Raw genomic sequence first — 115,343 nt, 5'->3', positions numbered from 1 at the left:
AAAAGTTTCGGACGGTCAGATGAGCCCTACTACTTTTCTGGTGGGATGGCAGACTCACTCTGTTTGGCAAAAGGGAGCTTAGCGGAATGGCAAAGCGAAGTCGGCTCTTTATTGGGCGGCAATCCCTTGCTTATATTTTCTATTGGCGTCGCTTTGTCCGCGCCGCTGCTCAAGACAGTAGGGATGGAAAGTGCGGCATTCCATGTGATGGGGCCGTCTTCGTCGGGTAAGTCTGTCACATCGTTTGTCGCTGCGTCTGTTTATGCTGATAAGTCGTATATCAAGTCTTGGAAAACAACCGCTAACGGTATTGAGGCGGTTGCATCAGAACATCATGACATGTTGCTTGTGTTAGATGAGCTAGGGTTGTGCTCGGCGGAAGAAGCCAGTTCTGCGGCTTATCAAATCGTCAACGGATGTGGGAAGCTGCGAGCCACCGAAACAGGCGGCCTGGCGAATATAGCCAATTGGCGAACGCTGACATTGAGTAATGGAGAGGTTGGCCTGACAGAGCTGATGGAGTCCTCTGGTTATCAAGTGAAAGCAGGTCAGCTGATTCGAGTCATCGAAATTCCTGCCGAAGAGCGCTTTGGCTGTTTTGCGGATCTACACCGCTTTTCCTCACCATCTCAGTTTGCTGAGCACTTAGAAAAGCAGACTCAAAAGTACTTTGGCACTTTGTTCACGGCTTGGATGACGCTTATTTCAGATAAGCCCGATCTGGAAGTCGTTTTACAGCGTGAAATCGAAACGCTGAGGCAGCATTGGTCTAAAAGTAATTACTCCGGCCAGGTTCATCGGGTATTGAAGCGCTTTGTCCTTGTTGGTGTAGCGTTGTCTGTTGCGTCACGAAACCAGTTAGTGCCATGGCCTGAAGAAGAGTCACTCTATTCCGTATATAGCGTTTTTAGCCGCTGGTTATCTCACAGAGGGCACCAGCACAATCAAGAAACGTATGAGGTGTTAAGTGCTTTGAAACAAGCCATTAGCCATTGGGAAAATAAGCTTCCTGAATTTTGTACGAGCAGATCTTCAAAGTTTGGTTACTGGCGGCAGGATGGTGATGACGTCCAGTGGCTTATCCACAAACAAGAGTTTGTTAAGCAGCTACGACTGCGGCGTCAGTACAAGAGTCAATTGAGCCCTTTGATTCATAAAGGGTGGTTTGAAACCAATGAAGATCGTAGAGGAACACTTCGGATTATCGAGAAGAAAAACGGTACTGAGTTTGATCATCGTTTTTTCGCTTTCTGGCCGGAAAAGATCCTTTCTGAATTGAAGGAGATGGGCATCGATGAATAATATATTCCCAGTTTTCCCACTCTTCCCAGAGACATTTCAATGGGCGAGGAGGTGATGTGATGACAACCAACGAGCAAGTTATTCTTCAGTCCATTCTCGCCAAGATTGACCGTGTTGAGCGCGCTATTCTGGAGCAGCGTTTGCAGCAACAAAAGGTGGAGTTGCTTGGAAAGGACATTCTAACCGTTGATGAATGTGCTGCTTTGCTGGGTTTATCAACCAATCAACTTTATAAGCTAACGAGCTCGGCAGAGATCCCTTACTTTAAGCTTGGCAAACACCTCCGATTTGAGCGTCAAGCAATCATGGATTGGGTTGAGGAGCAGCGCGTTTCATCTCGCCATGAGATAGAAAAAAGGGCAGCAAACTATGTCGCCACCACTTCTCGTAAGTAGTACCTTCTATAGCAGCGGCCTTAGGCCGCTGAATCCTTTCCAGAAGAAGCAAAAATATCGGGGAATGTGAGCATAGCTTCCATCCTACGTCGTTCTATGATGTCAGCGTAGATCTCGGTTGTCTTGAGTTCGCTGTGGCCGAGCAGTTTCGATACTGCGTATATATCGATTCCTCGGCTAAGCTGAATTACAGCAAAAGTATGACGACCAGCATGGAACGTAACGTGCTTACTTATTCCAGCAGCCAGAGCCCATCTAAGCAGCTCTACATTTATATAAGAAGAGTATTTTAATCCCTTGAATACGCGCTCGTGAGAGGCTTTGGGGCTACCCAAAAGTGATTCTGCTGACTTTGGTATGTCTAAATACTGAAGGCTCTTAGCATCGCCCTGAGAGAGTTTGGCTTGGTCGAAGATAATTCGTTTGTGATTATTGAATGTCTCTACTTCTGACCAAGTAAGTCGATGGATATCGCACCAACGCATCCCCGTTGCACATGAGAACAAAAACGCACGTTTAAGGACTGGGTAGCGACATTCTGTGTGAGCTAAAGCGTTGACCTCATCCAATGTGAGATAAACACGCTTGGTCGTTTTCGCTTTGATACTGGTCACTTGTGAAAGCGGGTTATCACGAATAATACCTTCTCGATGCGCTTCGTTGATCGCCGCGCGAACTTTATTGAAGTAGGAGCTTTGTGTGTTGCGAGATAACGCGGTATCACTTTTGGTTTTCGCTTCATTGGTCAGGTAATACTTAAATCCGTCTAACCAGTCTTTATCCAACTCATCAAAGCTAAGATCATGTTTCCCGCAGTAGAACAGCAGGTGCTTACGTGCTGAAAGCCAGATCGAGTGGTTGGAGGTTGAGGTGGTTTGTTCTTTGATGTCAATTTGCCGTTGAAAGTAATCAATGAAGCTAGCTGAACGCTTAGTTCTATCCTCAAAACCATGCTTTTGGGATTGCCACTCAACCAGTCGTTTACTCTTAATGGTTTCGGCTAGGAGAAGGTGCTCTTTGTTATGTTTTCGCTGAGCTGGTGTTTTGGGTTTGTCATAGATAAACAGATCCAGCACTTCGTGTTCACGTTTTCGCTGACGAGATCCGTTTGATTTAGTGGTATAACCGTGGTCATAAATGAGACGCAATGTTCGCGTTCCATCTGTTTTAAGTGTCCGTTTTTCAATGAAAATTTTCATGTTTGTCCCCAATTGGTCCCCAATACGGCATTTATCATGTCATTGGGGACCAGCTGGGGACTAGATTTGGCAATTAACGGCAACGGATGGAAACAAACGGCAAATGACGATCTAATAAAATCAGTGTGTTATCTACCGTTGCTTGCTGTTGTTTTCCGTTATTTGCCCACTTTACTTCCCGATACAGAATGAAGAGAAGATTCGTCCCAGTAAGTCGTCAGAACTGAACTCACCGGTAATCTCATTGAGATGTTGTTGGGTGATGCGTAGCTCTTCAGCCAATATTTCACCTGCCATATAGCCTTCAAGCTGCTCCTGGCCTATTTGAAGGTGCTGTGCGGCACGTTCTAATGCATCGAGATGACGACGACGAGCCATAAACCCACCTTCACTGTTGCCAGAGAAGCCCATACACTCCTTGAGATGATCGCGCAGAGCTTCAACCCCTGCACCAGTCTTCGCTGACAAACGGATAAGAGTAGGGTTATTGACGTGGCAGATCCCCATATCTTCACCCGTTTGATCCGCTTTATTACGGATTACAGTTATGCCAATGTTGTCTGGTAGGCGATCCACAAAATCTGGCCAGATATCTTTCGGATCGGTGGCATCGGTTGTCGTGCCATCCACCATGAACAACACGCGGTCTGCTTGGGCTATTTCATCCCACGCGCGTTCGATACCGATTTTCTCTACTTCATCGGAAGCATCACGCAAACCTGCAGTATCGATGATGTGCAGAGGCATGCCATCAATATGGATATGCTCACGCAGTACATCACGCGTAGTTCCTGCGATGTCGGTTACGATTGCAGACTCTTTACCCGATAGCGCGTTCAGCAGGCTTGATTTGCCCGCATTTGGACGACCCGCAATCACGACTTTCATCCCTTCACGCATAATAGCGCCTTGGTTAGCTTCTTTGCGCACCGCATCTAGGTTGTCGATGATGGCTTGTAGGTCACCAGCCACTTTACCGTCGGCCAAAAAGTCGATCTCTTCTTCAGGGAAGTCGATGGCTGCTTCAACATAGATACGCAAATGAATCAGCGACTCAACTAAGGTATTAATGCGGCCTGAAAATGCGCCCTGTAAGGATTGCAGCGCCGATTTTGCTGCTTCTTCAGAACTGGCATCAATGAGGTCTGCAATCGCTTCGGCTTGAGCTAAGTCGAGTTTATCGTTCAGAAATGCGCGTTCAGAGAACTCACCAGGGCGAGCAGCTCGAATACCATCTATACCTAGAATGCGTTTTATCAGCATATCCATCACGACAGGGCCGCCATGGCCTTGCAGCTCAAGTACGTCTTCACCTGTAAATGAGTGTGGGTTAGGGAAGTACAGTGCGATGCCCTGATCAAGCACAGTGCCATCTTCTGACTTAAACGGCAGGTACTCTGCGTAGCGGGGCTTTAGTGTTTTGCCAGTGACTTCTAACGCCACTTGGTTGGCTTTAGGGCCAGAAACTCGAATAATACCGACACCGCCACGACCAGGCGCGGTCGCTTGAGCGACAATCGTATCTGTAGTCATAATTTTGCCTTTTGAGCTGGGCTATAGGGAAGATACCTAGGGAGCCATCACAATTAATTAGCTGAATTGTAATCAGCCAAAAACAAAAAGGCGACCTTTTGGCCGCCTTTCTCAATCATTTCCTAAAAGGTTACTTGCTGTGTAAGCCTTTTTTCTCTAATCCTTTGTAGATCAGAGTTTGCTGGATAAGCGTTACGATGTTCGACACCAACCAGTACAGAACGAGACCTGATGGGAAGAACAAGAAGAAGAAGGTAAACATAACCGGCATAAAGGTCATGATCTTCTGCTGCATTGGATCCGTTACCGTTGTCGGGCTCATCTTCTGGATTAGGAACATAGACGCACCCATCAATAGCGGCAGGATGTAGTAAGGGTCCTGTGCTGAAAGGTCATGAATCCAACCGAAGAATGGAGAGTGACGTAGCTCTACCGATTCCATTAGTGCCCAGTAAAGCGCGATGAAAATAGGCATCTGTAGGATAAGAGGTAAACAGCCACCTAGTGGGTTCACTTTCTCTTTCTTGTACAGTTCCATCATTTCTTGGCTCATGCGCTGACGGTCATCACCGATACGCTCACGCATTGCTTGCAGCTTAGGCTGTAGCATGCGCATTTTCGCCATAGACGTGTATTGCGCTTTTGTTAGTGGGTACATTGCACCACGAACGATGAAGGTCAGACAGATGATTGCCACACCCCAGTTACCAACAAAGCTCTGGATGAATGAAAGCAACATATGAAGAGGCTTCGCAATGAACCATAACCAGCCGTAGTCCACTACTAGGTCTAGGTTAGGTGCCACTTCTGCCATTTCATCTTGCAGTTTTGGACCAACCCAAAGTGTTGCTTCAAACTTAGCCTGATCGCCTGTTGCGATAGTTTTGTTCGGCATACGAACGCCGATGTCGCCTAGGTTGCCAATTACACGAGTGTATAGGTTAGTACCTGGTTCGTTACGTGGGATCCAAGCTGCGGCAAAGTAGTGCTGAATCATTGCTGCCCAACCTTGGCCATCGGCTAGGTTAAGAGACAGGTTGCGATCCTGCATATCATCAAAGCTGTACTTCTTGTAACGCGTATCTTCTGTTGAGTATGCGCCACCACGGTAAGTAGGCATTGTGATGCTACCACCATCGTCCATTAGGTTTTGACGTAGGTGAGCGTACATACCAAATGTTGCGTTGTTGCCTGAGTTGTTCACTACATCGTATTCAACATTAAGCGCGTAGCTGCCGCGTTTAAAGATGTAAGTTTTGGTGTATTCGATGCCGTTTGCAGTGAATGTCATCGGAACGCGAAGTTCATCTTGACCGTCAGCCATTGTGAAGCTGTCTGCACTTACGTTGTAGTGAGGGCGATTTGTGCTGCTCAAGTCGATACCTTGAGGACCCACTAGACCGCTTTGAGCGATAAATTGGTGACCTTGAGCGTCTTTAAGCAGAACAAAGGAATCTGATGAATCTAACTCAGCAGAGTATTCGTTAAGGTTGGCATGTACCACATCGCCACCAACGGTGTCGATCGACAGAGTTAAAACATCAGTCGTTACTGTGATAGTTTTTGCAGAAGCTTGCTGTTGACCAGGAACTGGGTCAAGTTCATCAGCAAAAGATGGTGCAGGTAGAGTGCTGCTTGATTGAGCCTGTTCAACTGCTTGAGGTTCTGGATTCTTTGCAACTTGCCATTGTTGAAACAGCAAAAAAGAAACCAGGGCCAAACCGATGAGCAGGATATTACGTTGAGAATCCATCGTTAGTTATCTCTGTCTTGTTTTTGGACTGGTGGAACGGGGTCATACCCCCCTTCATTCAAAGGGTGGCATTTTAATAGACGTTTGCCTGATAACCAACATCCTTTTACAAAACCGTGAGCTCTCAAAGCTTCTAGCGCGTAAGTGGAACAGGTTGGTGTGAACCGGCAACGAGGACCAATCAAAGGGCTGATAAACCAGCGATACAGATAAACGAGCCCAATGGCTATCCACGTGAAGGGCGAGACAGGCGTTGCCATAGCTTATCAAACAACTTAAAAATTTCCTCATTGCTTAAATCTTGCGCGCTTTTCTTCGCAATCACAACAAAATCTTTGTTTGGAAGCTGATGTTGATTGTTACGAAAGCTTTCACGAGCCAAACGCTTAAATCGGTTACGACCGACAGCCGTTTTGATTTGCTTTTTGGGAACCGCTAAACCTAATCGTGGGTGAGAAAGTTTGTTATTGCGAGCAATGATGGTGAAATGAGGCGAGCCAGCTCGATGAGCTTGCTGGAAGACGTTTTGATAATGCTCGGGAGTTAACAAACGTAACTCCCGATTAAACGCGTACGTGTTCAAAATAAACTAGCGATTATTTTGATAGGCGCGCACGGCCTTTTGCACGACGTGCGTTGATAACTTTACGACCGTTCTTAGTTGCCATGCGAGCACGGAAGCCGTGAGTACGCTTGCGCTTTAGAACTGTAGGTTGAAAAGTGCGTTTCATGATAATTACCTTTACTGATCAGTAGTTTTAGGTTCTTGTTAAACCCGGCGTGGGTATTTGCTTTCTTATATAAAGAAGCTCTTTATATAGAGAAGGACAACCGACGCCTCTCAACAAAGAGGCGGAATTGTAATCACACTCACATAATGTGTCAATGACTCAATGAGTACGAAATTCCGGCCGGGCGATTATACGTAGTGTGAGTAAAATCTCAAGGATCAATCGATCCTGATGCTTGATCGTTACTCTATTCCTACTTGGTTAAGGAATTTTTTCAAACGAGGATCTTGTGGATTATCGAAGATATCCTGTGGAGAACCTTGCTCAACGATATTGCCTTCCGCCATGAAGATCACTCTATCAGCTACTTCTTTCGCGAATTGCATCTCGTGCGTCACCACCAGCATGGTTTGATGCTGATTAGCTAACTTCTTCATTAATGAGAGAACTTCACCGACCCATTCAGGATCCAGCGCAGAAGTTGGTTCGTCAAACAACAGCAGTTCTGGTTGCAGCGCCATCGCTCGGCCGATACCCACACGTTGTTGTTGGCCGCCAGATAATGCCGCTGGATAACTATCGCCTTTATCCCCAAGGCCGATGTCATCCAGAATTTGTTGCGCTCGTTTGAGAGCATCGGCTTTTTTCCAACCTCGAACGGTCACTAGACCTTCGGCAATGTTCTGGCGCGCATTCATGTGGGCAAACAAGGCATAGTTTTGGAACACAAAGCCAGTTCGACGACGCAGCGCTAATACTTCGGCTTTAGTGTGTTTTTGAGTATCAACGGAGATGTCATCTATCGTGATACGACCTTCATCTGCTTGTTCTAGAAAGTTCACCGTACGCAGCAAGGTTGATTTACCCGTACCACTTGAGCCGATAATCACGATGATCTCACCTTGCTTAATATCGAGGTCGATGCCTTTCAGCACTTCAGTCTCACCAAAACGTTTGTGAATATTTTCTAACTTAATCATCGTACGTACGCCTTATTCAGTTTTGCTTCTGCCCAGATTTGTACGCGAGTCAGAATCACCACCACGCCCCAGTAAATAAGAGCAACCGCAAGGAAAGCTTCAAAGAAACGGAAACTTGATGAGGCTTCCATCTGTGCTTTCGCCATGATTTCGGCCACACCAAGCGTGAAAGCGAGAGACGTTGACTTGATCATATCGATGAAGTAGTTCATCAATGAAGGCAGTGCGACACGCGTTGCTTGAGGTAAAATCACTCGGCGCATTGCTTGGGATGTCGTCATACCGACCGATAAGCTCGCTTCCATTTGGCTGCGATCAATGCCAATAATGGCGGCACGAATACTTTCCGCCATATAAGCGGCAAAGTGCAGCGTTAAACCGATAACCGCTGCTGAAAAGGCGTCGATACCGACCATCAATGGAAAAATTTGCGGTAAGCCGTAATAAAGCAGGAAAAGCTGAACCAACAGTGGGGTGCCACGGAAGAAGCTGATGTACAGTTGGCTTAATTGATCCAGAACTGGCAGTTTAAATACGCGAATATTGGCTAAAATGACGGATAAAATCAGCGAAAACACCAATCCCCATGTCGCCATTTCCATGGTTGTGCCAAGATATTTCAGCAATATCGGCAACAGTTCCAACATGTAATTAAAGTCAAATCCCATACGGCTTACCTAAAGGCTAGAGAAAAGAAAAGGTGGAAAACAAGTTCCACCTTTACGTAAGTTTATTTTAGTCCGAGAGTGATACCACTTTGCGGCCTAAAGTACAAAGAGTTCTTATTTCGTGATGTCAGCGCCAAACCACTTCACGGAAATTTTCTCTACTGTACCATCTGCGCGCATCTCAGCTAGCGCTTTGTTTACTTCTTCTTGCAGCTTACGACCTTTCTTGTTGTCAACGAAAGGCCATGCGTTTTGAATGGTCTCAAACGGTTCGCCTGCCAATTCCAGAGGAAGGCCAGTTTTCTTAATCAGCTCTAACGCAGAAAGACGATCCATTATAAACGCGTCTGCACGACCGAGCGCCACGTCATGTTCGATACCTGTGTCGTACGTTTTAATGTTGATCTTGCCGTCTTTGTCGTATTGACGCAGCAGTTGCTCAAAGTTAGAGCCTAGGTTCACCGCAACGGTTTTGCCCGCAAGATCGTCAACACCTTTGATGCTGTCGTTGCCTTTACGCACGGTAATTTGTGCGCCATCTACAACGTAAGGGTCAGCAAATAGGTATTTAGCTTTACGCTCGTCAGTCATGGTGATTTGGTTGGAGATCGTATCGATACGACCAGTTTCTAAAAGACCAAATAAACCAGAGAAGTTGGCTGTTACGTATTCGATTTTGTAATCGTTACGTTTACCGATTTCATCCCACATGTCGACTTCAAAGCCTTGTAGCTTGTCTTGCTTTACAAAAGTAAACGGGAAGTAGCGACCTGACATACCAACTTTGACTTCAGTAGCGGCTTGTACGGTTGCTGCCGACAGTGCAATGGCTGCAACGGCAACCTTAATCCAGTTTTTCATAATACATCTCCATAATTTTATGGTTGGAAATACTACTGTTAGTTAGCTCAATTAAATAAATAACCAAGAGCAATAACCTAGACCTGTGAGTTATTAGATAATAGAAGAAGAATGTTAAATGTGACGAAAATGCGAACTGAACCTAGCGAAATGATCGACAAAATCAGCATTGGGAATAAAATAATACACAGACTTATCACCAATCGCTCGATCTTGTTAATTTTGCCCAATTGTGGATCGTTGTGTGGGCAAATTTGGGGCAAGGTGTGTTGATCTCATCAAGTTTGCAGAAATAATTGTGAATAACTTGGATCTTATTCACTGGATCGTCGATCAATCGCTGGCGATCTTGGTTATCAACAGGTAAAATTGCCAGTCTTTTCCGATAATTCAATTACTCAGTGGGGGCACCGTGTCATCTTCGCTTTGGCTGCAATGTTTGCAGCAGCTTCAAGAAGAGCTACCAGCTACAGAATTCAGCATGTGGGTTCGTCCGCTACAAGCGGAGCTCAATGACAATACTCTCACTCTATTCGCGCCAAACCGCTTTGTGTTGGACTGGGTGCGTGATAAGTATCTGAACAATATTACTCGCTTACTGCAGGAATACTGCGGTGGCGATATTCCTAACTTACGTTTTGAAGTGGGGAGCCGACCTGTCTCTGCACCAAAACCAGCGCCGACACGTACGCCTGCAGATGTGGCTGCCGAGTCATCTGCACCTGCGCAATTACAGGCGCGTAAGCCAGTACACAAAACCTGGGATGACGACGCTCAAGCGATTGCGGCTATCAATCACCGCTCAAACATGAACCCAAAACACAAGTTCGACAACTTTGTTGAAGGTAAGTCGAACCAACTGGGTTTGGCTGCGGCGCGTCAGGTATCGGATAACCCAGGTGCAGCTTACAACCCACTATTCCTATACGGCGGCACTGGCTTGGGTAAAACGCACTTGTTGCATGCGGTGGGCAACGCGATTGTGGATAACAACCCGAACGCAAAAGTGGTCTACATGCACTCAGAACGTTTTGTGCAAGACATGGTAAAAGCGTTGCAAAACAATGCGATTGAAGAATTCAAACGCTACTACCGCAGCGTGGATGCGCTCCTTATCGATGACATCCAATTCTTTGCTAATAAAGAACGTTCACAAGAAGAATTCTTCCATACCTTCAACGCACTATTAGAAGGTAATCAGCAGATCATTCTAACGTCTGACCGTTATCCTAAAGAAATTAATGGCGTTGAAGATCGTCTTAAATCTCGTTTTGGTTGGGGTCTTACTGTTGCGATCGAGCCACCTGAGCTTGAAACGCGTGTGGCGATCTTGATGAAAAAAGCCGAAGATCACCAAATCCACCTTGCTGATGAAGTGGCGTTCTTTATTGCCAAGCGTCTGCGTTCGAACGTTCGTGAGCTAGAAGGTGCACTGAACCGTGTTATCGCTAATGCGAATTTCACTGGTCGTCCAATCACGATTGATTTTGTGCGTGAAGCGCTGCGCGATCTGCTTGCTCTACAAGAGAAGCTGGTGACGATCGATAACATTCAAAAGACCGTGGCGGAATACTACAAGATTAAAGTAGCGGACTTGCTGTCTAAGCGTCGTTCTCGTTCTGTAGCGCGTCCTCGTCAGCTGGCTATGGCGTTAGCAAAAGAACTAACCAACCATAGCTTGCCTGAAATTGGCGATGCGTTTGGGGGCCGCGATCATACGACCGTACTTCATGCTTGTCGCAAGATTGAGCAGCTGCGTGAAGAGAGCCACGACATTAAAGAAGATTACTCTAACTTGATTCGCACCCTGTCTTCGTAATCGGTTAGAATAACGGTATTCTAAGCAAATCATTTATTGAGCTGACAGCGTAAAGAGCCAAGCATGAAATTTACCATTGAACGTAGTCATTTAATCAAACCGCTACAGCAGGTTTCGGGCGCTTTAGGTGGCCGACCAACTCTGCCAATCCTGGGTAACCTACTTCTTAAAGTAGAAGAGAACGTATTGTCGATGACGGCAACCGATCTTGAAGTAGAGTTAGTAAGCAAAGTGACGCTAGAAGGTGATTTTGAAGCGGGCAGCATTACCGTTCCTTCGCGTAAGTTTCTCGATATCTGCCGTGGTTTACCGGACGATGCGATCATCACATTTGTATTAGAAGGTGATCGCGTACAAGTTCGCTCTGGTCGCAGCCGTTTCTCATTGGCAACGCTTCCTGCGAACGATTTCCCTAATATTGAAGACTGGCAAAGCGAAGTGGAAGTATCACTGAGCCAAGCCGATCTACGTACGCTGATCGACAAAACTCAGTTCTCGATGGCGAATCAAGACGTTCGTTACTACCTCAACGGCATGTTGTTTGAAATTGACGGCACCACGTTACGCAGCGTGGCGACGGACGGCCACCGTATGGCGGTATCGCAAACTCAGCTAGGTGCAGACTTTGCGCAGAAGCAAATCATCGTGCCACGCAAAGGTGTGCAAGAATTAGTAAAGTTGATGGATGCGCCAGAGCAGCCTGTAGTACTTCAGATCGGTAGCTCCAATGTTCGTGCTGAGGTGAATAACTTTACTTTTACCTCTAAGTTGGTTGATGGTCGTTTCCCTGACTACCGCCGTGTATTGCCTCAGAGCACCAATAAGACACTGATAGCAAGTTGTGACGAGTTGCGCCAAGCCTTCTCTCGTGCTGCGATTCTTTCCAACGAAAAATTCCGTGGCGTGCGTGTGAATCTGGCTGATACTGAAATGCGCATAACCGCGAATAACCCAGAACAAGAAGAAGCGGAAGAGATGCTTGATGTAACCTTTGAAGGTGACGCCATCGAAATCGGCTTTAACGTAAGCTATGTGCTTGATGTTCTGAACACGTTGCGTTGTGAAAATGTACGTGTGTCGATGTCGGATGCTAACGCTAGCGCGTTGATTGAAAATGCCGACGATGACAGTGCCATGTACGTGGTGATGCCAATTCGTCTATAAGCCAACTGAATGCCTCTTTCTCGTCTCATCATTCAGCAGTTTCGAAACATTAAAGCCTGTGATATTGAGTTATCAGCAGGCTTTAACTTTCTTATCGGGCCGAACGGCAGCGGTAAAACCAGTGTCTTAGAAGCGGTTTATCTGCTCGGGCATGGCCGCTCATTCAAGAGCTCTCTCACCGGACGAGTGATACAAAATGAGTGTGACGAACTGTTTGTTCATGGTCGTTTTTTGAACTCGGATCAATTTGAGCTACCTATCGGCATTAATAAGCAGCGTGATGGCTCAACAGAGGTTAAAATAGGCGGTCAATCTGGACAAAAATTAGCGCAGTTGGCACAAGTTCTGCCTCTGCAGTTGATACACCCAGAAGGGTTTGATTTACTGACAGATGGCCCTAAACATCGTCGTGCGTTTATTGATTGGGGCGTGTTTCATACCGAGCCCGCTTTTTATCAAGCATGGGGAAGGTTCAAGCGCCTGAACAAGCAGCGCAACGCGTTGTTGAAAACCGCCAATAGTTATCGTGAGCTCAGTTATTGGGATCAGGAAATGGCAGGATTGGCTGAAAACATCAGCCAATGGCGAGCAAGTTACATCGAGCAGATGAAAACCGTCGCAGAAATTATCTGTCAGACATTTTTGCCAGAATTTGAGATCCAATTGAAGTATTATCGTGGCTGGGATAAAGACACCCCATACCACGAGATACTAGAAAAGAATTTTGAGCGTGATCAGGCATTGGGATACACCTTTAGTGGCCCAAACAAAGCTGATTTGCGCATTAAAGTGAACGGAACGCCCGTTGAAGATGTTCTGTCACGCGGTCAATTAAAACTCATGGTGTGTGCATTGCGTGTAGCGCAAGGGCAACACCTGACAGAGATGGCCGGTAAACAATGCATTTACCTAATTGATGACTTCGCGTCGGAATTAGATAGCCAACGTCGCAAGCGTCTTGCTGACTGCTTAAAAGAGACGGGCGCACAAGTATTTGTAAGCTCTATCACTGAAAGCCAAATCGCCGATATGTTGGACGATAACGGTAAATTGTTTCATGTGGAACATGGCAGGATAGAGTCAAACTAGAAGAGAGAAACTCATGTCTGAAAATTACGATTCATCGAGTATTAAGGTACTGAAGGGTCTGGATGCGGTACGTAAGCGTCCAGGAATGTACATCGGCGATACGGACGACGGCACCGGCCTTCACCACATGGTTTTCGAGGTGGTGGATAACTCAATTGATGAAGCGTTGGCAGGTCACTGTAAAGACATCGTTGTGACAATTCATGAGGATAACTCGGTTTCCGTTAGCGATGATGGTCGTGGCATTCCAACAGAAATCCACTCAGAGGAAAATGTCTCTGCAGCAGAAGTAATCATGACGGTTCTTCACGCGGGTGGTAAGTTCGACGATAACTCATACAAAGTATCGGGTGGTCTTCACGGGGTAGGTGTTTCAGTAGTAAACGCACTATCAGAGAAAGTTGAGCTAACGATTCATCGTGGTGGCCATATCCATACGCAAACCTACCGACATGGTGAGCCTCAAGCGCCACTAGCCGTTGTGGGTGATACGGATAAAACCGGTACACAAATTCGTTTCTGGCCAAGTGCCGAAACGTTCTCTAACACTGAGTTCCACTATGACATTCTGGCGAAACGCCTGCGTGAACTGTCATTCCTGAACTCTGGTGTGTCGATCAAATTGGTTGATGAACGTGAAGCGGACAAACATGATCACTTCATGTATGAAGGTGGTATTCAAGCGTTCGTTGATCACCTAAACACCAACAAAACGCCAATCATCGAAAAAATCTTCCACTTTAACTCTGAGCGTGAAGACGGCATTTCAGTTGAAGTGGCGATGCAATGGAACGATGGTTTCCAAGAGAACATCTTCTGCTTTACCAACAATATCCCACAGCGTGATGGTGGTACTCACCTTGCTGGTTTCCGTGCTGCGCTAACACGTACATTGAACAGCTTTATGGATAAAGAAGGTTTCTCGAAGAAAGCGAAAACAGCGACTTCAGGCGACGATGCGCGTGAAGGTCTAACTGCGGTTGTTTCGGTGAAAGTGCCTGATCCTAAGTTCTCAAGCCAAACAAAAGACAAACTAGTTTCTTCTGAAGTGAAATCAGCTGTTGAGTCTGCAATGGGTGAAAAACTGTCTGAGTTCCTGATTGAGAACCCGACAGAAGCGAAGATGGTTTGTTCGAAAATCATCGATGCAGCACGTGCACGTGAAGCTGCGCGTAAAGCTCGTGAAATGACGCGCCGTAAAGGTGCACTAGACCTAGCTGGCCTTCCAGGTAAACTTGCAGACTGTCAGGAAAAAGACCCGGCACTCTCTGAACTATACATAGTGGAGGGTGATTCGGCAGGCGGCTCCGCAAAACAAGGCCGTAACCGTAAGAACCAAGCGATCCTACCGCTAAAAGGTAAGATTCTTAACGTAGAAAAAGCACGTTTCGACAAGATGCTATCTTCTCAAGAAGTAGCAACACTGATCACCGCACTAGGTTGTGGTATCGGTCGTGACGAGTACAACCCGGACAAGCTTCGTTACCACAACATCATCATCATGACCGATGCCGATGTCGATGGTTCGCACATCCGTACGCTACTGTTGACCTTCTTCTACCGTCAAATGCCAGAGCTTATCGAGCGTGGCTATGTGTACATCGCTCAGCCACCACTATACAAAGTGAAAAAAGGCAAACAAGAGCAGTACATCAAAGATGAAGAAGCGATGAACCAATACCAAGTATCATTGGCTCTGGACAATGCATCGCTACACGTAAACGCAGAAGCACCTGCACTGGCAGGTGAAGCACTAGAGAAGCTTGTTCAACAGTACAATGCGGGTATTAAACTGGCGGAACGTATGAGCCGTCGCTACCCAAGTGCTTTGGTAAACGAGTTGATTTACACTCCTCGCCTAACGCCAGAGCAATGCCATGACGCATCAGTTGTGGAAGCTTGGACGAAGCAGCTTATTGAACAGCTGAATGCGAAAGAAGTGGGTGCAAGTCAGTACAGCTACGAAGTTGAGCAGCACGAAGAGCTAGGCTTAAACTTGCCTAAGATTGTGGTTCGTACTCACGGCGTGACGCACGGACATGCAATTAGCATCGACTTCCTAAACTCGAAAGAGTACGGCAAGTTGGCCGATCTATCAGAAGCACTTGATGGACTTCTGGAAGAAGGCGCGTACATCAAACGTGGTGAGCGTACTATGCCAGTGGCAAACTTTGCAGAAGCGCTTGACTGGTTAGTGAAAGAGTCAATGCGTGGATTAAGCCGTCAGCGCTACAAAGGTCTAGGTGAGATGAACCCAGACCAACTTTGGGAAACCACCATGGACCCAGAAACACGTCGTATGATGCAGGTAACGATTGAAGATGCGGTAGGCGCAGATCAACTGTTCACGACGCTAATGGGTGACCAAGTAGAGCCTCGTCGTAACTTCATCGAAGAGAACGCACTGAAAGTAGCGAACCTAGACGTATAACGACACTGTTCGTGATAGTAAAAAGCAGCGAGAAATCGCTGCTTTTTTTGTTTTACCACCAGCTAAAATCGCCACTTTCTGCTAAAGCGGATGTTTTTCTGGTACTAACTGCCAACAACGCGATCAAGCCTGCCATTTTATATCTGTTTTCTTTTTTTCTCGCCATTTTGTTCGCTTGAGCGCTTTTGCTTTCTTTTTTCTGCTCGCTATAGTGCTGAAGAGCTGTTGATTAAGGAGACTAAGAAAATGGTGATGACTTTCCTGAACTAAGCCGGAAGTGATGCACTTCCGGTTCAATGCACTGAATTTATTTGTAAGACAAGGCATTAAGAAGGAAATAATCATGTTTGAACGCTGGTTCTCGGCGTACTGCTTGGCGCTGCGAACTTGGTGGTTAACCAGTCGCTTTTTAACCTATCAATCACCACTAAGGTTGTTATCGCTATTTGAAACCTGCGAGCAACAAGCCCATTGCCGTAACCGAGCTCGTATTGCGGTTGGGGACACGGTTCGCTTAGTGGATGTTGAACGCGCCTATCAATATCGCATGACATTGGTCAGCTCGCGCAAGGGGCAACCCATGACAGGTATGCTCGCGGTCGATTCTTATTTGGGGTCTCGACTGTTAGGTCGAGCTAAAAATGATGCGCTCGAAGTGGAAATTTTTAATCAGCGACGCTGCTTTGTGATTACTGAAATTGTTCATCAATCGCAACCACCAGCTCAGAAAATGCTGTGTGGTTGTCTGTTGTGCCAATAAATAGAGGTGAAGTCATGAGTAAGAAAGAAAAGAAACAACCGCAGTTGAGTCTAAAAGAAAAGCGCAAACTAAAGCAGGAAAAGGCGGCAGAAAAGGGCGTTGTAAAAGCGCGTAAATCCTCCCGCAAGTAAAGTGTAGATTGAGCCCTCCAGAACGGCGGGCTTTTTATCACTGATCGCGAAGTGATGAGGAACTAAGCTGTTCAAGGGGATAGTGGATGCTTTAAAAATTTTTTATTTTTTCCCTTGAAAGTCATTTTTGACGACCTTATATCTAGTTATGAAGAGGGTGACTGGCTTGCTAGAGACTAGAAGACCAGCCCTCTGAAATCGCTAAAACGAGATCGCTCAGAAGAGGATATGGCGTTTTAGCACACAACTTAAACCTTTAGATTCAATATCATGTCTCCGAGCCAAACCAAGGCCAGTGGAATGATAAGAATCTCTTAGTTCGGCGTTGGTTTTTGCATAAACACGCCAGTAGGATGGAACTCATCTGAACTAAGACTATTGCTTAATTAAGAGGATAGATTTATGCGTAATGTAGATTTCTCACCACTATACCGTAATGCAATTGGCTTTGATCGTCTGCTAAACCTGATGGAAGCGAATACAGCGAAAAATACTTCTGGCGGTTACCCTCCATACAACATTGAGCAAAAAGACGAGCACAACTACCGTATTACTATGGCCGTTGCTGGCTTTGCTGAAGAACAGCTCGATCTGACTCAAAACGAAAACATGTTGATTGTGAAGGGCGAACGTAAAGCAGAAGAAGGCAAAAACTACGTTTACCAAGGTATTGCAGAACGTGATTTTGAACGTAAATTCCAGCTAGCGGATTACGTAAAAGTCGTGGGTGCATCAATGGAAAACGGTCTGCTTCATATCGATTTAGTTCGTGAAATCCCTGAAGCCATGCAACCACGTAAGATTGCTATCGGTGGCAACAACCTGATTGAGAACAACTAATCAGTTAACCACCCGGTTATAGAATGAGAAAGAGCGCCATATGGGCGCTCTTTTTAGTTTGGGTGCTTTCAAAACCGCTATTTCAAAGCCGTAATTTCAAAGAGAAGAACGGCTGAGTTCAATCCGTCTATTTACCTTCGCGGTAAGCCTTTTCCACTTCTTCAGCGATAATCGCAATGCCTTTTTGCATCATCTCATCATCTTGAACGTAGTTCATACGCAGGCATTGGTGCGCGTGATCCCACTCGTCTTGCTGACCAATAAAGAAATATTCACCAGGGACAATCAATACGCCACGCGCTTTCAAGCGTTGGTACAGTTCCATTGTTGTGATTGGCAGTTCATCAAACCATAACCACAAGAAGATAGCGCCTTCCGGCTTGTGGATGCGGAATCGCTCATCGGTAATTGCTTGTTGGAGCAGTTCAACCGCACGTTGTGATTTTTGCTTGTAGAACGGCTTAATCACCTCTGAACTCAGTTTAAGCAGATCACCTTTGCCAATGATATGGTTTGCCAGCGCTGGACCAACACTGCCCGGCGCTAGGCTGATGATGCCGTTCATATTGGTTAACGCTTGAGTGATTTCTTCACTCGCAATCACAATGCCACAACGCACACCTGGCAAGCCAAGTTTAGATAGGCTCATGCATAGGATGGTGTTTTCATTCCAGAACGGTTCGACATCTTCAAAGATGATGTTCGGGAAAGGTAGACCGTAGGCGTTATCGATGATCAGCGGGATGTTGTTCTCACGTGCTAGCTTGTCCAGTTTACGTACTTCTTCGTCTGTCAGTACATTACCCGTTGGGTTGGTTGGACGAGACGCGCAGATTGCCGCAACAGAGTCGTCGACGGTTAGTTGCTCAAAATCGACGTGGTATTTAAACAGACCGTTATCTAACAGCTCGATTTCTGGGTGGTAAGAGATAAAGATATCTTCATCAATGCCAGCATCACCATAACCGATGTATTCAGGCGCGATAGGCAGTAGCACTTTCTTGTGCGAACCGTCTGGCTGTTTACCTGCCAACAAGTTGAACAAGTAGAAAAAGCCACTTTGGCTACCGTTAGTTAGGCTGATGTTTTTTTCGGAAATATCCCAGCCGTAAGTTTCACGGAATAACTGAGCTAGCGCTTTGACGAACGCGTCTTTACCCTGCGGGCCATCGTAGTTGGCGAGGGCGGCGACGAGCTCCCCACTGGCGAGCATTTCCTCACTGGCTTGGTGAAAGTAATCGAGCATGGCAGGAATGGCGGCAGGATTACCTCCACCGAGCATGATGGCACCTGGTGTGCGCAGACCATCATTCAAATCGTCCATTAACTGCGTAATACCTGAATACTGATTAAATTTTTCACCAAACTTTGAGAACTGCATGCTGACTTATACCTAATTCATTGTGATTGCTTTGTGTATGTTTATGCCGATGTTTTATCGGCTTATCGAGTAATCCTTGACCTTACCTCAATGTGTAATTAACGCAAAGTGTGAATTAAGCCGAAAAAGAAAAAAGTGCGTCATCAGACCAGAGGGACGAGACTAAATGGCAAAAAGAACAATAAAAAAGGGAAGCTTATGCTTCCCTTGCTGGTGGAGAGAGTGTGATTTACTCACCGGTGTAAACAATCAGCACCTTGTCGTCTTGGTATTGGCGTTCGAATGCGTAGTAACCTTCTTGGTTGCGAGTGATGTGCTTACCTTGAGCAACTGCTGGGTGGCGTTTACGGAATTCACCCAACTTTTGCCAATGTTGCAGTAGATCTTCTCGCTCGCCATGAATCTTATCCCATGGCATATCTGAGCGTGTGCCTTGGTGGGCATCTGAACCAGTAATGCCAAAATCACGAGCTATCTCATCACCGTAATAGATCTGTACTGCTCCGGGAGCAAGCATCAGAGCATTTGCTGCACGTGCTTGGTCATCAAAGCTGCGGCTGCGCGCTGACCAAAACAGCTGTGTATCGTGTGAAGACAAGTAGCTCAACACGTTGAACTCAGGATCGGTATTGATGCGTTCTGCATAACGGCGGTAATCATTATCAAGTTGAGCGAAACACTTCAGCGCTTTTGGTGCTACATCAGATTGGAACTCAAAGTTGATGATGGAATCGAAGCCGTTATCGAAATACGGACTCTTCACCACGCTGTGTGCCCACACTTCACCTGTCATCCAGAAAGGTAGGTCATCCAAGGCTTTGTTCGGGTTGTTTTGCTTCCATTGAGCAAGCGCTTGGGTGGTGCTGGCTTTCAGCTCTGCCCACGCTTCCATTTCAACGTGTTTGGCAGTGTCGACACGGAAGCCATCAATGCCGTAGTCGCGCACCCACTCGGATAACCAGGTAATCAGGTGTTCACGCGGGGTTTGCAGCTCATTTTGCGCATTGGTGTCTTTATTGTGGAAGAAGTTTGGTAATCCGGTTTTTTGAGTTGATTCGGTTTTTAGATCCGGTAGGTAGTTCAAAGACATGGTGATGTCGTTGTAGCCCGGAGCATCGTAGTCGCCAATGTCGGTGCGAATCCAATCTTTGCCCCACCATTTATCCCACGCTTCGCTATCACCGTATTTGATATAGTCGTTGAAGCTATGCCAGCTTTGTCCTGATTTTGGCTGCCAGTCGGTCCATTTTTCACCGAGGACTTCTTTAGCTTCTTGGTCATCAAGGTAAAGCTGACCAAAGCCGAATTCCTGCATGTCTGCTAATGTGGCGTAGCCAGTATGGTTCATGACCACATCCCAGACTACACGGATGCCTTTCTTGTGGGCGGTATCGATGAAGGCTCTCAGCTCATCTTCGGTACCCATGTTGGCATCAAGCTTGGTCCAATCTTGGTGGTAGTAGCCGTGGTAGCCGTAGTGCTTAAAGTCGCCTTTATCGCCGCCGCCAACCCAGCCGTGGATTTGTTCCAGTGGTGAGGTTATCCAGATAGCATTGACACCAAGTGATTCGATGTAATCGAGTTTTTTCGTCAGACCCGCTAAGTCACCACCGTGGAAGGTACCAATCTCATATTTTCCGTCTTTGCTGCGACCGTAGCTGTTGTCGTTGTCTGGGTTGCCATTGTAGAAGCGGTCGGTCATGACGAAGTACACCGTCGCATTGTCCCAACTGAACGGTTTGTCGGCTTGCTGTTCAACTTCTTCTAGCAGCAATAGACCTTGGCTCATAGGACCCGGTTGCATGGTGACGCTGCCATTGGCGACAGTGGTTTCTTGTTCGGTTAAGGCATCACGAACGACAGTGCCATCATTAAAAGTTTGAGCAACGTTGATGGTTTTTGGCGTGTCAGTTGCGACAGGGCAAGAGTAGGTGATGTCCTGACTTTGTTTTGGTTTAATTTTTACCGTCAGTTCGTTGGTGGTTGGATTGAGCGTAAATTGATAGGTATTGGCTTTGAAGATGCGCAGCGGCATTTGTGCATCAGTGGCGCAATTATCCATTTTTAATGGACGATTGAATTTGATGCGATCTTCTTCTGCTAGGGCAAAGCTACTGCCACAGCTTTGCTTGCTGTCAGCAATGGTAAAGGTATAACTGCCTTTTTCGAGTTTTTGCTCAGCGACAAGTAAGCCTTGTGAGTTTTCCTCAAAAACAGCGGTGTCATCACCAACGTTTAATACGATGGCATTTTCTGGTATCTGGCTGCAGGCGCTCAGTAGACCGATAGAGAGTGCGAGAATTGTTTTTTTCATTGTGTCCTTCCCCCGAATAAACAGTCCAGTTATAGCAAAACTGTGCCTCTACAATCCGAGCTCTACACCAACAAGTTAAACGCGTCTCACCCTACAAATTTTAGTCTTGTTCACAAAATGAATAATAAGCGTCACCTTCATCGGTTTGAAGGCAACAAAAAAGGGAAGCATCTGCTTCCCTTTTACTTATTTCTTAATCACTTCGAAGAGTAATCAATTACTTTTGAAGCAAAGAAATGTCTGCGATCTGTAGGAACAGGTTACGCAGGTTGTTCAGTAGTGTCAGACGGTTCTTCTTAAGTGCTTCGTCGTCTGCCATTACCATTACGTTATCAAAGAATGCATCAACTGGTTCACGTAGGTCAGCTAGCTTGCTTAGGGCTTCTTGGTAGTTACCTGTAGCAAATGCTGGCTCTAGCGCTTCCGTCATTACTTCAACGCTTTCTGCTAGTGCTTTCTCTGCGTCTTCTTGTAGAAGTGCTAGGTCGATGTCTGCTGCTAGTTCGCCGTCGAATTTCGCTAGGATATTACCTACACGTTTGTTCGCTGCTGCTAGAGACTCTGCTGCTTCTAGTTCACGGAAGTGAGAAACCGCTTTAACTCGTTGGTCGAAGTCTGCTGGTTTCGTCGGGCGACGCGCTAGAACTGCTTGAATGATGTCTACGCTGAAGCCTTCGTCTTGGTACCAAGCACGGAAACGACCAAGCATGAACTCGATAACGTCTTGCTCAACGTTGTCGTTGGTTAGGCGATCGCCAAACAGTGACTTCGCTTTCGCTACTAGGTCAACAAGATCTAGGTTGTAGCCGTATTCAACGATGATACGTAGTACACCTAGAGATGCGCGGCGTAGTGCGAATGGGTCGCTGCCTTTAGGCGCTTGACCAATACCGAAGATACCTACGATAGTGTCTAGCTTGTCTGCCATTGCAACTGCAGTTGAAACGCCGTTTGATGGCAGTTCATCACCTGCGAAACGAGGCATGTATTGCTCGTTCAGTGCTACTGCAACTTCTTCTGCTTCACCGTCGTGACGAGCATAGTGCATACCCATAACACCTTGAGTATCGGTGAATTCGAATACCATTGAGGTCATTAGGTCACATTTTGCTAGTAGACCAGCACGCTTTGATTTCTCAACGTCAGCACCGATTTGCTCAGCAATGTAGCCAGCAAGTTCAGTGATGCGGTCTGTTTTGTCTTTGATCGTACCCAGTTGCTTTTGGAAGATCGCTTGCTCTAGTTCAGGTAGACGGTCGATAAGCGGACGCTTACGGTCTGTGTTGAAGAAGAATTCTGCGTCTGCAAGACGAGGACGAACCACTTTCTCGTTACCTTCGATTACGTAACGAGGCTCTTTTGATTCGATGTTCGATACGAAGATGAAGTTAGGTAGTAGCTTCTTGTTTTCGTCGTAAACAGGGAAGTATTTTTGGTCACCTTTCATGGTGTAAACCAACGCTTCAGAAGGCACTTTTAGGAACTCTTCTTCAAACTTCGCTGTTAGTACCACTGGCCATTCAACCAGAGACGTTACTTCTTCTACTAGGTCATCTTCTAGGTCAGCGATACCGCCAACCGCTGCTGCCGCTTTTTGTGCGTCAGCTAGGATGATTGCTTTACGCGCTTCGTAATCTGCCATTACTTTACCGCGCTCTTCTAGGATCGCAGGGTATTGTTCAGCAGAATCGATAGTGAACTCTTGCTCACCCATGAAGCGGTGACCACGGATAGTGCGGTCAGAAGCAACACCAAGGATCTCGCCTTCGATTAGGTCGCTGCCCATTAGCATGGTTAGCGTCTTAACTGGACGGATGAACTGAGTTGTTTTGTTACCCCAGCGCATTGGTTTTGCGATAGGTAGGTTTGCTAGTGCTTTCGCTGCAAGTTCAACTACGATCTCAGACGTTGGCTGACCTTTCACTTCTTGTTTGAACAGTAGCCATTCACCTTTGTCTGTAACCATGCGCTCTGCTTGGTCAACCGTGATGCTACAACCGCGTGCCCAACCTTGAGCCGCTTTTGTTGGGTTGCCTTCCGCGTCAAACGCTGCAGAAACCGCAGGACCACGTTTTTCAACAACTTTGTCAGACTGGCTGTCTGCTAGTGCTGCTACTTTAAGTGCAAGACGACGAGGCGCCGCGAACCATTTCACGCCTTCGTGAGCAAGCTCAGCGCCTTTTAGTTCTGCTTCGAAGTTTGCTGCGAATGCTTCAGCTAGAGTGCGAAGTTGCGTTGGTGGTAGCTCTTCTGTACCTAGCTCGATTAGAAATTCTTTTGCCATGTTACTCTACCCCTTACGCTTGTTCTTTCTTACACATTGGGAAGCCAAGAGCTTCACGCGATGCGTAGTATGCTTCTGCAACTGCTTTAGTCAGGTTGCGGATGCGTAGGATGTAACGTTGGCGTTCAGTTACTGAGATCGCTTTACGTGCATCTAGTAGGTTGAATGCGTGACCAGCTTTTAGGATGCGCTCGTAAGCAGGTAGTGGCAGTGGCTTTTCAAGCTCAAGTAGCTCTTTACACTCTTTTTCACACTGTTCGAAGAAGCCAAATAGGAATTCAACGTCTGCGTGCTCGAAGTTGTAAGTCGATTGCTCTACTTCATTTTGGTGGAAGATGTCACCGTAAGTCACTTTGCTGCCGTCTGGTGCGATGTTCCAAACTAGGTCGTAAACAGAGTCTACTTCTTGGATGTACATTGCTAGACGTTCGATACCGTAAGTGATTTCACCAGTTACTGGTTTACACTCAAGACCACCAACTTGCTGGAAGTAAGTAAACTGGGTCACTTCCATGCCGTTTAGCCAAACTTCCCAGCCCAGACCCCATGCGCCTAGTGTTGGGTTTTCCCAGTTGTCTTCTACGAAACGGATGTCGTGTACAAGAGGGTCAATACCAAGAACTTCAAGGGAGCCAAGGTACAACTCTTGAATATTGTCAGGCGATGGTTTTAGCGCTACTTGGAATTGGTAGTAGTGCTGAAGACGGTTAGGGTTTTCACCGTAACGGCCATCAGTAGGACGACGTGAAGGTTGTACGTAAGCTGTCGACATTGGCTCTGGGCCAAGCGCTCGTAGACAGGTCATTGGGTGAGAGGTACCCGCACCCACTTCCATATCTAGCGGTTGAACAATGGTACAACCATTTTGAGCCCAATAATCCTGCAGCGCGAGGATCATTCCCTGGAAGGTTTTGATATCGTATTTTTGCATAAGTCAGGTTCGCGCGATTCTCTTGTTACTCGTTAATTCGTCATCTATGCCGAGTTTTTCAACTCTAACAACGGCGATAAAGAGTAATTACGGTTGAATAAATTAACAATCTAGTATAACCAGATATTGAGCATGGGAGTAGAGCTAATCTTGATTAATTCGTGGGCGATTTTCTCCTTTAATGAATTTTTACCGCGTTATCTGCTGTATTTTTCCTAAAAGGGAGTTTTTGCCTGCTTTGGCTCTTGAGAAGCGCAACAAAGGTGGCTAGAATTGCGCCTGTCTTTGGGGAGTAGCTTACCTGATGAAGTTTCTGTTTCATCTGGTTCGTCCGTCAACATAATTGGTGCAAAATCACCATGGCGTTCGAGACTTGAAGCCTTTCAAGTTTAGCAAGACCTTAGACAAATCATCACGAACCGGGGTAGGGGCGTGAGGTTTGTCTTCGGTTAAAAATAATAATCCCTGCCCCAATGAGCATGTCGTGAGCGTTTTAGCTATTTCAATTACTACTGTAGCGTTAGCAGAAATTGGCGATAAGACCCAATTGCTATCTCTATTACTCGCAAGTCGTTACCGAAAACCAATCCCAATTATTGCAGCAATCTTTTTGGCAACTATTGCCAACCACGCTTTGGCTGCATGGTTAGGTGTGGTTGTCGCAGACTATCTATCACCTGAGATTTTAAAGTGGGTGCTGGTGGTCAGTTTTGTCGCGATGGCGGCTTGGGTTCTGATCCCGGACAAACTGGATGATGACGAGCAGATTTCTAATCGAGGCCCATTTATTGCCAGCTTTATCGCGTTCTTCGTTGCGGAGATAGGCGATAAAACTCAGATCGCCACTTCCATCTTAGGGGCGCAATACGCGGATGCGTTAAGTTTGGTGATTATCGGTACCACAATCGGTATGCTGCTGGCGAATGTACCTGTGGTCCTGATTGGTAAATTGTCGGCCGACAAGATGCCTTTAGGGCTGATCCGTAAAATTACCGCATTTTTGTTTATTGCTCTGGCAATAGGGGCTGCACTGTTCTGATTTTTTGCACGTGAAATGATGTGAGTTATCAATCATTAGTGGCGTGCTGCGCGAGTTCAAACTCTGACTCTAAATCGTTCCGTTGCGTGACGGATGACATATAAGTGTCATACTTGTCATGGTAGTTTAATGGTGTGAATGATAGCGAGAGGGCAAGTTTATGCTTACACGTTACATGGGGATGTCCCCGAAGAGTCAGAGTTATTTATTCACTTTTGGTTTAGCGCTGTGTTTACTAGCGATGGTGCTAACTGATATGTGGTTACCGATTGTAGCAGGATCGTTCGTTCTTACTGGATTGACAGTAGAAGCGTGGATTCGTGTCGCTCACATCATTCCTATGCATGAAGAGATGCGGGCAATGAAGAAACAACTTAACAAGCTCCAATCAGAAGTTCGCACACTCGAATACGACGAATAAACAAACGGCAGCCAATATAGGCTGCCGTTTTTAGTTCGACCAGATTATTCCAATCCTTTCTTGATCAGGTACTGATACGGAACTTGCTCCGTTTGTGCCGCAACTAATTGGTGGTCCATAAAGCGGCAGAAACTCGGAATGTCTCGAGTCGTGGATGGATCGTCTGCTTTGACCAGCAAAATCTCACCATCTTGCATGTTGCGAATTGTCTTCCTGACCATCATCACTGGCTCTGGGCAGCGCAGTCCTTCCGCCTCTAATGTCTTGTTTGCCAGTTCAGGATTAAAGCTCATAGTGTGATTCTCGTAACTAACTGAACGTTGAATTTTACTTTCGTTGAAAAAATATTCAATAACCACTTGGCAAACCGAATTTTTTGTTTTACCTTGAGTTAACAATTTGGTAACAACTGGCAAGGGAGAGGCAATGTTAACAGCGTTAGACAGACTTACGATTTACTCAGTGCTGTGTTTTATCTCGTTTTGTGCATTGGTACTCAGGACGCCAGCTGACACCTCTTTGACGCCTCTTGTAGGCATGGTTGCCACTATTATTGGGATTTGGATCGAGATGCGCAGATGGTCTGGCGCATCTGAGCAAGAAAATTAGCGCTTCTTGCTTGGATCAGAATGCTTTTAATAACGCTCACCTATTTTTTACCGACACTTCATTCCGACACTATCCCCATTTTTCTTGGGCTTCCCCGCTGAAAGGCGGGATTTTTTTTGCCTAAAGAGTACAATTTACCCAAACACATAAAAAATAAGTGGCTAATTCGTGGAACTGGAAGATATCTATCGCCGAGATTTAAATTTACTGGTTGCGTTGCGAGTACTGATAGAAGAAAACAGTGTCAGTAAGGCGGCAACACGTCTGAACTTGAGTCAATCGGCAATGAGTCGTGTGCTTGGTCGTCTACGTGACTTGTTGGGAGACCCGCTGTTTACTCGTCAGGGACAGCATTTGATCCCAACTCAGAAAGCGTTAGAGATCGATCGCTCATTGGGCGAACCATTAGAGTCTTTACGTCAGTTGTTATCTCCGGTTGAGTTTGACCCATTGCAATGCGTGCAGACTTTCAACATCGTGACCACCGACTATGCCATGCAAACAATCTTACCGTTCGCTTTGCCGAGAATTTACCAAGAAGCGCCAAACGTGTCTTTCAACTTCTTACCACTGCAACACGACCGTTTATCAGATCAGCTCACTTATGAAGGTGCAGACTTAGCGATTTGTCGCCCGACAGGCCCGGTGGAGCCTCTACGCAGTGAAGTGTTGGGGCGAGTGGGGGTGCTGTGTATGCTTTCAAAACAGCATCCATTAGCGGATAAAGAAATGAGCTTGGATGATTATCTGAGTCATCCACATGCCATGATCGCCATCAGTGATGGTGTTAAGGCACTGATCGAACAAGCTTTGATGGAGAAACCTAAGCGTAAAATGGTTCTGCGGGCTTATCATTTAGAAGCCGCATTGGCGATCATGGATACCTTGCCAATTATCATCACAGTGCCAGCGGACTTGGCGTATCTGGTTGCCGAGCGTTATGACTTGGTGGTGAAACCGTTACCATTCCAATTCACGCCGTTTGAATACTCGATGATTTGGCATGCGCGTTGCGAGCATTCTCCCGCTCAAGAATGGTTAAGAACGATTGTGCGTGAAGAGTGTAGCCGTCTGATAGCTAAACGTATCGAAGATATGGGACTGAACTGCTAACAAAAAAGAGCCAGCAATGCCGGCTCTTCGTCTGTTTACACTGAGTCAGTGTTTATAGCTTGATAACCACACGACCCGTTACTTGACCGTTGGTGATGTCTTCTGCATATTTCGGTGCTTCAGCAAGAGCAACTTCAGTACACGCTTGCTCGAAGTAGCTGTCTGGTAGTAGCTCGACCAGCTTTTCCCATGCAGCGATACGTTTCTCTGTTGGGCACATTACTGAGTCCACACCTTGTAGGCGAACATTACGTAGGATGAACGGCATCACTGTGGTTGGTAGATCAAAACCACCTGCAAGACCACAAGCTGCAACTGCACTGTTGTAATCCATTTGCGCCAATACTTTTGCTAGTACTTTGCTGCCTACAGTATCAACCGCACCTGCCCATACTTGTTTTTCAAGCGGACGTGCTGGTTCTTCAAATTCAGTACGGTCGATGATGCGGCTAGCACCTAGTTTTTCAAGTAGCGGGCCATTTTTCTCTACACGACCTGTCACTGCAGCAACTTTGTAGCCAAGCTGTGCTAGAAGCGTTACTGCGACTGAGCCTACACCGCCACTTGCGCCAGTTACTAGGATTTCGCCATTTTCAGGTTTGATGCCTGCATCAAGCAGTGCTTGAACACACAGCATACCAGTGAAGCCAGCAGTACCAACCATCATTGCTTTCTTGCTGTCTAGACCTTTTGGTAGTGGTACTAGCCAATCCGCTTTTAGACGAGCACGCTGAGACATACCACCCCAGTGGTTTTCACCCACGCCCCAGCCAGTAAGGACAACTTTGTCACCAGCTTGGTAGCGGTCGTCTTCTGAGCTTACTACCGTACCTGCTAGGTCAATACCTGGCACCATCGGGAAGTTACGGATGATTTTACCTTTACCTGTGATCGCAAGACCGTCTTTGTAGTTTAACGATGAGTAATCAACGTCAATCAGAACGTCGCCTTCAGGCAGTTGTGTTTCATCGATTTGCTCGATGTTAGCGATAGTACGTTTGTCTTCTTGATTTAGAACTAGAGCATTAAACATAAGGTTCTCCGATTGTGCGGTAGCATGACTCTGGGTCACATGCAGCAAGATATCAACTGGTCTAAGTGTATGTCTTCTTTGTCTATGAATAAAATGAAACTTGAGCATTTAATGTATGCTCTTCATGCATGTTTGATGTAAAACAAAGGGCGACATCAATTGTCGCCCTTAAGTGTAATACTAAAAATTTTAGTACTAGTTCATTTGCTTATGATTGTTGGCTCGATCACTACAACAACGTCTTGAACTGTTATGGTCGTTCAAATACTGTCGCAATGCCCTGACCCAAACCGATACACATGGTGGCCAGACCGTATTTCGCGTCTTTCGCTTCCATTAGGTTGATCAACGTTGTTGAGATACGTGAACCAGAACAGCCTAGTGGATGACCCAATGCTATCGCACCACCGTTAAGGTTGACCTTCTCATCCATAACATCAAGCAGGCCTAAGTCTTTAGCACACGGCAGAGACTGCGCGGCAAATGCTTCGTTTAGCTCAACCACATCCATGTCTTCAATTGAAAGACCGGCACGCTTGAGCGCTTTTTTCGTCGCAGGTACAGGACCGTAACCCATAATAGAAGGATCGCAGCCCGCAATGGCCATGCCTTTAATACGTGCACGAATCTTCAAGCCAAGCTCATTGGCTTTCTCTTCACTCATGATCAACATCGCTGATGCACCATCAGACAGAGCCGATGATGTACCGGCTGTTACTGTACCGTTTGCAGGGTCGAACACTGGGCGAAGTTGAGATAGACCTTCAACGGATGTTTCAGGGCGAATCACTTCGTCGTAATCCAGAGTGAACAGTGTGCCGTCTGGTGCGTGGCCTTCAATTGGTAGAATTTCGTTTTTAAAACGACCTTCTACGGTTGCTGCGTGCGCACGAGCGTGTGAGCGAGCGGCAAACTCGTCTTGTTGCTCACGGCTAATGCCATGTAATTTACCCAGCATTTCAGCCGTTAAGCCCATCATGCCCGCAGCTTTTGCTACGTTCTTTGACATACCTGGGTGAAAGTCTACACCGTGGTTCATTGGCACATGCCCCATGTGCTCAACACCACCAATTAGGCAGATTTCAGCATCGCCAGTCATGATGGCACGTGTACCGTCGTGAAGCGCTTGCATTGATGAACCACACAAGCGGTTCACCGTCACGGCGCCAATTTCAATCGGCAGGCCCGCGAGTAGCGCGGCATTACGTGCAACGTTAAAGCCTTGCTCTAGTGTTTGCTGTACACAGCCCCAGTAGATGTCTTCAATCTCGCTTGGGTTCACTTGTGGGTTACGCGCAAGAATGCCTTTCATTAGGCGCGCAGATAGATCTTCTGCTCGTGTATGACGGAAAGCACCACCTTTAGAGCGACCCATTGGAGTACGTAGACAATCGACTACGACAACATTTCTTGTTTGATTAGTCATTTTAGAATCCCTCCTTAGATAGAACCTTGCTGTTGTGCACCGTAAAAGCTTTCACCTTTCGCCGCCATATCAATCAGCATTTGCGGTACTTGGTACATCGCACCTAGCTCGGCGTGTTGTTTTGCCATTTCAACGTATTCAGCAATACCCACGCTGTCTAGATAGCGGAATACGCCACCGCGGAATGGAGGGAAACCAAGACCATAAACCAATGCCATATCTGCTTCCTGCGGAGTCGCGATGATGCCTTCTTGTAGGCACAGCACCACTTCGTTGATCATTGGAATCATCATACGTTGAATGATGGTCTGATCGTCAAAGTCCTGCTTATCGGCACAAACGTCAGCAAGTACCGGTAAGATCGCTTCGGAGAAGGTTTTCTTCGGCTTACCTTTTTTATCTATGGTGTAGCTGTAGAAGCCATTACCATTTTTCTGACCATATTTGTCTGCTTCGAACAGTGCATCAATCGCATCACGACCTTGTTTACCCATACGCTCAGGGAAACCGTCAGCCATCACAGCTTGTGCGTGGTGCGCGGTATCAATGCCGACTACGTCAAGCAAGTACGCCGGTCCCATCGGCCAGCCAAATTTACGCTCCATGACTTTGTCGATTTTCGTAAAGTCAGCACCATCACGAAGTAGCATGCTGAAGCCGCCAAAGTATGGGAACAATACGCGGTTAACGAAGAACCCTGGGCAGTCATTAACGACAATTGGTGATTTGCCCATTTTCGCAGCATACGCCACAACACGATTGATGGTTTCATCAGAGGTATGCTCACCACGGATGATCTCAACAAGAGGCATACGATGCACTGGGTTGAAGAAGTGCATACCACAGAAGTTTTCTGGGCGTTTTAGTGATTTTGCCAATAGGTTGATAGGAATCGTCGAGGTGTTTGAGGTGATAACGGTGTCGTCACCGACATGGGATTCAACTTCACTTAAAACTGCTGCTTTTACTTTCGGGTTTTCAACGACAGCTTCAACAATCACATCAGAGTTTTCAATACCTGCGTAATGTAGGCTCGGTGTGATTGACGCTAAAATACCCGCCATCTTAAAGCCATCAATGCGACCGCGAGATAAGCGTTTATTCAGCAGCTTAGATGCTTCAGTCATACCTAGGTCGAGCGACGCTTGCGCGATGTCTTTCATTAAGACAGGCACACCTTTTAGCGCTGATTGGTAAGCAATGCCGCCACCCATGATACCTGCACCTAACACGGCTGCACGTTGCGTGTCTTTACTTGCTGACTTCGCTGCTTTTTTCGCAATGCCTTTGATGTATTGATCATTAAGGAATAGGCCAACGAGTGATTTTGCTTCTTCCGATTTAGCCAATTTCACGAAGTGCTTACGTTCAATGTCTAACGCTTCATTACGTGCAAAGCGAGCACCTTCTTCAATCGTGATAACGGCTGTCATTGGGGCAGGGTAGTGAGGGCCTGCTTTTTGTGCCACCAGACCCTTCGCCATGGTGAAACTCATCATTGATTCAAGCTTACTCAGCGTTAGCGGAGATGTTTTCTGTGCTCGGCGTGCTTGCCAGTCAAGTTTCTCGTTAATTGCAGAGTTAAGAGTTTGTAGTGCTGATTCGTATAAAGCATCAGTCTCTACAACTGCATCGAGTAAGCCAATTTTCAATGCTTCATCCGCACGGCATGCTTTACCTTGGGTGATGATTTCCATTGCGCTGTCTGCGCCAATAACGCGAGGTAAGCGTACACAACCACCAAAGCCAGGCATGATTCCCAGTTTCGTTTCTGGTAGGCCGATGCTGGTGGTTTTGTCACCAATACGCATGTCTGTTGCTAGCACACATTCACAACCGCCACCAAGAGCGTGGCCTTTGATCACTGAGATGGTCGGAACGGGTAAGTCTTCTAATTTGTTAAAGATGCTATTAGCAAATTGCAGCCATTGGTCGAGCTCGGCATCCGTTTTAGCAAACAGACCTAAAAACTCGGTAATGTCTGCGCCTACAATGAATGCGTCTTTATCTGAAGTGAGCAACAACCCCTTGAGGCCTTGATGGGCAATGAGCGCATCAAGAGCTTTATCTAGCGATTCCAATGTCGCTAGGTCGAGTTTGTTGACGGATTTTGGAGAGCAGAAGCTTAGCTCTGCAATACCATCTTGTATTTCCTTTACCTGTAGGGTTTCGGCTTGGTAAATCATTGTCTATCTCCATGACATACAATCGTGGATTGTCTGTATACCTATTTCAACGACGCCGTGTACCTCGGCAAATAGGTATCGAGGAAGTCGGTTTATTTTTGTTCTGGTTTGACCAGTAAAGTTAGTTTGGATCGTGGATTGTCTAATTTCAATACATTTTTTAAACAAGTGTTTAACATTGTGCGCTGTGGCAGATCTTATGCGACGGGTAAATCACACTCGTGATAGACTTCAGGCAAATAAACCTGAATCCATAATCCTATGAATGACAAGCCTTATCTGATTCCAGCAGAGCCCGCTCAATTTGAAGAAGAAATTAAAAAGAGCGTCTTCATTACTTATTTGGCACACACGCCAAGTATCGAAGCTGCAAAAGCATTTGTTGATCAAATCAAAGCTAAACACGCTGATGCTAGACATAACTGTTGGGGCTTTGTTGCTAGTCGACCAGAAGATTCGATGCAGTGGGGCTTTAGTGATGATGGAGAACCTTCAGGGACGGCAGGTAAACCGATCCTTGCTCAGCTGTCTGGATCTGGTGTGGGGGAGATCACGGCTGTGGTCACGCGATACTCTGGTGGAATCAAGTTAGGTACAGGCGGCTTGGTTAAAGCGTATGGGGGTGGGGTACAACAAGCGCTCAAGCTGCTTCAAACTATTGAGAAAAAAATAACCACAAAGCTCAGACTAACGTTAGACTATGGGTTTATGCCGATCGCACAATCAATCATGCCGCAATTTGGTGCGATAGAAGTCGAGGCTGAATACAGCGATCAGGTCGTATTAGTGGTGGAAATTGAGCTTCGAGAAGTGAGCGCGTTTACCCAAGCAATCATTAATAAAAGCGGGGCAAAGGCAATTGTCACTCCGCTAGACGGACAATAATGAAAAACAGGAAGCAACAGGGACAGCTTCGCTAGTCAATTTATCCATGCAATTTCGTTCAATTATTCGAATCGTCGGGCTACTGCTCGCACTCTTTAGTGTCACTATGCTTGCGCCAGCACTCGTTGCGCTGATCTATCGAGATGGTGCTGGTGTGCCTTTTGTCACGACATTTTTTGTTCTGCTGTTTTGTGGGGCCGTTTGTTGGTACCCAAACCGCAGGTATAAGCACGAGCTTAAAGCTCGAGATGGCTTTCTTATTGTCGTCTTATTCTGGACAGTACTTGGCAGTGCAGGCTCGATCCCCTTTCTCATTGCTGACAACCCGAACGTCTCAGTGACAGATGCGTTTTTTGAATCGTTTTCTGCTCTCACGACGACCGGGGCGACCGTTATTGTTGGTTTGGATGAGTTACCTAAAGCGATTCTATTCTATCGACAGTTACTGCAGTGGTTCGGCGGTATGGGAATCATCGTATTAGCGGTGGCGATTTTGCCAGTACTTGGCATTGGTGGTATGCAGCTTTACCGCGCCGAGATCCCTGGTCCAGTCAAGGACACTAAAGTGACGCCGCGCATAGCAGAAACTGCTAAGGCGCTTTGGTACATCTATTTGAGCCTGACTATCGCCTGTGCTTCGGCTTTTTGGTTAGCTGGTATGACGCCATTTGACGCCATCAGTCACAGCTTTTCCACCATTGCTATTGGCGGCTTCTCTACCCACGATGCCAGCATCGGATATTTTGATAGTTACGCGATTAACCTGATTACTGTGGTTTTTCTGCTTATATCTGCATGTAATTACACACTGCACTTTGCTGCATTTGCATCAGGTGGCGTACATCCCAAGTATTACTGGAAAGATCCTGAGTTTCGCGCCTTCTTGTTTATTCAAGTGCTGCTATTTATCATTTGCTTTCTATTATTACTGAAACATCATTCTTACATATCGACATACGATGCTTTCGATCAGGCTCTGTTCCAAACCGTATCAATATCCACAACAGCGGGCTTTACGACAACAGGTTTTGCGGATTGGCCGCTCTTCTTACCTGTGCTGTTATTGTTCTCTTCCTTTATAGGTGGTTGTGCTGGTTCAACAGGCGGCGGCATGAAAGTGATCCGTATCCTGCTTCTTACCTTACAAGGTGCGCGTGAACTAAAACGTTTAGTCCATCCACGCGCGGTTTACACCATCAAAGTAGGTGGCAGTGCCCTACCGCAACGTGTTGTCGATGCGGTTTGGGGTTTCTTCTCCGCATACGCATTGGTATTTGTGGTTTGTATGTTGGGGTTGATTGCAACAGGAATGGATGAGCTCAGTGCGTTCTCGGCGGTGGCTGCGACTCTGAACAACCTCGGTCCTGGCTTGGGAGAAGTGGCGCTTCACTTTGGTGATGTTAACGACAAAGCAAAATGGGTATTAATAGTTTCTATGCTGTTTGGTCGTTTGGAAATCTTTACCTTACTTATTCTACTTACGCCGACGTTTTGGCGTAGCTAAGGGGAAATCGTGGCAAAAGCATTATTTCTATACTCTTCCCGCGAAGGGCAGACTAAAAAAATTCTCCACTATATAGATGAACAACTTCCAGATTTCGATTGTGAGCTGGTGGATTTACATAATGTCGAGACGATTGACTTCAGCCAATACGACAGAGTATTGATAGGCGCCTCTATTCGCTATGGCCATCTTAATAAAAAGCTATACCAGTTTATTGAGCGAAACCTCAATCAATTGGAGCAAAATAAAGTGGCATTTTTCTGCGTAAACCTAACCGCTCGTAAAGAGGACCAAGGAAAGGATACACCTGAAGGTAGTGCCTACATTCGCAAGTTCCTAATTAAGTCGCCTTGGAAACCAACGCTAATCGGTGTTTTTGCTGGTGCACTTTATTACCCACGTTATAGCTGGTTCGACAGAACTATGATTAGGTTCATTATGTCGATGACGGGTGGCGAAACCGATACGACCAAAGAGGTGGAGTACACCAATTGGGAAAAAGTGGCTCTTTTCGCAGATAAATTTAGAGAACTGTAGAAATAACGTGCTCTTTTGACCGCTTTTGATGCAAATTTATCCGAACGATAAAAAAATCAAAAAAAACGAGAAAAAGGGCTTGCCAATGTGATCGCAATCTCTATAATGCCACCTCGCTGACACGGCAACGCTTCGAAGCTTAAGTTTCGAAAGTAAGAAGCCAAGTTAGCAAGCCAAATTAGCCAAGCAGAAACGCTTGAAGAAAGTTTGAAAAAAGTGATTGACACTAAACTTTAACTCGCTAAAATGGCCGTCCTGTTTTGAGCAAAGCTCAACAGGAAAGCTCTTTAACAATATAGACCTATCAATCTGTGTGGGCACTCGTTGATGATAATCCAATTAGAAACTTCGGTTTCAAATTAGGTTTCAATGATACGAAGTGACCATTGAATCGAAAGATTCAGCACAGTCAATTCAAACATTACGTTATGTAATGTTCAGTATTCATTGAGCCGAACAAAATCTTAAATTGAAGAGTTTGATCATGGCTCAGATTGAACGCTGGCGGCAGGCCTAACACATGCAAGTCGAGCGGAAACGAGTTATCTGAACCTTCGGGGAACGATAACGGCGTCGAGCGGCGGACGGGTGAGTAATGCCTAGGAAATTGCCCTGATGTGGGGGATAACCATTGGAAACGATGGCTAATACCGCATGATGCCTACGGGCCAAAGAGGGGGACCTTCGGGCCTCTCGCGTCAGGATATGCCTAGGTGGGATTAGCTAGTTGGTGAGGTAAGGGCTCACCAAGGCGACGATCCCTAGCTGGTCTGAGAGGATGATCAGCCACACTGGAACTGAGACACGGTCCAGACTCCTACGGGAGGCAGCAGTGGGGAATATTGCACAATGGGCGCAAGCCTGATGCAGCCATGCCGCGTGTGTGAAGAAGGCCTTCGGGTTGTAAAGCACTTTCAGTCGTGAGGAAGGCGGCGTCGTTAATAGCGGCGTTGTTTGACGTTAGCGACAGAAGAAGCACCGGCTAACTCCGTGCCAGCAGCCGCGGTAATACGGAGGGTGCGAGCGTTAATCGGAATTACTGGGCGTAAAGCGCATGCAGGTGGTTTGTTAAGTCAGATGTGAAAGCCCGGGGCTCAACCTCGGAATAGCATTTGAAACTGGCAGACTAGAGTACTGTAGAGGGGGGTAGAATTTCAGGTGTAGCGGTGAAATGCGTAGAGATCTGAAGGAATACCGGTGGCGAAGGCGGCCCCCTGGACAGATACTGACACTCAGATGCGAAAGCGTGGGGAGCAAACAGGATTAGATACCCTGGTAGTCCACGCCGTAAACGATGTCTACTTGGAGGTTGTGGCCTTGAGCCGTGGCTTTCGGAGCTAACGCGTTAAGTAGACCGCCTGGGGAGTACGGTCGCAAGATTAAAACTCAAATGAATTGACGGGGGCCCGCACAAGCGGTGGAGCATGTGGTTTAATTCGATGCAACGCGAAGAACCTTACCTACTCTTGACATCCAGAGAACTTTCCAGAGATGGATTGGTGCCTTCGGGAACTCTGAGACAGGTGCTGCATGGCTGTCGTCAGCTCGTGTTGTGAAATGTTGGGTTAAGTCCCGCAACGAGCGCAACCCTTATCCTTGTTTGCCAGCGAGTAATGTCGGGAACTCCAGGGAGACTGCCGGTGATAAACCGGAGGAAGGTGGGGACGACGTCAAGTCATCATGGCCCTTACGAGTAGGGCTACACACGTGCTACAATGGCGCATACAGAGGGCGGCCAACTTGCGAAAGTGAGCGAATCCCAAAAAGTGCGTCGTAGTCCGGATTGGAGTCTGCAACTCGACTCCATGAAGTCGGAATCGCTAGTAATCGTGGATCAGAATGCCACGGTGAATACGTTCCCGGGCCTTGTACACACCGCCCGTCACACCATGGGAGTGGGCTGCAAAAGAAGTAGGTAGTTTAACCTTTGGGGGGACGCTTACCACTTTGTGGTTCATGACTGGGGTGAAGTCGTAACAAGGTAGCGCTAGGGGAACCTGGCGCTGGATCACCTCCTTATACGATGATTATTGCGATGAGTGTTCACACAGATTGATACGGTTTATGAAGTTTAAGAGATAGAACATCCCCCAAGATGTTCACTTAGTGTCCCGTTCGTCTAGAGGCCTAGGACACCGCCCTTTCACGGCGGTAACAGGGGTTCGACTCCCCTACGGGATACCATTGGGTCGTTAGCTCAGTTGGTAGAGCAGTTGACTTTTAATCAATTGGTCGCAGGTTCGAATCCTGCACGACCCACCATTTCCTTCCACGGAAATCAAAACAATGTGGGCGATTAGCTCAGTTGGGAGAGCACCTGCCTTACAAGCAGGGGGTCACTGGTTCGAGCCCGGTATCGCCCACCATTCTCTAAGTATTTTTGGAATAAAACGTCCAAACCAGAACAAGCAATTGATACTGGTTGGTATTTTTGACTCTGAAAGTCTTTAGAAAATGTAACTTCCTTGTGAAGCAACATAGCTCTTTAACAATTTGGAAAGCTGACAAAACAATCTTTAAGATTGTTTGTAAAGTTCTCAATGTTTATCGAAAGATAAACACCAAAAAACACATTCGAGTGTTCTTGGGAATATCACTTTTACAGTGATTATTCGAAATTGAGTCCGGCAAAATCGATATGTCTCTCGCTCATTCAAATAATGAGAGACAACTTTGGTGATTTGATTATCAACTCGAAACTCCTTCGGGTTGTATGGTTAAGTGACTAAGCGTACACGGTGGATGCCTTGGCAGTCAGAGGCGATGAAGGACGTATTAACTTGCGATAAGCCCAGATTAGGTAGTAAAAACCATTTGAGTCTGGGATTTCCGAATGGGGAAACCCAATACCATAAGGTATTACTGTTGAGTGAATACATAGCTCAACAGGGCGAACCGGGGGAACTGAAACATCTAAGTACCCCGAGGAAAAGAAATCAACCGAGATTCCGAAAGTAGCGGCGAGCGAAATTGGACTAGCCCTTAAGCTTTACACGCGTTAGACGAACAGCCTGGAAAGGCTGACGATACAGGGTGATAGTCCCGTAGTTGACGACGTGTGTTCAGTGAAATCGAGTAGGGCGGGACACGTGATATCCTGTCTGAATATGGGGGGACCATCCTCCAAGGCTAAATACTACTGACTGACCGATAGTGAACCAGTACCGTGAGGGAAAGGCGAAAAGAACCCCTGTGAGGGGAGTGAAATAGAACCTGAAACCGTGTACGTACAAGCAGTAGGAGCAGGCTTGTCCTGTGACTGCGTACCTTTTGTATAATGGGTCAGCGACTTATATTCAGTGGCAAGGTTAACCATCTAGGGGAGCCGTAGGGAAACCGAGTCTTAACTGGGCGTTCAGTCTCTGGATATAGACCCGAAACCAGGTGATCTAGCCATGGGCAGGTTGAAGGTTGAGTAACATCAACTGGAGGACCGAACCGACTAATGTTGAAAAATTAGCGGATGACTTGTGGCTAGGGGTGAAAGGCCAATCAAACCTGGAGATAGCTGGTTCTCCCCGAAAGCTATTTAGGTAGCGCCTCGGACGAATACTACTGGGGGTAGAGCACTGTTAAGGCTAGGGGGTCATCCCGACTTACCAACCCTTTGCAAACTCCGAATACCAGTAAGTACTATCCGGGAGACACACGGCGGGTGCTAACGTCCGTCGTGGAGAGGGAAACAACCCAGACCGCCAGCTAAGGTCCCAAATTACTACTAAGTGGGAAACGATGTGGGAAGGCTCAGACAGCCAGGATGTTGGCTTAGAAGCAGCCATCATTTAAAGAAAGCGTAATAGCTCACTGGTCGAGTCGGCCTGCGCGGAAGATGTAACGGGGCTAAGTAGTAAACCGAAGCTGCGGCAATGCACTTTAGTGCATTGGGTAGGGGAGCGTTCTGTAAGCGGTTGAAGGTGTGTGGTAACGCATGCTGGACGTATCAGAAGTGCGAATGCTGACATGAGTAACGATAAAGGGGGTGAAAAACCTCCTCGCCGGAAGACCAAGGGTTCCTGTCCAACGTTAATCGGGGCAGGGTAAGTCGACCCCTAAGGCGAGGCCGAAAGGCGTAGTCGATGGGAAACGGGTTAATATTCCCGTACTTCTTACAATTGCGATGGGGGGACGGAGAAGGCTAGGTGGGCCTGGCGACGGTTGTCCAGGTTCAAGTGCGTAGGCTGAAGAGTTAGGTAAATCCGGCTCTTCTTAAAGCTGAGACACGACGTCGAGCATCTACGGATGTGAAGTCATTGATGCCATGCTTCCAGGAAAAGCCTCTAAGCTTCAGATTGTAAGGAATCGTACCCCAAACCGACACAGGTGGTCGGGTAGAGAATACCAAGGCGCTTGAGAGAACTCGGGTGAAGGAACTAGGCAAAATGGTACCGTAACTTCGGGAGAAGGTACGCTCTCGACGGTGAAGTCCCTCGCGGATGGAGCTATTGAGAGTCGCAGATACCAGGTGGCTGCAACTGTTTATTAAAAACACAGCACTGTGCAAAATCGCAAGATGACGTATACGGTGTGACGCCTGCCCGGTGCCGGAAGGTTAATTGATGGGGTTAGACTTCGGTCGAAGCTCTTGATCGAAGCCCCGGTAAACGGCGGCCGTAACTATAACGGTCCTAAGGTAGCGAAATTCCTTGTCGGGTAAGTTCCGACCTGCACGAATGGCGTAATGATGGCCACGCTGTCTCCACCCGAGACTCAGTGAAATTGAAATCGCTGTGAAGATGCAGTGTACCCGCGGCTAGACGGAAAGACCCCGTGAACCTTTACTACAGCTTGGCACTGAACATTGACCCTACATGTGTAGGATAGGTGGGAGGCTTTGAAGCGCAGTCGCTAGATTGCGTGGAGCCGTCCTTGAAATACCACCCTTGTAGTGTTGATGTTCTAACGTCGACCCCTTATCGGGGTTGCGGACAGTGCCTGGTGGGTAGTTTGACTGGGGCGGTCTCCTCCCAAAGCGTAACGGAGGAGCACGAAGGTGGGCTAATCACGGTTGGACATCGTGAGGTTAGTGCAATGGCATAAGCCCGCTTGACTGCGAGAATGACAATTCGAGCAGGTGCGAAAGCAGGTCATAGTGATCCGGTGGTTCTGAATGGAAGGGCCATCGCTCAACGGATAAAAGGTACTCCGGGGATAACAGGCTGATACCGCCCAAGAGTTCATATCGACGGCGGTGTTTGGCACCTCGATGTCGGCTCATCACATCCTGGGGCTGAAGTCGGTCCCAAGGGTATGGCTGTTCGCCATTTAAAGTGGTACGCGAGCTGGGTTTAGAACGTCGTGAGACAGTTCGGTCCCTATCTGCCGTGGGCGTTGGAGAATTGAAAGGGGCTGCTCCTAGTACGAGAGGACCGGAGTGGACGAACCTCTGGTGTTCGGGTTGTGTCGCCAGACGCATTGCCCGGTAGCTAAGTTCGGGATCGATAACCGCTGAAAGCATCTAAGCGGGAAGCGAGCCTTGAGATGAGTTCTCCCTGATACTTTAAGTATCCTAAAGGGTTGTCGTAGACTACGACGTTGATAGGCAGGGTGTGTAAGCGTTGTGAGGCGTTGAGCTAACCTGTACTAATTGCCCGTGAGGCTTAACCATACAACACCCAAGGGGTTTTGATGGACTCAATGAAAGAACGTTGAATGTGTAAGAACGAGAATTAAAAAACAGCTTTCCAGATTAAAGAATTTGCTTGGCGACCATAGCGTTTTGGACCCACCTGATTTCCATGCCGAACTCAGAAGTGAAACGAAATAGCGCCGATGGTAGTGTGGGGCTTCCCCATGTGAGAGTAGGACATCGCCAGGCTTTAAATTTAAGAAGCCCGCTCGAAAGAGCGGGCTTTTTTGCATCTATAGAGTTTTAAAATTAGCTCACTTTATACCTAAAAAGTGTTCATCTAAGGTGCGATATACTTGCTCTCTGCAACCTTCCAAAAGGCTTTAACAAGCGGATTTTCCAGCTGAGTTTTGTTGCAGCAAACACCAAGTTTAAAAGGTTTAATTGGTAAGACTTTTAAACGATTTATCTTTTCTCTTACCGGACTGTTATTGATTACAACATCAGGTGCGATACCTACTCCACACCCCAATGCAACCATACTTACGATGGCTTCATGTCCGGAAGTTTGTGCGTAAATCTTTGGCTTTATTTTCATTTGTTTGAGCCAACTATTGGCCCTGTCTCTTGCCGTTCCTGCTTCTGGGAGTATGAATGGAATGACCGACCAGTCTGGTTTTTCTTTTTGTAGCTCTTCAGCAAACGCACTAACCCCAACAGGTACGATGACAGAAAGTGGGATTTCACTGATCGTTTCAAATGCGATTTTATTTGGCATCTGTTCTGACTTGGCTGATATGGCAATATCGGCTTCATCTGCTAGTATTTTGTCGATCGCTTGAGCTGGATCGCCGGTTGATAGTTTGAATTCAATGAAAGGGTTCTGAATACGAAAGTCAGATATTAGCTCCGGAAGATGGCTGTAGCTTGCAGTAACAGAACAAAAGAGACGGATTTCTCCTTTCAATTCATCCTCGGTTCCCTTCAGGTGACTCTGATACTGCTGCCATTCGCCAAGAATCTTTAAGGCGACTGGGACTAGCTTTTTACCTTGGATAGTTAAATCAACGCTACGGTTGTCGCGTAAAAACAATTGTTGGCTGGTTTCCTCCTCTAATTTTTGTATCTGTCGGCTTAAGGCTGAAGGGCTAATATGCATTGCCGCTGCGGTCTTGGCGAAACTTTTACTCTCACAGAGATGAATGAAAAGTTGCAGGCTTTTGATATTCATTAAATTTTCATTTCCATGTTGCATAAATTGCAATAATTAATTGTGAATATATCACTTTAAGCAATCTCATGTCTGTTTTAGTATGAAGTTATTCGGTAAGGCAATTACTGACCTCAATGGAAGAATCTCAAAGGAGCACCCAGATGGCTAATTATTTCAATACCCTAAACTTGCGCGAGCAGTTGGACCAATTAGGTCGTTGTCGTTTTATGGACCGCAGTGAGTTCGCTTCAGAAGCGGATTATCTGAAAGGTAAGAAAGTAGTCATTGTAGGTTGTGGTGCTCAAGGTCTTAACCAAGGTCTGAACATGCGCGACTCTGGTCTAGACGTTGCTTATGCGCTTCGCCAAGCCGCGATTGATGAGCAACGCCAGTCATTCAAAAACGCAAAAGACAACGGTTTTGAGGTAGGTAGCTACGAAACGCTAATTCCACAAGCTGATCTAGTAGTAAACCTTACTCCAGATAAGCAGCACACAAACGTTGTTGAGACGGTAATGCCGTTAATGAAAGAAGGCGCAGCACTGGGTTACTCTCATGGTTTCAACGTTGTTGAAGAAGGCATGCAAATCCGTAAAGACCTAACGGTAGTAATGGTTGCACCTAAATGTCCAGGTACGGAAGTTCGTGAAGAATACAAGCGTGGTTTCGGTGTACCGACTCTTATCGCTGTTCACCCAGAGAACGACCCAAAAGGTGAAGGTTGGGATATCGCGAAAGCTTGGGCTGCAGCAACCGGTGGTCACCGTGCAGGCTGTCTAGAGTCTTCTTTCGTTGCTGAGGTGAAATCTGACCTAATGGGTGAGCAAACTATCCTTTGTGGCATGCTACAGGCTGGCTCTATCGTGTGTTACGAGAAGATGATTGCTGATGGTATCGATCCTGGCTACGCAGGCAAGCTTCTTCAATACGGCTGGGAAACGATCACGGAAGCTCTGAAGTTTGGTGGTATCACTCATATGATGGATCGCTTAACTAACCCTGCGAAAGTAAAAGCATTTGAACTTTCTGAAGAGCTAAAAGAGCTGATGCGTCCGCTATACAACAAGCACATGGATGACATCATCACAGGTCACTTCTCTAGCACGATGATGGCTGACTGGGCAAACGACGATGCAAACCTACTAGGCTGGCGTGCAGAAACGGGTGAAACTGCTTTCGAAAACTACCCAGAAACTGACGTAGAAATTTCTGAGCAGGAGTACTTCGATAACGGTATCCTGATGGTTGCTATGGTTCGTGCGGGTGTTGAGCTAGCATTTGAAGCGATGACCGCTTCTGGCATCATCGATGAGTCTGCTTACTACGAGTCTCTACACGAGCTGCCACTTATCGCAAACACTATCGCACGTAAGCGTTTATACGAGATGAACGTGGTTATCTCTGATACGGCTGAATACGGTAACTACCTGTTCGCTAACGTAGCAACGCCGCTTCTACGTGAGAAGTTTATGCCAGCCGTAAATACTGACGTAATTGGTAAAGGTTTAGGTGAAACGTCTAACCAAGTGGATAACGCGACTCTTATCGCTGTGAATGAAACAATCCGTAACCACCCTGTAGAGTACATCGGTGAAGAACTACGTGGTTATATGACAGATATGAAGCGCATCGCGGTTGGTGGCTAATTTTCTTTGCTTCAAAGTAGAGAAAATATTAAATGAACTCTGGCCAGACTGGAGTGATAAATACAAAATAAAACACAACATCTAATCAAAAGGCTTGGTCGCCGTTGACCAAGCCTTTTTGTTTTTAGCCGATTTATCTGCGCGCCGATAAGAAAAACGCTCCTTTGTGAGGAGCGCTTTGATACTTATTTTTCAGCAAGCTTTTCTTCAAGTTGCGCCAACTTCTGTTCCATTTCTGTTAGCTTTTGACGTGTACGTAGTAAAACTTGAGTTTGAACATCAAACTCTTCGCGACTTACAACATCTAGCTTGTTTAGCTGGCCTTGGATTACTTGACGAACTTTCTGATCGACATCAGAGCCCAACTCTTTTACAGGTTGAGGCATTGAGTCGTGAATCTGTTTAGCAATTTGCTCTAATTTCTTTGGGTCAAACATAGTGGCTAAAACTCCTTTTGATTTGTCCTCATTTTAAGTAAATGATACGTGAAAGTCGCCATTTAGATGGCAAAAAAGAGAGCGGCAATAAAAAAGGCCACCGAAGTGACCTTTTTGAATGCCTTAATAGCTTATCTGTTATCCGCTAATTCACGATGAGCTGCTTTCGCTTCGTCAACTCGCGCTAACTTCTCCAAGTCTTTGTCTTCAACAAATACTGGCAGAGGTTTGTGTTTTTCAGCTAGGTAGCTGTAAATCACAGGTAGCACGAATAGTGTGAACAGTGTACCGATTGCAAGGCCAGCAACGATGACGATACCGATACTGAAACGTTGCGCGGCACCTGCACCTGTTGCGTACATCAGTGGGATCAGACCTGCGATCATCGCTGCAGTGGTCATTAGGATAGGGCGAAGACGCACTTTCGCAGCTTCCATCACCGCATCAATACGAGACAGTTTATTATGTAACTGCTCTTCCTTGGCGACTTCACAGATCAAGATACCGTGCTTGGTTATTAGGCCGACCAGCGTGATCAAACCAACCTGCGAGTATATGTTCATCGAGGCCGTACCCCAGGCCAATGCGATCAAGGCACCACATATTGCCAGAGGTACAGATACCATGATGACAATAGGATCGCGGAGTGATTCAAATTGAATCGCCAGAACGAGGAAGATGATCGCAAGTGCAAGACCGAAGGTTGCATACAAGGCACTACCTTCCGTTACAAACTGACGAGATTCGCCCATGTAATCATGGTTATACCCTGCAGGCAGTTTGGTTTGTGCAATATTTTCAAACCAATTAACTGCATCCCCCATCGAAACACCAGGGCCTGTAACAGCACCCACAGTTGCTGAGTTTAGCTGGTTGAAGTGTGGCAAAGAGCGAGGCTCAGCCACCACATCAATGGTAATCAGACTACCTAATGGAACCGCTTTACCATCCACAGAGCGTACATAGTAGTTCTTCATCGATTCTGGGTTTAGACGCCATTTACGCTCAACCTGAGGAATTACCTCATAAGAGCGGCCATTTAGGTCGATACGGTTTACATAACCATCTGCCATCATGGTGCTGAGGGTGATACCAATGTCTTGCATAGTCACACCGTAGGCACCTGCTTTGTCTTTATCGATCTTGATCTTCATCGTTGCAGAATCATATTTCAGATCCAGATCGGAATAGACAAACATTGGACTGCTTGCTACTTCCGACAGAATGTCATTTGCAACGGTAAACAAACTTTCAAAGTTGTTTGGCGTTGTAATTACGAACTGTACAGGAAGGCCTGAACCAGCACCTGGTAGCTCCGGCATTTCGTAGGCAGCAATAGACATTCCCGGAATGCTCGAAACAAGCCCACCAACACGCTGTTTGATTTCTGCTTGGCTCGCTTCTCGTTCGCCCCATGGTTTGAGTGTAGCTAAACCAAACGCTTGATTAGAATCCGGTACACCGTTAAATACCTGAGCGTATTCCACTTCTGGTTGATCAGAGAGAATCTTATTCACATCATCCATGGTGTTTTGGATGTAGTCCAAATTCGAATTTGATGGTGCGGTCCCTATGAGTACTACAACACCTTTATCTTCAGATGGAGCTAGCTCGCTAGGAATAAACTTGAATAGGACTGGTAAACTTGCGAATACAATTATCGCAAACACGATCACCACTGGTCGGCTAGCCATTATTGCTTTTAACATGCTTGCGTAGCGATTAGTCATGCCATCAAGTACATGGTGAACTTTTTGCTCAAACTTGCTTGGCTTCTCGTTCGCCTTCAGCATCTTCGAACACATCATTGGTGATAGTGTCAAAGCGATGATGCCGGATACGAATACTGAACCTGCCAGTGTCAAAGCGAACTCTTTGAACAATGAACCGGTGATACCACCCATCAATGCGATCGGCGCGTACACTGCACCTAGCGTCAATGTCATCGCGATAACTGGAACCGCAATTTCACGCGTACCAATAATTGCAGCTCGGAATGGCGATTCCCCTTCTTTGATGTGACGGTCAACGTTTTCTAGTACAACGATCGCGTCATCCACCACCAGACCGATGGCAAGCACCATCGCCAGTAGCGTCATCAAGTTCCAAGAGAAACCCATTGCCTGCATCACCATTGCCACACCAATCAATGAAAGTGGAATGGTCACGATAGGAATGATTACCGCGCGGAATGAACCTAGGAACAGTGTGATAACCACAAGTACGATGACCGCTGCTTCAAGAATCGTTTTCACTACTTCGTGAATCGATTCGTTGATGGCGATAGTTGAGTCGTACATCACGTTCATTTTGATGTTACTTGGTAGGTTGCGCTCAAGCTGAGGCAACAGTTCAAGTACGTCTGCTGCAATGTTGATTGGGTTAGCGCTTGGTGCTGCGTTGATCGCCGCAACCACGGCTTCTTGACCGTTTGCACTTGCGCGATAAACGTCGTGACTCTTCTCCAGCGTTACTTTAGCGATATCACCTAGACGGATGACATCCCCTTCACCAGTTTTCACGACCAATGCTTCAAGTTCAGCAACGTTTGATACCTGAGTATCTGCGCTACCGTTATAAAGTACGAACTCACCCGTCGCTTGACCGGTTGCAGATTGGTAGTTGTTGGCGTTAAGAACGCTCATCACATCCGTAGCGGTCAACTTCAAAGCGCCCATTTTGGCAGGATCTAGCCATACGCGCAGTGCGTACTTCATACCACCATACAGGTCAACTTTGGATACACCGTTTACAGTGAACAACTGCGGGTTGATTACACGCTCAAGGTAGTCAGTGATCTGGCTTGAAGATAACTCGTCACTCGTAAAGCCGATGTACAGTACCGCCGTTGTCGAACCTGTCGACATGGTTACGGTTGGATCTTCGGCTTCTTTTGGAAGCTGAGAACGTACTGAGTTCGTTTTCGCTAAGATATCAGCCAATGCTGCATTCGGGTCAGTATTCAACTTCATGTTGACAGTAATGGTTGATTTACCTAGTACCGATTGCGAAGTCATGTAATCAATATTATCGGCTTGCGCCACCGCTTGCTCCAATGGCTGAGTAATAAAGCCTTGGATCAAGTTGGCACTTGCACCGTAGTAACTGGTGGTCACGGTGACCACCGTATTCGTCATTTCAGGGTACTCACGAACTTGCATTTTGAACACCGCTTGCAAACCAAGCAATGCAATCAAAAAGCTGATCGATACCGCTAAAACTGGACGTTTTATAAAAACATCTGTAAAGCGCATGATGCCTCCAACTTAAAGCATTGGTGTTTCAGCAGGTGGGGTAGTTGCATCGCTTTCGACAATGCTTACTTTCGCATGGTTACTCAAACGGACTTGACCCGATGTCACTACCACATCACCTGGCTTCACGCCTTCTAGAATGTGTGCGATATCTTTAGAGCGTTCGCCAACTTTTACCACATGCTGCTTAACGCGTTTTTCGCCATCTTCTTCTGTTACGATGTAAACATTGTCGCCATATAGCGTAAATGTGATCGCGGTTTGAGGTAGAGTGACCTGATTTTCTAACTTAGGCAGAATGATGTTTGCACGCGCGAACATACCACTACGCAGTTTACCGTCACTGTTAGGGATATCCGCTTGAACTTGAATCAAACCACTTTGTACGTTAACCGCAGGCTCAATCGCAGAAATTGAACCTTTGAAAGGCTGTTCTGGGTAGGCATCCACGAAGATATCCACTTCTTGGTCGATATTGATACGTGAAATATCGGTTTGCGGCACGGTAAAGCGTAAACGCATCACGCTGGTGTCTTCCAGGCGAACAATATCGGTACCCGCTTGTAGGTACTGACCGAGGTACACGTTACGAATACCTACTACACCATCAAATGGCGCTTTGATTTCGCGTCGGTCGATGGTCGCTTTCAAGCTTTCAATGTCCGCTTTTAAGGAGAAGTAGTTCGCTTCTGCTTCGTCATACGCTTCTTTAGAAATAGAGCCTTTTTTAAATAGCCCTTGGTAGCGTTTGTATTTCGCTTCTGCTGCTGGCAACTTGGCTTGCGAGCTCTTTAAATTCGCTTTCTCAACGTCAGAGTCAAGCAGTACTAGTGGCTGACCTGCTTTGACTTGAGTACCGGAATCAAATGCGATTTTATCGATAACACCGCTCGTTTCGTTCGCTACCGTCACGCCTTGATTTGGCTCGATAAAACCAATTGCCTCGATGACTGGTACCCAATCCACCGCTTGCACTTCAGTTACGGTTACTGGGAATGCTGGTTCAGGGCGATTGGCAAACTGCTCCATTTTGTCTTTGATATCAATTAGTCTGTATGTAACAACGCTACCAAAAAGTAATAAAACAATTGATAGCATCAAAATCCACTTTTTCATTCTATTAAGAACTCCAAGTTAGTGTTTAATAATTGCATCCCAACTGGCTTCAATAGCGGCCTCTAATGCCGTCTTATCCAGTTGATAAAATCCCAAAGCGTGTTTCCGAGCAAGTGCAACACTTGCCTCAAAACTTAATCCAGAAAGTACTTCGTTATCGAGAAGCTTGAATACTCCCTCGTCTTTACCCTGATTAAAAAGAAGATCTACTTGGGCAAACATTTGTCTCTCAAGTTCCCGAGCTTTGCTACTATTTGAACAGGGTAAAGACTCATATTGGACTCGGTTGCTGATCGCACTTAAGTTCGAGCTCGCTAGATTCCAAATATTGAGCCACATGGTTCGATAACGCTGTTTTAAAGGCATCTCTTCACTAACACCTAGTTGCACCGCAGTAGCAACACGCTTAGCAACGTTAAGGCGTAGTTCCTCTAAAAGATGTTCTTTATCTGAGAAATAACGGTAAATCGTCCCTGCTGCGACACCTGCCTCATTGGCGAGCTTTTGCATGGAAAGCCCTTGAAAGCCAGATTCAGCAATGAGTTGTTCAGCAGCGACTAAGATTTGTTCTCGTTTATCTACAGCAGGGTTATCCTTCATAATGTCACCCTTTAGTGAATGAACGTTCATTCATTATAGCTTAAATACCCGCTATTTATGCAACAGAATATTGCACTTAATTGGTGTGAAAATTACAAGAAATCAGCATAGCTTTCACGAGGCCACCCCTTTATCATAGGCGCCACATTCATCACCCGCAGAGAATTTCTATGAAGCTGAACCCTAGTCAAGATGAAGCCGTGAAATACGTGTCTGGTCCATGCCTAGTGCTAGCTGGTGCTGGCTCGGGCAAAACTCGTGTTATTACCAATAAAATCGCTTATCTGGTTCAGCAATGTGGTTACAAAGCGCGTAATATTGCTGCGGTGACGTTTACCAACAAAGCAGCACGTGAAATGAAGGAGCGTGTAGGTCAAACGTTAGGGAAAGGTGAGTCTAAAGGTTTGATGGTATCAACATTCCACACTTTAGGATTGAACATCATCAAGCGTGAGTACAAGCATTTAGGGTTGAAAGCGGGCTTCTCACTGTTTGATGACCAAGACCAGCTAGCGCTGCTCAAAGAACTTACCGAAAAGCAGCTTGATGGTGATAAAGATCTGCTACGTCAGCTTCTGAGTTGTATTTCCAACTGGAAAAACGACATGTTGACGCCAGAGCAAGCCAAAGCGCGTGCGCAAGGTGAACAGCAACAATTGTTTGCGTTCTGTTTTGATATGTACCAAAAGCAAATGAAAGCCTATAACGCGCTCGATTTTGATGACCTAATTTTGATGCCCGTTTTACTCTTACGTAATCATGAAGATGTTCGTCAGCGTTGGCAGAATCGTATCCGTTACCTACTGGTTGACGAGTATCAAGATACCAACACGAGTCAGTATGAGCTGGTCAAATTAATTGTCGGAGAACGTGGGCGATTGACGGTTGTAGGGGATGACGATCAGTCTATTTATTCATGGCGTGGTGCGAAACCTCAGAACCTCGTGTTGCTGGGTGAAGATTATCCAAATTTGCGTTTGATTAAGCTAGAGCAAAACTACCGTTCAACGAGTCGAATCCTGCGTGCGGCCAACATTTTGATAGCTAACAACCCTCACGTCTATGAGAAGTCCTTGTTCTCTGAAATTCCTGACGGTGAAAAACTCAAAGTGTTGTTGGCTAAAAATGAAGAGCATGAAGCAGAGCGCGTAACGGGTGAACTAATTGCGCATAAGTTCCTAAACCGTACCGAATATAAAGATTATGCGATTCTATACCGTGGTAACCACCAATCACGTTTGATTGAAAAGTCTCTGATGCAAAACCGCGTACCGTATAAAATTTCTGGCGGCACCTCGTTTTTTGCGCGCGCAGAGATTAAAGACATCATGGCGTATTTGCGCGTTTTGGTTAATCCGGATGACGACAATGCATTTTTGCGCATTGTGAATACTCCACGACGTGAAATTGGCCCAGTGACGTTAGAGAAGTTAGGCAGTTATGCCAATATGCGAGGCAAGAGCCTGTTTGAGTCGAGCTTTGAAATGGGGCTCGAACAGCACCTAACGGGACGTGGCCTAGAAAACCTGCGTCGTTTCACCCAATGGCTAGTGGCGATTGCTGATCAAGCTGAGCGTGGTGATACCGTCGAAGCGGTTCGTTCGCTAGTTCGTGATATCCATTATGAAGATTGGCTATACGAAACTTCAGCAAGTCCGAAAGCCGCTGAAATGAGAATGAAGAACGTTTCTGACCTTTATTCCTGGATAGTGGCGGACCTAGAGGGTGACAACTACGATCAAGAAGAGAAAACGTTAAAAGAAGTCGTTCAACGTTTGACCTTGCGTGACATGATGGAGCGCGGTGAAGAAGATGAAGACAGTGATGCAGTACAACTGATGACCTTGCACGCATCAAAAGGCCTTGAGTTCCCATATGTATACTTAATTGGGTCCGAAGAAGGTATTTTACCGCACCAAACCAGTATTGATGAAGATAACGTGGAAGAAGAGCGTCGCCTGATGTACGTTGGTATTACTCGAGCGCAACGTGAACTGACTTTCACTATGTGCAAAGAGCGTCGGCAGTTCGGCGAGTTGATCAAACCGACTCAAAGCCGCTTTTTGGATGAGTTGCCATTTGATGACGTTGAATGGGAAGTAAACAAAAAGCCAGTATCAGCAGAAGAGCGTATGGCGAAAGGTCAAGCACACATTGCCAATATTCGAGCAATGTTTAAGAAGTAAAGTAACCTTGTTCTCACTGACTAAAAACAAAAAGGCTTGCCAACTGGCAAGCCTTTTTCGTTGATGTCTTTACTTATAGACCTTCAATCATGTGGTCAATTGCTGCGATGATTTCATCGTCAGAACAGTCCATACAGGTTCCTTTGGCTGGCATCGCATTGAAGCCTTCTAATGCGTGCTTCACTAACGTATCTTTGCCTTGTGCAATACGCGGTGCCCAATCATCGGCATTACCTGTTTTAGGTGCGCCGTTTACACCAGATGCGTGACAAGCAATACAAAAAGTACCATAAACTGTGGCGCCATCACGTGGACCGGTTGGTTCTTCTTTCACTGGCTCAGAGCCCGCTAGATAAACATCACCGACAGGTTGGATGCGTTCTGCGATCGCATCGTATTCAGTTTGGCTGATGTCAGAAGCTAAAGCTGCCGTAGAAAACGTTAAGGCAGCGAACAAAACGCTAATCATTTGTCGAGACATATCCATTAAACCCACTTCACATTCCCGAGGTAAGTGACTTACCTATTTATATAGTTAGAGTATTAATGCCGAGCAGAGAAATCATTAAATTCCACTGAATGGCATAGAATGATTAGACAACTTGGTTGCAGCTGTTAAATCAATGTAAATAATGGGTGATTATATCCCGATAACTTGTTGCAATAAACAACAAGTTATCCATGACAGGGCGTGAATCACATCAAAAATCCACTTTAACGGAAGATAACTGTCGAAAAAGAGACCAAACGATAAAAAAAGTAAAAAAAGTACTAGACGGCATAGTGTGATATCCGTATTATTCCACTCCGCCGATAGGGCATGCGCCCGTAGCTCAGTTGGATAGAGCGTTGGCCTCCGGAGCCAAAGGTCGAAGGTTCGAATCCTTTCGGGCGTACCATTGCCTCGGAGGATACATCGGTAAAAATCAGTGGTGGCTATAGCTCAGTTGGTAGAGCCCCGGATTGTGATTCCGGTTGTCGCGAGTTCAAGTCTCGTTAGCCACCCCATTCTTTCTTTTTTAGATTGAATGCGGTAGCATTGCTCCCAATCTTGATTCAATCAAGATAAAACATCGTCGGTGAATAGCGCAGCTTGGTAGCGCATCTGGTTTGGGACCAGAGGGTCGGGGGTTCGAATCCCTCTTCACCGACCACTATTTAGTTTATGGCTCTAATAGAGCGGTAAACAGCAAAAATTGATGGTGGCTATAGCTCAGTTGGTAGAGCCCTGGATTGTGATTCCGGTGGTCGCGAGTTCGAATCTCGTTAGCCACCCCATTAATTAAGGTGACTTCTTAGTTGAAGTGTCCTGTCTGATTTGAGAAAATCAGCAAATACAGTTCGGTGAATAGCGCAGCTTGGTAGCGCATCTGGTTTGGGACCAGAGGGTCGGGGGTTCGAATCCCTCTTCACCGACCACTATTAGAAAGCCTGCTTTTTAGCAGGCTTTCGTCGTTTTAGAGTTTATGATCTTGCTTGGACTGTATTAGTCGGTAATGTATCAATGGATTTGAACCCAAGTGGGGTTCGCCTGAAGTTAGAATTCGGCTCTTCACCGACCGCTATTTAGAGCCTCAGTCGAAAGACTGGGGCTTTTTTGCATCTCTCCTGAAAAGAATCGGCATTCCATTTCAATTTTTCCCAAAAGTGTACAGCTCTAGGGGCTTTTGACCACCTATGATCCAAATGCTTTTCGAGCTGACAAAATAAACCCCAGAGCAGTGTCTGGGGTTTTGTAGTTTTCTAATCCGCTGCTTTTATTGGGCGAGTGTTTTAAGGATTTCTTTCAGTTCTACCGTTTCTTGGATTTCAAAACTTGGCGTTATATCCGTTGAGTTGCTTGCGCCTGTCGCATTCACCCACACACTCAAAATGCCCATATTGTTAGCGCCAGCAATGTCAGCAGGTAAAGAGTCGCCCACGTGTAGAGCCTCTTCTGGTTTTACTTCGACCAAGTCGAGCGCTTTTTGGAAAATACTTGTAGCAGGTTTCTCTTCTGGCTCTTCTCCTCCCACAATAATATGGTCCACCCAGTTGCTCATTTGTGTCGCGTTTAATTTAGGGTGTTGAGAAAAAATCGGACCGTTAGTGATCACGACGAGTTTGTAATGTTGACGAAGGTCGCTGAGCATTTCTTTTACACCAGGGAAGAAGGTGAACGCGCCCATACGTGCAGAGTCAAAGTAGTCTTGAGCTTGTTGAGCCTCTTTTGCAGTGATGCTGACGCCTTGCTCCGCCAAGATGTTTTGGATCAGGCCACAACGGAAGGCATTTTCATCGGGTAGCAGAGCCACAAGGTGAGGGAACTCAGCATTCAGCTTTTTGTATACACCCTGCAAGTAGCGCTGCAAAAACGCTTTTGGTTCGGTAACTTGTGGGTAGGTCTTATGAATCCAAGTTGTAAACGCTTGTCCTGCAACTTTATCGGCTTGTGACGTTGCACATAAAGTCTCGTCCATATCAAAAAAAATCGCTTTAAGCACAGGGGCTCCTTTTATTTACGGCTTGGCTTTGACACTGTTCATCTATTATCCCACTCTCAATTGTGTCGTAAAGGGTTAAAATCGGCGAGTTTTCTTATGACGTACGAATGAGGATAGCGGTACTTTCCTTTGCTTAGTCAATAAACCGCTTAAGTGGCGCATAATCTGCGTTGGAGCAGGATTTGTGTGGTTTTGCTGTTTTGTTCACGTTTTGACCTATCCTTTCTCTTCCTAAGTTTGGCTTTTTGTATTTGCCGACTATTTTATTAATAGTTTTTTATGTTGAAAAAACACTTTTTGCATATGATATTGTTTGTTAAATGTTAATAAATGCACATGAATAATATGGTTAATGATCTTGTTTAGCTCATGTTTACTTTTAGAGCATTTTTCTAGTTTTATTGGTGCATGACGCACAAAAATAGTGTGATATGAAAATGGTTAAATACTTGTTAATGCATTTTTATTCGCTAATTGTGCGTTTATTTAATGTTTTTTCGGCGGAATATACTTTAATTGTTGCTTTTTTGTGTGATTTTTGCCAAATTATTTCCGCATTAAGATTTCAGAGTATTATTCTGAATTTGAACGGATTCATTCAGGTGATGAATGGTGCCTTTGGCATGATTCGATACCACAGACAAGGCAGTAGAGGTCTGAAATGTCACTATTAGAAGTGAAAAACCTTCGTATTGAATACCCATCCCGACACGGCGTTCACGCTGCCGTGAAGTCACTTTCTTTTCATATTGAACGTGGTGAAATCGTGGGTGTTGTTGGCGAATCAGGTGCGGGTAAATCCACCGTTGGTAACGCTGTTATCGATTTGCTTAGCCCTCCAGGTCGCGTTGCTAGCGGTGATGTATTCCTGGATGGAGAAAAAATTTCTGGCCTATCACCAGAAGCGATGCGTAAGGTTCGCGGCTCGAAAATAGGTTTTATTTTCCAAGATCCGATGACCTCGCTCAATCCACTTTTTACTGTTGAGCAACAGCTGAAAGAGACGATCCACGCCAACATGAAGGTCTCTGATGAAGAGGCGTATCAGCGCGCGCTTTCTCTTATGCAGCAGGTTGGTATTCCTCAACCAGAAAACCGCTTAAAGCAGTACCCGCATCAATTCTCTGGTGGTATGCGTCAGCGTGTTGTCATTGCCATTGCTTTGGCTGGTGAGCCTGATCTCATCATTGCGGACGAACCAACTACGGCGTTAGACGTTTCTATCCAAGACCAAATCCTCAACTTGATCCGCGAGCTGTGTATCAAGAACAATGTCGGCTGTATGTTGGTTACTCACGATATGGGGGTAGTCTCCAACGTCACCGATCGCGTGGCGGTAATGTATCGTGGTGACTTGGTGGAGTTTGGACCAACAGCCAAAGTATTGGGCGATCCTGATCACTCTTACACTCGCAGTCTAATTTCAGCGGTACCACGTTCAGACAGAAAGTTAGATCGTTTCCCGTTAGTAAGCTATATCGAAGAAGCGGCGGAAATGGAGCCACTCGATATCAAGAACCACTGGTTAGGACAAAGCCAAGATGAGCGTGAGTACACTGGCCCGCTTTTGGACGTGAAGAACGTCAATCTTCGCTTTGTGACCAAAGACTCTTTGTTCGAGAGCCGCCGAGAATACGTGCAAGCATCTAATAATGTGAGCTTTGAAGTGCACGAAGGCGAAACCTTTGGTTTGGTGGGCGAGTCTGGTTCAGGTAAATCGACCATTGCACGTGTGATTGCTGGTTTATACCAACCTAACTCTGGTCAGGTGAAATTCGAGGGCATTGACCTGACCGCTTTAACCTCTGAGAAAGAGCGCCGCCCGATGCGTCGTCAAATGCAGATGGTGTTCCAAAACCCATATACTTCAATGAACCCTCGTATGAAGGTATTCGATATTATTGCTGAGCCAATCCGTTTCCATAAATTGACGAAAAACGAGTCGGAAACTCGCCAAATCGTGAATGACCTATTGGATCATGTTGGTTTGGGTCGAATGGCTGGGCTTAAGTACCCTCATGAATTCTCCGGTGGTCAGCGTCAGCGTATTTCTATTGCGCGTGCGTTGGCGACTCGTCCTCGACTTTTGATTTGTGATGAACCGACCTCAGCACTGGACGTATCGGTACAGGCACAAATTCTAAACTTGCTGAAAGATCTGCAAAGTGAGCTGAACTTGACTATGTTGTTTATCAGCCACGATTTACCTGTTATTCGTCAGATGTGTGACCGAGTAGGTGTGATGCAAATGGGTACACTTTTAGAAGTGGCACCAACAGAACAGTTATTCACGGCACCTCAACACGAATACAGCAAAAAATTGATTTCTCTGATGCCGGAGTTTACAGGCTTGCGAGAAGATATCGAAACGGCATAAACCAAGCAATTCGCTTGGCTAACCTTTAGTCATAACAAAGACGCAAACACAACAACAAGGGATCCGTATCCCCGCATGAAGGAGTTATGCAAATGAAAACCATGAAAAGCAAATTAGCAGTGGCGCTAATGGCTGCGGGCCTAAGCTTTAACGCAATGGCAGCAGATATCAAAGTTGGCTATGCAGCTGACCCAGTATCGCTTGACCCACATGAGCAGCTATCAGGTGGCACACTGCAAATGTCACACATGGTATTTGATCCGTTGGTTCGCTTTACTCAAAAAATGGATTTCGAGCCTCGCCTAGCGGAAAGTTGGGAACGTATTAACGATACGACTGTTCGTTTCAAACTGCGTGAAGGTGTGAAATTCCATTCTGGCAATACTCTAACTGCTGACGACGTCGTGTGGACGTTCCAGCGTTTACAAAGCTCTCCTGACTTTAAAAACATCTTCGACCCGTACGAGAAAATCGTCAAAGTGGACGACAACACGTTCGATCTTGTAACTAAAGGTCCTTACCCACTAGTGCTGCAAACCGCAACGTACATTTTCCCAATGGACAGCAAGTTCTACACTGGCAAAACTGCGGACGGCAAAGACAAGTCTGAGCTAGTGAAGCACGGTAACTCATTTGCATCGACTAACGTATCTGGCACGGGTCCATTCATTGTGACTTCACGTGAACAGGGCGTAAAAGTGGAATTTGAACGCTTTAAAGATTACTGGGACAAAGAGTCGAAAGGTAACGTTGATAAGCTAACGCTTGTGCCAATTAAAGAAGACGCAACTCGTGTAGCAGCGCTGCTTTCTGGCGGTGTTGACATGATTCACCCTGTAGCGCCAAACGACCACAAACGCGTTGAAGATGCTGACGGCATCGACCTAGTTACGCTACCTGGTACTCGTATCATCACGTTCCAACTAAACCAAAACAGCAACGAAGCATTGAAAGACGTTCGCGTTCGCCAAGCGATTGTTCACGCAATCAATAACGAAGGTATCGTGAAGAAAATCATGAAAGGCTTCGCAACGGCTGCTGGTCAGCAAAGCCCGGCAGGTTACGTGGGTCACGATGACAAACTGGTTCCTCGCTACGACTTGAAGAAAGCGAAAGAACTGATGAAAGAAGCGGGTTACGAAAATGGCCTGACGCTAACGATGATCGCACCAAACAACCGTTACGTGAATGATGCGAAAGTAGCACAAGCGGCAGCGGCAATGTTGTCTAAGATCGGTATCAAGGTTGATCTGAAGACCATGCCAAAAGCGCAATACTGGCCAGAGTTCGACAAGTGTGCGGCAGACATGCTGATGATCGGTTGGCACTCAGATACAGAAGACTCAGCGAACTTCAACGAGTTCCTAACGATGACTCGTAACGAAGAAACCGGTCGTGGTCAGTACAACTGTGGTTACTACTCAAACCCAGAAATGGACAAAGTGGTTGAAGCTGCGAACGTAGAAACGGATCCTGCGAAACGTGCAGAAATGCTGAAAGGTGTAGAAGCAACACTATACAACGACGCAGCATTCGTACCGCTACACTGGCAAAGTGAAGCGTGGGGTGCGAAGTCTAACGTGAAAGCGGCAGACATCGTTAACCCAATGGTAATGCCTTACTTCGGTGACCTAGTGGTTGAATAATCACGGTTAGTCGACTTTGAGGAGGGATGGATTTCCCTCCTCAACTTAAAGCACTCGACTCAGTTTTGTTTCAGTCGGATTGAGTGGGTTATTTAGACTGAATTTTCTCTCTAATTTAGAGATCTATGGATAGTTAAGGGGCAAGGAATGTTTTCGTTTCTGGTCAAGCGCCTGTTTCAGGCACTGATAGTGATGTTTGTGATCAGTTTGGTGGCGTTTGCCATTCAGGACAACCTGGGTGATCCGCTGCGTGAGCTTGTAGGTCAGTCGGTTTCGGAATCGGAGCGTCAAGCGCTACGCGACGACTTGGGCCTGAACGATCCCTTTATCACAAAGTACACGCGCTTTGTGGGTAATGCACTGCAAGGTGATTTGGGTACCTCATATTTTTTCAAGCGACCTGCAGTTGAGGTGATCCTCGATAAGCTGGTGGCAACATTAGAGCTCGTGTTTGGCGCGACGCTCATCATTATCGTTTTCTCTATACCACTCGGGGTGTATTCCGCGATTCACCCGAAGAGTGTCTTTACCAAATTTGTTATGGCGATGAGTAGTGTCGGCATCTCGATTCCGGTGTTCCTAACCGCAATCATGCTGATGTACGTCTTCTCCATCGAACTCGGCTGGCTGCCTTCCTATGGGCGAGGTGAAACCGCTAACGTACTCGGTTGGGAATCTGGCTTCTTTACCATTGATGGTATCAAGCACCTCATCCTACCTTGTATTGCGCTAGCGTCTATCATGCTGCCGTTGTTCATCCGTTTGGTACGTTCAGAAATGCTGGAAGTACTGAGTTCGGAATACATTAAGTTCGCCAAAGCAAAAGGTTTGAACTTACAAAAGATTTATTACCAACATGCACTTAAGAACACCATGCTACCAGTATTGACGGTAGGTGGCGTGCAGATTGGTACCATGGTGGCCTACACCATTCTCACTGAAACCGTGTTCCAATGGCCGGGCACTGGCTTCCTTTTCCTAGAGGCAATCAACCGTGTAGATACACCGCTGATCACTGCTTACGTTATCTTTGTTGGTCTGATCTTCGTGGTAACCAATACCATCGTTGACTTGCTGTACGGCATCATCAACCCAACTGTGAACCTAACTGGAAAAGGAGCTTAATCATGAGCCAATCAAATTTAACACCAGCTCCTGCTCCATCAGCGTGGCAGCGTTTCAAAGAGTCAGATTTTCTGTATTACTTCAAACGCGACAAAGTGGCGATGGCGAGTTTTACCGTCTTTATGATGTTCTTAGTATTGGCATTGGCTGCACCGATTCTTGCGCCAACAGACCCGTACGATCTGACGTCTATCGACATCATGGATTCAGAGCTACCACCGTCTTGGATGGAAGAGGGCGATGAGCGTTTTGTTCTTGGTACTGATGAGCAAGGCCGCGATATTTTATCGACCATTCTTTACGGCTCTCGTTTGTCTTTGACGATCGGCTTTTTAGCCGTCGGTCTTCAGTTGATTCTGGGTATCATCATTGGTTTGTCGGCGGGTTACTTCGGTGGTCGTATCGATAGCTTCTTGATGCGCTTTGCGGATGTTCAACTATCGTTCTCAACCATGATGGTGGCGATCATCGTATCGGCCATTTTCAAAGCCAGCTTTGGCAGCGATTTTTACAGCCAATACGCGGTGGTGATGCTGGTGGTGATCATCGGTGTGGCTGAATGGCCGCAATACGCACGGACTATTCGTGCCTCGGTATTGGCAGAGAAGAAGAAAGAATACGTCGAAGCGGCGCGTGTGATGGGCTTTAAAGCTCCGCGAATCATGTTCCGTCACATTCTGCCAAACTGTCTATCGCCAATCTTGGTTATCTCGACGGTACAGGTAGCGAACGCGATCATGTCGGAAGCGGCGCTGTCATTCCTAGGTTTGGGTCTGCCAGTCGATCAGCCGTCACTGGGTGCGCTAATCAGCATCGGCTTTAACTACATCTTCTCTGGTGCATGGTGGATTACTGCTTTCCCTGGCATCGTGCTAGTAACATTGGTTTTGGTTATCAACCTGTTGGGCGACTGGCTACGTGATGTATTCAACCCGAAACTGTACAAAGGATAAGAATTTTCCCACCAAGCGTTGTAAATTCACTTAATTCCTTCCTAAACTGAGAGCCGGATGCAAATTCCGGCTCTTTTTTTGCTAGTTATTCTTTGTTCACATTTTTTTGGCGCTTTGCCGCCATAATGACCTTACCCACTAATTTAGAGTGAAGTGTATGGAAATGAAGAAGGCACAACACCCATCTCGTATCTTCCAAGCAAGCCTGGCTTTGGGTTTGTTGCTAGTATGCGCCCAGTTTTCTAGCCCAGTATCGGCGGAGGAGTTCCTTTGCCAAGCCACTCAAGCCAGCGAGAAAGAATTACCGATGCTTGAGAAAACGTGCCCAATTGGTAACGGAGTATGGGGAAAGAAAGTGCCGCAGGGGGGCAACTACCTTTACTGGATTCAATGCGGATTGCTACCCAAGCCTATGTCTCTCGCGAAAGCTAAGCCTCTCTATAGTAAAATCACGACTGACGTATGGATGAAGCCTGAATCCAAAGGCTATCGCTGTTTGATTGGACCTTACAAGGCATTGTCTGATGCGAGGGATGACTTACGAGGAGTCAAAACCTTGTCGAATTACAAAGAGGCGTTCATCCGAGTGGTTGGGAAAGGGACGAAACAACCAGTAACACCACCTACACCTAAATCTACTGTATCGTCGAAATCAGCCGCATCTTCGGTTAAGCCAACACCGACGGTGACCTCGAAACCCGCGCCAGTTCCTGCTGTGCGAGCTGATACCGACGCCTTTAAAGCGCGGGCAGAGAAGCCAGATACCAAGGCAAAAAGTTCGCGTGATAGCTCTTCGTCTACGCCTGTTGCTAAGACCAAAGCGAAGCCAATTGTCACTGGAAATGATGACATTGAAGTTCGGTTGAGAACTTCAGTGCAGGGCAAAACGTACGTGGTCCCATATTTACTCGATCACCATAATCAGTTTTACATGGAACATGGTAAGCCGTGGAACCGCCTCAACTACGAAAACTCGCACAAAGTATGTCAGCAACTGGGTATGAACTTAGCTAACCCTGCAGAGTTTAAAGCGCTGAGGGCGTCTGGGGTGATGGAAAAAAATCAATGGCCACTGCAACTGCCGTATTGGGGCAAAGATAAGAAAGGTTTGTTCGCCGATCGTGAGCCCAATCAGCTCACCGGGACCTCATTGTTGAACGTGGTGTGCGTGAAATAACGACTCAGATATTGCGGTCAAAATATAGAAGAAAGCCCCGAGTTCGGGGCTTTTTTGCGGTCTCAAATATTATCGCTATTTAAGTGGCGTTTCTTTGTGATGCGTTTGCTAATACGCTCTACCACTGATATTCATCTCATTTTGCGAATTATTTTCACTGAACTTGTCGGCAGAGAGTCTATTCGTCATAATGTTACTTGTAACATTACTGATAAATCACATATTTATGGCTCAACAGAATAAGAAAACTCGTACGACATTGCAGGATGTCGCAGACCAGGTTGGCGTCACGAAGATGACCGTTTCACGCTACATGCGTAACCCTGAATCGGTGGCGGAAAAGACTCGGGCCAAGATTGCGACTGCGATTGAAGAGATGGGTTACATCGAAAACCGTGCACCGGCGATGTTGTCAAAGTCCTCCAGTAAAGCCATTGGTATTTTACTGCCGTCTTTGTCCAACCAAATTTTTGCTTCCTTTGTTCAGGGCATAGAGATGGTGACCAAAGCCAATGGCTATGAGACGCTTTTAGCGCATTTTAGCTACGATGAGCTTGAAGAAGAGCGCAAGATCGCGTCATTACTCTCTTATCAAGTCGATGGGCTTATTCTAACTGAAAGCCATCACACGCCGCGTACATTACAGATGATCAAAAATGCGGGCATTCCGGTGGTCGAAACCATGGAACTGCCATCGGAGCCGATTGATATGGCGGTTGGACTCGATCATGAAGATGCGTCGTACACCGTGGTTAAGCAGATGCTAGATACGGGGAAGCGTACAATCGTCTATTTTGGCGCGCGTCTGGATACGCGAACCAAATTGCGGATGCAAGGTTACGATCGCGCGATGACAGAAGCAGGGCTAGAACCCAAACATGTATTAACTGGTGATCATTCGAGTTTTTCTTTAGCACATGATTTGCTCGAACGCGCACTGGAAACGCACCCAACGCTCGATGGGGTGTTCTGTACCAACGATGACATCGCAATTGGCACCATGCTGAGTGCGCAGCAACGTGGCATTCAAGTTCCACAGCAATTGGCAGTGGCGGGCTATAACGCGTTGGATATCGGTCAAACCATCAGTCCGAAACTGACCAGCGTTGATACGCCGCGTTTCCAAATTGGTGTAAAGAGCGCAGAGCTATTAATTGCGCGCCTGAAAGGCGAAACGCAAGAAGAAAAAGTCTTCGATATGGGTTATCAGATCACGTCGGGAGAGAGTGTTTAACTAATTGTTAACTGCTCTTTGTATTCGCTCATCAATGGTATTGGTAGGTTAGGGTATGGCACATCAGCTGGATGCATTGGATCTCAACTTAATGCGTTTATTAAAAGCCGTGGTGGAAAACCGCAGCATCAAGCTGGCCGCAATGCAGCTTGGCATTTCTCAACCGAGCGCCAGCCGCGGCGTGATGAAGTTGAAACAAGTGTTTGATGACCCGCTTTTTGTGCGTAAAGCACATGGGGTAGAGCCATCACCCATGGCGATTCGTCTCGCCGCCGAGTTCGACAATATGGTTGCGCCACTGGAAAAAGTGGTGCAAGAATTTGAAGTGTTCGACCCACTGCAATACCAAGGGCAGATTGCGATTGTAACTGATCCTTATTTGATGGATGAACAAGGGCAGCGACTGCTCACTGGTTGTCATCGAGCCTTTCCCAAAGCGCACTTTGCTTTTTCCAGCTGGAATACTTACTCGCACGATGAAATGTTAGAAGGCGAGCACGATTACTGCATTCTTGACCAAGAGACCGAGCTGTCGAAAGACATTTACATGCGCCCGTTATTCGTTGAAAAACGGGTGATTTTGGCGCGCAAAAATCACCCAACGTTGTCGAAAGTCAGCAATGATTGGGACACGGTGTCCAAACTACCACTTGTCTCTTTGCCTGCGCCCGCGTCATATAAACCGCTTTGTACCGTGGAGTCCGAGTATCGACGCATGGGTTATGAGCCAGTAGTGTTACTGAAGTCCTATAATTTGCGTTTGGCTTGCCAAATGTTGCAAGAAACCGACGCGATTATGTATGCCAGTCAAAGCTCGGCATTGTTGATGCCAGAACTCGCCTCTTACGCAATGCCACCCGTTAATCGTGAGTTCAGTCAGTTTGTGGTCTCTGGCGGTTTCCTTCAAACCAACCGCAACCATCCTTTGCACAGACACCTACATAAAGTGGTGCGACAAACCCTCAATACGCCGCTGATTTTTACGCAGTGACGTCACCTGATGGCATCAGCTGAATGAGAGAGCAGATGCTTTAACCTTATCAATGTTGTGTGATTACATAGACAACTTATTTCTTAAGATATTCAAAAATGAATATCTCAATTACCTGTCTCTTTTTCCTACCCAGCGCTAACCTTATCTCAAATAGTCAGGAGAAGTGGCTCATTTTTATCTTTTTAACTTTTTGAATGTCGATACAGGTACGCGGCATTCACCATTCTCCGTTATGCATTTTTTTAATTTCTGATGGAGGATTAATCATGCTAGTTGCACGTCTATTTTTATTGCTCGCCATCGTTGCCGAAGTGGCTGGCACCAGCACTATGTCTCTTATCGGACAAGGGCACGGGTGGTGGGGCTACATCGTAATGTATGTGCTGATCGCAATCTCTTACTACTTCCTCGCATTTGCCGCGAAGAAAATATCTATCGGTGTGGCATACGCTGTCTGGGAAGGGTTGGGTATCTCGTTGATCACCGTGGTGTCGATCATCGCCTTTGATGCCAACTTAAACCATCAAGAGTTGTTTGGTTTGATGTTAGCCGTTGTTGGCATTGTGTGTGTGACCTTAGGGGAATCACATGGTCAGCCTAACGCCAAGAAAAATGCCGATAAACCGGCAAAAGAACGTTCATTTTCTACTAGTACAAGGTGCGAATCATGAGTCAATTTTTTACGATGTCATTTGGATTTGTCGTGATGGCTGCCTTGGTCGATATCATGGCCAATATGGCGCTGACACGCTCAAAAGGTTTTAAATATAAAGGCTGGGGCATTGCGGCGATTGTGTTGGTACTGACAGCATTCACGCTGTTGGCACAAGCGGTGAAAGAGATCGACTTAGCCATTGCTTATGCCTCTTGGGGTGCGATCGGTATCTTGGGTACCGCAGTAGGTGGAGCCTTGCTGTTTAAGCAGAAACTCAAGCCAATCGGCTGGTTTGGTATCTTTGTGGTGATTGCTGCCGTCGTAGTGATGAAGACCGCTTGATGTAATTTACTGAATGCTAGATATCGTCATTCTGAGCAGCAAGAGACGAGCGTGATTCAGAATCTACCAACAAAAAGTGCTGTGGAAGAGGGGTTTTCTCTGGCTTCACAGCACCTTGATAGTGGATTCCTGATCTCGCCTAGGCTCGTCGGAATGACGGACTCATTCATTTTTAAAAAGAACAGAGGCCAATCCTAAAGTTCGTCATTTTGAACAGCAAGAGACGAGCGTGATTCAGAATCTACCAACAAAAAGTGCTGTGGAAGAGGGGTTTTCTCTGGCTTCACAGCATTTTGCTATTAGATTCCTGATCTCGCCTAGGCTCGTCGGAATGACGGATTCATTCGTTTAAAAAGAACCGAGGCCAATCCTAAAGCTTGCCATTCTGAACTGCGAGGGACGGTCGTGATTCAGAATCTACCAACAAAAAGTGCTGTAGCAGAGGGGTTTTCTCTGGCTTCACAGCACGTTGATAGTAGATTCCTGATCTCGCTTAGGCTCGTCGGAATGACGGATTCATTTTTTTAGAAAGAACTGAGGCTAATCCCAAAGCTCGTCATTCTGAACAGCGAGGGACGAGCGTGATTCAGAATCTACCAACAAAAAGTGCAGTGGCAGAGGAGTTTTCTCTAGCTTCACAACACGTTGATAGTAGATTCCTGATCTCGCCTAGGCTCGTCGGAATGACGGATTCATTTTTTTAGAAAGAGCAGTGACCAATCCTAAAGCTTGTCATTCTGAACAGCGAAGGACGAGCAAGATTCAGAATCTACCAACAAAAAGTGCTGTAGCAGAGGGGATTTTCTCTGGCTTCACAGCACGTTGATATTAGATTCCTGATCTCGCCTAGGCTCGTCGGAATGACGGATTCATTCGTTTTTAGAAAGAGCGGTGGCCAATCTCAAAGCTCGTCATTCTGAACAGCGAGGGACGAGTGTGATTCAGAATCTACCAACAAAAAGTGCTGTGGCAGAGGTGTTTTCTCTGACTTCACAGCACGTTGATATTAAATTCCTGATCTTGCTTAGGCTTGTCTAAATGACGAGGTTTTTCTTCTCGCCTTAAACAATGAAGCTTGCGCCTTCTTCTGCACTCGATACGTTTTGGCGGATCACGCTAAACAAGCCTCGTCCCCAAGTTTGTTGGGTCGATTCGGTATCGAAATGAATCAACTCGCGACCAGTGGTGTCGCTTAAGTTGTTCAGTTCGCCCGTTTGGCAATCAAGGCGAATCAAATCACCGTTGCGCACTAAACCAATCGCGCCACCACGAATGGCTTCTGGAGAAACGTGAATCGCAGACGGAATTTTACCGGATGCACCAGATAAACGACCGTCAGTCACTAACGCCACTTTAAAGCCCGCTTTTTGCACGTTCCCTAAAATTGGCATCAGCTTGTGCAGTTCAGGCATGCCGTTTGCCGCTGGGCCGTTGTGTGTGACCACAACGATGCAGTCTTTGTTCAGGTCGCCACGTTTGTACGCGGCCTCCACTTCGTGTTGGCATTGGAATACGATCGCTGGTGCCACAATCACGCGTTGCTCTTCTTTCACCGCAGACACTTTCACCACGGCTTTGCCTAAGTTGCCAGTCAATACGCGAGTGCCGCCAGTATTTTGGAATGTGGCGTCTGGTTTGGCGATCACGTCACCGTCTTGGCTGCCTTGGCACGATGTCCAGGTCAGTTGGCCATCGACAAGGCTCGGTAGCGTCATTTGGTCTTCAAATTCACCAAACACGGGTTTCACATCGCGATGCAAAAGCTCGGATTGGTTCAAGCGGTGCAATAACGCTGGCACGCCCCCCGCGTCTTGGAACGCGTTCATATCGGCTGGGCCGTTCGGGTAAACGCGCGCTAATAAAGGAACCACATCCGACAGATCGCTGATGTCTTGCCAGGTGAGCAAGATGCCAGCAGCACGCGCCACGGCGATCATATGAATGGTGTGATTGGTGCTGCCGCCAGATGCAAGTAGAGCGATGATGCCGTTGACCAAGCTCTTTTCTGTGACCACCTCGGCCAGCGGACGGAAGTGTGCAGAACCCGCCGTCATTGAGGCGATTTTCAGAGCGGCGTGATCGGTTAACGCTTTACGCAGTTGGGTATGGGGATGAATAAACGCCGCGCCCGGCAGCATCAAGCCCATGGCTTCGAACACTAACTGGTTGGTGTTGGCGGTGCCGTAAAACGTACAGGTACCCGCAGAATGGTAAGCGCGACACTCCATATCCAGCAGAGCGTCTTTGCCGACTTCACCCGCTGCGTATTTTTGGCGCACGTCGACTTTCTCTTCGTTGCTGATGCCCGTTGCCATCAGACCCGCTGGTACAAACGCAGTCGGCAGGTGCGCGTAAGACAGCGCGCCCATCAGTTGCCCCGGGGCAATTTTGTCACAGATACCAAGCAGTAATGTGGCATCAAAGACATTGTGGCTCAAAGACAACGCCGTTGATTGCGCAATTAAGTCACGTGAAAACAGCGACATATCCATGCCTGCTTGACCTTGAGTCACCCCATCGCACATCGCTGGCACACAACCTGCGACTTGCGCTGTATGGCCGTAGTCCGCCAGCACTTGTTTGATTTGCACTGGGTAATCTTGGTACGGCTGGTGGGCGCTCAACATGTCGTTGTAGGCGCTGATCAGCGCGACATTGGCATGAGTAAAATCGAGAATATTTTTCTTTTCAGAAGAGCAAGAAGCGGCGACTGCATGGGCTAAGTTACCACAAGATAAACCAACGCGGCCTTTGCCCGCTTCGGCTTGCACTTCGGTGCGAGTAAGAAAGGCAGCGCGCGCTTCACGGCTGCGCTCGGTCAAACGTTGTGTGACATCAAGAACAACAGAGTGAGTCATTACGCCACCTCGATCGCTTGCATTTTGATTAGCTCAGCGGCAGAGCGTTCCACCACGTCGCTGATGTCTCCGTCGATACTGACGATCAGAGTTTGAGGCTCGTTGTCTGGGCGCTCTAGTGTCTCGAATTGGCTCTTCACCATGTTTTCTTTCATGAAGTGGCCTTTGCGCATACGCATGCGATTAAGGATCAACTCCATATCGCCATCAAGGAACAGGAAGGTCACGTTGTTGTTGCCTTCGCGGATCTGATCGCGGTAAATCTTTTTCAGTGCTGAACAGACAATGATGCCGTGTTCGTTTTTGCTTTCTAGGCTGTACGCCGCATCACGAATGCGTTCTAGCCATGGCTTGCGATCATCATCGTTCAGAGGCTGGCCCGAAGCCATTTTCTGAATGTTCGCTCGTGGATGAAGATCATCACCATCAATGAATTTACGCCCTAGCTTTTTCGCTAGATGCTCACCAATTGTGCTTTTACCACTAGCACAAACGCCCATAACGATGACACTACTACCAGCCATAACTTATCCTCATAACCAAATTTGCGCGTGATCTCAATTTTTGAATTCACTTTAAAATATGGGTTTATCTTATTCATGTTATCGGTAACATGTTACTGGTAACTGAAATAAATGTGAACCATAACACAAACAATAATTCTTAAAGGTGAACCTATGGAGCAATTAACCCAAGCCCCAGATCCTACGTTCCTACTGACGATTGCAGGCCTTGCCATTGCAGCGTTACTCGTTCTGATCATTAAACTGAAAGTCCATGCTTTTGCTTCCCTTACTATGGTGAGTTTAGGTACGGCAATCGCCACTGGCGTTCCTTCAGAGAAAGTCGTATCGACCATGATGGGCGGCTTCGGCGGCACGCTGGCTTCCGTGGCATTGCTGGTTGGTCTTGGTGCGATGATCGGTAAAATTCTTGAAGTGACTGGCGGTGCGAAAGTGCTGGCAGACACTTTGATTGGTCGCTTTGGTAAAGAGCGCGCACCATTTGCTTTGGGCGTCGCTTCATTACTGTTTGGCTTCCCAATCTTCTTCGATGCTGGCCTTGTAGTGATGATGCCAATCATCCTAAGTGTGGCGGCTCGTTTTGGTGGCTCACCAATTAAATACGCGTTGCCTGCAGCTGGTGCTTTTGCGGTTATGCACGCGTTTGTTCCACCACACCCAGGTCCGGTTGCAGCGGCAGAATTCCTTGGTGCAAACATCGGTCTGTTATTGGTGGTGGGTATTCTGGTGGCTATTCCAACTTGGTACCTTGGCGCTTACCTATTTGGTTTGTACGCGGGCAAAAAATTCGATATCCCACTATCTAAAGCCTTCTTTAATGGCGAAGCGATGGTGGATGAGCGCAACGCACCAAAATTTGGCACGGTTATGACCATCCTTGTGCTGCCAGTCCTGCTAATCTGTTTGGATACGGTACTGAACACACTGGCGGTTGCGGGTGTGATTGATGGCAAAACGGCACTGGTTGAGTTCCTACGTATGCTAGGTAAAACTCCAGTCGCGTTGCTGATTACTTTGATTGTCTGTCTGGCTGTGTTTGCCAAAGACTACGGCATGGCAAAACTAGAAAAATTGTGTGGTGAGTCATTGGCTCCAATCTGTGGCGTTATCCTAGTAACGGGTGCTGGTGGCATGTTTGGCGGCGTACTGCGTTCAAGTGGTATCGGTGATGCACTGGCTGACGTTCTTACAGACACAGGTATGCCTGTGATTGTGGCGGCGTTTGTGATTTCAACCTGTCTGCGTGTTGCTCAAGGCTCGGCAACGGTAGCGCTAACCACTACGGCAGCTCTTATCGCGCCAGTTGTGGCTGCATCAACAGGTTTGAGTGAACTAGACCTTTGCTTTATCGTAATCGCGATTGCGGGTGGTGCAACGGTACTGTCTCACTTCAATGACTCTGGTTTCTGGTTGGTATCTCGTTTGCTTGAGATGGATGAGAAAACCACATTAAAAACTTGGACGGTAATGGAAACGTTACTTGGCGGTATCGCGTTTATTATCGTCGCAACATTAAGCTTTATTCTTTAGAGGTTCCCCATGACAACACTTGAACAACGATTAAGAGATATCAAAATCGTCCCAGTTATCGCAATCAACGACGTAGCACACGCTCTGCCACTGGCAAAAGTGTTGGTAGAAAACGGTTTACCATGTGCGGAAGTGACATTCCGCACCGAAGCGGCGGCGGAGTCGATTCGCATCATGCGTGAAGCGTACCCAGAATTGTTGATTGGCGCGGGCACCGTTCTGACCACAGAACAAGTGGATATCGCGATCGAAGCGGGCGTGGACTTTATCGTTAGCCCAGGCTTCAACCCAACCACAGTGAAATACTGTCAGCAACGTGGTGTGACTATCGTACCGGGTGTAAACAACCCAAGCTTGGTTGAGCAAGCGATGGAAATGGGTCTGCGTACGTTGAAGTTCTTCCCTGCTGAGCCATCAGGCGGCGTAAACATGCTGAAAGCACTGACGGCGGTTTACCCTGTGGAATTCATGCCGACAGGTGGCGTAAGCCCATCCAACGTGGAAGATTACCTAGCGCTGAAATCGGTTGTGGCTTGTGGCGGTACTTGGATGGTGCCAACCGCAATGATGGACAACGGCGATTGGGAAGGCATTGCTGAATTGGTGCGCGCAGTTAAGTAAAACGCACAAACGGCTCCGAAATACCCCCGAACGTTAGAAAACGTGATACGAAAAAGGGTCATCAAGTTACTTGATGACCCTTTTGCTTTTTGGAATGAAACGGCTTTAGAAGTGATGCTTCATAAAGCGCTTAATAAAGCGAATGAAATCTGCTTCGGCTAGCTTCGCGCACTTCAATGTTTGGGCGTGAGACAATTCTACATCTCCCAAGCCTTCTGCCATGTTGGTGATCGCACACACTGCCAATACGGGTAAGCCGCAATGCGCCGCAGAAATCACTTCTGGCACGACCGACATGCCCACCACATCACCACCGATGATTTGCATCATGCGGATTTCGGCTGTGGTCTCAAAGTTGGGGCCTGTGTAAGAGACAAACACGCCTTCATTGAGGTGAATGCCATTGGCTTTGCCGACTTCAAACGCTTCTGCTCGCAGGTCTTTGTCGTAGACATTGGCGAGGCTGAAGAACCTCGGGCCGTACTCTTCATCATTCGGACCGATCATTGGCGATTCAGGCATGGTGTTGATGTGGTCATGAAATACCACCAGAGAACCGACATCAATACGCTCAGGGCGAAGGGAGCCTGCCGCGTTGGTGACGAGCAGAAACTCACAGCCCAGCTTTTTAAAGGTGCGCACGGGCGTGGTCATGACCTTCATTGAGCCGTGTTCGTAGTAGTGACCGCGACCTTTCATGCACACTACGTCTACGCCACCCATGGTACCAAGTACCAACTCACCAGAGTGGCCTAGCACGGTGCTAACCGGAAAGCCTTCGAGCTCTTCGTATGGAATGACCACTTTGTCTTGTAGTTCATCTGCCAATACGCCCAAGCCAGAGCCTAAAATAAACGCCGCTTTAGGTTGGAAGTTTGGTTTGCGTTCGCGAATGGTTTGTAGCGCACCGATTACTGGATCGTGATTCATGTTAGTCACCTTCTGGTTGTGTGTTGATTCTATTGTGTGACTTTCTGCGCTGGTTATCTTTGCTTTATTCGCTACTATCATCCTTAAAAAGAGGATGATGAAATTCGCTAGGACTCAATGCATGAAGTCAGAACCATTTGAGCGCGTGACGCTGAAGATGCTGCGTTACTTTTACGAGGTCGCACAAACCAAGCATTTCACTAAGGCCGCCGAGAACCTCAATATCACCAATTCGCCGTTGAGCAATCGCATCAAAGAGTTGGAAGAAGTGCTTAACGTCAAACTGTTTGAGCGTGATTCAAGAAACGTCATGCTGACGGAGGCCGGGCGATTGTTGGAGTCCAAATGCCAACTGATTTTTCAGACCTTGGATGTCTCGCTCAATCAAGTGCAGCAAGTGGGGTTGAACCAGAGAAATATCCTGCGAGTTGGTGTGGTAAGTAGCGCATTTTGGGGTGGATTTGATCGTCTGTTACAGCGTTTCCATGCTGAGCATGACACTTATCACGCCGACATTTTTGACCTTAACCCAGAGACGCAAAAGAAGCATCTGAGCGAGAAGAAAATCGATGTGGGCATTGTGCGTTTTGCTGATGCACTCAACATTTATCCGTATCAGTCGGTATCTTTGGGCAAAGATGTGTTTGTGGTGGCGGTGTCGGAGCAACATGAGTTAGCCAGCAAATCTTTGCTGCGGCTCCAAGATTTAAAGGCGTGTGAGTTTGCGTTTATGAGTTTGGCGAATTCTGCCTCGGCAAACTTCATCATCAATGCCTGTCTGCAAGAAGGCTTTTCACCCCATATTGGCAAACAAGTGGTGGAGCCAAGCACCTTGATGGCATATGTAGCAAACAGCAATACCGTGACGTTGGTTCCGTCGACATTTTCTCAGCATCATTGGCATGGGATTCGTTTTATCAAGCTGAAAGAGTCACTGTGTGCAGACTTGTGTCTGATTCATGATGGTAAGCAGGAGAGTGCTATTAAAGCCGAGTTTATTCGCACATTATTAGAGAATGCGAGTTAAGCATGGGATAACAAAAAAAGGTCATCCTAAGATGACCTTTTCAAATGATTCGCTGAAATCAGCAATGCGATTAGCGCGTAATTAACGCATCGTTACGAACTCTTCAGAGCCCGTTGGGTGGATAGCCACAACAGAGTCGAAGTCTGCTTTGGTTGCGCCCATCTTCATTGCTACGCCGAAGCCTTGGATCATTTCATCTACCGTGAAACCGATGCCGTGCAGACCAACAACCGTTTCTTCTTCGCCCGCACATACAAGCTTCATCTTACATGGTTGACGGTGCTTAGTAACGGCGGTGTACATCGCCGTAAAGCCAGACGTGTAGACTTTGATATTGTCTTTGCCGTACTTCTCTTCCGCTTCTTGCGTCGTTAGACCGATAGTGCCGATTGGTGGGTGGCTAAATACCACAGTTGGTACCAAATCGTAGTCCATTTTCGCGTTTGGTTTGTTGTTGAACAAACGCTCAGAAAGTTGACGACCCGCTTTCACTGCTACTGGCGTTAGCTCGATACCGCCTTCCATGATGTCACCCACACAGTAGATGCCTTTCACGTTGGTTTCTTGGTATTCGTCTACCTTGATGTAGCCTTTTTCGTTCGTTGCCACACCGGTTGACGCTAGGTTGATTGCGTCTGTCGCAGGGTGACGACCGATTGCCCAAATCAGTTGGTCAACGTTTTGGCTTTCACCGTTTTCTAGGTGCAGAGTTAGGCTGCCATCGGCTTCTTTTACCACTTCTTTTGGTACAGAGTGGGTGTGCAGTTTTGGACCTTCTGCGTCCATCACTTCAACCAACGTATCGATGATCATTGGATCGAAGCTACGCAGTGGTGACTCTTTACGTACGAACAGGTGCGTTTCTGTACCTAGCGCGTGCAGTACGCCAGCAATTTCAACTGCGATGTAGCCAGCACCCACAACCGCAACGCGTTTTGGTTGCTCTGCTAGGTCGAAGAAGCCGTTTGAATCGATGCCGTATTCAGCGCCTGGAATGTTTGGAATAGTAGGACGACCACCAACCGCGATCAGGATGTGATCTGCTGTGTAGTGTTCACCGTTTACTTCGACAGTTTTTTCGTCAACAAACTTAGCAAAGCCTTTAATCACGTTTACTTTGTTGTTGCCAAGAACGCGATCGTAAGATTGGTGAATACGACCGATGTATGCCTGACGGCTCTCAACCAGTTTGCTCCAGTCGAAACCTTTCACGTCGACATCAAAACCGTAATCTTCTGCGTACAGGTTCATTGCTTCTGCGATTTGCGCGCCATGCCACATCACTTTTTTCGGTACACAACCTACGTTTACACAGGTACCGCCAAGGTCTTGAGCTTCGATTAGCGCAACTTTCGCGCCGTACATCGCCGCACGGTTTGCAGATGCGATGCCGCCACTGCCGCCACCGATACAGATATAGTCAAAATGAGTCGCCATTACTTTCTCCAAGAGCTTATAAATTTTATCTGGTACATAGATAGATTGGGATGACCTTGTCCGAACTCAATGCCACCGTTATCCCACTATCATAAATCGAATTCGACTAATTCCTAAATGGGAAAAAGCGACAATACTTATGACAAATAGCGATGAGAGGCACAAAAAGAAGAATAAGCACGATTGGAGGGAGAAGGTGAGAGCATAAAAAAGCGCAACGAGAATATCGTTGCGCTTGAAGATAGCAGTACTGAAGTGCTTACTCTGGCACAATCCAGTCCACTTTCCAGTGGCCAGTTGCTGGTGCGATCGCGTCTTGCAGGAATGGCAGAATCTCTTTCATCTGGCTTTCCAGTTTCCATGGCGGGTTAATCACAATCATGCCGGATGCCGTCATGCCGCGCTCGTTGGTATCTGGTGCAATACCTAACTCGATTTGCAGAATTTTACGAATGCCCAGTGCTTCCAAGCCTTCGATCATATCTTCGATGTCGTGGCGGTTTACTACTGGGTACCAAATCGCGTAGATACCGGTTGCCCAACGTTTATGGCTCTGATGAATCGCTCGCACCACATCGCGGTACTCTTTTGCGAGTTCGTATGGTGGGTCAATCAGCACCAAACCACGACGTTCTTGTGGCGGTAAGCTTGCTTTGAGGCGTTGGAATCCGTCCTCTTTGAAGATGCTCACTTGGCGATCACGATGGAATTCTTGCTCTAACAATGGGTGATCGGCTGGGTGCAACTCGGTCAGCACCATGCGATCTTGTGGGCGGATTTGCGCGCGCGCCACACGTGGTGAGCCTGGGTAGTAACGCAGCTTCTCGCCATTGTTGAGCACTTTAATGGCATCGATGTAGCTTTTGATGTCTTCAGGAATGCTTGGGTTATCCCAAATACGTGCGATGCCTTGTTTGTATTCGCCCGTTTTTTCAGACCATTCGTGAGTCAGATCGTAACGGCCCACACCCGAGTGGGTATCGTGATAAACGAATGGCTTATCTTTTTGTTTCAGCGCATCAAGAATGAGGCTTTGAACGATGTGTTTGACCACGTCGGCATGGTTGCCAGCGTGGAAGCTGTGGCGGTAACTTAACAAATTAAACTCTCGAAACACTCTTTGGCTGAGTGTGGTCTGTGATTTTCACTCTATGGCGGTATTATACTCAAGTAACTTAAAGATGTAGAACTTCCAATCAAATCTGTTCCTCTGATAAGGGGACGCTATTGAAATTTCTTTAAGTCACCCACACTTACTATTGGTAATCGAATTGAACTAGGTGAGTTTCTCGCACTCAAAAGGGTGTGAAATTTCATTTAGGTATAACAAGACTCAAGGACAGAGTAGCGCTGGTTGACTATATGATGGTCATCGCGGCATAGAGAAAGGGAACGGAGCTCCCCCAATCCATGTTGCTGGCTCGTCTGTACATTGAGTTGGCCTATCTACACAAAATAGACAGGCAATCACAGAGTCAAAACACAAAAGGAATTATTCATGTCTAATCCTCTTCTGACGTTTACGGACCTACCTCCGTTTTCTCAAATTAAACCAGAACACATCAAGCCTGCCGTTGAGCAAGCGATTGCTGACTGCCGAGCAAAAATCGATGAAGTTCTACAAGACAACGCTCACCCAACTTGGGACAGTGTGATTGCGCCAATTGAAGAAGCGGATGATCGCTTAAGCCGCATCTGGTCGCCAGTGGGTCACATGAACTCGGTAGTGAACAGCGAAGAGCTACGTGAAGCTTACGAAAGTTGCCTACCAATTTTGTCAGAGTACGGCACTTGGGTTGGTCAGCACAAAGGGTTGTACGAAGCGTACAAAACCATCAAAGCGAGCGAAGAATTTGCAACGTTAACTCGTGCCCAGCAGAAAACCATCACTGATGCACTGCGTGATTTCGAGTTATCAGGCATTGGTTTGCCATCCGATGAGCAGCACCGTTACGGCGAGATCAGCAAACGTATGTCTGAGCTGAGCTCTAAATTCTCTAACAATGTGCTGGATGCCACCATGGGTTGGACCAAGCACATCACAGACGAGAAAGACCTAGCAGGTATGCCAGAATCGGCGCTGGCAGCAGCGAAAGCTGCCGCAGAAGCAAAAGAGTTAGATGGTTACCTCATTACGCTAGATATCCCATCTTACCTACCTGTCATGACGTACTGCGATAACCAAGAGTTGCGTAAAGAAGTGTACGAAGCGTACGTGACGCGCGCTTCTGATCGAGGTCCAAACGCAGGCAAATGGGATAACTCAGAAATCATTACTGAGCAGCTAAAACTGCGCCATGAAATTTCACGTATGCTAGGTTTCAATACTTACAGTGAAAAGTCGTTAGCAACAAAGATGGCTGAAACGCCGGATCAAGTGCTGGGCTTCCTGAATGACCTAGCGACACGAGCGAAACCGCAAGGTGAACGTGAAGTCGAAGAGTTACGTCAGTTTGCGAAAAGTGAGTTTGGTGTTGAAGAGCTGAACGTTTGGGATATCGCTTACTACAGCGAGAAACAAAAGCAGCACCTGTTCCAAATTTCGGATGAAGAACTGCGCCCATACTTCCCAGAGTCAAAAGTCGTGAGCGGTCTGTTTGAAGTGCTAAACCGCGTGTTTGGCATGACCGTTACTGAGCGCGAAGGCGTAGACACTTGGCATGAGTCCGTGCGCTTTTTCGATATCTTTGATGCTGAAGGCACACTCCGTGGCAGTTTCTACCTAGATCTCTACGCTCGTGAACACAAACGTGGCGGCGCGTGGATGGATGATTGTCGTGGTCGTCGCGTTACGCTATCTGGCGAGCTGCAAACGCCGGTTGCGTATCTAACGTGTAACTTCAACCGTCCAGTGGGCGACAAACCAGCACTGTTCACGCACGATGAAGTCGTGACGCTATTCCATGAGTTTGGTCATGGAATCCACCACATGTTGACGCAAGTTGATACAGGTGCTGTTTCAGGTATTAATGGCGTGCCTTGGGATGCGGTTGAGCTACCAAGTCAGTTCCTAGAAAACTGGTGTTGGGAAGAGGACGCGCTGGCGTTCATTTCTGGTCACTATGAGACAGGTGAGCCGCTACCGAAAGCGATGCTAGACAAAATGCTCGCAGCGAAAAACTTCCAATCTGCGATGGGTATTTTGCGTCAGCTAGAATTCGGCTTGTTCGACTTCACGCTTCACACTGAATATGACCCAGAAGTGGGTGCGCGTGTACTGGAAACTCTGGCGAAAGTGAAAGAGAAAGTCGCGGTAGTTCCTGCGGTTGAATGGGCGCGTTTCTCACACAGCTTCGGCCATATTTTTGCTGGTGGCTACAGTGCGGGTTACTACAGCTACCTATGGGCTGAAGTGCTGTCGTCAGACGCGTATTCTCGCTTTGAAGAAGAAGGCATCTTCAACAAAGAGACGGGCCTAAGCTTCCTGAACAACATTCTAGAAATGGGGGGCAGTGAAGAGCCAATGGAGCTGTTCAAGCGCTTCCGTGGCCGCGAGCCACAAATCGATGCACTGTTGCGCCATTCGGGTATTGCGGCGTAAATTGAGCAAAAAACATCAAGGCCAACCGTTCAGTTGGCCTTTTTTGTACATTTTTTATAAAAAATTTTACGGATTTACGTTGCGGTTGATCGGGTTCTGCAACGATATCAATGTCTCTGTGGACTGAACCTCATCAATGGCTTGCAGCTTGTCGATCAGTACAAATTGCAGCTCTTCAATCGATTTGCACATCAATTTGACGAATATGTTATACGCGCCCGTGGTGTAGTAAGCTTCAACGACTTCGTCGAGCGCGTTGAGTTTTTCTAACGCGGAGTGGTAATCACGAGCTGCATTGAGGTTAATACCAATAAAGCAGCACACATCGTAGCCAAGCTTTTTGGTATTGATGATCACCTCCGTTCCTTCGATGATGTCAGCCGACTTCATCTTCTCGATACGCACATGGATAGTGGCAGGGCTGACATCGAACTGCTTTGCCATTTCTGCGTAGGGCGTTCTGGCGTCAGCCATCAGTGTTTTTAATATTGCGCGGTCAAGGTCGTCGAGTTTCGGCAGGCTCGCATTCATACTATGATTTCCGTTAGGGATAGAGTTTTACCTCCCTTTTATACTCATAGCGGATAGGATTCACAAGGTTTGGCAGGAGTAACTGCGGGTTAACTCCGAGCTATGGAGATAATGTGCAGCGTTTTCTGGTTATTGCCGCGCTATGTTGGAGCGCGTTTGCTACGGCCTCAGATCCGAAGGTGTTGGTCGTGCACTCCTATCATCAGGGTTTTTTCTGGACGGACTCCATACAGCGAGGCATCGAGCAACAGCTGGGCGATCGAGCGCTGGACATGCGTGTGCTCTATCTAGACTCGAAACGTAACCAGAGTGAGCAGTTTTTTGCGCAACTAAAATCCTTGTATCTTACGAAATTACGCAAAGAGCGATTCGATGCCATTTTAGTGAGCGATAACAATGCACTTGAACTCATGCAGCGTTTAGCCCCAATCATCAAAGACACCCCAGTTATATTTAACGGCATTAATAACTACCATCCTTCTTTACATCGTTCTCTGAATGCAACCGGAGTCATGGAAGATGTCGATTTGGAAGCGAATCTCGCTCTTATTGAGCGCTTACATCCGAACTACACACAAGTTCTCATCGTCAGTGACCACTCGGTGACCGGTGAGGTGTTGCGTTATCAAATCGACAATTTTGTCCTCAAGTTCCCGCAATATCGAGACAAAATCGTACAACTTGTCCCAGACAGCATCATCGATCTAAAACAACAAGTCGCAAAACTGAGTTCCGATAAAGTCGTCTTGTTCTGGACCTATTACCGAGATAAACAAGGTATGGTTGGCAGCGAGCGTGACTGGGTTGGTGTCAACAAAGTCTCAAACGCGCCGCTGTTTATGGTGCATGACATTGGTTTGGGTCATGGCGCAGTTGGAGGGGTTATTCAAAGTGGTTATCGGCATGGTATTGAGAGTGCAGAGATGCTTGAATTCGTTTTGGATAACCCTGATCAGCCTCTGCCTGCCGTGAAAAAAAGTGATTCTGAAATAAAGCTCGATTACCAAGCGGTAGCGCGTTGGGGATTGGGGGCTGAACAAGAGGTTTCTGCGGTATTTTTTAATAAGCCAATGAAGCTTTCTGAACGTTTTGCCAAGGAAATTCGCCTGTTTGGTAGTCTGTTTGTGGTGATGTCGGTGGTCATTTTGCTGATGGGTTATTATTTACAGCGGATGCGTCGCAGTGAGAGCGCTGCGCGAGAAAGCCAGGCTATTCTAGAATCGATTTTCGATCAGAGCATGCAGTATATGGGCATTTTGGATGCCAACGGTGTGCTTAAATCGGGCAACGATCACCTTCAATCCTTACTTTATCACCAAGGACTGCGTTTAGACCGACCACTTTGGTTTCATCCCAACTGGAGTGAGAAAGCCCAAGCGCTGCTAGAGGAGTATTTCCATGCGCCTCACCATCAAGTGTCGACGTTTGAAGCTGAAATTTGGAGTAAAGAACACGGCGCCTTGGTATTAGAAGTTTCGCTCAAGCCTTTTTCTCAGCAAGTAGGGAATCATAAGCAATACTTGTTTGAAGCGCGCGATATTACCAGTCGTAAATTGATGGAGGACAAGCTCTACCAACGTGAGTCAACCCTACGCAACTATTATGAGCAGCAGCCCGTGATGATGGTGACGCTTGATAGTAATAACCGAATTCAAGAAGTGAATCGATTTGCTCAACTACTTCTTGGCTACAAACCGATGGACATGCTCGGACATCGCCTGAGGGAGTTCTATTTTGATGACAAAGTGCTGTTCCCTCGCCAAGTGTTATTGCAACCCAACCAGCAAGTGCATGGTGTTTGGCGACGTGAAGTCGAGTATCGTCATGCAAATGGTCATCGTGTTTGGGTGCGCGAGAATATTCGTCCGCTGAGTGAATCTGAGCAACTGCTGATTGTGGGCGAAGATATTACCGAAACCAAACTGCTCTCCGAGAAATTGGAATACCAAGCTCGCTATGACTTACTGACGGGGACTTACAACAGAAACCATTTTGAACTAGAGCTTAAGACCGCACTGTGCGAAGTGGACAGCCATCGTCGAGTCCACGCCATGTTGTACCTCGACTTAGATCAACTAAAAGTCCTCAATGATACGGTTGGGCATGATGCAGGTGATGCGGCGATTCAATTCTGCGCAAGTATGCTGGAAGGCGTTCTGCCGTACAATTCCATCTTGGCTCGAATGGGAGGCGATGAGTTTGCGGTGTTACTCAAAGACTGTGACGAATATGGCGCCATCAATATTGCCAAACTGATCATCTCGACACTAAGCGAACACCTCTTTATTTGGGAAGACACACGCCTGTTCATCAGTTGCTCAATTGGTATCCGTATCATCGATCATACCGCTGATACGCCACAAATGGTGCACGCTCAAGCAGACTCTGCTTGTCACGCCGCTAAAGAGCAAGGCCGTAACCGCTATAATCTATTCAGCTTAGATAACGAAGAGTTGCAGCGTCGTCAGATGGAAATGCAGAGCGTCAATTTGGTGCATGAGGCATTGTCGAATCAACGTTTAGAACTGTTTGCTCAACCGATAAAAAGCTTACAAAAGCACGAGACTCAAATGTATTTTGAGATTTTGGTGCGTATTCGCAATGGGTACGGTGATTATGTTTCTCCTGCGCTGTTTATCCCTGCTTCCGAGCGCTACAACATTGCCCATTGGATTGATAAGCAGGTTATTACTCAAACGCTAGAGTGGTTTGAACAGCGTCCTGAGGTGATTGAACAGCTTGGTCGCTGTTCGATAAACCTTTCAGGTCAATCTATGGGGAATCAAGAGTTTATTGACTTCTTATTGGAGCGATTGGAAAGTTCGACTCTGCCGTGTGAAAAAATCTGCTTAGAAATCACCGAGACAGCGGCGATGAGCAATCTGGATCAAGCCATTGAGCTGTTTACCAAGCTAAAGTCTTTGGGTTGCATGATTGCATTGGATGATTTCGGATCTGGATTGTCTTCATTTGGTTACTTAAAGAAACTTCCTGTCGATATCGTGAAAATTGATGGTCTTTTCGTGCAAGATATCAACATAAATGAAATGGACCGCGTGATGGTTCGTTCAATCAATGACTTGGCGAAACAGCTCGGCAAAGTGACGGTGGCGGAGTTTGTCGAAAATGACCAGGTTATGCAGCATTTGATAGACCTCGGTGTGGACTACGGCCAAGGCTACGGTATTGGCCATCCTAAGCCGCTTTCTGAGCTAGTGGAGCAACTGACGGCTGTATAACCTCTGCGTAGCAAGCTCAACCTAGCATTAATAGGTAACTTAGGTATACACTCAGCGCCAGTTACCTCGATTTTTATTGGAGCCTCCTTTTGCAACTGCAATTGATCTGTGAAAACCCGTCTCAACAATCTCATCTTGATGAACTCGCTGCGCGTTGGCAGCTTTCACACACTGACGATAGCGATTTTGCTTTGGTGCTAACCACCGAGCGTTTGGAGCTACGTAAAGTGGATGAGCCAAAGCTGGGTGCAATCTTTGTGGATTTGATTGGTGGTGCGGTCGGTCATCGTCGCAAGTTCGGTGGTGGTAAAGGCCAGGCAATTGCGAAAGCTGCGGGGTTGAACAAAGGGGCAACGCCAACCGTGTTAGACGGCACGGCAGGTCTTGGTCGTGATGCGTTTGTGCTCGCCTCGCTAGGTTGTAAAGTGCAGATGGTCGAGCGTCATCCAGTCGTAGCGGCTTTGTTAGATGATGGCTTGGATCGAGCGAAACAAGACCCAGAAATCGGCACCTGGGTATCTGAGCGCATGTCGCTAATCCATGCTTCTAGCCATGATGCGCTGGAACAATTGGCGCAAGATAAAGACTTTGTCCAGCCAGATGTGGTGTATCTTGACCCGATGTATCCGCACCCAGAAAATAAAAAGAAGTCGGCGCTCGTGAAAAAAGAAATGCGCGTTTTCCAATCGTTGGTTGGCGCCGATTTGGACGCCGATGGTCTGCTAGAACCAGCCATGGCGTTAGCCACAAAGCGTGTAGTAGTTAAACGCCCAGACTATGCTAACTGGCTGAACGAGAAAAAACCGACCATGGCGATTGAAACGAAAAAAAATCGCTTCGATGTCTACGTTAAAGCATCGATGGCATAACTTCCTGACGGCTCAACTTTTCTTGTCACAGTATGGTGTGTCGTGCTGTGACTCAGCCTCTCTTTCCTCGTCTCTATTGATAGTTTTCTCTTGCTAATTCCCTTCCCTGACTGTATATCTAACTAAGAATTATTATTATTTCACTTGTTGTGATGCGGTCGATAACTGGGAAGCTGGAGTAGTAGAATGGCTAAACGTTTATGTAAAATGAGTCGCAAACAGATCGCGGCAGAACTGGGTGATATCCATCGTTTAGTTGTCGCACCAAAATTCGTTTGTCGTTCTTGCGCACGCTCTTCATCGGCCAAAGATACCCTTTGTAAGCCAGCCGCAATTCCTCCACAAAAATGCCAAGACAAGCCATTGAGTGAGCAACAAGCATGTGGCTTATTGGTTGAAGCTCTGCCATCACAAGCGATTCCAGTGACCACTAAACAAAGCAACGAAAAAGCCGCGATTGTGAAGCGTGTTGTTGAGCGTGTGAAAGAGAAAAAACAAGCCGAAAAATCTCTGGAGCCAGTAAGAGCCGACGCACCAGTATGGTTTGATTTAGCGGATAAAAAATCGCTCAAGAAAGCGAAAAAAGCACTGAAAAAGCACTATAAGCAGCAAAAGAAATTACTAAAAGTGGTGAAAAAACAACAAAAGTTACTTAAGCGTCAGCGCAAGCTTGAAGCGCGCAATGCGAAACTAGAAGTGTTGCTGCCAACGCCACCTAATACTTTGATGAACGCAATCTCACAAGCCAAAGTGCATTAATCAAACAAAAAACGCTCTCCAGTCGGAGAGCGTTTTTTATTGTCGAAATGTTTATAGGATTAGCTGCGTTACTTATTGGCGTAACTCATCTCTACGCGCTTTTTCACCCAGGTTTCGTTAATCCATAGGGATAGCATGATGATCGCACCGCCAATGGCGAGTCGCATGACATCAACATCGCGGTTCCAAATCACAATGTTTACAATCAAGCCCGCCGGAACCAATGCATTGTTCATTACTGCCAGTGCCCCTGCGTTCACCATAGTCGCGCCTTTGTTCCAAGCAAAGTAACCAAAACCAGAAGCAATCAACCCAAGGTATGTCAGAATGCCCCATTGTGTTGCAGTGGTAGGTAGTTTGTCGAGGTTACCCATGAGCGCGAAAGCCACGGTTGCTACACAAAGTGCACCTAAGTAGAAGTAGCCAAACACGGTGTGTTGTGGCAAATCGACGGGTTCACTCTCCATGATATATTTGTAGCCCACCTGACCGATGGCAAAGCAGAGGTTTGCTCCTTGTACGACCAAAAAGCCCAGTAGGAAATCTTCATTAATGCCTGCAAATTTAATCCAGGCGGCACCAAATACGGCTATTGCTGCGGTAACTAAGTACCAAGGTGAAAAGCGACCTTTCAAGAAGTCATAGATGAGCGTGACGTAAATGGGTGTGAATACGGTGAACAGCAATACTTCTGGCACGGAAAGGAGCAAAAAAGATTGGTAGTAGAAGCAATACATCAAACCGAGCTGGAAGCCACCGACAGTCATCAGTTTCGCGATTAGGGATTTGCTAACGCCACGGAATTTCAAAAAGGGAATGAAAACCAAACTCGCCAGTGCCACGCGCATGAACACCGAGAACCAAGAATCAACCTGACCGGCGAGGTAAACGCCGATCAGGCTAAATGAGAATGCCCAAAGTAGGGTAACTGCGGATAGATAAGCCATGGATGAGAATCTTTATCAACAACAAATGTGCCCGCAGTCTAACCAAGTTTTATCGTTGCGCCAATCAGTCTTTTAGCGGTACGACCAGCATATCGACTGGTGAGCAGTTAATAAGCTGTCGAGTCGAAGATAGAATCTTGCTCCAGAAATCTTGGTGATGACCACAAACCACCAAATCGATACTGTAGTCTTGAATGGTATCGCACAGCTCATTACTCAAATCGCCACTACCGACCAAGGTATGGGCAATTGGGTATTGCGCATATTCTGCGAAGTTTGCCAATTGTGTGCGCGATGCTTCCATTGCTTGATGTTGCGCTTCTGCCATATTGATATCGATAAGCCCAGTGTAGAGTTCTGCGTAGTTCACGTCGATGTGAATAAAAGAGACTTTCGCATCCAGAGGTTTAGCCAGTGATACGGCTTTCTTAATCAACACTTTACTGTCGTCTGAAAGGTCGACTGCCACAAGTATGTGTTTGTAACTCATATTGCTATCTCCTTGTAAGGTCATAGTTTTAGATTAGCACCAACCCCAAAAAAAATTTGCTGAAGTGATCTCATATCGGTGCCGTAGGTACAAAGTCTTGTCTCAGTAATCATGTTATAGTGGCGTTATACCCAAGTGACTTTGATATGCTGAAATAAGCGTAGTGTTACTGACTAGAGTTGAAGTGAAACTTCGCCGTGTCTGCCGACCAAGCTATTCTCGCAGCGTCACTTATTTCGAGGTTACTTGGGTATATTGCATGCACAATAATAGGAGTTAACATGCTGTCTCAAACTATGGTCGAACAATTGAATGAGCAAATTAACCTAGAATTTTTCTCATCCAATCTATACTTACAAATGAGTGCTTGGTGTGAAGACAAAGGTTTTGAAGGTGCGGCTGAATTTTTACGCGCTCACGCCGTAGAAGAAATGGAGCACATGCAACGCCTATTCACTTACGTGAGTGAAACTGGCTCAATGCCAATCTTAGGCGCTATTGATGCGCCAAAGCATGACTTTGCGAGCCTAGGTGACGTTTTCCGCGAGACATTTGAACATGAGCAAATGATCACGGAAAAAATCAACAAACTGGCGCACGTTGCATTTACTAGCCAAGACTACTCAACGTTTAACTTCCTACAGTGGTACGTGTCAGAACAGCACGAAGAAGAGAAGTTGTTTAAAGGGATTTTAGATAAGATCGAACTGGTAGGTGAAGACGGTAAAGCGTTGTTCTTCATTGACAAAGATCTAGCACAAATGGCGAAAGAAGGTTCATCTTCAATCATGGATGCTCCAGCTGCGTAAACGCGTTTTGGGACGTTGTAAGTAGCGGGTAAAGACGAAGTGTTGATCGTCTTTTTCTCTTGAGCATTGTTGAAGATGTAGGGAGGAAAAGATGATCAGTGGAGACACAATCTTATTTGCGCTAATGGTGGTAACTGGAGTTAATATGGTCCGGTATCTCACCGCTCTTCGTTCTCTAATTTATATCATGCGTGAAGCGCACCCGCTGTTATATCAGCAAGTTGATGGTAATGGTTTTTTTACCACTCATGGAAATGTCACCAAGCAGGTGAGGTTGTATCACTACATTAAAAGTAAAGAATATCATCATCACCACGATGAAATTTTTACTGGTAAGTGTGAAAGAGTGCGTGAACTGTTTGTTCTATCGACCGCGTTGCTCGGCGTGACGCTACTTGCAGCCTTCATTCTCTAAGAGTCAATAATCTAGATAGTTGTTCTGTCTGAGATTTTACGGACATACAGAGCGCTTAGAGTTTAAGCGCTTTTCCCTTTCGGTATTTGTCGGTAGAATGTCGCGCCTAGAAAGCAAGGATGTGCAATGTGCACATCCTTTTTTATTTTGATTCGATACCAATCAGTCTAAGAGCTACCGATGAGTAAGAAATTTGATGTTGTTGTAATTGGCGCAGGCGCAGCAGGTTTAATGTGTGCTGCAGAAGCAGGCAAGCGAGGCCGCCGTGTTTTGGTGCTCGATCATGCTAAAAAGCCAGGACGTAAAATCCTTATCTCGGGCGGTGGTCGCTGTAACTTCACTAACTACGACGTTTCAGCTAATCACTATTTGTGTCAAAACCCGCACTTTGTTAAGTCGGCGCTCTCCCAATACACTAACTGGGATTTCATCTCGATGGTGTGTAAACATGGCATTGAGTTCGAAGAGCGTGATCACGGCCAGTTGTTTTGTGTCGATGCATTTACGGCCAAAGATATCGTGAAGATGTTGTTAGCTGAGTGTGACATGCCGAACATCGAGCAGCGTTACCAATGCGATGTTCATTCGATTGAAAAAATTGATGAAGGCTTTCGTTTGCATGCTGGTACTGAGATTGTCGAATGTGAGTCTTTAGTTATCGCAACAGGTGGCTTGTCGATGCCAAAACTGGGAGCGACACCATTTGGTTATAAAGTCGCGGAACAATTTGGTCTTCGAGTTATCCCAACCACGGCAGGGCTTGTACCATTTACTCTGCATAAAGAAGACAAAGAAGACTTTGCTGAGTTATCTGGTATCGCGGTACCTGCGGAAATTACGGCTGAAGATGGCACCATGTTCAAAGAAGCCCTGCTCTTCACACATCGTGGGTTATCTGGTCCAGCAGTGTTACAGATTTCTTCATTCTGGCGGGCCGGGCAAAAGGTGTTGATCAATCTTGTGCCAAACGATGATGTTGCTGAGTTATTAGAACGCAGTCGTGAGAAGCATCCAAATCAGTCACTCAAGAATACGCTTGCCAAAGTGCTGCCTAAGCGTCTGGTTGAAGTCTTAATTGAACGTAAAGAGCTAGTCGATAAACCGCTAAAACAGTTCAATCAAAAGGAGCTTGCGGCGATTGTGGAGCGTCTAGAGCATTGGGATATCGCCCCGAATGGCACTGAAGGCTACCGAACTGCGGAAGTGACACTCGGCGGTGTCGATACTGATCACTTATCCTCGAAAACCATGGAATGCAAAGACATTAAAGGGCTTTATTTTATTGGTGAAGTGATGGATGTGACTGGTTGGCTAGGGGGCTACAATTTTCAGTGGTGCTGGTCGAGCGGTTTTGTTGCGGGGCAGTGGGTTTAATCAAACACCAAACGCAGCCTAACTGCATAAAAGATAAGATACAAAAAGAGCACTGAGTTTTATTCAGTGCTCTTTTTGTATTCCCATAGCGAGTTACTCGTCTTGATACTTTTCGAGTTTGTTATAGAGCGTTTTCACGCTAATGCCTAACTCCTGCGCTGATTCCGTTTTATTGCCTTGATTCTCTTCAAGGGTGTTGAGAATGGCGGCTTTTTCTAGCTCTTCTAGCGAAACGCCCGCCGGAACAAGGTCTTCGATACTGGTGCCTGTTTCCAATGGTGGTGTGTCGAAGATAAGATGTTCATCTCGGATGGTGTCATCAGCCAAAATAAATGCACGCTCGATCGTGTGTTTGAGCTCACGGACATTACCTGGCCAGTCGTGTGCAGCGACTTTTTGGATCGCAGAGTCAAGAATCGTTTTGGTTTTTGCCTCATTGGCGTTGCGGTGCGCGATAAAGTGCTTGGCCAGACCGACGATATCACCGCCTCGTTCTCGCAGTGGCGGTATCGTTAATGGGAAATGCGATAACCGGAAAAACAGATCTTCACGCAGGAACTGCTCCTCAATGGCGATTTTAGGATCACGGTTTGTAGCAGCAATGATGCGAGTATTAGCGATATGAACTGTATTACTGCCAACTGGGCGATACTCTCCGGTTTCTAGCACCCGCAATAGCTTCACTTGATGCTCGATAGGCATCTCGGTGATTTCATCTAAAAATAGGGTGCCGCCCTCTGCCTGCTTAAATACACCTTGGTGAGTTTTATTTGCTCCGGTAAAAGCGCCTTTCTCATGGCCAAACAGTTCACTATCAACCAATTCAGGGCTAATGGCACCACAATTAATCGCTATAAAGGGCTGTTGTTTACGCTCACTCGCTAAGTGGATGGTCTGCGCCACCAGTTCTTTGCCTGATCCACTTTCACCGACAATAAGGACGTTGGCTTCGGTTTTAGCAACGCGCCTGATCATACGATAGAGCTGATGCATCGGAGAGGAAGAGCCGACCAAAAGACCAAATTGGTCAAGATCGCTGGTGGACACTTTACGCCCTTGATCTTGTTTGTGTTGATAGTACTGGCTGACTTCGCTCAGGGTGTCCGTCAGAATGGCAATATCAACGGGCTTTCTGTAGTGAAAAATAGCACCCAAGTTCATCAGCTTATCCAAGTTCTCGTTTGGAGCGCCTGAGCTAATGATGATCAAGTCCATATCGTAGATGTCTTCGATATTAGAAAGACGTTGATAATCTGCACTAGTAAAGTGGGCGACTTCAACAATCGCAACTTCCGGTTTGAGTTGTAGGAAATCTTCAATCCATTGGTCTGCGGCATCGATGTCATGCAGACGAAATTTGTTCAGTTCCTGGCAAGAAGCGATGGCATTTTTAAGTGATGGATCTTGTATTCTTAGAAACAGGCTTGGCATCGACATAGAAATGTCCTCTTTACTATGACAGAAACAATGTACGTGGATTATTCTCACTTCACAAGACAAAATATTGTCAGCATAGATTTAAGGATTTGTTCGGTATTTTTATGTTGTTAGCCCCTTTTTGATATATATCGGTGAGAGCCATCAGTAGATATTTCCTTTTGTTCAGATTTTTATTTTTAAAATAATAATTTTGCTATTAATTGATTCTGGATAAATAGCCTTTCTGTTTTATCAGGTTATTTCGGCACAAGTGACGGAGGCTTTATCACCGATTAAAAATTACATTTTTTACGTGTAAATAATTCATGCTTATACTTTATTGCTCATCTCATTTTTACCTCTTTCCTTTATTAGTCACTTAAAAACAATGAGTTATAAAGTTGGCACATGGTTTGCTCCTAGGGAAGTGCAACGTCAATAAAGGAGAATTACCATGAATAACATCGCAGCTAAAATTGTACTTACGTCAGTTCTTGCTACTTCATCTACAGCAGTCTTAGCGAGTGATAAATGGGAAAAAGAATCCATGGACGCTTGGCTAGATGGTAAAGCTGAAACCACACTACTGCTAAACAGCAATCTCAACTCTTTTGATATCAATACCGATGTTGAGAATCAGGTCGTTACCCTTTCTGGTTCGGTAAACAATGATCTTGAAAAATCTCTTGCCGAAGAGCTTGTTACTGGTCTTGATGGTGTGAAAAAAGTAAACAACGAATTGTCAGTAGTGAATGAAGGCAAGAAAGAAACTGATTCAGAAGCTTTAGCTACACTGACCGATTCTAAAATCACGACTATAGTTAAAACGCGCCTACTAATGGATACCAATGTGAGTGGTACGGATATTGATGTAACGACAGAACGCAAAACGGTAACGTTGGCAGGTAAAGTTAATTCAGATGCGGAGCATGATCTTGCAATTTCAATTGCAAATAACACCAATGACGTAAATAAGGTGATTGATAAGCTAGAAGTGGTTCAATAATAGCGAGCCGAGTGATTTAACCCACTTTTATTAGGAGGTAACACTATGGTTCGTTGGATGTTTATTTTTCTGGCACTGGCACTAATTTCTGCACTATTAGGCTTTACCGGTATTGCAGGAGCTGCTGCCTCTATCGCGCAAGTGATATTTTACCTATTCCTATTGTCATTAATTGTATCAATAGTGATTGTTCTGCTGGGAAGAAAAAACGTAAATAGATAGGAGATTCCATGCGACTTACGTCATTTATTTACCGTATCGCCGCAGTATTCGGTTTGGTGTTTGCGTTGGCAGCTTGTAGTGAAGAAGGGCCAATGGAACAGGCCGGCAAAAAGATAGATGAAGCCGCCGAAGAAACCCAAAATGCGATTGAAGATGAATGTGAAAACATTAAAGAAAACCTAAACGCTGAAGACCAAGATTGTTAGCCGAATCAGGTTAGGTTTTTACGCATAGCTATGTAAGAGAAGGGCGGTCAATCACCGCCCTTCCTTTTGTCCCAATTGTTTACAATCAGATAAGGAGTCAAAGATGAAAAACATATTTGATGTACTGAAAGAGAGTCATGAAAAGCAGCGCCTTTTACTCGATGCTCTGATGGAAACGTCTGGAGATTCCCCCGCTCGTGAAGAGTTTTACCACAACCTTAAAGAGGAACTCGAACAGCACGCAGCGGCAGAAGAGCGATTTTTCTACGCGCCTTTAATAGATAGCGATAAGACCATTGATCTCACTCGCCATGGCATCGCAGAGCATCATGAAATTGATAAAGTGATTGCACAGCTTGATGCAACCGATATGAGCTCGCCAGCGTGGCTCAACCTAATGAAAACCTTGCGTCACAAAGTGTTGCACCATCTTGAGGAAGAAGAGCAGCGTTTCTTCCAGTTAGCCGGTAAGGTAATGACCGATAAGCAGAAAATGAAACTAGCGGATGGTTATGTTGAAGATATGGCAAGCTAGGTAGAGTGTTGGACCTTTTCGTGCCATTTCGGCACGGGAAGGCACTCAATCAAGGCGTTTACTCAAGTTCATGTATCCAAGCTCAATCCCCCGCGTATTCTAACTTCTACTAAAAAGTGCACTCGCTGAAGGCAAGGAGAGCGAATGTTTATCATCAAATATTATATTCTTGGCGCTCTGATCAGTTTATTGGCCGCTATCTATACGCCTCAAATTATCGTTAGTCTGCTGTTCTTGTGGATATCTCTTTCTTTAGCGTTGGTCAGCGTAGCCTACGTATTCGACATTCCCTCTATTTTTAGAAAAAACCAAGATGGCAAGATTGTCAGATGGATTCGCTGGGCATTCATCCCATTTTTATTGGGGGCTAGAGCGTATAACGCCTGGGAAAGACGGCGTGATACAGTACCTCCAATCCAAAAAGTCAGCGACAATTTATACCTATCTCGCCGTTTGTTTCAGAGTGACTTAGATTTTCTCGAATCCAATGAGATCTCTTGTATTGTCGATGTCACCGCAGAATTTGCAGGCCTTGAAAGCGCGATGACCGACAAGCAGTTTCATTACCTTTCGATTCCGGTACTCGACCACAAAGCCCCAACGCTAGAGCGTCTTCGCCATGCGATTAACTGGATTGATACTCAAATCTCGTGCTCGCGGGCCGTGGTTGTGCATTGTGCGTTAGGGCGTGGTCGTTCAGTGTTTGTTGTGGCGGCGTATTTACTGAGCAAAGACCCGTCACTGACGGTTGAATCCGTGATGAAAAAAATCAATGACGTACGCAGTACCGCGAGATTGAATAAATTACAGATTAGAACGTTACGAGCGATCAGTGAAAAAGGCGTACTGGGGCTGGATCAATCCACTTGGATGGTGGTTAACCCTGTTGCAGGTGGCGGCAAATGGGAGGAAAACGAACAGCACTTGATTCGTGAGCTAACCAAAAAATATCGCTTGAGTATTCATCAAACCACCACAAACCTCAGCGCCGAGCAGCTAACACAACAGGCAAAAGAAAGTGGAGCTAAGCAAATCATCGTAGCTGGTGGCGATGGCACAGTAACAGAGGTGGCGAGCCAATTGGTGGATACCGACCTCAAACTCGGTATTGTTCCGCTCGGAACTGCCAATGCGTTATGTCATGTGCTCTATGGCGTTGGCGCAAAATTCTCACCGGTCGAAAAAGCGTGTGAAGCGTTGCTTGGCGGACACTGCCAACGTATTGATACTGCGGACTGCAATCAGCGGCTTATTTTGTTGGTCTTAGGTATTGGGCTAGAACAGAAGATGATCGAGCACGCTCAGCGAGAAGAGAAAAATGTTTTTGGACAACTCGCTTACCTCACCGGCTTTTTTAATGCTGTAGTGGCGGAAGAAACGCAAGCTTTAACCGTTTCGTTAGACGCTCCAACTGAAGATGGAAAATACGACAATAATACACAAACGCTTGAAGTCCATAGTTTTGTCGTTGCGAATATCGCTCCATTTAGTACGTTGCTTGCCCAAGGTGGTGATGCGCCGCAGCCTGATGATGGCAAGCTGCATATCACATATTTAGATAACACCGAGTCTTTAGGCGGACGTCTTATCGCATTGTCGGATCTGACATTAACGAGCGTAGGCGCACAGGAAGAATCGACACATTTTCAATACGCGACGGCTCAGAGCGTCACTATTTCTGCGAATAAACCGATTGAGTATGTGATTGATGGTGAACTGTATTCTGATGAGCAACTGGCAATCAAGCTGCGTCCAAAGTCATTGAACGTATTTGTTCCAGGCCAGAGACGTAAATCAGCTTCGCTTTAACACTGTAATCCGCGGATAACGCGCCATTTGCTTCGTATTCTACATGGCGCTTTTTCTGTGTTGTTTGATGATTTGGTGTGCGTCGTAAAAAGGCTATCAAGGTCGCTGCGTAGTAGATGCAGCGGCTTTTTTCTATCTGCACCTTTTACTAGGTTGATTGGGGATGAGGGTTAAACAAAGTGAAAGAAAGAAGGGCGAGTACAATTACTCACCCTGAGGTAAGTGCTTTTCAATTTCATCGTTTTCAACTTGTAAAGCAGCTAACCAATAAGAAACAAGTGCGGTTAAGTTGGTGTCGTCAATGGCTCTAAGCAGGGCTTTTAAATCATCTAACAGTAATTTATTCATAAAATGCATTTCTTTGTAATTGCCTAACTCGGCAACGCCGTATTCGGTGGCATTTTCTGCAATGAATTGTTCACCATCTTGATCGAAGAACAGCTTCGCCATCTTTTTGATCATCACTTTTTCTATTTTCACGAATCGATATGCCGCTCTTGCGAGTGTCATATGTGATTGCGGGTTAACGAGAGGCAAACACGTTTGGCGATGGTGTGTCATTTTTACGAGTAGCTCCCTTACTCGATTGTTATCCAATGTCATAGTGACCTCTTTATTTATGACTATTGTCGTGGGACATTTCTCGTGATGGTTATGTTAATGCGCCTGTGGGCTTGTCAGAAATGGCCAAAGCAAGTTGGCCATTTCTTTGATCAATACCGAGCTTTATTGCAAAGGCGACCATCAAGTTTTAGCTAATAAGGCTGATGCTGCTGAGTTTTTCTTTGCAGCTTTTTATATCGCTACGAACTTTCAGCAGAACCGAGTTATCCGCCTGCTCTGGGTGGGAAGTAATCAAATTCTCAATCTCTTTGAGTACCTTGCTTTCGACACCTTCAAGCTGTTCTAAATACATAGACTCTTTGTCAGAGGACACTTCCTTCATCACGTCGCTGTAGACCTCACGCGCCTTGATGGTGTAGGAAACCGGAGTGTCGTCGGCAGATTCTTCATTGTTACTTGCTAGAGAGTAGGGAGTGAGCTCAATGACTGCACGCTCACGTACTCTGAGCAGTTCTACCAACACATTATTCAAAGAAGTGTTGTCAATGTTCTCGATGGCCTTGTTGTAAATTTCATTTCCGCTTTCGATAAGCTCAATGATTGAGGCGATGTTTTCATTTTTCATATGCCACTCCTTATTTACTGGTGATAGGGGTGTTTGAGCGTATGGAATACAAACACGATGTTTCATCTTTAATTGCAGGTTGTATGCCAATGAATTTTAAGTCTTATTAATCAGTGACTTAATGTCTTTTTTTTGCAATAACTTGCTAACAGTCGGTAAGGCGCTAAGAAAAAATTACAAGAATGGCGGGGAAAGCCTGGAAAGAATTACACGTACAGATACGGATTTTTATCGAAATAAAAATAAAATAAATAAAAAACAATAACTTAAAATTCTGGCATGGATATGGCTTTGTAGGGAGTAAGTGAGGTCAAACATTGTTTCACTTGATTCACTATTCAACTCATTAATGGAGGCTAGTTATGGCTACTACAAAAGAAAGCACAGTAAAACCTCAAGAGCAGTTAGAAGAAGCATATCACTTAGCGGAACAAGCCACGACGGAAGCTGTTGGCGCGATGAAAGACCAAGCCAAAGAGAAGCTGGATGTCGGTGCACAGCAAGTTCAGCAGGCGACTAAGTCGGCAGAAAATGTAATCAAGGAGCGCCCATTGCTGAGCATAGGCTGTGCCTTCCTTGCTGGTTGGGCGGTTTCGAAGCTGATCAAATAATAGTGGTCACCAAGGATTAAGCCACACAACAGAAAGGCGAGGCTTCACATGAATAACTCAGGGCAAGTTACCAATCAGCAATCAGGCTCGGCGGCTTCAGACAGCGGCCGAGCCCCTGATGGGGCAGAAGAACAGGATATCCAACAAACCATTAATGGTTTGAGTAGCATTCTTGCGCAATTGGACCAACTGACGAAATCGCTAAAAGCATGGTCAGGTTCAACGTTGGATTTGTTCCTCTTGGAGATGAAAGTTAACGTGTCCGCAGTGCGTCAGATTTTGCTGTGTACCGTTGTTTTTACTCTATTGTCGGTATTGTTCGTATTCAGTTTGTGCCTTGCCTCTGGGGTGGTGGCTTATCAGTTAACTGCCAACGTGTATGTTGCCGTGGGTGTATTTATCACATCATTAGGCTTGGCATTATTTGCTTTAGCCTGGTGGCAGAAGCGTTTAGTTGGATTTCTTGGATTCAAAAATACGACAGAACAATTACAGGAGGGGTGGGATGCGCTCGCTACAAAAGCTCAATCGAGCCATGCGGATCAAGCGGATGGAAGGTAAAGCGTCTCTAGAGCAATGCTGTTTGTCGATGGAAATGTTCACGTTTACCACCAAGAAGTTTGTGAGAGAAAACCCTTGGACGACATTAGGCATTAGTGCTGTCGTTGCCGTTACCGCAGCAAAAGCAGGTCGATTGTCTCGACTGACTTCTTCTATTTCGTCAATGGGGCTATTGGTTAGCAGCGTGTCTGATATTACCGATTCGCTCACAAAGCCGGTCGCGGCAGCTTCTCTGGATGAGTCAGATGCGGAGCAAAATGGAAATGCAGCAACACAAGTAAGCAACGCTGCGACGACAGAGGGCGAACCACTCTAATAGCGGATTTCACCGCAAAATTTTCTTACCGATTCTGAGCTTATTATGACAGCGAAATTGAACATTCCTGCCAACACTGCGATTGGTGCAACGCTTCTCGTCCTGTTACTCGTCCCAGGGCTGTATTTTGCCAAGCCAATATTGTTACCTATTGTGCTTAGCACCTTTATTTCTCTGCTGTGCAGCCCTTTCATTAATTATCTTGAAGACAAAGGTTTACCACGTGCTATTACCGTCGTGTTGACGCTGTCATTCCTCGTTGGCGCCTCAATTATTGGTCTTGCCGCCATGTCGGAGCCCGCCAAGCAATGGTGGTCTGAGCTGCCCAGTATCGTGAAAAATGTGTCGCAAGAAGTAAGCGAAGTTACTAAAGCTTCGGCTGATCACCTTAATACTCCATTGAATATCGCCAACGATATGAGTATGGATGAGGTCGGGAACAACACCGTATTTTCTTTGGTAAAAACGCTCGCGACCACTACGCCGACGATTTTGACACAAGCGATGATCGTGCTGTTTATGGTTTACTTTATGCTCAATCATGGACGAAGCTTATTTCGAAAGTCAGTGTCTTACTTACATGGGTTCGCCAAACAGCGCCAAGCGATTGAGTTGGTCAAAGCGCTACAGAAAGACCTATCTCGATACATTGGCACCATCACTTTAGTGAATGCTGGGCTGGGGTTGAGTGTCGGGGCCGTGTTTTTTGTTCTAGGCCTTGAAGATCCATTTCTATGGGGCGCATTTGCAGGCGTGATGAATTTTGCGCCGTACCTCGGCCCTGTCATATCCATGATGAGCTTTGGCTTTGTTGCTTATCTTCAGTTGGAGTCGGTCAGTTTTATGCTGACGGTGGTGTCTATCTATTTACTGCTCAATTTGATTGAAAGTCAGTTTGTTACACCAACACTATTGGGGAAAAGGTTTAACTTAAACCCGTTAGTGATTTTTGTTTGGCTTGTTTTTTGGGGCTGGCTTTGGGGCGGAATGGGACTATTGATCGGTGTGCCGTTGCTGGTTTGTATCAATATTTTGGTTGATCGTCTAGAGCTATGCCAATCAACCCAAAATCAAGCAAAACAAATCACCTCCGCGGACGTGGCACCGCGAGAGTGACTTGAGGATCAAGCTGGTTCAACGAAACAGTTTTTCAGCGCTCACTGGCTGACTAAACAAATATCCCTGACCATAAATACAGCCTTTTTCGAATAAATAATCGGCTTGTTCCCGAGTTTCTATCCCTTCCGCGACGACTTTCAACGACAGCGTTTTTCCCATGGCAATAATGGCATTCACAATCGCGTTGCTGTCGCTATTACTTGGGACATCACTGACAAATGAGCGGTCAATTTTCAGTTTGTTGATTGGCAAACCTTTCAAGTAAGACAAAGACGAATAGCCAGTTCCAAAGTCATCCAGAGAAATCTCAATACCCAGTTCTCGTAATTGATTTAACGATGAAATGGCTTGTTGAGGGTCGATCAGTAAAAAGCTCTCTGTGATCTCTAAATCTAACCGTTGGGCAGGGTATCCGGTGTTATCGAGGATAGTACTTAATCGCTGAATGAAATTTGACTGCTGAAGCTGCAACGCAGAAACATTGACGGCGATTTTGCCAAACTCGATGCCTTGGTCCAGCCAAGCATTACCTTGCAAACAAGCTTGTTGTAACACCCACTCACCAATGCTTTGAATCAGCCCTGTTTTTTCTGCAATTGGAATAAAGTCTGCTGGTGGTACAAGGCCAAACTCTGGATGCTGCCAGCGTAATAAAGCTTCCACGCCGACAATCGTATTTTGTTCCAAATTGTATTGCGGTTGGAATTCTAACCGGAGTTGTTGTTTTTCTATTGCTTGATGCAAAGCGGATTGAATGCGTACATGGGATACGGATTTATCGGTCAAATCCGGTGAGTAAAACGCGTAGCCGTTGCGTCCATTTTTCTTCGCTAAGTACATCGCGGTGTCTGCGTTTTTCAGTAAGGTTTCACTGTCTTGACCATCTCTTGGGTACAAGGCAATACCAATACTGGTTGAGACACGAAGTGAGTCGTGGTTTGCCAAGTCGAATGGTTGCTGGAATACGCTTAGAATATCGCCGACGGTTTCCAGTAAGGCAACATCACTATGGATGTCTGGCAAAATAATCACAAATTCATCGCCGCCAATACGAGCCACATGCGCATTGAGGTGAAGCACATCTTGCAGACGAATCGCTAACTTAGACAGCAATTGGTCACCACAGAAGTGGCCCATGCTATCGTTGATGTGTTTGAAATGGTCGATATCTAAGAATAGGGTGGCAAACGTCTGCTGGCTTTTGTGTCCGGTTTCGATGTGTTGTTCGAGTAAGCTGAGTAAATGGGTGCGATTAGGTAGATTGGTTAATGGATCGTAAAAAGCCATGCGCTGCAGCTTTTCTTCGTGTGCCTTACGCACAGAGATATCTTCAAACACACAAATGTAGTTAATAAGGTGGTTTTTATCGTCCATTACGGCGCTAATGGTCGCTAATTGCGGATAAATGCTGCCATCTTTCTTTCTGTTGATGAATTCGCCTTTCCATTGGCCTTTGTTTTCGAGTTGATGCCACAACTGTTGATAGAAACCTTGATCATGATGGCCTGAGCGCAGAATTCGTGGGTTTTTTCCTATCACCTCTTCAGAGCGGTAACCTGTAATTTGGGTAAAAGCCGTGTTTACATCAATGATGTTGGCATTGCGGTCTGTAATGACCATGCCTTCTTGCGAATTGTTGAAAATTTGGGACGCTAAGGAGAGCTGCGTTTCTACCATTTTTCGGCGGGTGATGTTACGTGTCATCCCCAGAATGCCGATTAAGTTTCCCGCATGATCACGGACAGGAGACTTAATGGTTTCTAGCCAAGTGGGGTTATTGTTTTCATCAATTTGACGGCATTCTTCAACAATATTTTGCGTGCCAGTGGCTACCACCAATTTATCGGCATCAATGAATTTTTCCGCACGTTCATGGCTAAACAGGGCAAAATCGTCTTTTCCAATGATTTCACTGTTGGTTTTTTGCCACGCGTTTTCTACGCTTCGGTTGGTCATCGAATAAAGGCCATCCATGCCTTTTATCCATACGTGGTCTTCAAGGCAGTCGATAAACTCTTGTAGTGTTGGTGTTGGCTTTATTTCGGCGCTTTGATGTCGCGTTTGTTCTTGCTGACAGTGCAAGTTGATATCAAAGCTGATCCGCCCCGTGATTGCGCTTAGCCATGCCGAAACGACCGTTGATTGATCATTAAGGTGAGTCAGTGTCAGTACGGCAATCAATTCGCCATTAGGTAGCCAAATCGGTCCAATGCTCAAGGTTTGCTCTTCAAAGGGGGTATGGCTAACTGTAAAATCTGTCGGCGTAAAGTGATCGACAACTTGCGTTATCACATCGACGATAGCACGATGATTTTGGGTTGAGGTGGACACCTCAGTCGATAGCCACTGCTGAGTATCGCTCAGAGTATAAAGCTGTCCCTGAGCTTGAGTTACATCACAGCATTGTCGCAGAACGTGTTGCCAGTCTGCCATCAAAGGCGAAGGAATAGCGAAGCGAAACATAATTAATAACGAGTCCTAAATCGCCCAAAGGTAATTATATTAGAATCTAGCGTAAGCTATTGGGCTTTGTGAGTATCGTATCCAACGCGTAGCTAAATCCTAGCAGCGTAAAGTGCTTTCTATCATTAAAATGTTATCTATATCTCTTTTTTATCCAACTTATCGCATCGTTTTTTAGGGCTTTTGATAGGTGATTAAGAAGCGTTTACCGCTTTGGTTTTCTTGCCCCATGAGACTTGCTGAATGACTAAGCCACTGATGATCAACACCAGGCCAATCAAGGTTGAAGGATGAATTTCTTCGCCGATGATAGTAGCTAACAACATGAGTGAGATAAATGGAGAAGCAAAGATCAGATTACTGATACGCGCGGTGTTTTGCGTTGATTTGAGTGCGCTCAGCCACAAAACGAAAGTGATCCCCATTTCAAACAGTCCGACATACGTCACCGCTGCCCAGCCTTTAGCTGAGATCATCTGCCAGTTCGCACCTTCATAAAGACTTAAACCAATGGCGAATGGAATAGCGACCAAAAAGCCGAGCAGAACGCCAACCACAGGGTCGGCCTTATTTTTGGTATTTAAAATCCAGTAACCGGCCCACAGCAGCGTTGATAGCAGCGCAAGACCAACACCCAACGGGCTCTCAAATTCCATGCCTAAAAGATTGCCTTGTGTGGCAATCACTATCACGCCGACATAACTAAAACCGCAAGCCAGCCAGTCCTTACCACGGATCTTTTGTCCTAAGAAAACAGCGGCCATTAGCGTTAAGGTGATGGCCCAGCTGTAGTTGATCGCTTGAGCCTGAGATGCGGGCAGCAAGTCATATGCTTTGAACAGAATAACGTAATACGCCAAAGGGTTAATCAACCCAAGCAGTAGGTAATACCAAGGGTTTGAGAAAAATGTAGCGCTTAACTGGCCCAGTTTACCTTGCACACCACAGATTACTGTTAGCGCAATCGCAGAGACGATGCTGGCAATGCATAGCATTTGAATCGGCGTAAATTCTGCCAACGTGAGTTTAAATGCGGTTGCAACGGTAGACCAAAGTAATACTGCTGAGAGCCCAAATCCTAGGGCGCGACGCTCGTTCATGATGCCTCTGCGTGATGATGTGCCGCTCGGTTTGGATAATTTGAGCGGAAGAAAGAATATTATAGGAAGGCCTAGTGTATGCGAGGATTTTTCATCCAACAAACTGGACATTTATCCAGTGTCTAAATACCATTGTTATAGATACAAAACACAGGCTAACTCGCTATTATGCAATGGATTCTTGAGTACCAATCTCTCATTCTCTCTTCTCTTTGTGCTGCCACGCTTAGTGGTGTCGCTGCCGGTTGGTGGGTGAAACAGCGTTTTATCACCCAAACTCAGCTTCTCGAGCAACAACTTGTTTCAGAAAAACAGCTTCATCAACAGCAACTTGAACAGGTCAAGCAAAGCCTTGCCGATGCCCAGCAAGAGTTGGATGAATTAGATGATGAGCGCGATAAAGCCGCGTTTGAAGTGCGTCAAACGCACGGAAAGCTGATGGCAGCTATGGAAAAACTGCGTTACTTCGAGGCCGTAAAGCAAGAGCGCCAGCAATACTTCGATGAGCTTGGTCAAATGCGTGAACACAAATCACGTCTAGAAACGCAACTGCGTGAACAGCAAGCTCGCCATGAGCAAATTAACCAAGCCAATGCAGAAAAACTGCAAATTTTAGAACAAGCGGAAGCACGCTTGAAACAACAATTTGAGCACTTGGCAAATCAACTGTTTGAAGAAAAAACCGCGAAGGTCGATTTGCAAAACCGTCAGAGTTTAGAAGGCTTGTTGTCACCGCTTAGAGAACAGTTAGAAGGGTTCAAAAAGCACGTTAATGACAGCTTTAGCCAAGAAGCTAAAGAGCGCCATACCTTAGTGCATGAGCTGAAAAACCTGCAACGTTTGAACGAGCAAATGACGCGCGAAGCAGTTAATTTGACCCAAGCGTTGAAAGGGGACAACAAACAACAAGGTAACTGGGGCGAAGTGGTGCTCGCTAGGGTACTTGCCGAATCTGGCTTGCGTGAAGGGCACGAATATCAGACTCAGGTGAACTTACAAAATGAAGCAGGCAAGCGTTACCAACCTGATGTCATTGTTCATCTCCCACAAAACAAACAAGTGGTTGTGGATTCTAAAATGGCGCTGGTTGCCTATGAGCGCTACTTCAACGCCGAAACTGATGCTGAGCGCGATCAGGCTTTGAATGCGCATTTAGCCGCTCTACGTGCACATATCAAAGGGTTAAGCATGAAGGACTACCACAAACTCAAAGGTATTCAGAGTTTGGACTATGTTCTGATGTTTATCCCGGTTGAGCCGGCGTTCCAAGTCGCGATTCAAGCCGATCCAAGTTTGATCAAAGACGCGATGGAGCAAAACATCATTTTGGTGAGCCCAACAACGTTGCTGGTGGCATTGCGCACCATTGATAATCTATGGCGCAATGAACGCCAAAATGAAAACGCCAAAATGATTGCGCAGCGTGCGACAAAACTCTACGACAAATTACGATTGTTTGTAGACGACATGGAGGGGCTCGGTGGTGCGCTGGATAAGGCGAATCAAAGCTATCAAGGTGCGATGAACAAGCTTGCCACAGGGCGCGGAAATGTGATTCGCCAAGCCGAAAGCTTTAAACACTTGGGAGTTGAAATTAAACGACCGATTTCTTCCGACCTCGCGCAGTTAGCGCAGAGTGATGCATTTTCAGAAAATGACCCGTTAGTAGAAAGACATCCGGCTGAGGATAAAGTAAACTAATCGCCCGCAGTGCAGTGGGCGATTTTATTTGTCAACAAACGCCCCGTAGAGGAAAGCGCTGCCTAAGAGGAATTAGAATGACGGACACAAGTTTGCAATCCAATACAGCGTTAGAGAATGAAACCACTCACTTTGGTTTCTCTACAGTGGCAAAAGACGAAAAAGTGACTAAGGTTGCCGAAGTATTCCACTCCGTGGCAACAAAATACGACATCATGAATGACCTGATGTCAGGTGGTATTCACCGCCTTTGGAAGCGCTTCACTATCGATTGTAGTGGCGCTCGCCCTGGCCAACGTATTCTTGACCTAGGTGGTGGTACGGGGGATTTGACGGCGAAATTCTCGCGCATTGTTGGCGATGAAGGCCATGTCATCCTTGCCGATATCAATAACTCAATGCTTAACGTTGGTCGCGATAAACTGCGTGATAACGGTATTGTGGGTAACGTGCATTACGTTCAAGCCAACGCAGAAGAACTGCCGTTCCCAGATGATTATTTTGATGTCATCACCATCAGTTTTTGTTTGCGTAATGTGACTGACAAAGACAAAGCGCTTCGTTCAATGTTCCGCGTACTGAAGCCAGGCGGCCGTCTATTGGTGTTGGAATTTTCAAAACCAGTGCTAGAGCCGTTATCGAAAGTATACGACGCATATTCATTCCACTTGTTGCCGAGAATCGGTGAGCTAGTTGCGAATGACTCAGAGAGTTACCGCTACCTAGCGGAGTCAATCCGTATGCATCCAGACCAAGAAACGCTGGAAGGCATGATGCAAGAAGCAGGTTTTGAAAACACCAAATACTACAACTTAACTGGTGGTATTGTGGCTTTGCATCGCGGTTATAAATTCTAAGGGTTAACGGCATGCCATTTGAACCACTTATCACCGCTGTGATTGAAACGTCACTGAATACACTGATCAAAGACGACCCTGCATTGGGCCGTCGTTTAGCGCGTCTAAAAGGTCAAGTTATTCAAGTTCACCTGAAAGAGATCAATAAAACACTGACATTCGTTTTTAGTCAGCAAATTGATGTGCTTGGTCATTACGAAGGGCAGCCTAACTGCTATCTATCGCTCAACTTGAGTGTGTTACCAGAGCTGCGCGATCAGGCCAACATCACTCGTCTTATTAAACAAGATAAACTTGAACTCGAAGGCGATATTCAATTGGCGCAGAAATTCTCTCAGTTGATGGTGGATTGCAAACCAGATGTTGAAGAGTGGTTGTCTCGCGTGACTGGCGATGTCGCCGCACATACCTTTGTGCAAGGTTCAAAAAACATCGGCAACTTTCTTGCGTCTCAAGCAGAAAAACACCAGCGTCATCTTGCGCAAGTAGTGACTGAAGAATGGAAACTGGCTCCCGCTCCGTTAGAAGTGGCCTATTTCTGCGACCAAGTTGATGAGGTTCGCAGCCAGGCTTCTCGTATTGAAGCTCGTTTAACGGCTTTGCTGAATAAGCTGGATGCAGATAAGCCTGCATTGGAGAAACCATGACGCCAGCAGAACTAAAGCGCTTATACCACATCGCCAAAGTACAACTGGAATACGGCTTAGATGAGCTGCTTCCCGATCACCAACTGACCAAAGCGCCGCTTTTACTGCGCAAAAGCTTGTTTTGGATTAAGAACAAGCACCCAGAAAAACCACTCGGTGAACGTCTGCGTTTAGCACTGCAAGAGCTGGGGCCGGTTTGGATTAAGTTCGGTCAGATGATGTCGACGCGCCGTGACTTATTTCCTCCGCATATCGCTGATCCCCTAGCTTTACTTCAAGACCAAGTCGCGCCTTTTGATGGCGAGTTGGCAAAAAAGCAGATGGAGCAAGCATTAGGTGGTCCGTTAGAAAAATGGCTTACCGAGTTTGATATCAAACCACTGGCGTCTGCGTCGATTGCTCAGGTACATACTGCGCGCATAAAAGACACTAACCAAGAAGTGGTATTAAAGGTTATCCGCCCAGATATTCGCCCAGTCATTGATTCAGATCTAAAACTGATGCACCGAATGGCGCGTATAGTCGCCGGAGCGATGCCTGAAGCACGTCGTTTAAAACCAGTTGAAGTCGTGCGTGAGTACGAGAAAACCCTGCTTGATGAACTCGACTTGCGACGTGAGGCGGCGAATGCCATTCAGTTGCGCCGCAACTTTGAGGGCAGCGAAGAATTGTATGTTCCTGAAGTTTTTCCCGACTTCAGTAATGAAACTGTCATGGTTTCTGAGCGAATATATGGCATTCAAGTCTCTGATATTGAAGGCTTGAAAGCAAATGGCACCAATATGAAATTGCTCGCGGAACGCGGTGTGAGTGTGTTCTTCACTCAGGTGTTCCGAGACAGCTTTTTCCATGCCGATATGCATCCGGGTAATGTGTTCGTCAAACCCGAACATCCAGAGAACCCAATGTGGATAGGGCTAGATTGCGGAATCGTTGGTACACTTAATAGCGAAGACAAGCGTTATCTGGCGGAAAACTTCCTGGCGTTTTTCAATCGTGACTACCGCCGAGTGGCGGAGTTACATGTGGATTCAGGGTGGGTGCCTGCGGATACCAATGTCGATGAGTTTGAGTTCGCGATTCGCATTGTGTGTGAGCCTATTTTTGCTAAGCCATTGTGCGAAATCTCCTTTGGTCATGTGTTGTTGAATTTGTTCAACACGGCACGTCGATTCAATATGGAGGTTCAGCCACAGCTTGTACTGTTGCAAAAAACGCTGTTGTACGTGGAAGGGCTTGGTAGGCAGCTATATCCTCAACTTGATTTGTGGGAGACCGCAAAACCATTCCTGGAGGAATGGATGATGAATCAAGTTGGGCCGCAAGCTCTAGTGAATGCGATTAAAGACCGCGCACCATTTTGGGCAGAGAAATTACCTGAACTGCCAGAGCTACTTTACGATAGCCTGAAACAAGGTAAAGCGATGAATCAACGTATGGATCAGCTTTATCAAGGGTATCGCCAGAGCAAGCGCCAGCAGGCGACAGGAAAGTTTTTGTTTGGCGTTGGCGCGACTTTAGTCGTATGCTCGGCAATATTGGTGAACGATGCTTTTGAGCAGCTTTCGTTGGCCTGCGGTATCGCAGGTGTCACATTTTGGCTGCTTAGTTGGCGAGCTTATCGTCAATAGACGTTAAACTCTTGAAATATTTTTGTTTGTTTAAAGACCCGAGGTAAAGAGAATGGGTGGTATCAGTGTTTGGCAACTTCTAATCATTGCTGTAATTGTTGTATTGCTATTCGGAACAAAGAAACTACGCGGTATCGGTGGCGATCTGGGTGGTGCCGTTAAGGGCTTCAAAAAAGCGATGAGCGAAGATGAACCTGCGAAAAATGACAAAGACGCAGACTTCGAACCAAAAAGTCTAGAAGAGCAGCAGAAAAAAGAAGCTGCTCCTGAAACGAAAAAAGACAAAGAGCAGGCGTAAAACGTGTTTGATATCGGTTTTTGGGAACTGGTATTAATATCTGTTGTTGGTCTGGTCGTTCTTGGGCCGGAGCGTTTGCCTCATGCTATTCGCAGCGTGTCTCGCTTTATCGGTGCCGCTAAGAGTATGGCAAATAGCGTCAAAGACGAATTGTCACACGAGCTGAAAGTCCAAGAGCTGCAAGAAAACTTGCGCAAAGCAGAACAAATGGGGATGGATGATTTGTCCCCTGAGTTGAAATCTTCAGTTGAAGAGTTGAAGAAGGCAGCGCAATCTGTAAATCGTCCTTACGCAAAGAACACCGATTCAGAGGCTGAGCCTGTAAAAACAGAGCCAGCAGCAGAAAAGGTAGAGAAAGCGCAAGAGAGCAAGGTTACAGCGGCAGATAAGAAAGCCGAATAGTCTCATTAGGAGGAGCTACTAGTGATTGGTAGCTCCTTTTTGATCTGGTTTTTAATAAGAGGTTTGCCATGTCTACCGTCGAGCAGACACAACCTTTAATTAGTCATTTGTTGGAGCTTCGCAACCGACTACTGCGCTCAATCCTCGCAGTGTTGGTCGTGTTTGTCGGACTAATTTATTTCTCTAACCACATTTACGAGTTTGTTTCCGCACCTTTAGTAGAACGTCTACCTGAAGGCGCGACCATGATTGCTACGGATGTAGCATCACCTTTTTTTACGCCACTTAAGCTGACGTTAATTGCTTCGGTATTTATTGCGGTGCCGTTTATCTTGTATCAAGTGTGGGCATTTGTAGCGCCAGGTTTGTACAAGCATGAACGTCGATTGATCATGCCACTGCTGTTCTCTAGTTCGCTATTGTTCTACTGTGGAGTGGCATTTGCCTACTTCGTGGTATTTCCATTGGTGTTTGGCTTCTTTACCGCCATCTCTCTTGGTGGAGTAGAGTTTGCAACTGATATCTCGAGTTATCTCGACTTTGTGCTGGCGCTATTTATGGCGTTTGGTATCGCATTTGAGGTGCCTGTTGCGATTATTTTGTTGTGTTGGACTGGGGCCACTACACCAGAAGATTTAAGACAGAAACGTCCTTATATTATAGTGGCTGCGTTTGTCGTAGGTATGGTGTTAACGCCACCAGACATGATCTCGCAAACCTTACTCGCTATTCCGATGTGTTTACTGTTTGAAGTCGGTTTGTTCTTCGCGCGTTTTTATACTCGTCGAAGCGAAGAAGTAGAAGCGGAAACCGAAGAATAAGGCTAATCTAGATGTGAAAAGCGGCTCAATTGAGCCGCTTTTTTTGCGGTTGGTTTTTTCTTGGGCTAATTACTTAACTTTCATGACGTAACCACATTTTGTGCATACGTATACTTCCTTGATGCCCAGCAGCTTTTGAAAAAAACTGCGCGGTACGCGTTGTAAGTAAGCACCATGTGTACACACTTCAACTTCCATATTCATGCTGTCTTACATTTGTGCTAATTAATGGGCGTAAATCAGTATAGAAAAATAATGTGTCGAGTTGTCGACAGTTTTGCAAAGCGGACGAAGTAAAGTGACGATATGAGAAGTAAGTAGAGTTGCTAGTTAATTATTATGTTTATCAATAATTTTGTATGGATTGTTCTACTATTTCAACGGGTTGAATCGTTCATTCAATAGTTTAGGTGATAAAAAAGCGACGTTGATTTCGTCGCTTTTTCAATTCTCGTGAATTAAATATTAAACAGCTTTTTGGCATTCTCAGTCGTTATGGCATCGATGGTTGCGATGTCGACATCACGCAAGTCGGCAACACGTTGTGCAACGAGAGAAGTGTAGGCTGGTTCATTACGTTTACCACGGTGTGGCACCGGCGCTAAATATGGACAGTCGGTTTCTAAAATGACCCACTGCATATCCAAATGTGGAATGACTTTATCCATCCCGCCATTCTTAAAGGTTGATACGCCACCCAAGCCTAAGTGGAAGCCTAGCTCATTGATTGCTTGTGCTTCTTCTAAGCTGCCTCCAAAACAGTGGAATACACCACGCAGACGACCATCTTGCTCTTGTCGTAGCAAAGTGAGTGTTTCTTCAATCGAATCACGAGTGTGGATAACGACCGGTAAATCCATCTCTTTTGCCCAGTTAAGTTGAGCTACGAACGCCATTTCTTGCTCAGCACGATAGGTTTTATCCCAATACAGGTCGATACCGATTTCGCCCACCGCAATAAACTTGTGTTTCTCAAACCAACCGCGGATGATCTCCAACGTTTGTTCAACATTGCTGTCCACATAACAAGGGTGGAGTCCCATCATTGAGTGGCATACGTCAGGATATGCCGCTTCGGTTTTTAGCATGGGCTCAATTGAGTCCAGATCGATGTTTGGCAACAGGATTTTATTAATGCCTTGCGTTAAGGCGCGTTGTACTACTTCATCGCGGTCGTTATCAAATTCGCTAGCATAGATGTGCGCGTGGGTATCGATCATCGTTACTCTCTGTGCTTCATGGTTGGTTTCGTATTCGAAGTATACTTGAGTGTGAGTGCTGGGTCATTTTCAGTTTTTTTCATTACCTTTTTCCAGATTGTCACTCGCAACATGCATCAAGAGTGATATGATTTTGTTCACCAGATGATTTGATCATCATAACCGTCCAGACAAGGAGAAAATGGTGTCTGTATCAATTCAAGGTCCATTCCCTGCACGCCGTATGCGTCGTTTACGTAAGCACGATTTTAGTCGTCGTTTGATGGCTGAGAACCAACTTTCTGTTAATGATCTGATTTACCCAATGTTCATTCTTATGGGTAAAGATCGTCGTGAGAGCGTGGAGTCCATGCCGGGTGTAGAGCGTTTGTCGATTGATTTAATGCTAGAAGAAGCACAATACCTTGCAAATCTAGGCGTTCCAGCAATCGCGCTTTTCCCTGTCGTAAACCAAGACGCTAAAAGCTTATGTGCTACTGAAGCCTACAACCCAGAAGGTTTGGTTCAGCGAGCAGTACGAGCGCTTAAAGAACACATTCCTCAAATTGGTGTAATCACAGACGTGGCACTCGACCCATTCACGACACATGGCCAAGACGGCATCATCGATGAAGATGGCTACGTAATGAATGATGAAACCACAGAAGTATTGGTTAAGCAGGCTTTGTCTCATGCAGAAGCGGGTGCTGACGTAGTCGCGCCTTCAGACATGATGGATGGCCGAATTGGTAAGATCCGCGAAGCATTAGAAAACGCGGGCTACATTCATACTCAAATCATGGCTTACTCGGCTAAGTACGCATCGAACTACTACGGACCATTCCGTGATGCGGTTGGCTCTTCTTCAAATCTAAAAGGCGGCAACAAGAAAAACTACCAAATGGACCCAGCAAACATTGATGAAGCGATTCACGAAGTGGCGCTAGACATCAACGAAGGTGCGGACATGGTGATGGTTAAACCTGGTATGCCATACTTAGATGTAGTTCGCCGAGTAAAAACTGAACTTCAAGTACCGACATTTGCTTATCAAGTCTCTGGCGAGTACGCGATGCATAAAGCGGCGATCATGAATGGCTGGCTCAAAGAGCGTGAAATTGTGATGGAATCACTATTGTGCTTCAAACGTGCAGGTGCAGATGGCATCTTAACGTACTTTGCGAAAGACGTTGCTGAGTGGTTGGCAGAAGAGAATGCACAAACTGCTCAACACCTAAATCGCACTCCGGAAGCGACAGAAGAGTAATTATCGCTCAGTGAGAAATACCAGACCAACAAGAGTTGTTCGTCTGTATATACCCAAGTAACCTCAGGCGGATTACAACAGTAACAATCCAAGGTGCTTGGGTATTTTTATTTTGGAGAAGAGAATAATGACAATGCTGATTCGTGAAGGCACATTGGAAGAAGCACTTCAAGTTGTGGCGCGTGTTACCGAGTTTTCGAAAGGAGAAACGGTAGACTCCATGACTCAACGTTTAGAAGAGAAAAACAGTTTAATCCTCGTTGCAGAAAAAAATGGCACGATTGTCGGCTTCAAAATAGGTTACGAATTAGAGGATGGTGTTTTCTATAGCTGGTTAGGTGGTGTTGTCCCTGAAGCTCGAAATGAAGGCGTGGCACAACTGCTTTTGGAAGCTCAAGAGGATTGGGTGGCAGAACAAGGCTACAACACATTAAAAGTGAAATCTCGAAACCAGTTTCCGGCTATGCTTCGCTTGTTATTGAGAAATGGCTATATAATTGAAAAATTTGAAGAAAAAGTAAATCTTCGAGAATCTCGAGTGCATTTCATTAAAGCAATGTGAAAATAAATGAGATTTTTTCTCATTTAACTGTTGACTACGAAATGAGAATCATTATTATTAAACCTGTCTTAGGGAATGAGGAAAGTTCACAAGGACGTTGAGTGACTTATTAACAGAAGTTAATTAACTGAAAGTTGAGAAGTGATGAAACATTTTTCCGAGAACTTGCACGAATTCTTTTTGACACGACATTGCTCACATTGCTTCCAGTGTAATTTATAGCTTCTTGGTTAAGCTGCTCTATTTACAGAATTTGCTTTACCACTTCTGCTAGGCGACCCCATTCGGGTCGCTTTTTTCTTTTCTACGATTTCTATTTGACGTCACTATTAATATCTTTTCCACATGCGATGATCATTTTAGGATCGTTGATCTTCTCGCCGTTATGCGAATTTGTTGTTATTAATCAATGGTTTGGATTGGCGTTTTCTTGTGTTTTTTGTTATTGGATAACCAGTGGATAATTTCTATAAACAGAGTTATCCACAGGAGGTGGTGTTTTCGTGAATAAAGTCGGAAAAATTTACGCGACCTAGATCGAGCGAACAAGATAGATTCAGATCAGCAGTCATGGCATCCTAGGCAGATCTCTCAAGTACTGAATTGGATACAGACAATTATGGCAAGTATTCCTGAAAATCCGTTGATCCTTATCGACGGCTCTTCTTACCTATATCGCGCTTTTCACGCCTACCCGGGCACCATGAGCAATGGTGAAATTCCAACTAATGCCGTTTACGGCGTCGTGAACATGTTACGCAGCATGATGCGTCAGTTTGCGTCTGAGCGCATCGCGGTGGTTTTCGATGCAAAGGGAAAAACCTTTCGTGATGATATGTATGCAGAATACAAAGCGAATCGTCCGCCAATGCCGGATGACCTGCGTTGTCAAATTGAACCATTACACAATGTTATTCGTGCAATGGGTTTGCCGCTGATCTGTGTTCCTGGCGTCGAGGCGGATGACGTCATCGGTACGTTAGCATACCAAGCATCACAAAAGGGCATGCCTGTATTGATCAGTACTGGTGATAAAGACATGGCGCAGCTAGTGGATGATAACATTACCTTGATCAACACCATGACGAACGTCGTAATGGATCGTGAAGGTGTGGTTGAAAAGTTTGGCATTCCACCTGAGTTGATCATCGACTATTTAGCACTGATGGGCGATAAAGTAGATAACATTCCTGGTGTACCGGGTGTCGGTGATAAAACAGCGACCGCACTACTGCAAGGTATTGGTGGTCTGACGAAGTTGTATGAAAACCTCGATGATATTGCAGGGCTTGGTTTCCGTGGTTCTAAAACCATGGCGAAAAAGCTCATCGACAACAAAGAAAATGCCATGCTTTCGTATGAGCTCGCGACCATCAAATTGGATGTTGAGCTTGAGGAAACGCCAGAATCATTGCTGAAAGCGGAACCAAATAAAGACGAATTAGTGAAGCTGTATGGCCAACTGACGTTTAAATCTTGGTTGAATGAACTACTTGAAGGCGGTTCTGGATCTGTGGAGGCCGTAGAGCTTGCAGGATCTTCACAAGCTTCTTCTTCTCAAGCCGAGATGGAAACTTCTGCGGTAACAATCGATCGCAGCCAATATGAAACAATTCTGGATAAAGAAACCTTCAATGCTTGGCTAGATAAACTTCAAACGGCTGAGCTGTTTGCATTTGATACGGAGACCGATAACCTAGATTACATGCTAGCGAATCTAGTTGGTTTGTCATTCGCTGTCGATGAAGGTATTGCGGCTTATGTGCCAGTTGCACATGACTATTTAGATGCGCCTGAACAGCTTGATCGTGATTGGGTACTAGAACAGCTGAAGCCAATTCTTGAAGATGCAGCGAAAGCAAAAGTCGGTCAAAACTTAAAGTATGATGCGTCTGTACTCGCTCGTTACGACATTGAGCTAAAAGGTATCAAGCACGACACGATGTTGGAATCGTATATCTACAACAGTGTCGGCGGTAAACACGATATGGACAGCTTGGCGCTTCGCTTCCTACAGCACAGCTGCATTTCTTTTGAGCAAATTGCAGGTAAAGGCAAAAATCAGCTTACGTTTAACCAAATCGAACTGGAACAAGCATCGCCATACGCGGCAGAAGATGCGGATGTGACCCTTCGTCTGCACAATCGCTTGTTTGCTAATATCGAGCAGGATGAAAGCCTGAAGACAGTTTACGAAGAGATTGAAATGCCGTTGGTGCCAGTTCTTTCGCGCATTGAACGCACTGGGGTCTTTATCGATGAAATGAAGCTGAGTGCGCAGTCGGTCGAGATTACCGCTCGCCTTGATGAGCTTGAAAAGAAAGCGTACGAAATTGCAGAGCAAGAGTTTAACATGAACTCGCCAAAGCAATTACAAGCCATCCTATTTGAAAAAATGGGTTTACCGGTTGTGAAGAAAACGCCATCAGGCACACCATCGACGAATGAAGAAGTTCTGCAAGAACTCGCACTAGACTACCCACTACCAAAACTGATTTTGGAATACCGTGGTCTGGCGAAGCTAAAATCAACTTACACCGACAAACTGCCGAAGATGATCAACCCATCAACGGGTCGCGTGCATACTTCTTACCACCAAGCAGTGACCGCAACGGGTCGTCTATCTTCTACTGATCCGAACTTACAGAACATTCCAATTCGTAACGAAGCTGGCCGTCGTATTCGTCAAGCGTTTGTCGCGCCATCAGGGCATAAAATCTTAGCGGTCGACTACTCGCAAATCGAACTTCGCATCATGGCGCACCTTTCTGGTGACCAAGCGTTATTGGATGCATTCCGTGATGGCAAAGATATCCACGCGGCAACCGCAGCAGAAATCATGGGTGTTTCTATTGAAGACGTTTCAAGTGAGCAACGTCGTCGTGCGAAAGCGGTTAATTTCGGTCTTATTTACGGCATGAGTGCGTTTGGTTTGGCGAAGCAATTAGGCATTCCTCGTGGTGAGGCTCAAGCGTACATGGATACATACTTTGAACGTTACCCAGGCGTGATGCAGTACATGGAAGACACACGCAGCACAGCAGCAGATAAAGGGTATGTTGAAACGATTTTTGGTCGACGTTTGCATTTGCCAGAAATTAAATCGCGCAACGGGATGCGTCGTAAAGCTGCTGAACGTGCGGCAATCAACGCACCAATGCAAGGTACGGCAGCGGACATCATTAAGAAAGCGATGCTGTTGGTTGATCAGTGGATTCAGGAAGAAGGCAATGGTCGTGTGAAGTTATTAATGCAAGTACACGATGAATTGGTCTTTGAAGTTGAAGAGTCATCATTGTCCGAAATTGAAAGTAAAGTACAGAAATTGATGGGATCTGCAGCAGAGCTAAAAGTACCGTTGGTTGCAGAAGCAGGTCACGGTGATAACTGGGATCAAGCTCATTAGTCACTTTTAGACCAAAATAACCAATTAATTATGAGCCAGCGCACAAACGCTGGCTTTTTTTTGAGATTAAAAAAGCTAGCGCAAAGTTAACTTTGATGTTGCTTAATAAAAATTTCATGAAAAAAAACTACAAAAATTCTTTGCAATTCTGACCAATTGTTGTACATTAATACTCGTAGGGTACAGAGGTAAGATGTTCTATCTTTCAGACCTTTTGTTTCACGTTATTGGATTAGGCTGATTCAGCCGCCCCAGTCAGTTTTTGACTGGGGCGTTTTTTATTGGGCGAAAGAAAATTATTCTTTTAGATCAGTAGCTTAAAGTAAGCCTTTAAAAACCTTCTTTTTTGACCTTTCTAAGTCACTGCAAAATCTCGATTTTTCCTTCAAATTTATTGCGTTATTCATCCTGTAAATTTACGCCAGTCACACTATTATTTTTTCTTGAAAGAAACTAAGTTACATCTTTTTGAAGATTTGCTTGGCTTAACTGTCTGAATTGTAACGCTATTGGGTGTTTTTGGAGTGAATGTTTGGTGATACACAGGAAACAAGAGCGCTTTTTAACCTATTGAAATCGAATCTCAGTTCAGCAATGCTTCGTCACATAACAATAATTACCAATTTTTCTCTCCCGTTATCCCTGCCAGGAAGGCGGGGATTTTTATTGCCTGTTATTTAGTTCAGATAAACAAAAGCCCCACCAAATGGCAGGGCCGTGTCGAAGAAATTTAACAAATATTGTTAATTATTCTTCATCGCTCGCAGGTATCTCTTGTTCGTCTTCTTCTATCAGGTGTGCTAGTGCTGGTGCAAACCAGGTATCCAGTTTTGCACGTAGCTGATCGACACCTAATCCTTTCAGTGAAGAGAACACATCAACAGAAACGTCACCACCGAAAGTTTCTACTTGCTTACGAACTTTCAGTAGAGTTTGTTTGCGTGCACCACTTTTTAGTTTATCTGCTTTGGTTAGCAAAACTTGCACAGGAATGTGGCTATCGATGGCCCAGAAAATCATTTGTTGGTCGAGATCTTTCATTGGATGACGAATGTCCATTAGAACCACTAAGCCTTTTAGGCACTCGCGTTTCTGTAGGTATTCACCCAAAGATTTCTGCCATTTGTTTTTCATCTCTACCGGTACTTGAGCAAAACCGTATCCAGGTAGATCGACAATGTGACAACCTTCTTCTACTTTGAAAAGGTTGATTAATTGCGTACGACCAGGTGTCTTTGATGTCTTGGCTAAGCTTTTTTGATTAGTTAGACGGTTAAGTGCACTCGATTTACCAGCGTTTGAGCGTCCTGCAAACGCAATTTCGACACCTTCGTCTTCCGGCAGGTGACGAATATCGGGTGCGCTGGTGATGAAATGCGTATTTTGGTAATGAATTTTTACGCTCACTGTTAACTCCATCTCGACTTTGTGTAGTCGATTGATTACTTTTTTGTGAAAATGTGTAAAATAACCGTGCTCGGCATAAGGTCGCCTATTGTACCATGAGTGTACGCGGTATGTTCACATTCCGTGGTACTGGAAGCTTGATAATTATAATGGAATGTCATGAAGAAATTAGCGCTAATTTTGAGTCTTTTAGCCAGTTGCTCAGTATGGGCCCAAGGTAATATTGAGGCTGGTAAAGCAAAATCACAAACCTGTGTCGCCTGTCACGGAGCAGATGGCAACAGTGCAATAACAACGTACCCGAAACTCGCAGGCCAACACGCTAAGTATCTTGAGAAGCAGTTAAAAGAACTTAAGCTAGGCATGACAAGTGGTGGTAAACAAGGTCGTTACGATCCTGTAATGAGTGGTATGGCAATGCCACTGAGCGATGAAGATATCGCAGACCTATCTGCTTACTACGCTTCGCTACCAGTTTCAGAAAACTCAACACCTGAAGATGTAGTAGCAAAAGGCAAAACGCTTTATACCGCTGGTGATGCCGAGCGTGGCCTAACCGCATGTATTGCATGTCATGGTCCTCGTGGCAATGGTACTGAGCTTTCAGGTTTCCCGAAAATTTCTGGTCAGCATGCTGACTACATCAAAGCTCAGCTAGAAAAATTCCGTGATGGCGACCGTGGCAATGATATGAATGCCATGATGCGCGACATCGCGAAGAAAATGACAGACGAAGATATCGAAGTGCTGTCTAAATACGTTGGCGGTCTGCACTAATATACCTAAATCGCTCAAGATCCTGCATCTTGAGCTGGTTGGGTAGATGTCCCTACATCGTTCGAGCAACTTGTACAAAAATGCCCTAGTGAATCCACTAGGGCATTTTTGTTCGTGACAGATATCACAGTCGAGTTTGGATGCGAAAGCGATAGTTGGCTCGGCAGTTTGTGAGACATTTGCCATACTTGATGTTGGCTTTTTCTTGTTAGTGTTTTTAAGTTTTTGATTAAATGATAATTTTGATTTTTTAGAAAAATAGGCGGATTATTTTTTCAACCCATTACTTGTGAGCATAACGGGATGGCGTAAAGTAGAAGTCGTTCACAGGGAGTGAATGTAAGGATTTAAGACCACGGTTTAGGTCTCCAAGGATGTAGCTCGGATGCTTGGTGATTTAGAAAGGGATTTAGATAGGTAGGGAGCCTATCCGATAAGGATGGTCATCTCGTCTGACGGTTAAGACAGTGAAACGGATCAGGCACAGGAAGTTGCTCAGTAGACAGGAAGTAAACGGATAGCCAAAACTCATCAGGAAGATGAAAAACAACTCTTTTTGGCAGGGAAAGCTCTAAAAACAAAGGGATTATTGGTGCACCAAATGTGTGCAACACAGTTTCGCCAATTGATGGCACTTAGAAAGCGACAGTCTGACTGTCGCTTTTTTTATATCCGTTGACTTGCTCAGTCGTAACTTGAATTGAGATTACTGCACTTATTTAGCTTTATAGGTTGTAAACAAAGTTTTTTAACAAAAATTGCTGAAAAAACACTCAACAACACTCCAATCCGAGTTCACTTTCTGGTATGTTTCGCATCCCTGTTTGAGGAAGTCAGCATGCATACCTGTCCTTTATGCCAAAATCAGCGCACTCACCATTATTTTGAAGATAAGCGTCGTGAATATCTTCAATGTGAGCAGTGCAGCTTGGTATTCGTAAATCCAGACCAACGTTTGGATGCGGAAAGCGAAAAAGCTCACTATGATTTGCATGAGAACAACCCCGATGATTTGGGTTACCGACGCTTTTTGTCGCGTATTGCTGACCCGATCACAGAGCGAATTTCTCCACAATCAAATGGTATCGACTTTGGTTGTGGTCCTGGCCCAACGCTCTCCTTGATGCTGGAAGAGGCGGGGCACAACATGGCGTTGTACGATCTCTATTACCACCCTGATACGTCGGTTTTAGAAAAAACGTACGACTTCATGACAGCAACAGAGGTGATAGAGCACCTCTACCACCCAGATTTGGTGTGGAAGCAATGGTTGAATTTAGTTAAGCCAGGGGGCTGGATAGGCCTGATGACGAAAATGGTCATCGACGTGGAGGCTTTCAAATCATGGCATTATAAGAACGATCTCACTCACGTAGTGTTCTTTAGTCGTGACACGTTCCAGTTCCTAGCAGAGCGGGATAAGCTCGAACTCGAATTTATTGGTAATGATGTAATTTTACTGAGGAAACCCCAGTAATGAGCCGTAGTAAAAAATCTAGAAAGCCGGGTGCCGCTGGTGCGCCTGAGTTTGTTGTAACTCGTAACCGTACAGAATCTGATGTGGAAGGCCGCTTACGCAAGCGTGCTA

Annotated in this window: 98 protein-coding genes, 8 tRNA genes and 3 rRNA genes (2 of these 109 only partly in view); 70 read left to right on the top strand and 39 right to left on the bottom strand. The window is 46.1% G+C overall.

The window, feature by feature from the left end:
- Both J4N40_RS16355 and J4N40_RS16350 read left to right on the top strand, forming a co-directional pair.
- Window positions 1-1,302: the 3' portion of a DUF927 domain-containing protein gene (locus J4N40_RS16355; protein WP_250654322.1), read on the top strand. Its footprint begins 372 nt before the window's first position; the window shows 1,302 of its 1,674 coding nt (coding positions 373-1,674); the start codon falls outside the window, past its left edge; the stop codon is at window positions 1,300-1,302.
- A 59-nt stretch (window positions 1,303-1,361) separates the two neighbouring features.
- Window positions 1,362-1,697 (top strand): helix-turn-helix domain-containing protein, encoded by a 336-nt coding sequence (locus J4N40_RS16350; RefSeq protein ID WP_005458496.1) that lies wholly within the window; start codon window positions 1,362-1,364, stop codon window positions 1,695-1,697.
- Window positions 1,698-1,717: 20 nt separating this feature from the next.
- Here the strand turns inward: J4N40_RS16350 and J4N40_RS16345 are convergent, their stop codons facing one another.
- From J4N40_RS16345 to J4N40_RS16305, 9 genes are all read right to left on the bottom strand, one after another.
- On the bottom strand, window positions 1,718-2,896 hold the full coding sequence (locus J4N40_RS16345) for a site-specific integrase (RefSeq protein WP_250654321.1): 1,179 nt from the start codon (window positions 2,894-2,896) through the stop codon (window positions 1,718-1,720).
- 171 nt (window positions 2,897-3,067) lie between these two features.
- Entirely contained in the window at window positions 3,068-4,429 is a 1,362-nt protein-coding gene (gene mnmE / locus J4N40_RS16340) for a tRNA uridine-5-carboxymethylaminomethyl(34) synthesis GTPase MnmE (RefSeq protein ID WP_005383836.1), read from the bottom strand.
- 130 nt (window positions 4,430-4,559) lie between these two features.
- Window positions 4,560-6,182, bottom strand: a complete 1,623-nt coding sequence (yidC, locus tag J4N40_RS16335; RefSeq protein WP_005383834.1) for a membrane protein insertase YidC — start codon at window positions 6,180-6,182, stop codon at window positions 4,560-4,562.
- A gap of 2 nt (window positions 6,183-6,184) precedes the next feature.
- Window positions 6,185-6,442, bottom strand: coding sequence for a membrane protein insertion efficiency factor YidD (gene yidD / locus J4N40_RS16330; RefSeq protein ID WP_005378822.1), 258 nt, complete (start codon window positions 6,440-6,442; stop codon window positions 6,185-6,187).
- Window positions 6,409-6,732 (bottom strand): ribonuclease P protein component, encoded by a 324-nt coding sequence (rnpA, locus tag J4N40_RS16325; protein ID WP_005394102.1) that lies wholly within the window; start codon window positions 6,730-6,732, stop codon window positions 6,409-6,411. Before rnpA ends, yidD begins: the two co-directional genes overlap by 34 nt.
- Before the next feature lie 46 nt (window positions 6,733-6,778).
- On the bottom strand, window positions 6,779-6,913 hold the full coding sequence (gene rpmH / locus J4N40_RS16320; RefSeq protein WP_005378825.1) for a 50S ribosomal protein L34: 135 nt from the start codon (window positions 6,911-6,913) through the stop codon (window positions 6,779-6,781).
- A gap of 242 nt (window positions 6,914-7,155) precedes the next feature.
- Window positions 7,156-7,893: an amino acid ABC transporter ATP-binding protein gene (locus J4N40_RS16315; RefSeq protein ID WP_005378827.1), complete on the bottom strand. Its 738-nt coding sequence runs from the start codon at window positions 7,891-7,893 to the stop codon at window positions 7,156-7,158.
- Window positions 7,890-8,561 carry an amino acid ABC transporter permease gene (locus J4N40_RS16310; protein WP_005378829.1) on the bottom strand — a complete coding sequence of 224 codons (672 nt, stop codon included), beginning with the start codon at window positions 8,559-8,561 and terminating at the stop codon, window positions 7,890-7,892. Before J4N40_RS16310 ends, J4N40_RS16315 begins: the two co-directional genes overlap by 4 nt.
- A gap of 114 nt (window positions 8,562-8,675) precedes the next feature.
- Window positions 8,676-9,422, bottom strand: a complete 747-nt coding sequence (locus tag J4N40_RS16305) for an amino acid ABC transporter substrate-binding protein (RefSeq protein WP_033906591.1) — start codon at window positions 9,420-9,422, stop codon at window positions 8,676-8,678.
- A 412-nt stretch (window positions 9,423-9,834) separates the two neighbouring features.
- Here J4N40_RS16305 and dnaA point away from each other — a divergent pair, with 412 nt between their 5' ends.
- The 6 genes from dnaA (at window position 9,835) to J4N40_RS16275 (ending at window position 17,656) form a co-directional block, all read left to right on the top strand.
- Window positions 9,835-11,241: a chromosomal replication initiator protein DnaA gene (dnaA, locus tag J4N40_RS16300; protein ID WP_005378835.1), complete on the top strand. Its 1,407-nt coding sequence runs from the start codon at window positions 9,835-9,837 to the stop codon at window positions 11,239-11,241.
- Between the two features lie 63 nt (window positions 11,242-11,304).
- Entirely contained in the window at window positions 11,305-12,405 is a 1,101-nt protein-coding gene (dnaN, locus tag J4N40_RS16295) for a DNA polymerase III subunit beta (RefSeq protein ID WP_005394106.1), read from the top strand.
- A 9-nt stretch (window positions 12,406-12,414) separates the two neighbouring features.
- On the top strand, window positions 12,415-13,494 hold the full coding sequence (recF, locus tag J4N40_RS16290; protein ID WP_149192464.1) for a DNA replication/repair protein RecF: 1,080 nt from the start codon (window positions 12,415-12,417) through the stop codon (window positions 13,492-13,494).
- A 13-nt stretch (window positions 13,495-13,507) separates the two neighbouring features.
- Window positions 13,508-15,925 carry a DNA topoisomerase (ATP-hydrolyzing) subunit B gene (gene gyrB / locus J4N40_RS16285; protein ID WP_104979886.1) on the top strand — a complete coding sequence of 806 codons (2,418 nt, stop codon included), beginning with the start codon at window positions 13,508-13,510 and terminating at the stop codon, window positions 15,923-15,925.
- A gap of 343 nt (window positions 15,926-16,268) precedes the next feature.
- Entirely contained in the window at window positions 16,269-16,685 is a 417-nt protein-coding gene (locus J4N40_RS16280) for a GreA/GreB family elongation factor (RefSeq protein ID WP_025768940.1), read from the top strand.
- 533 nt (window positions 16,686-17,218) lie between these two features.
- A complete protein-coding gene (locus J4N40_RS16275; protein WP_005378857.1) occupies window positions 17,219-17,656 on the top strand; it encodes an Hsp20 family protein in 438 nt (145 codons plus the stop codon).
- A 127-nt stretch (window positions 17,657-17,783) separates the two neighbouring features.
- Here J4N40_RS16275 and J4N40_RS16270 read toward each other — a convergent pair whose 3' ends face one another.
- The 4 genes from J4N40_RS16270 to glyQ form a co-directional block, all read right to left on the bottom strand.
- Window positions 17,784-19,037, bottom strand: a complete 1,254-nt coding sequence (locus J4N40_RS16270; protein ID WP_025768941.1) for a valine--pyruvate transaminase — start codon at window positions 19,035-19,037, stop codon at window positions 17,784-17,786.
- 229 nt (window positions 19,038-19,266) lie between these two features.
- Complete coding sequence (locus tag J4N40_RS16265) at window positions 19,267-21,351, bottom strand: alpha-amylase (RefSeq protein ID WP_017821921.1); 2,085 nt, start codon at window positions 21,349-21,351, stop codon at window positions 19,267-19,269.
- Between the two features lie 217 nt (window positions 21,352-21,568).
- Complete coding sequence (gene glyS / locus J4N40_RS16260) at window positions 21,569-23,635, bottom strand: glycine--tRNA ligase subunit beta (protein WP_213880800.1); 2,067 nt, start codon at window positions 23,633-23,635, stop codon at window positions 21,569-21,571.
- 13 nt (window positions 23,636-23,648) lie between these two features.
- Window positions 23,649-24,566 carry a glycine--tRNA ligase subunit alpha gene (gene glyQ, locus J4N40_RS16255; RefSeq protein ID WP_005383818.1) on the bottom strand — a complete coding sequence of 306 codons (918 nt, stop codon included), beginning with the start codon at window positions 24,564-24,566 and terminating at the stop codon, window positions 23,649-23,651.
- Window positions 24,567-25,050: 484 nt separating this feature from the next.
- Between glyQ and J4N40_RS16250 the strand changes: the two genes are divergently transcribed.
- Together J4N40_RS16250 and J4N40_RS16245 are read left to right on the top strand one after the other, a co-directional pair.
- Window positions 25,051-25,605 carry a TMEM165/GDT1 family protein gene (locus J4N40_RS16250; protein ID WP_005378877.1) on the top strand — a complete coding sequence of 185 codons (555 nt, stop codon included), beginning with the start codon at window positions 25,051-25,053 and terminating at the stop codon, window positions 25,603-25,605.
- A 160-nt stretch (window positions 25,606-25,765) separates the two neighbouring features.
- The gene (locus tag J4N40_RS16245; RefSeq protein ID WP_005378878.1) at window positions 25,766-26,026 is read left to right on the top strand and encodes a hypothetical protein; all 261 of its coding nucleotides are present in this window, start codon (window positions 25,766-25,768) and stop codon (window positions 26,024-26,026) included.
- Window positions 26,027-26,070: 44 nt separating this feature from the next.
- Here J4N40_RS16245 and tusA read toward each other — a convergent pair whose 3' ends face one another.
- On the bottom strand, window positions 26,071-26,319 hold the full coding sequence (gene tusA, locus J4N40_RS16240; protein ID WP_005378879.1) for a sulfurtransferase TusA: 249 nt from the start codon (window positions 26,317-26,319) through the stop codon (window positions 26,071-26,073).
- A gap of 133 nt (window positions 26,320-26,452) precedes the next feature.
- Here tusA and J4N40_RS16235 point away from each other — a divergent pair, with 133 nt between their 5' ends.
- Both J4N40_RS16235 and J4N40_RS16230 read left to right on the top strand, forming a co-directional pair.
- The gene (locus J4N40_RS16235; RefSeq protein ID WP_005378880.1) at window positions 26,453-26,635 is read left to right on the top strand and encodes a hypothetical protein; all 183 of its coding nucleotides are present in this window, start codon (window positions 26,453-26,455) and stop codon (window positions 26,633-26,635) included.
- Between the two features lie 168 nt (window positions 26,636-26,803).
- Complete coding sequence (locus J4N40_RS16230) at window positions 26,804-27,748, top strand: LysR family transcriptional regulator (protein WP_005378881.1); 945 nt, start codon at window positions 26,804-26,806, stop codon at window positions 27,746-27,748.
- Between the two features lie 52 nt (window positions 27,749-27,800).
- On the opposite strand, the gene acuI is transcribed toward J4N40_RS16230, so the two are convergent.
- From acuI to fadB, 3 genes are all read right to left on the bottom strand, one after another.
- On the bottom strand, window positions 27,801-28,781 hold the full coding sequence (gene acuI, locus J4N40_RS16225; RefSeq protein WP_005378882.1) for an acrylyl-CoA reductase (NADPH): 981 nt from the start codon (window positions 28,779-28,781) through the stop codon (window positions 27,801-27,803).
- Between the two features lie 250 nt (window positions 28,782-29,031).
- Window positions 29,032-30,207, bottom strand: a complete 1,176-nt coding sequence (gene fadA / locus J4N40_RS16220; protein ID WP_017635587.1) for an acetyl-CoA C-acyltransferase FadA — start codon at window positions 30,205-30,207, stop codon at window positions 29,032-29,034.
- Between the two features lie 14 nt (window positions 30,208-30,221).
- Window positions 30,222-32,393: a fatty acid oxidation complex subunit alpha FadB gene (fadB, locus tag J4N40_RS16215; RefSeq protein WP_054579435.1), complete on the bottom strand. Its 2,172-nt coding sequence runs from the start codon at window positions 32,391-32,393 to the stop codon at window positions 30,222-30,224.
- 261 nt (window positions 32,394-32,654) lie between these two features.
- Here fadB and J4N40_RS16210 point away from each other — a divergent pair, with 261 nt between their 5' ends.
- The 9 genes from J4N40_RS16210 to rrf all read left to right on the top strand — a co-directional run bounded on the left by J4N40_RS16210 (window position 32,655) and on the right by rrf (window position 41,134).
- A complete protein-coding gene (locus J4N40_RS16210) occupies window positions 32,655-33,278 on the top strand; it encodes a YigZ family protein (protein WP_025768945.1) in 624 nt (207 codons plus the stop codon).
- Between the two features lie 46 nt (window positions 33,279-33,324).
- Window positions 33,325-34,782 (top strand): TrkH family potassium uptake protein, encoded by a 1,458-nt coding sequence (locus J4N40_RS16205; RefSeq protein ID WP_250654320.1) that lies wholly within the window; start codon window positions 33,325-33,327, stop codon window positions 34,780-34,782.
- 9 nt (window positions 34,783-34,791) lie between these two features.
- On the top strand, window positions 34,792-35,319 hold the full coding sequence (gene hemG, locus J4N40_RS16200; protein WP_005378894.1) for a menaquinone-dependent protoporphyrinogen IX dehydrogenase: 528 nt from the start codon (window positions 34,792-34,794) through the stop codon (window positions 35,317-35,319).
- Window positions 35,320-35,785: 466 nt separating this feature from the next.
- Window positions 35,786-37,338 (top strand): 16S ribosomal RNA (locus J4N40_RS16195).
- A gap of 89 nt (window positions 37,339-37,427) precedes the next feature.
- Window positions 37,428-37,503 (top strand) — tRNA-Glu (locus J4N40_RS16190).
- A 2-nt stretch (window positions 37,504-37,505) separates the two neighbouring features.
- Window positions 37,506-37,581, top strand: a tRNA-Lys gene (locus tag J4N40_RS16185).
- Window positions 37,582-37,609: 28 nt separating this feature from the next.
- Window positions 37,610-37,685 (top strand) — tRNA-Val (locus J4N40_RS16180).
- A 349-nt stretch (window positions 37,686-38,034) separates the two neighbouring features.
- A 23S ribosomal RNA gene (locus tag J4N40_RS16175) occupies window positions 38,035-40,924 on the top strand.
- 93 nt (window positions 40,925-41,017) lie between these two features.
- Window positions 41,018-41,134 (top strand): 5S ribosomal RNA (gene rrf / locus J4N40_RS16170).
- Together the 16S, 23S and 5S rRNA genes with 3 tRNA genes alongside form the textbook arrangement of a ribosomal RNA operon.
- A gap of 91 nt (window positions 41,135-41,225) precedes the next feature.
- Here rrf and ilvY read toward each other — a convergent pair.
- Window positions 41,226-42,116, bottom strand: a complete 891-nt coding sequence (gene ilvY, locus J4N40_RS16165) for an HTH-type transcriptional activator IlvY (RefSeq protein WP_025768266.1) — start codon at window positions 42,114-42,116, stop codon at window positions 41,226-41,228.
- A 143-nt stretch (window positions 42,117-42,259) separates the two neighbouring features.
- Here ilvY and ilvC point away from each other — a divergent pair, with 143 nt between their 5' ends.
- On the top strand, window positions 42,260-43,744 hold the full coding sequence (gene ilvC / locus J4N40_RS16160; RefSeq protein ID WP_005379098.1) for a ketol-acid reductoisomerase: 1,485 nt from the start codon (window positions 42,260-42,262) through the stop codon (window positions 43,742-43,744).
- Between the two features lie 185 nt (window positions 43,745-43,929).
- Here the strand turns inward: ilvC and ubiK are convergent, their stop codons facing one another.
- The 4 genes from ubiK to J4N40_RS16140 all read right to left on the bottom strand — a co-directional run bounded on the left by ubiK (window position 43,930) and on the right by J4N40_RS16140 (window position 49,151).
- Window positions 43,930-44,181, bottom strand: a complete 252-nt coding sequence (gene ubiK, locus J4N40_RS16155; RefSeq protein ID WP_005379099.1) for a ubiquinone biosynthesis accessory factor UbiK — start codon at window positions 44,179-44,181, stop codon at window positions 43,930-43,932.
- 131 nt (window positions 44,182-44,312) lie between these two features.
- Window positions 44,313-47,435, bottom strand: coding sequence for a multidrug efflux RND transporter permease subunit VmeD (vmeD, locus tag J4N40_RS16150; RefSeq protein WP_033907400.1), 3,123 nt, complete (start codon window positions 47,433-47,435; stop codon window positions 44,313-44,315).
- 12 nt (window positions 47,436-47,447) lie between these two features.
- A complete protein-coding gene (locus tag J4N40_RS16145) occupies window positions 47,448-48,551 on the bottom strand; it encodes an efflux RND transporter periplasmic adaptor subunit (protein ID WP_042523871.1) in 1,104 nt (367 codons plus the stop codon).
- A gap of 18 nt (window positions 48,552-48,569) precedes the next feature.
- Window positions 48,570-49,151 (bottom strand): TetR/AcrR family transcriptional regulator, encoded by a 582-nt coding sequence (locus J4N40_RS16140; protein ID WP_005384254.1) that lies wholly within the window; start codon window positions 49,149-49,151, stop codon window positions 48,570-48,572.
- 170 nt (window positions 49,152-49,321) lie between these two features.
- On the opposite strand from J4N40_RS16140, the gene rep reads away from it, so the two are divergent.
- A complete protein-coding gene (gene rep / locus J4N40_RS16135; RefSeq protein ID WP_005379104.1) occupies window positions 49,322-51,337 on the top strand; it encodes a DNA helicase Rep in 2,016 nt (671 codons plus the stop codon).
- Between the two features lie 73 nt (window positions 51,338-51,410).
- On the opposite strand, the gene J4N40_RS16130 is transcribed toward rep, so the two are convergent.
- The gene (locus tag J4N40_RS16130; protein WP_005384252.1) at window positions 51,411-51,824 is read right to left on the bottom strand and encodes a c-type cytochrome; all 414 of its coding nucleotides are present in this window, start codon (window positions 51,822-51,824) and stop codon (window positions 51,411-51,413) included.
- A gap of 335 nt (window positions 51,825-52,159) precedes the next feature.
- Between J4N40_RS16130 and J4N40_RS16125 the strand changes: the two genes are divergently transcribed.
- The 5 genes from J4N40_RS16125 to J4N40_RS16105 all read left to right on the top strand — a co-directional run bounded on the left by J4N40_RS16125 (window position 52,160) and on the right by J4N40_RS16105 (window position 52,756).
- Window positions 52,160-52,236 (top strand) — tRNA-Arg (locus tag J4N40_RS16125).
- Window positions 52,237-52,269: 33 nt separating this feature from the next.
- Window positions 52,270-52,345: transfer RNA gene (locus J4N40_RS16120), tRNA-His, on the top strand.
- 69 nt (window positions 52,346-52,414) lie between these two features.
- A tRNA-Pro gene (locus J4N40_RS16115) sits at window positions 52,415-52,491 on the top strand.
- A 48-nt stretch (window positions 52,492-52,539) separates the two neighbouring features.
- Window positions 52,540-52,615 (top strand) — tRNA-His (locus tag J4N40_RS16110).
- 64 nt (window positions 52,616-52,679) lie between these two features.
- Window positions 52,680-52,756: transfer RNA gene (locus tag J4N40_RS16105), tRNA-Pro, on the top strand.
- Window positions 52,757-53,094: 338 nt separating this feature from the next.
- Here J4N40_RS16105 and J4N40_RS16100 read toward each other — a convergent pair.
- Entirely contained in the window at window positions 53,095-53,820 is a 726-nt protein-coding gene (locus J4N40_RS16100) for an HAD family hydrolase (protein ID WP_005379107.1), read from the bottom strand.
- Between the two features lie 661 nt (window positions 53,821-54,481).
- Here J4N40_RS16100 and J4N40_RS16095 point away from each other — a divergent pair.
- The 9 genes from J4N40_RS16095 to J4N40_RS16055 all read left to right on the top strand — a co-directional run bounded on the left by J4N40_RS16095 (window position 54,482) and on the right by J4N40_RS16055 (window position 64,323).
- Window positions 54,482-56,197: a dipeptide ABC transporter ATP-binding protein gene (locus tag J4N40_RS16095; RefSeq protein WP_250654319.1), complete on the top strand. Its 1,716-nt coding sequence runs from the start codon at window positions 54,482-54,484 to the stop codon at window positions 56,195-56,197.
- A gap of 92 nt (window positions 56,198-56,289) precedes the next feature.
- Entirely contained in the window at window positions 56,290-57,843 is a 1,554-nt protein-coding gene (locus J4N40_RS16090) for an ABC transporter substrate-binding protein (protein WP_005379109.1), read from the top strand.
- Window positions 57,844-57,990: 147 nt separating this feature from the next.
- Entirely contained in the window at window positions 57,991-58,968 is a 978-nt protein-coding gene (locus J4N40_RS16085) for an ABC transporter permease (protein WP_005379110.1), read from the top strand.
- 2 nt (window positions 58,969-58,970) lie between these two features.
- Window positions 58,971-59,921: an ABC transporter permease gene (locus J4N40_RS16080; protein ID WP_054730225.1), complete on the top strand. Its 951-nt coding sequence runs from the start codon at window positions 58,971-58,973 to the stop codon at window positions 59,919-59,921.
- A gap of 157 nt (window positions 59,922-60,078) precedes the next feature.
- Window positions 60,079-61,098: an SPOR domain-containing protein gene (locus tag J4N40_RS16075; RefSeq protein WP_250654318.1), complete on the top strand. Its 1,020-nt coding sequence runs from the start codon at window positions 60,079-60,081 to the stop codon at window positions 61,096-61,098.
- 226 nt (window positions 61,099-61,324) lie between these two features.
- On the top strand, window positions 61,325-62,332 hold the full coding sequence (locus tag J4N40_RS16070; protein WP_017636149.1) for a substrate-binding domain-containing protein: 1,008 nt from the start codon (window positions 61,325-61,327) through the stop codon (window positions 62,330-62,332).
- Between the two features lie 55 nt (window positions 62,333-62,387).
- Window positions 62,388-63,323 carry a LysR family transcriptional regulator gene (locus J4N40_RS16065; protein WP_005379132.1) on the top strand — a complete coding sequence of 312 codons (936 nt, stop codon included), beginning with the start codon at window positions 62,388-62,390 and terminating at the stop codon, window positions 63,321-63,323.
- Window positions 63,324-63,592: 269 nt separating this feature from the next.
- On the top strand, window positions 63,593-63,997 hold the full coding sequence (locus tag J4N40_RS16060) for an SMR family transporter (RefSeq protein WP_005379135.1): 405 nt from the start codon (window positions 63,593-63,595) through the stop codon (window positions 63,995-63,997).
- Entirely contained in the window at window positions 63,994-64,323 is a 330-nt protein-coding gene (locus tag J4N40_RS16055; RefSeq protein WP_005478614.1) for an SMR family transporter, read from the top strand. Before J4N40_RS16060 ends, J4N40_RS16055 begins: the two co-directional genes overlap by 4 nt.
- A gap of 1,061 nt (window positions 64,324-65,384) precedes the next feature.
- Here J4N40_RS16055 and edd read toward each other — a convergent pair.
- Window positions 65,385-67,181: a phosphogluconate dehydratase gene (edd, locus tag J4N40_RS16050; RefSeq protein WP_250654317.1), complete on the bottom strand. Its 1,797-nt coding sequence runs from the start codon at window positions 67,179-67,181 to the stop codon at window positions 65,385-65,387.
- Window positions 67,181-67,705 carry a gluconokinase gene (locus J4N40_RS16045; protein ID WP_053349770.1) on the bottom strand — a complete coding sequence of 175 codons (525 nt, stop codon included), beginning with the start codon at window positions 67,703-67,705 and terminating at the stop codon, window positions 67,181-67,183. The genes edd and J4N40_RS16045 overlap by 1 nt, the downstream gene beginning before the upstream one ends.
- Window positions 67,706-67,858: 153 nt before the next feature.
- On the opposite strand from J4N40_RS16045, the gene J4N40_RS16040 reads away from it, so the two are divergent.
- Window positions 67,859-69,235: a GntP family permease gene (locus J4N40_RS16040; protein ID WP_012841240.1), complete on the top strand. Its 1,377-nt coding sequence runs from the start codon at window positions 67,859-67,861 to the stop codon at window positions 69,233-69,235.
- Between the two features lie 9 nt (window positions 69,236-69,244).
- On the top strand, window positions 69,245-69,856 hold the full coding sequence (locus J4N40_RS16035; protein WP_025624148.1) for a bifunctional 4-hydroxy-2-oxoglutarate aldolase/2-dehydro-3-deoxy-phosphogluconate aldolase: 612 nt from the start codon (window positions 69,245-69,247) through the stop codon (window positions 69,854-69,856).
- Window positions 69,857-69,961: 105 nt separating this feature from the next.
- Here J4N40_RS16035 and xapA read toward each other — a convergent pair whose 3' ends face one another.
- Complete coding sequence (gene xapA / locus J4N40_RS16030; protein WP_213972335.1) at window positions 69,962-70,786, bottom strand: xanthosine phosphorylase; 825 nt, start codon at window positions 70,784-70,786, stop codon at window positions 69,962-69,964.
- 121 nt (window positions 70,787-70,907) lie between these two features.
- Here xapA and J4N40_RS16025 point away from each other — a divergent pair, with 121 nt between their 5' ends.
- Window positions 70,908-71,813 (top strand): LysR family transcriptional regulator, encoded by a 906-nt coding sequence (locus J4N40_RS16025; RefSeq protein ID WP_017635035.1) that lies wholly within the window; start codon window positions 70,908-70,910, stop codon window positions 71,811-71,813.
- 81 nt (window positions 71,814-71,894) lie between these two features.
- On the opposite strand, the gene gorA is transcribed toward J4N40_RS16025, so the two are convergent.
- Together gorA and J4N40_RS16015 are read right to left on the bottom strand one after the other, a co-directional pair.
- A complete protein-coding gene (gene gorA, locus J4N40_RS16020; protein ID WP_005379157.1) occupies window positions 71,895-73,250 on the bottom strand; it encodes a glutathione-disulfide reductase in 1,356 nt (451 codons plus the stop codon).
- A 259-nt stretch (window positions 73,251-73,509) separates the two neighbouring features.
- Window positions 73,510-74,349 carry a 23S rRNA (adenine(2030)-N(6))-methyltransferase RlmJ gene (locus tag J4N40_RS16015; RefSeq protein ID WP_250654316.1) on the bottom strand — a complete coding sequence of 280 codons (840 nt, stop codon included), beginning with the start codon at window positions 74,347-74,349 and terminating at the stop codon, window positions 73,510-73,512.
- 399 nt (window positions 74,350-74,748) lie between these two features.
- Here J4N40_RS16015 and prlC point away from each other — a divergent pair, with 399 nt between their 5' ends.
- On the top strand, window positions 74,749-76,791 hold the full coding sequence (gene prlC / locus J4N40_RS16010) for an oligopeptidase A (protein ID WP_017635033.1): 2,043 nt from the start codon (window positions 74,749-74,751) through the stop codon (window positions 76,789-76,791).
- Between the two features lie 66 nt (window positions 76,792-76,857).
- Here the strand turns inward: prlC and asnC are convergent, their stop codons facing one another.
- Complete coding sequence (gene asnC / locus J4N40_RS16005) at window positions 76,858-77,322, bottom strand: transcriptional regulator AsnC (protein WP_005389595.1); 465 nt, start codon at window positions 77,320-77,322, stop codon at window positions 76,858-76,860.
- A 113-nt stretch (window positions 77,323-77,435) separates the two neighbouring features.
- On the opposite strand from asnC, the gene J4N40_RS16000 reads away from it, so the two are divergent.
- The 3 genes from J4N40_RS16000 to J4N40_RS15990 all read left to right on the top strand — a co-directional run bounded on the left by J4N40_RS16000 (window position 77,436) and on the right by J4N40_RS15990 (window position 82,189).
- The gene (locus J4N40_RS16000; protein WP_250654315.1) at window positions 77,436-80,561 is read left to right on the top strand and encodes an EAL domain-containing protein; all 3,126 of its coding nucleotides are present in this window, start codon (window positions 77,436-77,438) and stop codon (window positions 80,559-80,561) included.
- A gap of 89 nt (window positions 80,562-80,650) precedes the next feature.
- The gene (locus tag J4N40_RS15995) at window positions 80,651-81,430 is read left to right on the top strand and encodes a class I SAM-dependent methyltransferase (protein WP_005379162.1); all 780 of its coding nucleotides are present in this window, start codon (window positions 80,651-80,653) and stop codon (window positions 81,428-81,430) included.
- A 186-nt stretch (window positions 81,431-81,616) separates the two neighbouring features.
- Complete coding sequence (locus J4N40_RS15990; protein WP_169644346.1) at window positions 81,617-82,189, top strand: hypothetical protein; 573 nt, start codon at window positions 81,617-81,619, stop codon at window positions 82,187-82,189.
- Window positions 82,190-82,257: 68 nt separating this feature from the next.
- On the opposite strand, the gene J4N40_RS15985 is transcribed toward J4N40_RS15990, so the two are convergent.
- Both J4N40_RS15985 and uspA read right to left on the bottom strand, forming a co-directional pair.
- Entirely contained in the window at window positions 82,258-83,136 is an 879-nt protein-coding gene (locus tag J4N40_RS15985; protein WP_017821112.1) for a carboxylate/amino acid/amine transporter, read from the bottom strand.
- A gap of 64 nt (window positions 83,137-83,200) precedes the next feature.
- Window positions 83,201-83,626, bottom strand: coding sequence for a universal stress protein UspA (gene uspA, locus J4N40_RS15980; RefSeq protein WP_005379165.1), 426 nt, complete (start codon window positions 83,624-83,626; stop codon window positions 83,201-83,203).
- A 281-nt stretch (window positions 83,627-83,907) separates the two neighbouring features.
- Here uspA and ftnA point away from each other — a divergent pair, with 281 nt between their 5' ends.
- The 3 genes from ftnA (at window position 83,908) to J4N40_RS15965 (ending at window position 86,224) form a co-directional block, all read left to right on the top strand.
- Window positions 83,908-84,435 carry a non-heme ferritin gene (gene ftnA / locus J4N40_RS15975; RefSeq protein WP_005379167.1) on the top strand — a complete coding sequence of 176 codons (528 nt, stop codon included), beginning with the start codon at window positions 83,908-83,910 and terminating at the stop codon, window positions 84,433-84,435.
- 91 nt (window positions 84,436-84,526) lie between these two features.
- Window positions 84,527-84,850: a universal stress protein UspB gene (uspB, locus tag J4N40_RS15970; RefSeq protein WP_005379169.1), complete on the top strand. Its 324-nt coding sequence runs from the start codon at window positions 84,527-84,529 to the stop codon at window positions 84,848-84,850.
- A gap of 180 nt (window positions 84,851-85,030) precedes the next feature.
- A complete protein-coding gene (locus tag J4N40_RS15965; RefSeq protein ID WP_005382944.1) occupies window positions 85,031-86,224 on the top strand; it encodes a BaiN/RdsA family NAD(P)/FAD-dependent oxidoreductase in 1,194 nt (397 codons plus the stop codon).
- A 93-nt stretch (window positions 86,225-86,317) separates the two neighbouring features.
- Here the strand turns inward: J4N40_RS15965 and J4N40_RS15960 are convergent, their stop codons facing one another.
- Window positions 86,318-87,661 (bottom strand): sigma-54 interaction domain-containing protein, encoded by a 1,344-nt coding sequence (locus J4N40_RS15960; RefSeq protein ID WP_086046424.1) that lies wholly within the window; start codon window positions 87,659-87,661, stop codon window positions 86,318-86,320.
- A 436-nt stretch (window positions 87,662-88,097) separates the two neighbouring features.
- On the opposite strand from J4N40_RS15960, the gene J4N40_RS15955 reads away from it, so the two are divergent.
- From J4N40_RS15955 to J4N40_RS15935, 5 genes are all read left to right on the top strand, one after another.
- Window positions 88,098-88,649, top strand: a complete 552-nt coding sequence (locus J4N40_RS15955; protein WP_005379174.1) for a BON domain-containing protein — start codon at window positions 88,098-88,100, stop codon at window positions 88,647-88,649.
- Between the two features lie 45 nt (window positions 88,650-88,694).
- Entirely contained in the window at window positions 88,695-88,871 is a 177-nt protein-coding gene (locus tag J4N40_RS15950) for a DUF1328 family protein (protein WP_005379177.1), read from the top strand.
- Between the two features lie 8 nt (window positions 88,872-88,879).
- Complete coding sequence (locus J4N40_RS15945) at window positions 88,880-89,077, top strand: hypothetical protein (RefSeq protein ID WP_005379178.1); 198 nt, start codon at window positions 88,880-88,882, stop codon at window positions 89,075-89,077.
- Window positions 89,078-89,180: 103 nt separating this feature from the next.
- A complete protein-coding gene (locus tag J4N40_RS15940) occupies window positions 89,181-89,612 on the top strand; it encodes a hemerythrin domain-containing protein (RefSeq protein WP_171345948.1) in 432 nt (143 codons plus the stop codon).
- Window positions 89,613-89,756: 144 nt separating this feature from the next.
- On the top strand, window positions 89,757-91,421 hold the full coding sequence (locus tag J4N40_RS15935; RefSeq protein ID WP_171345949.1) for a diacylglycerol kinase family protein: 1,665 nt from the start codon (window positions 89,757-89,759) through the stop codon (window positions 91,419-91,421).
- 204 nt (window positions 91,422-91,625) lie between these two features.
- Here the strand turns inward: J4N40_RS15935 and J4N40_RS15930 are convergent, their stop codons facing one another.
- Both J4N40_RS15930 and J4N40_RS15925 read right to left on the bottom strand, forming a co-directional pair.
- Window positions 91,626-92,024: a hypothetical protein gene (locus tag J4N40_RS15930; protein WP_005379193.1), complete on the bottom strand. Its 399-nt coding sequence runs from the start codon at window positions 92,022-92,024 to the stop codon at window positions 91,626-91,628.
- Window positions 92,025-92,172: 148 nt separating this feature from the next.
- A complete protein-coding gene (locus J4N40_RS15925) occupies window positions 92,173-92,610 on the bottom strand; it encodes a DUF2383 domain-containing protein (protein WP_005379194.1) in 438 nt (145 codons plus the stop codon).
- A 362-nt stretch (window positions 92,611-92,972) separates the two neighbouring features.
- On the opposite strand from J4N40_RS15925, the gene J4N40_RS15920 reads away from it, so the two are divergent.
- The 4 genes from J4N40_RS15920 to J4N40_RS15905 are packed head-to-tail and all read left to right on the top strand — an operon-like array spanning window position 92,973 to window position 95,214.
- Window positions 92,973-93,221, top strand: coding sequence for a hypothetical protein (locus tag J4N40_RS15920; RefSeq protein WP_005379196.1), 249 nt, complete (start codon window positions 92,973-92,975; stop codon window positions 93,219-93,221).
- Between the two features lie 48 nt (window positions 93,222-93,269).
- Window positions 93,270-93,782: a phage holin family protein gene (locus J4N40_RS15915; protein WP_005379198.1), complete on the top strand. Its 513-nt coding sequence runs from the start codon at window positions 93,270-93,272 to the stop codon at window positions 93,780-93,782.
- On the top strand, window positions 93,772-94,098 hold the full coding sequence (locus J4N40_RS15910) for a hypothetical protein (protein ID WP_005379200.1): 327 nt from the start codon (window positions 93,772-93,774) through the stop codon (window positions 94,096-94,098). Before J4N40_RS15915 ends, J4N40_RS15910 begins: the two co-directional genes overlap by 11 nt.
- A 45-nt stretch (window positions 94,099-94,143) precedes the next feature.
- Entirely contained in the window at window positions 94,144-95,214 is a 1,071-nt protein-coding gene (locus tag J4N40_RS15905) for an AI-2E family transporter (RefSeq protein WP_053303418.1), read from the top strand.
- 18 nt (window positions 95,215-95,232) lie between these two features.
- Here the strand turns inward: J4N40_RS15905 and J4N40_RS15900 are convergent, their stop codons facing one another.
- Window positions 95,233-97,680: an EAL domain-containing protein gene (locus tag J4N40_RS15900; protein WP_115385647.1), complete on the bottom strand. Its 2,448-nt coding sequence runs from the start codon at window positions 97,678-97,680 to the stop codon at window positions 95,233-95,235.
- 194 nt (window positions 97,681-97,874) lie between these two features.
- Window positions 97,875-98,780 carry a DMT family transporter gene (locus J4N40_RS15895; RefSeq protein WP_017635023.1) on the bottom strand — a complete coding sequence of 302 codons (906 nt, stop codon included), beginning with the start codon at window positions 98,778-98,780 and terminating at the stop codon, window positions 97,875-97,877.
- A 168-nt stretch (window positions 98,781-98,948) separates the two neighbouring features.
- On the opposite strand from J4N40_RS15895, the gene rmuC reads away from it, so the two are divergent.
- The 7 genes from rmuC (at window position 98,949) to tatC (ending at window position 105,137) form a co-directional block, all read left to right on the top strand.
- Complete coding sequence (gene rmuC, locus J4N40_RS15890; protein ID WP_005379209.1) at window positions 98,949-100,481, top strand: DNA recombination protein RmuC; 1,533 nt, start codon at window positions 98,949-98,951, stop codon at window positions 100,479-100,481.
- Between the two features lie 77 nt (window positions 100,482-100,558).
- Window positions 100,559-101,338, top strand: a complete 780-nt coding sequence (gene ubiE, locus J4N40_RS15885) for a bifunctional demethylmenaquinone methyltransferase/2-methoxy-6-polyprenyl-1,4-benzoquinol methylase UbiE (RefSeq protein ID WP_017635022.1) — start codon at window positions 100,559-100,561, stop codon at window positions 101,336-101,338.
- An 11-nt stretch (window positions 101,339-101,349) separates the two neighbouring features.
- Window positions 101,350-101,985, top strand: coding sequence for a ubiquinone biosynthesis accessory factor UbiJ (locus J4N40_RS15880; RefSeq protein ID WP_005379213.1), 636 nt, complete (start codon window positions 101,350-101,352; stop codon window positions 101,983-101,985).
- Complete coding sequence (ubiB, locus tag J4N40_RS15875) at window positions 101,982-103,616, top strand: ubiquinone biosynthesis regulatory protein kinase UbiB (RefSeq protein ID WP_250654314.1); 1,635 nt, start codon at window positions 101,982-101,984, stop codon at window positions 103,614-103,616. The genes J4N40_RS15880 and ubiB overlap by 4 nt, the downstream gene beginning before the upstream one ends.
- Window positions 103,617-103,668: 52 nt before the next feature.
- The gene (tatA, locus tag J4N40_RS15870; RefSeq protein WP_005382958.1) at window positions 103,669-103,914 is read left to right on the top strand and encodes a Sec-independent protein translocase subunit TatA; all 246 of its coding nucleotides are present in this window, start codon (window positions 103,669-103,671) and stop codon (window positions 103,912-103,914) included.
- A 3-nt stretch (window positions 103,915-103,917) separates the two neighbouring features.
- A complete protein-coding gene (gene tatB, locus J4N40_RS15865; RefSeq protein ID WP_033905892.1) occupies window positions 103,918-104,316 on the top strand; it encodes a Sec-independent protein translocase protein TatB in 399 nt (132 codons plus the stop codon).
- Between the two features lie 68 nt (window positions 104,317-104,384).
- Complete coding sequence (gene tatC, locus J4N40_RS15860; RefSeq protein WP_005379234.1) at window positions 104,385-105,137, top strand: twin-arginine translocase subunit TatC; 753 nt, start codon at window positions 104,385-104,387, stop codon at window positions 105,135-105,137.
- 458 nt (window positions 105,138-105,595) lie between these two features.
- On the opposite strand, the gene J4N40_RS15855 is transcribed toward tatC, so the two are convergent.
- Window positions 105,596-106,357 (bottom strand): TatD family hydrolase, encoded by a 762-nt coding sequence (locus tag J4N40_RS15855; protein WP_115385649.1) that lies wholly within the window; start codon window positions 106,355-106,357, stop codon window positions 105,596-105,598.
- Window positions 106,358-106,541: 184 nt separating this feature from the next.
- Here J4N40_RS15855 and hemB point away from each other — a divergent pair, with 184 nt between their 5' ends.
- From hemB to spfP, 4 genes are all read left to right on the top strand, one after another.
- Complete coding sequence (hemB, locus tag J4N40_RS15850; protein WP_031777176.1) at window positions 106,542-107,603, top strand: porphobilinogen synthase; 1,062 nt, start codon at window positions 106,542-106,544, stop codon at window positions 107,601-107,603.
- Window positions 107,604-107,730: 127 nt separating this feature from the next.
- Complete coding sequence (locus J4N40_RS15845; RefSeq protein WP_005379245.1) at window positions 107,731-108,165, top strand: GNAT family N-acetyltransferase; 435 nt, start codon at window positions 107,731-107,733, stop codon at window positions 108,163-108,165.
- Between the two features lie 619 nt (window positions 108,166-108,784).
- Complete coding sequence (gene polA / locus J4N40_RS15840; protein WP_213972340.1) at window positions 108,785-111,571, top strand: DNA polymerase I; 2,787 nt, start codon at window positions 108,785-108,787, stop codon at window positions 111,569-111,571.
- A 193-nt stretch (window positions 111,572-111,764) separates the two neighbouring features.
- Complete coding sequence (spfP, locus tag J4N40_RS24665) at window positions 111,765-111,812, top strand: small protein SpfP (RefSeq protein ID WP_438356636.1); 48 nt, start codon at window positions 111,765-111,767, stop codon at window positions 111,810-111,812.
- A gap of 506 nt (window positions 111,813-112,318) precedes the next feature.
- Here spfP and yihA read toward each other — a convergent pair.
- The gene (gene yihA, locus J4N40_RS15835; protein WP_017635019.1) at window positions 112,319-112,978 is read right to left on the bottom strand and encodes a ribosome biogenesis GTP-binding protein YihA/YsxC; all 660 of its coding nucleotides are present in this window, start codon (window positions 112,976-112,978) and stop codon (window positions 112,319-112,321) included.
- A gap of 159 nt (window positions 112,979-113,137) precedes the next feature.
- Here yihA and J4N40_RS15830 point away from each other — a divergent pair, with 159 nt between their 5' ends.
- The 3 genes from J4N40_RS15830 to yihI all read left to right on the top strand — a co-directional run.
- A complete protein-coding gene (locus tag J4N40_RS15830) occupies window positions 113,138-113,755 on the top strand; it encodes a c-type cytochrome (RefSeq protein ID WP_005379248.1) in 618 nt (205 codons plus the stop codon).
- An 838-nt stretch (window positions 113,756-114,593) separates the two neighbouring features.
- The gene (locus tag J4N40_RS15825; protein ID WP_005379250.1) at window positions 114,594-115,232 is read left to right on the top strand and encodes a class I SAM-dependent methyltransferase; all 639 of its coding nucleotides are present in this window, start codon (window positions 114,594-114,596) and stop codon (window positions 115,230-115,232) included.
- On the top strand, window positions 115,232-115,343 hold the beginning of the coding sequence (gene yihI / locus J4N40_RS15820) for a Der GTPase-activating protein YihI (protein ID WP_250654313.1). The gene runs 431 nt beyond the window's last position; only the first 112 of its 543 coding nucleotides appear in the window; its start codon is at window positions 115,232-115,234; the stop codon falls past the right edge of the window. The genes J4N40_RS15825 and yihI overlap by 1 nt, the downstream gene beginning before the upstream one ends.

This window comes from Vibrio sp. SCSIO 43097 (assembly GCF_023650755.1).
In the GTDB taxonomy this organism is placed as follows: Bacteria; Pseudomonadota; Gammaproteobacteria; order Enterobacterales; family Vibrionaceae; genus Vibrio; species Vibrio alginolyticus.
This window is presented reverse-complemented; position numbering and strand designations above follow the sequence as displayed.

Bases quoted from the DNA above. Each gene is read 5' to 3' on its own strand.
- J4N40_RS16350 (WP_005458496.1), top strand. From the start codon at position 1,362: ATGACAACCAACGAGCAAGTTATTCTTCAGTCCATTCTCGCCAAGATT.
- J4N40_RS16345 (WP_250654321.1), bottom strand. From the start codon at position 2,896: ATGAAAATTTTCATTGAAAAACGGACACTTAAAACAGATGGAACGCGA.
- mnmE (WP_005383836.1), bottom strand. From the start codon at position 4,429: ATGACTACAGATACGATTGTCGCTCAAGCGACCGCGCCTGGTCGTGGC.
- yidC (WP_005383834.1), bottom strand. From the start codon at position 6,182: ATGGATTCTCAACGTAATATCCTGCTCATCGGTTTGGCCCTGGTTTCT.
- yidD (WP_005378822.1), bottom strand. From the start codon at position 6,442: ATGGCAACGCCTGTCTCGCCCTTCACGTGGATAGCCATTGGGCTCGTT.
- rpmH (WP_005378825.1), bottom strand. From the start codon at position 6,913: ATGAAACGCACTTTTCAACCTACAGTTCTAAAGCGCAAGCGTACTCAC.
- J4N40_RS16315 (WP_005378827.1), bottom strand. From the start codon at position 7,893: ATGATTAAGTTAGAAAATATTCACAAACGTTTTGGTGAGACTGAAGTG.
- J4N40_RS16310 (WP_005378829.1), bottom strand. From the start codon at position 8,561: ATGGGATTTGACTTTAATTACATGTTGGAACTGTTGCCGATATTGCTG.
- J4N40_RS16305 (WP_033906591.1), bottom strand. From the start codon at position 9,422: ATGAAAAACTGGATTAAGGTTGCCGTTGCAGCCATTGCACTGTCGGCA.
- dnaN (WP_005394106.1), top strand. From the start codon at position 11,305: ATGAAATTTACCATTGAACGTAGTCATTTAATCAAACCGCTACAGCAG.
- recF (WP_149192464.1), top strand. From the start codon at position 12,415: ATGCCTCTTTCTCGTCTCATCATTCAGCAGTTTCGAAACATTAAAGCC.
- gyrB (WP_104979886.1), top strand. From the start codon at position 13,508: ATGTCTGAAAATTACGATTCATCGAGTATTAAGGTACTGAAGGGTCTG.
- J4N40_RS16280 (WP_025768940.1), top strand. From the start codon at position 16,269: ATGTTTGAACGCTGGTTCTCGGCGTACTGCTTGGCGCTGCGAACTTGG.
- J4N40_RS16275 (WP_005378857.1), top strand. From the start codon at position 17,219: ATGCGTAATGTAGATTTCTCACCACTATACCGTAATGCAATTGGCTTT.
- J4N40_RS16270 (WP_025768941.1), bottom strand. From the start codon at position 19,037: ATGCAGTTCTCAAAGTTTGGTGAAAAATTTAATCAGTATTCAGGTATT.
- J4N40_RS16265 (WP_017821921.1), bottom strand. From the start codon at position 21,351: ATGAAAAAAACAATTCTCGCACTCTCTATCGGTCTACTGAGCGCCTGC.
- glyS (WP_213880800.1), bottom strand. From the start codon at position 23,635: ATGGCAAAAGAATTTCTAATCGAGCTAGGTACAGAAGAGCTACCACCA.
- glyQ (WP_005383818.1), bottom strand. From the start codon at position 24,566: ATGCAAAAATACGATATCAAAACCTTCCAGGGAATGATCCTCGCGCTG.
- J4N40_RS16245 (WP_005378878.1), top strand. From the start codon at position 25,766: ATGCTTACACGTTACATGGGGATGTCCCCGAAGAGTCAGAGTTATTTA.
- tusA (WP_005378879.1), bottom strand. From the start codon at position 26,319: ATGAGCTTTAATCCTGAACTGGCAAACAAGACATTAGAGGCGGAAGGA.
- J4N40_RS16235 (WP_005378880.1), top strand. From the start codon at position 26,453: ATGTTAACAGCGTTAGACAGACTTACGATTTACTCAGTGCTGTGTTTT.
- acuI (WP_005378882.1), bottom strand. From the start codon at position 28,781: ATGTTTAATGCTCTAGTTCTAAATCAAGAAGACAAACGTACTATCGCT.
- fadA (WP_017635587.1), bottom strand. From the start codon at position 30,207: ATGACTAATCAAACAAGAAATGTTGTCGTAGTCGATTGTCTACGTACT.
- fadB (WP_054579435.1), bottom strand. From the start codon at position 32,393: ATGATTTACCAAGCCGAAACCCTACAGGTAAAGGAAATACAAGATGGT.
- J4N40_RS16210 (WP_025768945.1), top strand. From the start codon at position 32,655: ATGAATGACAAGCCTTATCTGATTCCAGCAGAGCCCGCTCAATTTGAA.
- J4N40_RS16205 (WP_250654320.1), top strand. From the start codon at position 33,325: ATGCAATTTCGTTCAATTATTCGAATCGTCGGGCTACTGCTCGCACTC.
- ilvY (WP_025768266.1), bottom strand. From the start codon at position 42,116: ATGAATATCAAAAGCCTGCAACTTTTCATTCATCTCTGTGAGAGTAAA.
- ilvC (WP_005379098.1), top strand. From the start codon at position 42,260: ATGGCTAATTATTTCAATACCCTAAACTTGCGCGAGCAGTTGGACCAA.
- ubiK (WP_005379099.1), bottom strand. From the start codon at position 44,181: ATGTTTGACCCAAAGAAATTAGAGCAAATTGCTAAACAGATTCACGAC.
- vmeD (WP_033907400.1), bottom strand. From the start codon at position 47,435: ATGCGCTTTACAGATGTTTTTATAAAACGTCCAGTTTTAGCGGTATCG.
- J4N40_RS16145 (WP_042523871.1), bottom strand. From the start codon at position 48,551: ATGAAAAAGTGGATTTTGATGCTATCAATTGTTTTATTACTTTTTGGT.
- J4N40_RS16140 (WP_005384254.1), bottom strand. From the start codon at position 49,151: ATGAAGGATAACCCTGCTGTAGATAAACGAGAACAAATCTTAGTCGCT.
- rep (WP_005379104.1), top strand. From the start codon at position 49,322: ATGAAGCTGAACCCTAGTCAAGATGAAGCCGTGAAATACGTGTCTGGT.
- J4N40_RS16130 (WP_005384252.1), bottom strand. From the start codon at position 51,824: ATGGATATGTCTCGACAAATGATTAGCGTTTTGTTCGCTGCCTTAACG.
- J4N40_RS16095 (WP_250654319.1), top strand. From the start codon at position 54,482: ATGTCACTATTAGAAGTGAAAAACCTTCGTATTGAATACCCATCCCGA.
- J4N40_RS16090 (WP_005379109.1), top strand. From the start codon at position 56,290: ATGAAAACCATGAAAAGCAAATTAGCAGTGGCGCTAATGGCTGCGGGC.
- J4N40_RS16085 (WP_005379110.1), top strand. From the start codon at position 57,991: ATGTTTTCGTTTCTGGTCAAGCGCCTGTTTCAGGCACTGATAGTGATG.
- J4N40_RS16080 (WP_054730225.1), top strand. From the start codon at position 58,971: ATGAGCCAATCAAATTTAACACCAGCTCCTGCTCCATCAGCGTGGCAG.
- J4N40_RS16075 (WP_250654318.1), top strand. From the start codon at position 60,079: ATGGAAATGAAGAAGGCACAACACCCATCTCGTATCTTCCAAGCAAGC.
- J4N40_RS16070 (WP_017636149.1), top strand. From the start codon at position 61,325: ATGGCTCAACAGAATAAGAAAACTCGTACGACATTGCAGGATGTCGCA.
- J4N40_RS16065 (WP_005379132.1), top strand. From the start codon at position 62,388: ATGGCACATCAGCTGGATGCATTGGATCTCAACTTAATGCGTTTATTA.
- J4N40_RS16060 (WP_005379135.1), top strand. From the start codon at position 63,593: ATGCTAGTTGCACGTCTATTTTTATTGCTCGCCATCGTTGCCGAAGTG.
- J4N40_RS16055 (WP_005478614.1), top strand. From the start codon at position 63,994: ATGAGTCAATTTTTTACGATGTCATTTGGATTTGTCGTGATGGCTGCC.
- edd (WP_250654317.1), bottom strand. From the start codon at position 67,181: ATGACTCACTCTGTTGTTCTTGATGTCACACAACGTTTGACCGAGCGC.
- J4N40_RS16045 (WP_053349770.1), bottom strand. From the start codon at position 67,705: ATGGCTGGTAGTAGTGTCATCGTTATGGGCGTTTGTGCTAGTGGTAAA.
- J4N40_RS16040 (WP_012841240.1), top strand. From the start codon at position 67,859: ATGGAGCAATTAACCCAAGCCCCAGATCCTACGTTCCTACTGACGATT.
- J4N40_RS16035 (WP_025624148.1), top strand. From the start codon at position 69,245: ATGACAACACTTGAACAACGATTAAGAGATATCAAAATCGTCCCAGTT.
- xapA (WP_213972335.1), bottom strand. From the start codon at position 70,786: ATGAATCACGATCCAGTAATCGGTGCGCTACAAACCATTCGCGAACGC.
- J4N40_RS16025 (WP_017635035.1), top strand. From the start codon at position 70,908: ATGAAGTCAGAACCATTTGAGCGCGTGACGCTGAAGATGCTGCGTTAC.
- gorA (WP_005379157.1), bottom strand. From the start codon at position 73,250: ATGGCGACTCATTTTGACTATATCTGTATCGGTGGCGGCAGTGGCGGC.
- prlC (WP_017635033.1), top strand. From the start codon at position 74,749: ATGTCTAATCCTCTTCTGACGTTTACGGACCTACCTCCGTTTTCTCAA.
- asnC (WP_005389595.1), bottom strand. From the start codon at position 77,322: ATGAATGCGAGCCTGCCGAAACTCGACGACCTTGACCGCGCAATATTA.
- J4N40_RS15990 (WP_169644346.1), top strand. From the start codon at position 81,617: ATGGCTAAACGTTTATGTAAAATGAGTCGCAAACAGATCGCGGCAGAA.
- J4N40_RS15985 (WP_017821112.1), bottom strand. From the start codon at position 83,136: ATGGCTTATCTATCCGCAGTTACCCTACTTTGGGCATTCTCATTTAGC.
- uspA (WP_005379165.1), bottom strand. From the start codon at position 83,626: ATGAGTTACAAACACATACTTGTGGCAGTCGACCTTTCAGACGACAGT.
- ftnA (WP_005379167.1), top strand. From the start codon at position 83,908: ATGCTGTCTCAAACTATGGTCGAACAATTGAATGAGCAAATTAACCTA.
- uspB (WP_005379169.1), top strand. From the start codon at position 84,527: ATGATCAGTGGAGACACAATCTTATTTGCGCTAATGGTGGTAACTGGA.
- J4N40_RS15965 (WP_005382944.1), top strand. From the start codon at position 85,031: ATGAGTAAGAAATTTGATGTTGTTGTAATTGGCGCAGGCGCAGCAGGT.
- J4N40_RS15960 (WP_086046424.1), bottom strand. From the start codon at position 87,661: ATGTCGATGCCAAGCCTGTTTCTAAGAATACAAGATCCATCACTTAAA.
- J4N40_RS15955 (WP_005379174.1), top strand. From the start codon at position 88,098: ATGAATAACATCGCAGCTAAAATTGTACTTACGTCAGTTCTTGCTACT.
- J4N40_RS15950 (WP_005379177.1), top strand. From the start codon at position 88,695: ATGGTTCGTTGGATGTTTATTTTTCTGGCACTGGCACTAATTTCTGCA.
- J4N40_RS15945 (WP_005379178.1), top strand. From the start codon at position 88,880: ATGCGACTTACGTCATTTATTTACCGTATCGCCGCAGTATTCGGTTTG.
- J4N40_RS15940 (WP_171345948.1), top strand. From the start codon at position 89,181: ATGAAAAACATATTTGATGTACTGAAAGAGAGTCATGAAAAGCAGCGC.
- J4N40_RS15935 (WP_171345949.1), top strand. From the start codon at position 89,757: ATGTTTATCATCAAATATTATATTCTTGGCGCTCTGATCAGTTTATTG.
- J4N40_RS15930 (WP_005379193.1), bottom strand. From the start codon at position 92,024: ATGACATTGGATAACAATCGAGTAAGGGAGCTACTCGTAAAAATGACA.
- J4N40_RS15925 (WP_005379194.1), bottom strand. From the start codon at position 92,610: ATGAAAAATGAAAACATCGCCTCAATCATTGAGCTTATCGAAAGCGGA.
- J4N40_RS15920 (WP_005379196.1), top strand. From the start codon at position 92,973: ATGGCTACTACAAAAGAAAGCACAGTAAAACCTCAAGAGCAGTTAGAA.
- J4N40_RS15915 (WP_005379198.1), top strand. From the start codon at position 93,270: ATGAATAACTCAGGGCAAGTTACCAATCAGCAATCAGGCTCGGCGGCT.
- J4N40_RS15910 (WP_005379200.1), top strand. From the start codon at position 93,772: ATGGAAGGTAAAGCGTCTCTAGAGCAATGCTGTTTGTCGATGGAAATG.
- J4N40_RS15905 (WP_053303418.1), top strand. From the start codon at position 94,144: ATGACAGCGAAATTGAACATTCCTGCCAACACTGCGATTGGTGCAACG.
- J4N40_RS15900 (WP_115385647.1), bottom strand. From the start codon at position 97,680: ATGTTTCGCTTCGCTATTCCTTCGCCTTTGATGGCAGACTGGCAACAC.
- J4N40_RS15895 (WP_017635023.1), bottom strand. From the start codon at position 98,780: ATGAACGAGCGTCGCGCCCTAGGATTTGGGCTCTCAGCAGTATTACTT.
- rmuC (WP_005379209.1), top strand. From the start codon at position 98,949: ATGCAATGGATTCTTGAGTACCAATCTCTCATTCTCTCTTCTCTTTGT.
- ubiE (WP_017635022.1), top strand. From the start codon at position 100,559: ATGACGGACACAAGTTTGCAATCCAATACAGCGTTAGAGAATGAAACC.
- J4N40_RS15880 (WP_005379213.1), top strand. From the start codon at position 101,350: ATGCCATTTGAACCACTTATCACCGCTGTGATTGAAACGTCACTGAAT.
- ubiB (WP_250654314.1), top strand. From the start codon at position 101,982: ATGACGCCAGCAGAACTAAAGCGCTTATACCACATCGCCAAAGTACAA.
- tatA (WP_005382958.1), top strand. From the start codon at position 103,669: ATGGGTGGTATCAGTGTTTGGCAACTTCTAATCATTGCTGTAATTGTT.
- tatC (WP_005379234.1), top strand. From the start codon at position 104,385: ATGTCTACCGTCGAGCAGACACAACCTTTAATTAGTCATTTGTTGGAG.
- J4N40_RS15855 (WP_115385649.1), bottom strand. From the start codon at position 106,357: ATGATCGATACCCACGCGCACATCTATGCTAGCGAATTTGATAACGAC.
- J4N40_RS15845 (WP_005379245.1), top strand. From the start codon at position 107,731: ATGACAATGCTGATTCGTGAAGGCACATTGGAAGAAGCACTTCAAGTT.
- polA (WP_213972340.1), top strand. From the start codon at position 108,785: ATGGCAAGTATTCCTGAAAATCCGTTGATCCTTATCGACGGCTCTTCT.
- J4N40_RS15830 (WP_005379248.1), top strand. From the start codon at position 113,138: ATGAAGAAATTAGCGCTAATTTTGAGTCTTTTAGCCAGTTGCTCAGTA.
- J4N40_RS15825 (WP_005379250.1), top strand. From the start codon at position 114,594: ATGCATACCTGTCCTTTATGCCAAAATCAGCGCACTCACCATTATTTT.